The 89,595-nt window shown below is 73.4% G+C and carries 80 protein-coding genes and 1 tRNA gene; 59 read left to right on the top strand and 22 right to left on the bottom strand.

Annotation, left to right across the window (positions count from 1 at the left end):
* From AB0N76_RS15655 to AB0N76_RS15645, 3 genes are all read left to right on the top strand, one after another.
* Positions 1–732 (top strand): acyl-CoA dehydrogenase family protein (locus tag AB0N76_RS15655; protein ID WP_363557275.1); only part of this gene is annotated, 732 nt, incomplete at its 5' end.
* Positions 733–822: 90 nt separating this feature from the next.
* Entirely contained in the window at positions 823–1,578 is a 756-nt protein-coding gene (locus AB0N76_RS15650; protein WP_363557273.1) for a TetR family transcriptional regulator, read from the top strand.
* A 166-nt stretch (positions 1,579–1,744) separates the two neighbouring features.
* Positions 1,745–3,205: a chloride channel protein gene (locus AB0N76_RS15645; RefSeq protein WP_363557271.1), complete on the top strand. Its 1,461-nt coding sequence runs from the start codon at positions 1,745–1,747 to the stop codon at positions 3,203–3,205.
* A 3-nt stretch (positions 3,206–3,208) separates the two neighbouring features.
* Here AB0N76_RS15645 and AB0N76_RS15640 read toward each other — a convergent pair whose 3' ends face one another.
* From AB0N76_RS15640 to AB0N76_RS15630, 3 genes are all read right to left on the bottom strand, one after another.
* Positions 3,209–3,805, bottom strand: a complete 597-nt coding sequence (locus AB0N76_RS15640) for a MarR family transcriptional regulator (protein ID WP_363557269.1) — start codon at positions 3,803–3,805, stop codon at positions 3,209–3,211.
* 95 nt (positions 3,806–3,900) lie between these two features.
* Positions 3,901–4,260 carry a zinc ribbon domain-containing protein YjdM gene (locus tag AB0N76_RS15635; RefSeq protein ID WP_363557267.1) on the bottom strand — a complete coding sequence of 120 codons (360 nt, stop codon included), beginning with the start codon at positions 4,258–4,260 and terminating at the stop codon, positions 3,901–3,903.
* 81 nt (positions 4,261–4,341) lie between these two features.
* Positions 4,342–4,429 (bottom strand) — tRNA-Leu (locus AB0N76_RS15630).
* A 256-nt stretch (positions 4,430–4,685) separates the two neighbouring features.
* On the opposite strand from AB0N76_RS15630, the gene AB0N76_RS15625 reads away from it, so the two are divergent.
* The 3 genes from AB0N76_RS15625 (at position 4,686) to AB0N76_RS15615 (ending at position 7,607) form a co-directional block, all read left to right on the top strand.
* On the top strand, positions 4,686–6,029 hold the full coding sequence (locus AB0N76_RS15625) for a M20/M25/M40 family metallo-hydrolase (protein WP_363557265.1): 1,344 nt from the start codon (positions 4,686–4,688) through the stop codon (positions 6,027–6,029).
* A gap of 209 nt (positions 6,030–6,238) precedes the next feature.
* Positions 6,239–6,484 (top strand): chaplin, encoded by a 246-nt coding sequence (locus AB0N76_RS15620; RefSeq protein ID WP_363557263.1) that lies wholly within the window; start codon positions 6,239–6,241, stop codon positions 6,482–6,484.
* 244 nt (positions 6,485–6,728) lie between these two features.
* Positions 6,729–7,607: a chaplin family protein gene (locus AB0N76_RS15615; protein ID WP_363557261.1), complete on the top strand. Its 879-nt coding sequence runs from the start codon at positions 6,729–6,731 to the stop codon at positions 7,605–7,607.
* 175 nt (positions 7,608–7,782) lie between these two features.
* On the opposite strand, the gene AB0N76_RS15610 is transcribed toward AB0N76_RS15615, so the two are convergent.
* The gene (locus AB0N76_RS15610) at positions 7,783–7,992 is read right to left on the bottom strand and encodes a DUF5703 family protein (protein ID WP_327675972.1); all 210 of its coding nucleotides are present in this window, start codon (positions 7,990–7,992) and stop codon (positions 7,783–7,785) included.
* Positions 7,993–8,355: 363 nt separating this feature from the next.
* Here AB0N76_RS15610 and AB0N76_RS15605 point away from each other — a divergent pair, with 363 nt between their 5' ends.
* Positions 8,356–8,964, top strand: coding sequence for a hypothetical protein (locus AB0N76_RS15605; RefSeq protein WP_363557259.1), 609 nt, complete (start codon positions 8,356–8,358; stop codon positions 8,962–8,964).
* Between the two features lie 307 nt (positions 8,965–9,271).
* On the opposite strand, the gene AB0N76_RS15600 is transcribed toward AB0N76_RS15605, so the two are convergent.
* Positions 9,272–11,590 carry an ATP-binding domain-containing protein gene (locus AB0N76_RS15600; RefSeq protein ID WP_363557257.1) on the bottom strand — a complete coding sequence of 773 codons (2,319 nt, stop codon included), beginning with the start codon at positions 11,588–11,590 and terminating at the stop codon, positions 9,272–9,274.
* Positions 11,591–11,764: 174 nt separating this feature from the next.
* Positions 11,765–12,745 carry an aldo/keto reductase gene (locus AB0N76_RS15595; RefSeq protein ID WP_363557255.1) on the bottom strand — a complete coding sequence of 327 codons (981 nt, stop codon included), beginning with the start codon at positions 12,743–12,745 and terminating at the stop codon, positions 11,765–11,767.
* A 274-nt stretch (positions 12,746–13,019) separates the two neighbouring features.
* On the opposite strand from AB0N76_RS15595, the gene AB0N76_RS15590 reads away from it, so the two are divergent.
* The gene (locus AB0N76_RS15590; protein WP_363557253.1) at positions 13,020–14,078 is read left to right on the top strand and encodes an LLM class F420-dependent oxidoreductase; all 1,059 of its coding nucleotides are present in this window, start codon (positions 13,020–13,022) and stop codon (positions 14,076–14,078) included.
* A 92-nt stretch (positions 14,079–14,170) separates the two neighbouring features.
* Here the strand turns inward: AB0N76_RS15590 and AB0N76_RS15585 are convergent, their stop codons facing one another.
* On the bottom strand, positions 14,171–15,163 hold the full coding sequence (locus AB0N76_RS15585; RefSeq protein ID WP_363557251.1) for a magnesium and cobalt transport protein CorA: 993 nt from the start codon (positions 15,161–15,163) through the stop codon (positions 14,171–14,173).
* 225 nt (positions 15,164–15,388) lie between these two features.
* Here AB0N76_RS15585 and AB0N76_RS15580 point away from each other — a divergent pair, with 225 nt between their 5' ends.
* The 6 genes from AB0N76_RS15580 (at position 15,389) to mshC (ending at position 21,274) form a co-directional block, all read left to right on the top strand.
* Positions 15,389–16,144, top strand: coding sequence for a histidine phosphatase family protein (locus tag AB0N76_RS15580; protein WP_363557249.1), 756 nt, complete (start codon positions 15,389–15,391; stop codon positions 16,142–16,144).
* A 198-nt stretch (positions 16,145–16,342) separates the two neighbouring features.
* Positions 16,343–16,912, top strand: coding sequence for a DUF3090 domain-containing protein (locus tag AB0N76_RS15575; RefSeq protein ID WP_363557247.1), 570 nt, complete (start codon positions 16,343–16,345; stop codon positions 16,910–16,912).
* 107 nt (positions 16,913–17,019) lie between these two features.
* Entirely contained in the window at positions 17,020–17,814 is a 795-nt protein-coding gene (locus AB0N76_RS15570) for an SCO1664 family protein (protein WP_363557279.1), read from the top strand.
* A 71-nt stretch (positions 17,815–17,885) separates the two neighbouring features.
* Positions 17,886–18,803, top strand: coding sequence for an AraC family transcriptional regulator (locus AB0N76_RS15565; protein WP_363557245.1), 918 nt, complete (start codon positions 17,886–17,888; stop codon positions 18,801–18,803).
* Positions 18,804–18,955: 152 nt separating this feature from the next.
* Positions 18,956–19,828, top strand: a complete 873-nt coding sequence (locus AB0N76_RS15560) for a carbohydrate-binding protein (protein WP_363557243.1) — start codon at positions 18,956–18,958, stop codon at positions 19,826–19,828.
* 216 nt (positions 19,829–20,044) lie between these two features.
* Entirely contained in the window at positions 20,045–21,274 is a 1,230-nt protein-coding gene (gene mshC / locus AB0N76_RS15555; protein WP_363557241.1) for a cysteine--1-D-myo-inosityl 2-amino-2-deoxy-alpha-D-glucopyranoside ligase, read from the top strand.
* A gap of 78 nt (positions 21,275–21,352) precedes the next feature.
* Here the strand turns inward: mshC and AB0N76_RS15550 are convergent, their stop codons facing one another.
* Positions 21,353–22,312 carry a PAC2 family protein gene (locus AB0N76_RS15550; RefSeq protein WP_363557239.1) on the bottom strand — a complete coding sequence of 320 codons (960 nt, stop codon included), beginning with the start codon at positions 22,310–22,312 and terminating at the stop codon, positions 21,353–21,355.
* A 408-nt stretch (positions 22,313–22,720) separates the two neighbouring features.
* Here AB0N76_RS15550 and AB0N76_RS15545 point away from each other — a divergent pair, with 408 nt between their 5' ends.
* The gene (locus AB0N76_RS15545) at positions 22,721–23,239 is read left to right on the top strand and encodes an SRPBCC family protein (protein WP_363557237.1); all 519 of its coding nucleotides are present in this window, start codon (positions 22,721–22,723) and stop codon (positions 23,237–23,239) included.
* 8 nt (positions 23,240–23,247) lie between these two features.
* On the opposite strand, the gene AB0N76_RS15540 is transcribed toward AB0N76_RS15545, so the two are convergent.
* Positions 23,248–24,336 (bottom strand): hypothetical protein, encoded by a 1,089-nt coding sequence (locus tag AB0N76_RS15540; RefSeq protein WP_363557235.1) that lies wholly within the window; start codon positions 24,334–24,336, stop codon positions 23,248–23,250.
* 144 nt (positions 24,337–24,480) lie between these two features.
* On the opposite strand from AB0N76_RS15540, the gene metH reads away from it, so the two are divergent.
* The 3 genes from metH (at position 24,481) to AB0N76_RS15525 (ending at position 30,827) form a co-directional block, all read left to right on the top strand.
* Positions 24,481–27,990: a methionine synthase gene (metH, locus tag AB0N76_RS15535; RefSeq protein ID WP_363557233.1), complete on the top strand. Its 3,510-nt coding sequence runs from the start codon at positions 24,481–24,483 to the stop codon at positions 27,988–27,990.
* 140 nt (positions 27,991–28,130) lie between these two features.
* Complete coding sequence (locus tag AB0N76_RS15530) at positions 28,131–28,835, top strand: HAD family phosphatase (RefSeq protein ID WP_363557231.1); 705 nt, start codon at positions 28,131–28,133, stop codon at positions 28,833–28,835.
* A 390-nt stretch (positions 28,836–29,225) separates the two neighbouring features.
* A complete protein-coding gene (locus AB0N76_RS15525; protein WP_363557229.1) occupies positions 29,226–30,827 on the top strand; it encodes an ABC transporter substrate-binding protein in 1,602 nt (533 codons plus the stop codon).
* A 70-nt stretch (positions 30,828–30,897) separates the two neighbouring features.
* On the opposite strand, the gene AB0N76_RS15520 is transcribed toward AB0N76_RS15525, so the two are convergent.
* Both AB0N76_RS15520 and AB0N76_RS15515 read right to left on the bottom strand, forming a co-directional pair.
* Positions 30,898–31,569 (bottom strand): response regulator transcription factor, encoded by a 672-nt coding sequence (locus AB0N76_RS15520; protein WP_030299918.1) that lies wholly within the window; start codon positions 31,567–31,569, stop codon positions 30,898–30,900.
* Positions 31,570–32,478 carry a RecB family exonuclease gene (locus AB0N76_RS15515; RefSeq protein WP_363557227.1) on the bottom strand — a complete coding sequence of 303 codons (909 nt, stop codon included), beginning with the start codon at positions 32,476–32,478 and terminating at the stop codon, positions 31,570–31,572. It lies immediately after the preceding gene.
* A gap of 180 nt (positions 32,479–32,658) precedes the next feature.
* Here AB0N76_RS15515 and AB0N76_RS15510 point away from each other — a divergent pair, with 180 nt between their 5' ends.
* The 3 genes from AB0N76_RS15510 (at position 32,659) to AB0N76_RS15500 (ending at position 35,614) form a co-directional block, all read left to right on the top strand.
* On the top strand, positions 32,659–33,879 hold the full coding sequence (locus AB0N76_RS15510; protein WP_363557225.1) for a site-2 protease family protein: 1,221 nt from the start codon (positions 32,659–32,661) through the stop codon (positions 33,877–33,879).
* Positions 33,880–33,925: 46 nt separating this feature from the next.
* Entirely contained in the window at positions 33,926–34,879 is a 954-nt protein-coding gene (locus tag AB0N76_RS15505) for a tRNA (adenine-N1)-methyltransferase (protein WP_363557223.1), read from the top strand.
* A gap of 129 nt (positions 34,880–35,008) precedes the next feature.
* On the top strand, positions 35,009–35,614 hold the full coding sequence (locus AB0N76_RS15500; protein WP_363557221.1) for a hypothetical protein: 606 nt from the start codon (positions 35,009–35,011) through the stop codon (positions 35,612–35,614).
* Between the two features lie 7 nt (positions 35,615–35,621).
* On the opposite strand, the gene AB0N76_RS15495 is transcribed toward AB0N76_RS15500, so the two are convergent.
* Complete coding sequence (locus AB0N76_RS15495) at positions 35,622–35,921, bottom strand: ferredoxin (RefSeq protein ID WP_363557219.1); 300 nt, start codon at positions 35,919–35,921, stop codon at positions 35,622–35,624.
* 283 nt (positions 35,922–36,204) lie between these two features.
* Between AB0N76_RS15495 and arc the strand changes: the two genes are divergently transcribed.
* From arc to AB0N76_RS15380, 23 genes are all read left to right on the top strand, one after another.
* Positions 36,205–37,971, top strand: coding sequence for a proteasome ATPase (gene arc / locus AB0N76_RS15490; RefSeq protein ID WP_363557217.1), 1,767 nt, complete (start codon positions 36,205–36,207; stop codon positions 37,969–37,971).
* A 216-nt stretch (positions 37,972–38,187) separates the two neighbouring features.
* On the top strand, positions 38,188–39,699 hold the full coding sequence (dop, locus tag AB0N76_RS15485) for a depupylase/deamidase Dop (protein WP_363557215.1): 1,512 nt from the start codon (positions 38,188–38,190) through the stop codon (positions 39,697–39,699).
* 174 nt (positions 39,700–39,873) lie between these two features.
* Positions 39,874–40,092, top strand: a complete 219-nt coding sequence (locus AB0N76_RS15480; RefSeq protein WP_363557213.1) for a ubiquitin-like protein Pup — start codon at positions 39,874–39,876, stop codon at positions 40,090–40,092.
* A gap of 184 nt (positions 40,093–40,276) precedes the next feature.
* Positions 40,277–41,116: a proteasome subunit beta gene (gene prcB / locus AB0N76_RS15475; RefSeq protein WP_363557211.1), complete on the top strand. Its 840-nt coding sequence runs from the start codon at positions 40,277–40,279 to the stop codon at positions 41,114–41,116.
* Positions 41,117–41,148: 32 nt separating this feature from the next.
* Positions 41,149–41,916 carry a proteasome subunit alpha gene (prcA, locus tag AB0N76_RS15470; protein ID WP_363557209.1) on the top strand — a complete coding sequence of 256 codons (768 nt, stop codon included), beginning with the start codon at positions 41,149–41,151 and terminating at the stop codon, positions 41,914–41,916.
* Positions 41,917–42,038: 122 nt separating this feature from the next.
* Positions 42,039–43,400 (top strand): Pup--protein ligase, encoded by a 1,362-nt coding sequence (pafA, locus tag AB0N76_RS15465; RefSeq protein WP_363557207.1) that lies wholly within the window; start codon positions 42,039–42,041, stop codon positions 43,398–43,400.
* Positions 43,401–43,538: 138 nt separating this feature from the next.
* Entirely contained in the window at positions 43,539–44,531 is a 993-nt protein-coding gene (locus AB0N76_RS15460; RefSeq protein ID WP_363557205.1) for an FKBP-type peptidyl-prolyl cis-trans isomerase, read from the top strand.
* A 244-nt stretch (positions 44,532–44,775) separates the two neighbouring features.
* Positions 44,776–46,089: an FKBP-type peptidyl-prolyl cis-trans isomerase gene (locus tag AB0N76_RS15455; protein ID WP_363557203.1), complete on the top strand. Its 1,314-nt coding sequence runs from the start codon at positions 44,776–44,778 to the stop codon at positions 46,087–46,089.
* A gap of 115 nt (positions 46,090–46,204) precedes the next feature.
* Entirely contained in the window at positions 46,205–46,570 is a 366-nt protein-coding gene (locus tag AB0N76_RS15450) for an FKBP-type peptidyl-prolyl cis-trans isomerase (protein WP_363557201.1), read from the top strand.
* A 190-nt stretch (positions 46,571–46,760) separates the two neighbouring features.
* A complete protein-coding gene (locus AB0N76_RS15445) occupies positions 46,761–47,741 on the top strand; it encodes a WYL domain-containing protein (RefSeq protein WP_363557199.1) in 981 nt (326 codons plus the stop codon).
* Positions 47,738–48,694, top strand: a complete 957-nt coding sequence (locus tag AB0N76_RS15440; protein WP_363557197.1) for a WYL domain-containing protein — start codon at positions 47,738–47,740, stop codon at positions 48,692–48,694. Before AB0N76_RS15445 ends, AB0N76_RS15440 begins: the two co-directional genes overlap by 4 nt.
* 27 nt (positions 48,695–48,721) lie before the next feature.
* On the top strand, positions 48,722–48,928 hold the full coding sequence (locus tag AB0N76_RS15435) for a hypothetical protein (protein ID WP_363557195.1): 207 nt from the start codon (positions 48,722–48,724) through the stop codon (positions 48,926–48,928).
* Positions 48,929–49,078: 150 nt separating this feature from the next.
* Positions 49,079–49,258, top strand: a complete 180-nt coding sequence (locus AB0N76_RS15430) for a hypothetical protein (RefSeq protein WP_363557193.1) — start codon at positions 49,079–49,081, stop codon at positions 49,256–49,258.
* A 263-nt stretch (positions 49,259–49,521) separates the two neighbouring features.
* Positions 49,522–49,830 (top strand): Sec-independent protein translocase subunit TatA, encoded by a 309-nt coding sequence (gene tatA, locus AB0N76_RS15425; protein WP_363557191.1) that lies wholly within the window; start codon positions 49,522–49,524, stop codon positions 49,828–49,830.
* A 79-nt stretch (positions 49,831–49,909) separates the two neighbouring features.
* On the top strand, positions 49,910–50,851 hold the full coding sequence (gene tatC / locus AB0N76_RS15420; RefSeq protein ID WP_363557189.1) for a twin-arginine translocase subunit TatC: 942 nt from the start codon (positions 49,910–49,912) through the stop codon (positions 50,849–50,851).
* Between the two features lie 130 nt (positions 50,852–50,981).
* Positions 50,982–52,151 carry an FAD-binding oxidoreductase gene (locus tag AB0N76_RS15415; RefSeq protein WP_363557187.1) on the top strand — a complete coding sequence of 390 codons (1,170 nt, stop codon included), beginning with the start codon at positions 50,982–50,984 and terminating at the stop codon, positions 52,149–52,151.
* 90 nt (positions 52,152–52,241) lie between these two features.
* Positions 52,242–52,571, top strand: a complete 330-nt coding sequence (locus tag AB0N76_RS15410) for a (2Fe-2S)-binding protein (protein WP_363557185.1) — start codon at positions 52,242–52,244, stop codon at positions 52,569–52,571.
* On the top strand, positions 52,552–54,027 hold the full coding sequence (locus AB0N76_RS15405) for an NAD(P)/FAD-dependent oxidoreductase (RefSeq protein ID WP_363557183.1): 1,476 nt from the start codon (positions 52,552–52,554) through the stop codon (positions 54,025–54,027). Before AB0N76_RS15410 ends, AB0N76_RS15405 begins: the two co-directional genes overlap by 20 nt.
* An 84-nt stretch (positions 54,028–54,111) precedes the next feature.
* On the top strand, positions 54,112–55,020 hold the full coding sequence (locus tag AB0N76_RS15400; RefSeq protein ID WP_363557181.1) for a dihydrodipicolinate synthase family protein: 909 nt from the start codon (positions 54,112–54,114) through the stop codon (positions 55,018–55,020).
* Between the two features lie 97 nt (positions 55,021–55,117).
* Positions 55,118–56,122 (top strand): proline racemase family protein, encoded by a 1,005-nt coding sequence (locus AB0N76_RS15395; RefSeq protein WP_363557179.1) that lies wholly within the window; start codon positions 55,118–55,120, stop codon positions 56,120–56,122.
* A 78-nt stretch (positions 56,123–56,200) separates the two neighbouring features.
* The gene (locus AB0N76_RS15390; protein ID WP_363557177.1) at positions 56,201–57,565 is read left to right on the top strand and encodes an aldehyde dehydrogenase family protein; all 1,365 of its coding nucleotides are present in this window, start codon (positions 56,201–56,203) and stop codon (positions 57,563–57,565) included.
* Positions 57,565–58,647 (top strand): proline racemase family protein, encoded by a 1,083-nt coding sequence (locus AB0N76_RS15385; protein WP_363557175.1) that lies wholly within the window; start codon positions 57,565–57,567, stop codon positions 58,645–58,647. The genes AB0N76_RS15390 and AB0N76_RS15385 overlap by 1 nt, the downstream gene beginning before the upstream one ends.
* A 71-nt stretch (positions 58,648–58,718) precedes the next feature.
* A complete protein-coding gene (locus AB0N76_RS15380) occupies positions 58,719–59,675 on the top strand; it encodes an ornithine cyclodeaminase family protein (RefSeq protein ID WP_363557173.1) in 957 nt (318 codons plus the stop codon).
* A 283-nt stretch (positions 59,676–59,958) separates the two neighbouring features.
* On the opposite strand, the gene AB0N76_RS15375 is transcribed toward AB0N76_RS15380, so the two are convergent.
* A complete protein-coding gene (locus tag AB0N76_RS15375; protein ID WP_363557171.1) occupies positions 59,959–60,555 on the bottom strand; it encodes a TetR/AcrR family transcriptional regulator in 597 nt (198 codons plus the stop codon).
* Between the two features lie 107 nt (positions 60,556–60,662).
* Here AB0N76_RS15375 and AB0N76_RS15370 point away from each other — a divergent pair, with 107 nt between their 5' ends.
* The 3 genes from AB0N76_RS15370 (at position 60,663) to AB0N76_RS15360 (ending at position 63,076) form a co-directional block, all read left to right on the top strand.
* Entirely contained in the window at positions 60,663–61,541 is an 879-nt protein-coding gene (locus tag AB0N76_RS15370) for an NAD(P)-binding domain-containing protein (RefSeq protein ID WP_363557169.1), read from the top strand.
* A 175-nt stretch (positions 61,542–61,716) separates the two neighbouring features.
* Positions 61,717–62,436 carry a GntR family transcriptional regulator gene (locus AB0N76_RS15365; protein ID WP_363557167.1) on the top strand — a complete coding sequence of 240 codons (720 nt, stop codon included), beginning with the start codon at positions 61,717–61,719 and terminating at the stop codon, positions 62,434–62,436.
* 91 nt (positions 62,437–62,527) lie between these two features.
* On the top strand, positions 62,528–63,076 hold the full coding sequence (locus AB0N76_RS15360) for a Uma2 family endonuclease (protein WP_363557165.1): 549 nt from the start codon (positions 62,528–62,530) through the stop codon (positions 63,074–63,076).
* Here AB0N76_RS15360 and AB0N76_RS15355 read toward each other — a convergent pair.
* Both AB0N76_RS15355 and AB0N76_RS15350 read right to left on the bottom strand, forming a co-directional pair.
* Complete coding sequence (locus AB0N76_RS15355) at positions 63,066–63,749, bottom strand: ABC transporter ATP-binding protein (protein WP_363557163.1); 684 nt, start codon at positions 63,747–63,749, stop codon at positions 63,066–63,068. The genes AB0N76_RS15360 and AB0N76_RS15355 overlap by 11 nt on opposite strands.
* Positions 63,746–64,822 (bottom strand): ABC transporter permease, encoded by a 1,077-nt coding sequence (locus tag AB0N76_RS15350; RefSeq protein ID WP_363557161.1) that lies wholly within the window; start codon positions 64,820–64,822, stop codon positions 63,746–63,748. The genes AB0N76_RS15355 and AB0N76_RS15350 overlap by 4 nt, the downstream gene beginning before the upstream one ends.
* A gap of 162 nt (positions 64,823–64,984) precedes the next feature.
* Here AB0N76_RS15350 and AB0N76_RS15345 point away from each other — a divergent pair, with 162 nt between their 5' ends.
* The 3 genes from AB0N76_RS15345 (at position 64,985) to AB0N76_RS15335 (ending at position 67,953) form a co-directional block, all read left to right on the top strand.
* Positions 64,985–66,199, top strand: coding sequence for a sensor histidine kinase (locus AB0N76_RS15345; RefSeq protein WP_363557159.1), 1,215 nt, complete (start codon positions 64,985–64,987; stop codon positions 66,197–66,199).
* A complete protein-coding gene (locus AB0N76_RS15340; protein WP_363557157.1) occupies positions 66,196–66,846 on the top strand; it encodes a response regulator transcription factor in 651 nt (216 codons plus the stop codon). The genes AB0N76_RS15345 and AB0N76_RS15340 overlap by 4 nt, the downstream gene beginning before the upstream one ends.
* 69 nt (positions 66,847–66,915) lie before the next feature.
* Entirely contained in the window at positions 66,916–67,953 is a 1,038-nt protein-coding gene (locus AB0N76_RS15335) for a nitronate monooxygenase (protein ID WP_363557155.1), read from the top strand.
* 33 nt (positions 67,954–67,986) lie between these two features.
* On the opposite strand, the gene AB0N76_RS15330 is transcribed toward AB0N76_RS15335, so the two are convergent.
* Positions 67,987–69,462, bottom strand: coding sequence for an aminopeptidase P family protein (locus tag AB0N76_RS15330; RefSeq protein WP_363557153.1), 1,476 nt, complete (start codon positions 69,460–69,462; stop codon positions 67,987–67,989).
* 229 nt (positions 69,463–69,691) lie between these two features.
* Here AB0N76_RS15330 and AB0N76_RS15325 point away from each other — a divergent pair, with 229 nt between their 5' ends.
* Genes AB0N76_RS15325 through AB0N76_RS15305 form a run of 5 tightly spaced genes read left to right on the top strand, consistent with a single transcriptional unit; the run spans position 69,692 to position 75,378 of the window.
* Entirely contained in the window at positions 69,692–71,446 is a 1,755-nt protein-coding gene (locus AB0N76_RS15325; RefSeq protein WP_363557151.1) for an ABC transporter substrate-binding protein, read from the top strand.
* 14 nt (positions 71,447–71,460) lie between these two features.
* Entirely contained in the window at positions 71,461–72,420 is a 960-nt protein-coding gene (locus AB0N76_RS15320; protein WP_363557149.1) for an ABC transporter permease, read from the top strand.
* A complete protein-coding gene (locus AB0N76_RS15315) occupies positions 72,417–73,403 on the top strand; it encodes an ABC transporter permease (protein WP_363557147.1) in 987 nt (328 codons plus the stop codon). Before AB0N76_RS15320 ends, AB0N76_RS15315 begins: the two co-directional genes overlap by 4 nt.
* The gene (locus AB0N76_RS15310) at positions 73,403–74,404 is read left to right on the top strand and encodes an ABC transporter ATP-binding protein (RefSeq protein ID WP_363557145.1); all 1,002 of its coding nucleotides are present in this window, start codon (positions 73,403–73,405) and stop codon (positions 74,402–74,404) included. Before AB0N76_RS15315 ends, AB0N76_RS15310 begins: the two co-directional genes overlap by 1 nt.
* Entirely contained in the window at positions 74,401–75,378 is a 978-nt protein-coding gene (locus AB0N76_RS15305; RefSeq protein WP_363557143.1) for an oligopeptide/dipeptide ABC transporter ATP-binding protein, read from the top strand. The genes AB0N76_RS15310 and AB0N76_RS15305 overlap by 4 nt, the downstream gene beginning before the upstream one ends.
* Before the next feature lie 344 nt (positions 75,379–75,722).
* Here the strand turns inward: AB0N76_RS15305 and soxR are convergent, their stop codons facing one another.
* Positions 75,723–76,253, bottom strand: a complete 531-nt coding sequence (gene soxR, locus AB0N76_RS15300; RefSeq protein ID WP_363557141.1) for a redox-sensitive transcriptional activator SoxR — start codon at positions 76,251–76,253, stop codon at positions 75,723–75,725.
* Between the two features lie 52 nt (positions 76,254–76,305).
* On the opposite strand from soxR, the gene AB0N76_RS15295 reads away from it, so the two are divergent.
* A complete protein-coding gene (locus tag AB0N76_RS15295) occupies positions 76,306–77,772 on the top strand; it encodes an MFS transporter (RefSeq protein WP_363557139.1) in 1,467 nt (488 codons plus the stop codon).
* 133 nt (positions 77,773–77,905) lie between these two features.
* Here AB0N76_RS15295 and AB0N76_RS15290 read toward each other — a convergent pair whose 3' ends face one another.
* Both AB0N76_RS15290 and AB0N76_RS15285 read right to left on the bottom strand, forming a co-directional pair.
* Positions 77,906–80,281, bottom strand: coding sequence for an immune inhibitor A domain-containing protein (locus AB0N76_RS15290; protein WP_363557137.1), 2,376 nt, complete (start codon positions 80,279–80,281; stop codon positions 77,906–77,908).
* Between the two features lie 179 nt (positions 80,282–80,460).
* Positions 80,461–82,551 (bottom strand): prolyl oligopeptidase family serine peptidase, encoded by a 2,091-nt coding sequence (locus AB0N76_RS15285; RefSeq protein WP_363557135.1) that lies wholly within the window; start codon positions 82,549–82,551, stop codon positions 80,461–80,463.
* Between the two features lie 111 nt (positions 82,552–82,662).
* Here AB0N76_RS15285 and AB0N76_RS15280 point away from each other — a divergent pair, with 111 nt between their 5' ends.
* Positions 82,663–83,832, top strand: coding sequence for an aminotransferase class V-fold PLP-dependent enzyme (locus tag AB0N76_RS15280; RefSeq protein ID WP_363557133.1), 1,170 nt, complete (start codon positions 82,663–82,665; stop codon positions 83,830–83,832).
* A 73-nt stretch (positions 83,833–83,905) separates the two neighbouring features.
* On the opposite strand, the gene AB0N76_RS15275 is transcribed toward AB0N76_RS15280, so the two are convergent.
* Together AB0N76_RS15275 and AB0N76_RS15270 are read right to left on the bottom strand one after the other, a co-directional pair.
* The gene (locus AB0N76_RS15275) at positions 83,906–84,265 is read right to left on the bottom strand and encodes a metalloregulator ArsR/SmtB family transcription factor (protein WP_363557131.1); all 360 of its coding nucleotides are present in this window, start codon (positions 84,263–84,265) and stop codon (positions 83,906–83,908) included.
* 47 nt (positions 84,266–84,312) lie between these two features.
* Positions 84,313–84,687, bottom strand: a complete 375-nt coding sequence (locus AB0N76_RS15270) for a hypothetical protein (protein WP_363557129.1) — start codon at positions 84,685–84,687, stop codon at positions 84,313–84,315.
* A gap of 282 nt (positions 84,688–84,969) precedes the next feature.
* On the opposite strand from AB0N76_RS15270, the gene AB0N76_RS15265 reads away from it, so the two are divergent.
* Together AB0N76_RS15265 and AB0N76_RS15260 are read left to right on the top strand one after the other, a co-directional pair.
* Positions 84,970–87,825, top strand: a complete 2,856-nt coding sequence (locus AB0N76_RS15265) for a DEAD/DEAH box helicase (RefSeq protein WP_363557277.1) — start codon at positions 84,970–84,972, stop codon at positions 87,823–87,825.
* Positions 87,826–88,131: 306 nt separating this feature from the next.
* On the top strand, positions 88,132–88,491 hold the full coding sequence (locus tag AB0N76_RS15260) for a hypothetical protein (protein WP_363557127.1): 360 nt from the start codon (positions 88,132–88,134) through the stop codon (positions 88,489–88,491).
* Between the two features lie 118 nt (positions 88,492–88,609).
* On the opposite strand, the gene zapE is transcribed toward AB0N76_RS15260, so the two are convergent.
* Positions 88,610–89,595, bottom strand: a 986-nt coding sequence (gene zapE / locus AB0N76_RS15255; protein ID WP_363557125.1) for a cell division protein ZapE, incomplete at its 5' end; no start/stop codon positions are given.

The following is an 89,595-nucleotide window of genomic DNA, read 5'->3' as shown; positions in this document are numbered from 1 at the left end:
ATGAAGACCCGGGCGGTGCGGGACGGGGACTTCTGGGTGCTGAACGGTGTGAAGCGCTGGATCACCAACGCGGGCGTCTCGGAGTTCTACACCGTGATGGCGGTGACCGATCCGGAGCTGCGGTCGAAGGGCATCTCGGCGTTCGTCGTCGAGAAGGGCGACGAGGGCGTCTCCTTCGGCGCGCCGGAGAAGAAGCTGGGCATCAAGGGGTCGCCGACGCGTGAGGTGTACTTCGACAACGTGCGGATCCCGGCGGACCGGATGATCGGTGCGGAGGGGACGGGTTTCGCGACGGCGATGAAGACCCTGGACCACACCCGGGTGACGATCGCGGCGCAGGCGCTGGGGATCGCGCAGGGGGCGTTGGACTACGCGAAGGGGTATGTGCGTGAGCGCAAGCAGTTCGGGAAGCCGATCGGTGATTTCCAGGGTGTGCAGTTCATGCTGGCGGACATGGCGATGAAGCTGGAGGCGGCGCGTCAGCTGACGTACGCGGCGGCGGCGAAGTCGCAGCGGGTGGACGGGGATCTGACGTTCTTCGGTGCGGCGGCGAAGTGTTTCGCGTCGGACGCGGCGATGGAGATCACCACGGACGCGGTGCAGTTGCTGGGCGGGTACGGGTACACCCGGGACTACCCGTTGGAGCGGATGATGCGGGACGCGAAGATCACGCAGATCTACGAGGGCACCAACCAGATCCAGCGCATCGTCATGGCCCGCAACCTGCCGTAACCCGTACGCGCCGTCCCCTCGGACGAGCCCCGGACCGACGCCGCCTGCGGCGCCGGTCCGGGCGTTCGAGGCCGATGCTATGTTCCGGCAATGAGCGAGAAGGAAGAGCAGGACCAGCCCATGAACGACGGGCCGCCGAAGCCCGCGATGCGCGAGGCGCTGGTCGCCGCCGCCTTCGAGCTCTTCCTGGAACGCGGATTCGAACAGACCACGATCGACGACATCGTCTCGCTCGCCGGCGTCGGCCGGCGCTCCTTCTTCCGCTACTTCCCGGCCAAGGAGGACGTGGTCTTCCCCGACCACGAGCGCAGCCTCGCCGAGATGACGGAGTTCCTGGAGTCCGGCACCGGCGAGGAGGACCCGGTCCGGCACGCCTGCGGCGCCGCCCGCCTCGTCCTGCGGATGTACGCCGAGCAGCCGTCCTTCTCCGTGCAGCGCTACCGGCTCACCCGCAAGGTGCCCGGCCTGCGCGCGTACGAGCTCTCCGTCGTCTGGCGGTACGAGCACACCCTCGCGCACTACCTGCGCGGACGCTTCGCCGACCGCCCGGACGGGCCGCTGCGGGCCGACGTGATCGCCGCCGCGGTCGTCTCCGCGCACAACCACGCGCTGCGCACCTGGCTGCGCTCGGGCGGGGAGAGCGACTGGGTGGCCGAGGTGGACCGGGCGATGGAGTTCGTCACCGGCACCTGGAGCGACCGGACCGACGGCGGGTCGGCCGACCGGGAGTCGGCGGACGCGGACGACGTCGTGGTGCTGGTCGCCAGCCGGCGGGCGCCGCTCTGGAAGATGGTGCAGGGCATCGAGAGCGCCCTGGGGGAGTCCCGGTCGGTCCGGCAGGACTGAGCGGCCCCCGCCCACCCGTCCGGCCCAGCGCCCGACGCGGCGACACCGGGCCTCCCGCCACCGTCCGCCGCCGTCCGCCGTGCGGGGCTCCCGGGCGCGGGCGAGACTCGGTCGCAGGACGCGGCCGGGGGCGGACCGGCCCGGGGACACGCGACGGAGGCGGACGATGCCCCAGCCGAGCGCCGGCCCTCCCCGAGGACCGGCATCCGACGGACCCGCTCAACCCGCTCAACCCGATGGACCCGCCACCCCGCCCCCCGCCCTGCCCGCGCTCCTGCGCAGCAAGGGCTACCTCGGCCTCCTGCTGGTCTCGGCCTTGGTCGGCGTCCCGGTCTCGCTGGCCGCGTTCTGGTTCGTCGGCCTGGAGCACGAGCTCCAGCACTGGGTCTGGGAGAGCCTGCCGGACGCCCTCGGCCACGACCGCGCGCCCTGGTGGTGGGCGCTGCCCGCGCTGCTGCTCGCCGGACTGCTGCTGGCGCCGATCGTCACCCGGTTGCCCGGTCACGGCGGCCACGTCCCGGTGGACGGGCTCGGCGGGCCGCCGACCCCACCGAAGGCGGTGCCCGGCGTCGTCCTGGCCGCCCTCGCCTGCCTGCCGCTCGGCGCGGTGCTCGGCCCGGAGGCGCCGCTGATGGCGATGGGCGGCGGACTGGCGCTGCTCGCCCTCCGCCCGGCCCAGCGCGCGGCCCGGCCACAGCTGGTCCCGGTGCTCGGCGCGGCCGGTTCGACGGCGGCGATCTCCACCATCTTCGGCAGCCCGCTGGTCGCCGCCGTGATGATGATCGAGGCGGCCGGGCTCGGGGGCCCGCAACTGCTGCTGCTGATCCTGCCCTGCCTGCTGGCGAGCGGCGTCGGCGCGCTGGTGTTCACCGGCTTCGGCCACTGGACCGGCCTGTCGATCGGCGCACTGTCGCTGCCCTCGGTGCCGCCCAGCGGGATCCCCGACCCGGGCGACTTCCTCTGGGGCGTACCGATCGCGGCCGCCGTCACCGTGGTCTGCGTGGCCGGCCAACTCCTCGGCCGCCGGGTCAAGGCCTTCACCACCGGAGACCCGGCCACCCCGGACCCGGCCCCCGACGACCCGACGGCGCCCGCCCACCCGGCGCCGCCCGCCCGCCCGGCGCCGACCGCCCGGCAGACTGCGGTCCGCACCGTCCTCTGCGCCGTCGCGGTCGGCGTCTGCATCACCGCCTACGCGCTGCTCACCGACCGCTCACCGGAGGAGGCCGCGCTCTCCGGCCAGGCCACCCTGGGCGCGCTGGCCGCGAACCCGGCCGGCTGGTCGGTGGGGGCGCTGCTGGCGCTGACCCTCTGCAAGACGGCCGCCTGGGGCATCGCCCTGGGCAGCCTGCGTGGCGGCCCGATCTTCCCGGCGATCCTGGTCGGCGCCACCATCGGGGTGGCCTGCGGCCCGTTGCCCGGCCTCGGCACCGCACCGGGCCTGGCGGTCGGCCTGGCCGCCTCGGGCGCGGCGGTCACCCGCCTGCCGGTGACCAGCACAGTCCTGGCGGCGGCCCTGCTCGGCCCGCAGGCACCGAACGCCCTCCCGCTGCTGCTGGTCGCCGCCGTGACGGCCTTCGTCACCGGCGAACTCCTCCGCGCCCGCACCCCCCGCCGCCCCGCCTGACCGCTACTCCGCTCCCTCCCCTTCCCCGGCCCGCCCCGCCGCCAGGTACGCCTCGACCCGCCGCTGGTTCTCCACCAGCCGCAGGCACAGGTGCCGCAGCTCGGCCAGCTCGACGGCCGAGAACCCCTGGAAGACCGCCGCCATCGCCCGCTCGGTCGGGACCCGGAAGGAGTCCAGCCAGGCCAGCCCGTCCGGGGTGGCGGTGACCAGCACGGCCCGCCGGTCCCGCGGATCGGCGCCGCGCCGGGCCAGCCCCTCCCGCTCCAGGGTGTCGACCAGCCCGGTCACGTTCCGCGAGCTGACCCCGCCCGCCCGTGCCAGCTCGCCGACCGTCAGCCCGCCCTCGGCCGCCCCGAGCCGCACCAGCACGTCCAACGCGCCCGCACTCAGCCCGCGCCCCTCCGAACCGTGCGCGCGCAACCGCTCCACCGCGTGGAACGCCGACCGCGCCGCGGCGGCGGCCTCCAGCGCCAGGGTGTCCCCCTCCCGCGTGAACGCGGTCATGGCGGCCCGGACCCGCGGGTCGTACAGCCGCCCTCCCGCGTCCCGCTCCAACGGACCGCCGTCCGGCTCTCCAGATTTATGTACGTCCTTCATCATGAAGTGATTCTCTATCCGCTTCCGGCCATCCGTCAACGGTCCGGAACGCGAAGAGGCGGTGCAGTCCCCGACTGCACCGCCTCACGCAACCCCGATCAGGCCTTCTTCACCACGCTCGACTTCAGCTGCATGGCGCCGAAGCCCTCGATCCGGCAGTCGATGTCGTGTCCGTCGACCCCGTCGACGAGGCGGATGTTCCGCACCTTGGTGCCCGCCTTGATCCCCGAGGCGCTGCCCTTCACCTTGAGCGCCTTGACCACCGTCACGGTGTCCCCGTCGGCCAGCACGTTCCCGACCGAGTCGCGCACCACCCGCTCGCCCCCGGCCCCGCCGTCCCCGGCCCCCGCCTCGCCCGCCACCCACTCGTGACCGCACTCCGGGCAGACCATCAGCCCGTTCATCTCATACGTGTACTCGCTCGAACACTGCGGACAGGGGGGAAGGTTCTCGTTCATTCCCCCAGGCTATCGAGCCCCCGAACGCACACGAAAAAGCGGACCGTGGCCTTTCGGCCGCGATCCGCGATTCGTTCCTGCTGGTGTCCGAGGGGGGACTTGAACCCCCACGCCCGATAAAGGGCACTAGCACCTCAAGCTAGCGCGTCTGCCATTCCGCCACCCGGACTAGGTGTGTTGTCTTTGCGGCTTCCTTCTGTTCGTCGGCCGCGCTGACAGATGTAACTGTAGCAGTGATCTGCGGTGGGTCCCAAAACGGCTCCGGATGGGGGAGTGGGGGTTGCGGGGGTGTGTCGTCGTGTTTCGTGGGGGTGGATCCGGGTCGGGGGCTGGGAGAGGATGGGTGGACGTGCTCGTGCGACCCGGGTGCAGGTCCCGGGATGGCGCGCTGGGGTGCCGGTGCGGGCCAGAGACGAGGAGTGACCGTGAGCGAGCGGAGCGAGTCGGCGGGGCGGGCGGCGGCGCCGAAGGTGACGGCGGAGTCCGAGGTCGCCGAGATCTGCCGCGATCTGATCCGGATCGACACCAGCAACTACGGCGACGGTTCCGGCCCGGGGGAGCGGAAGGCCGCCGAGTACGTGGCCGAGCAGCTGGCCGAGTTCGGCCTCGAACCGCAGATCTTCGAGTCGGCCAAGGGCCGGGCGTCCACGGTGGTCCGGATCGAGGGCGAGGACCGGTCGCGTCCGGGCCTGCTGATCCACGGGCACACCGACGTGGTGCCGGCCAACGCCGCGGACTGGACGCACCACCCCTTCTCCGGGGAGATCGCGGACGGCTGCGTGTGGGGGCGCGGCGCGGTCGACATGAAGGACATGGACGCGATGACCCTGGCGGTCGTCCGGGACCGGCTGCGGACCGGGCGCAAGCCCCCGCGCGACCTGGTGCTCGCCTTCCTCGCCGACGAGGAGGCGGGCGGCACCTACGGCGCCCGGTACCTGGTGGACAAGCACCCGGGGCTGTTCGAGGGCGTGACCGAGGCGATCGGCGAGGTCGGCGGCTTCTCCTTCACGGTCAACGACAAGACCAGGCTCTACCTGGTGGAGACGGCCGAGAAGGGCATGCACTGGATGCGGCTCACGGTCGAGGGCCGGGCCGGGCACGGGTCGATGGAGAACGACGACAACGCCATCACCGAGCTGTGCGAGGCGGTGGCCCGACTGGGGCGCCACCAGTTCCCGCTGCGGATCACCAAGACCGTGCGGGCCTTCCTGGACGAGCTGTCGGACGCGCTCGGCGTCGAGCTCGACCCGGAGAACATGGACGAGACGCTCCGGGTGCTCGGCGGCATCGCCAAGATGATCGGCACCACGCTGCGCAACACCGCGCAGCCGACCATGCTCGGCGCCGGCTACAAGGTGAACGTGATCCCCGGGCAGGCCACCGCGCACGTGGACGGGCGCTTCCTGCCCGGCTACGAGGAGGAGTTCCTGGCCGAGCTGGACAGCGTGCTGGGCCCGCGGGTGAAGCGGGAGAGCCTGCACTCGGACAAGGCGATCGAGACCGGCTTCGACGGCGCCCTGGTCGAGGCGATGCAGACCGCGCTGCGGGCCGAGGACCCGATCGCCCGCGCCGTCCCGTACTGCCTCTCGGGCGGGACGGACGCCAAGTCGTTCCAGGACCTCGGGATCCGCTGCTTCGGGTTCGCCCCGCTGCAGCTGCCGCCGGAGCTGGACTTCGCCGGGATGTTCCACGGCGTCGACGAGCGGGTGCCGGTGGACGGGCTGAAGTTCGGCGTGCGCGTGCTGGACCGGTTCATCGACGCCTGCTGACCTGCGGGGACGTCGAGCGGCGGCCCGTTCCCGGGGGTTCCGGGGGCGGGCCGCCGTCGTTCGCGCATGCCGGGACGACAGATCGATTACCCGTTCGTCGTATCACCGTTGCGGGTGAATGGGACGTCTGTTCCGTACCCCGTTTGCCGCAACGGTCGTTCCTTCCTGTGACGGCCCGGAGCCGATTTCCGGGTGTTCATACAGGAGGAATGATGAAGGTCAAGAAGATCGCCGCCGTGACCGCCGCCGCCGGTGGCCTGGTGCTCGCCGTCTCCGGTGTCGCGTCCGCTCACGGCGGGGCCGGCGCCGAGGGTGTCGCGGCCGGTTCCCCGGGCGTGGTGTCCGGCAACCAGATCCAGATCCCGGTGCACATCCCGGTCAACGTGTGCGGCAACACCATCAGCGTGATCGGCGTGCTGAACCCGGCGTTCGGCAACCACTGCGCCAACGTCTGAGCCCGTTTCGGTCGTTGAGCCGGGCCCCCGGGCGGCGTACGCGCCGTGCCGGGGGCGCTTGTTTACCGGCACCCGCCCTGCGGTTGTCCCATGACATCCCTCGAAAGAGTGAATGAGGGCCGCATGGGTCAACCTCCTTGGGGGTTTCTTCGTTCTCTCCCATGCAGCCGAGGACCTCTCCGCTTATTCGGAAATTCCGACTTTCGGTTGGTCATCACGTCGTCTCGAAATGTCAGGGGAAAATATGAGGACTGCAGCCAAGAAGGGGCTCCTCACGGCCGTGGCCACCGGCAGTGTGCTGGCCTCGACCGCCGGCTACGCCTACGCGGGCTCCGGGGCGGAGGGCGTCGCGGCGGGTTCGCCGGGCGTGGCCTCCGGCAACTCGGTGCAGGTGCCGGTCGAGGTACCGATCAACGCCTGCGGCAACACGGTCGACGTGATCGGCGCGTTGAATCCGGCGTACGGCAACAACTGCGCCAACGCCTCCGGGCATTCGGCCGGCGGGCACGCGGGCTCCGCCGCCTCGGGTGCCCACGCGTCGGGGACGGCCGCCAACTCACCCGGCGTGGCCGCCGGCAACAGCGTCCAGGCCCCGGTGCACATTCCGGTCAACGCCTGCGGCAACTCCGTCGACGTGGTCGGCGCGGCCAACCCCGCGTTCGGCAACGACTGCGCCAACGTGGCGGCACCGGCGCACACCCCGCCCGCCACGCCGGACGACGACTGCCCGGACGACCACGGCCCGCACAACCCGCCGCCGCCCGCCACCGCGCACCCGTCCACGCCGCCCACGGGCTCCACCCAGAGCCCGAGCAGCGGGCAGACCACCCCGGGCGGCCCGCGCACCGGCAGCCCGACCGCCGTCCCGCCCGGCAGTTCCGCCAACGGCGCGTCCGCCACCCCGGGCACCGCCTCGCCGGCGGGCCAGGCGAGCCCGAGCGGCCAGGCCCGCCCGGCCTCCGCGCGGACCGGCACCCCGTCCGCCGCGCCGGCGGCCGCCGCCGGCGACCAGCTGGCCTCGACCGGCGCCGGTGGCACCGAGCTGCTCGGCGCGGCCGGTCTCGCGCTGCTGATCGGCGGCGGGGTGCTCTACCGCCGAGCCCGCGCGGGCGCCGCCCGCTGAGCCGACGCCGCACCGGCTGAGCGCGTCCGCCTGGCGTAGGCAACCGCTCAGCCGCCGCGCCCCGGCCACAAAGCCGCGTGCCCGCGACCGCCGTCCGGACGGCGGTCGCGGGCACGCGTGTGAAGCAGAAGCAGGGGAGCGAAGAAGAGGTCGTCCGGCCGGCGGGCGGCCGCCGTCACCAGCTCCGTACCTGCCGGATGATCCGCCGGCGCAGCAGCACCGTCCGGCTGCCGTCCGGGAACAGGCTGAGCCTGTCGAGTTCCCAGTGCCCGTACTCGGCGTGGTCGGTGAGCAGTTGGCGTGCCGCGTTGCGGGACGTCCCGCGCGGCATGCGCAGTGACTGGTACTCGTACTCCGGCTGCCGGACCGGCTTCGGTGGGGTCAAAACGCTCCTCCTGTGGGACGCCTGCGGGCAAGCCTACGGCCTGCCTCCGACAACTGGCCCGGGTATTTTCGGCCGCCCGGGCCGGGACTCCACTGACAGTGCATCAGCTCTGTTGCTCCAGGGGACGACATACCCCGAACGCGCCCCGCGAAGCGACACCCGGACGGGTCCCGCCGCCGGTCGCCGCCGGTCCGCGGTGGTTCGCAGATGGTCCGAAGGCGGTCCGCGGACGGTCCGGGTCCGGCCGATCGGGGTGGACAGAACCACGCGGACCGGACATCGGGGGGGAAGTTGCGGTGAAATCGCGGGTGTAGGTGACAACCGCTGTGCGTACCGGCACCGAGGGGAGATAGCGTCTGCACCATGTCTGATGCCGCGCAGCCCACCATTGCCGAGGTACGCGCCGCCGCCGAGGCGGTCAAGGCCGCCATCGACCGTCATCTGGAAGCGGTGTCGAGCCCCAGCGCAGCGGACGATTCCGCTGTGTCCACCGCCTACGAGCAGCTGGCGACGGCGGCCATCGCGTACGACCAACTCCTGTACGAGGTCTACGACGAGGTCACCCCCTTCGAGGTCCCCGGTGACGAGGGTCCGGGCGGGTACCACGGTCCCGAACAGCCCGAGGCGATCAGCGTGCTGATCCGCCGTGACTACCACGTCGTCGACCCGAAGCGGCTGCGCGCCCAGGCCGAGCGGCTGGACGACTCGCTCACCCCCGGTGGCGGCTCGGACAGTGGTGGGGTGAACGCCGCGATCGGCGTGCTGTTCGGCGAGTTCGAGCCGGATGAGATCGCCGCCCGCAGCGAGGAGTTCGGGCTGGAGGAGGCCGACTCCACGCTCTGGGTGGCGGCCGCCGAGCCGACCGAGCCGGGGGAGTGGCTGCCCGAGCCGTTCGAGCACGCGGATCCGCAGCTGCTGATCTGCCGCTTCGACGTGAGCGAGGTCTACGACGACGAGGACCTCGACGACTGAGGCTGACGACTGACGACTGAGCACGCTGCGCCGGGGCGGCGCCGGGGGAGTCCTCCCGGCGCCGCCCCGGCGTCCGTCGTTCTGCGCGCGGCGGCGGCGGCGGGCGTGGAGCCGGCGCGGGAACGTTTCGGCGAGCGCATGATTTCGGACGTTCCTCCCACCAGGGGGACGGGGATCGGTCTCCGCCCTCGGCCGGACCGGTGAGATGAGTCCCACGTTTGCGCTCCGGCAGGCCTCGGAACCGGCCGCGAACGACGGGAGGGCCCCCTCGGCGGCGAGGGGGCCCTCCCGGGCGGGAAGCGGGCGGTCAGTAGGACTCGGCGGCGTTCTCGGCGAGGATCGCGCGCAGGCGGGTGGTGCGGGGCGCGGCCGGGCGCTCGGCGACGGCCTGGGGGAGGGCCGGACCGGCGGCGTGGACCACCGAGAGGTGGCGCTCGCCGCGGCCGAACGCGGTGTACACCCACTGCCGGGTGAGCGCCGCGGCGGCGTCCTCCGGCAGGACGACCACGGCGCCCGGCCAGCGGCGGCCGACGGCCTGGTGGACGGTCAGCGCCCAGCCGTGCCGCAGCCGGCCGGCCTCCGCGGGCGGGACGGTGCGGCGGGTGCCGTCCGGGTACTCCAGGTGGAGGCCGCTGGCGTCGCCGTCGACCACCCGGGCGAGCCGGGTGTGACCGGGCGCGGGCGAGTCGGCGACCCGGTCGCCCGGGTCGAAGCCGGCGAACCGGCCCGGGCCCGGGTTCAGCCGGGCCTTGGCGGCGGCGTTCAGTGCGCGGGTGCCGGCCCCGCCGCCGTGACCGGGGGTCAGCAGCACGACCTGCTCGGCCGGGATGCCGAGCGCGCGCGGGATGGAGTCGGTGAGCAGCTGGATGGCCCGGTGGACGGCCTCGCCGGCGTCCTTGGCGGTCAGGATGACCACCTCCTTGTCGGGCGCCTCGACCGGCTGGAGCTCGCCGATGCCGACGCCGGAGACCAGCTCGCCGATCGGGCCGAAGTCCGGGGTGCGGGAGGCGACGGCCGGGCAGGCCTTGGCGGCGAGCAGGTCGGCGAAGAACCGGCCGGGGCCGGCCGACCAGAGCTGGCCCGGGTCGCCGCTCAGCACCAGGCGGGTGCCGTCGGCCAGTGACTCCAGCAGGGTGGCGGCCAGTTCGACGTCCAGCAGCGGGGCGTCCAGAACGATCAGCACGTCGAGCGCGAGGGTGCCGTCGGCGGCCCGGCCGGGACCGGCGGCACCGGCGAGCAGCTCGGCCAGGGCCACGACCGGGACCGGGGCGGCGGCCTCGGCGAGCGGGGCGAGCGCGGCGAAGGAGTCCCGGCCCTGCTGGGTCCAGGTGGCGGCCCAGGCGCGCAGCCCGAGGCCGGTGGCGGCGGCCAGCAGAGCGGCCGGTTCGGCGCGGGCGGCCTCACCGCCGGTGTGCACGACGAGCGGGCTCCCGGCGGCGGCCCGGATCAGCGCGGTGGCGGAGGAGGACGGGGCCGCGACGGCGGCGGCCTCCCAGGCGGCCGGGCCCGGGTCGACGGGGGCGGCGCCGGTGGCCTCCTCGGCGGCGGTCTCCTCGTCGGAGGCGGCCTCCGCGGGCTCCTCCTCGGCAGCGTCCCCGGCGGAAGCGTCCTCCTCGGCAGCCTCCTCCTCGGCAGCGTCCTCGTCCGGGTCCTCGCCGGGTACGAAGGTGGACAGCAGTCGGACCAGTCCGTCGGCCAGGCTCTCCTCGGCCAGCGCCAGGCGCTCCAGCGCGAGCAGGGTCCGGGTCGGCGGTTCGTCCTCCTCGTCGCCGCCCGCCGCGTGCGCCTCGGCGCCCGTGAGCTCCTCCTGGAACGGCATCGCCCGGCCGTCGAGCACGGCGGCCTGGACGGCGGCGGCGGAGTCCGGCACCCCGAGCCGGTCGAGCCCGGCGGTCACCTCGCCGATCTCCAGGGCGGAGTGGCCGCGCAGGGCCGCCTGCTCCAGCAGCCAGCCGACCAGCGCCTGGGCGCGGCGCTGGTCGCCGGGGCCGGCGGCGGGGCCGAGCAGGCCGCGGGCGAAGCCGTCCGCGTGCTCGGGTCGGACGCCGGGCAGGGTGAGCACGGCCCACGGGTCCTCGCGCAGCTGCTCGGCCGCGCCGTCGCCGAACACGGACACCGCGGGGCCCGCCAGGTCGGCGGGGGCGCCACCGGCGGTGAGCACCTCGGCGGTGGCCTTGAGGGCGAGGGCGCGCTGCTCGTCGGTCGCGGGCCGCTCGACCGGCGCGGCCGCCGCGACCGGCGCCACCCCGCCGTCCGCCGCCTCGACGGCCGCCGACGCGACGTCACCCGCCGGGCGGGCACCCCCCTCGGCGGATCGGCCGACCGACCGGACCCGCTCCGCCAGCGCCGCGACGGCGGCCGCCTTGTCGGCCTCCTCGGCCTTGCGGGCCGAGTCGGTGGCGTCGGCATCGGCGGACTCGGACGCGTCAGCCGACACAGCAGCGTCGGCCGAGTCGGCCAGGTCACCCGAGCCACCCGGCTCGGCCAGGCCACCCGAGTCACCCGGCTCGGCCAGGTCACCCGAGCCACCCGGCCCGCCCGGCTCCGCCTGGCCGGGCAGCGCCGCGCCGACACCGTCGGGGGTCGTCGAGGTCTCCTCCGGAGCGCCGTTCTCCGCGTCAGTCATCGTCCGCTCCACAAAAGCTCAACTCCACTGCTGGGCGCCGGCCGCCCCGTGGTGCGGGCGGTCGGCAGGGTCGGGCCGGTCCGGGCCGCGCGGGGGCGGCCGGGCCGGCGGTCGGTCGGGTTCGGGCAGGCACGGCTCACGGGGGCGGGCGGGCCGCCCCGGCCGGTCAGGCCGTCACAGCTCGCTCCACCCCTGGTCGGGGTAGCGGTGGACCGGCGCCGAGATGTCGTCGAGCGCACCGCGGATCTCCTCCGGAAGCGTAAGCGCCTCCACCGACAGCGCCGACTGCAGCTGGCCGACCGTCCGCGCCCCGACCAGCGCGCTCGCCACGCCCGGCCGGTCCCGGACCCAGGCGAGCGCGACCGCCAGCGGGCTGCTGGCCAGTCCGTCGGCGGCGGTGGCCACGGCGTCCACGATCCGTCGCGCGCGCTCCCCGAGGTAGGGCTGGACGAACCCGGACAGGTACGGCGAGGCGCCGCGCGAGTCCTGCGGGACGCCGTGCCGGTACTTGCCGGTGAGGACGCCGCGGCCGAGCGGCGAGGAGGCGAGCAGGCCGACGCCGGCGTCCCGCGCGGCGGGCAGCGCCTCCCGTTCGATGCCGCGCTGGAGCAGCGAGTACTCCAGCTGCGCCCCGGCCAGCGGCACCCGGCCGTGGTGGGCGTTCTGCCAGGTGGCGGCCTTGGCGAGCTGCCAGCCGCTGTAGTCGCAGACCCCGACGTAGCGGGCGCGGCCGGAGGAGACCGCGATGTCCAGGGCGGTGAGCGTCTCCTCGACCGGGGTGGCCGGGTCGAAGGCGTGCACCTGCCAGAGGTCGACGTAGTCGGTGCCGAGCCGGCGCAGCGAGGCGTCCAGGGCGGTGAGCAGGTGGCCGCGCGAGCCGTCGAAGCGGCGGCCGGAGGCGGGGGCGCTGCCGGCCTTGGTGGCGATGACCAGGTCGGAGCGGGGGACGAGGCTGTCGGTGAGCCGGGAGAGCAGGTACTCGGCGTCGCCGTCGGCGTAGACGTCGGCGGTGTCGACCAGGTTGCCGCCGGCGTCGACGAACTCCTTGAGCTGCTCGGCGGCCTCCTGCTCGTCGGTGTCGCGGCCCCAGGTCATGGTGCCGAGACCGAGCCGGGAGACCTGCAGCCCGGTGCGGCCGAGGTGACGCTTTTCCATCGGACGAGCCCTCTCACCGGCCGGAGCGGCCGAATGTGCGGTGACGGCGGACGAAGCTGGACGGGGGCAAACGCGCAGGTGGGGCGCGGCACCCCCACGTCGGCTGAGCGTAGCGGCCGGTGCCCGGGCAGGGGTGCCGACCCGCAGGACGAGGACCGCCCCCCGCGCGGGGGCGGATGCCGTCCGGAATGTGACCCGGGCCACCACTACTGACCAGTAGCATTGCGACCCACCCTCGCGGGACACCGGAACACCCGACTGGAAGGCAGTGCCCATGCGACTCGGCATCAACCTCGGCTACTGGGGACTCGGCATGGACGCCGACAACATCGCCGTCGCGCAGGAGGCCGACCGGCTCGGCTACTCGGTCTGCTGGGCCGCCGAGGCGTACGGCTCGGACGCCGCCACCGTGCTCTCCTACGTCGCCGCCAAGACCGAGCGGATCGACGTCGGCTCGGCCATCTTCCAGATCCCGGCCCGCACCCCGGCGATGACCGCGATGACCGCGGCCACCCTGGACACCCTCTCCGGCGGCCGGTTCCGGCTCGGCCTGGGCGTCTCCGGCCCGCAGGTCTCCGAGGGCTGGTACGGCGTGAAGTTCGACAAGCCGCTGGCCCGCACCCGCGAGTACGTGGAGATCATCCGCAAGGCGATGTCCCGCGAGCGGCTGGTCCACGACGGTGAGCACTGGACGCTGCCGCTGCCCGGCGGTCCCGGCAAGCCGATCAAGCTCACCGTGCACCCGGTGCGCGAGCACATCCCGCTGTACATCGCCGCGATCGGCCCGAAGAACCTGGAGCAGACCGGCGAGATCGCCGACGGCTGGCTGGGCATCTTCTTCTCCCCCGAGCACGCGGCGCTCTCGCTCGACCCGCTGAAGGCCGGCCGGGCCAAGGCCGGGGCCGAGGCGGGCCGCGAGTTCGACGGCTTCGACCTCTGCCCGACCGTCGCCATCGCGGTCGGCGAGGACATCAAGGCGGGCGTCGACTCCCAGCGCGGCTACACCGCGCTCTACATCGGCGGCATGGGCAGCAAGGAGAAGAACTTCTACAACCAGCTCGCCCGCCGGATGGGCTACGAGCGGGAGGCCGACGAGATCCAGGAGCGCTACCTGGCCAAGGACTACGCCGCCGCGGCCGCCGCCGTCCCGCACGACCTCATCGACGCCACCTCGCTGATCGGCGACACCGCCCGGATCGCCGACCGGATGCAGGCGTACGCGGACGCGGGCGTCACCACCCTCACCCTGGCCCCGGCCGGCTTCACGCTCGACGAGCGGCTCCAGGCGCTGCGCACCGGCGTCGAGGCGCTGGAGCTCGCCGGGCTGGCCTGACGCCCCGGACGAAGGCCCGGGCGGGCGGGAGGTCCGCCCGGGCCGGCGCTCGCGGGCGCCGGTGCGCCTCGACGCCGGTGCGCGGCGGCCCGTCAGAGCCAGTCGTGCCGCTTGAACACCCGGTGCAGCAGCACGCAGACCACCACCATCACCGCGACCGCCGCCGGGTAGCCCCAGGGCTGGCGCAGTTCGGGCATGTCGTCGAAGTTCATGCCGTAGACACCGGCGATCATCGTCGGCACCGCGGCCAGCGCCGCCCAGGCCGAGATCTTCCGCATGTCGTTGTTCTGCTGGACGCTGACCTGCGCCAGGTTGGCCGCCAGGATGTCGGAGAGCAGCCGGTCCATGCCCTCCACCTGGTCGTTGGTCCGGGCCAGGTGGTCGGCGACGTCCCGCAGGTAGGGCAGTGCCTCCGCACGGACGAACGGGACGCCGCCGCGCTCCAGCCGCAGCATCGGGTCGACCAGCGGGCCGGTGGCGCGGCGGACGGTCACCAGCTGGCGCTTGTAGCCGTAGATCCGGCTCGCGATGTCGCGGCCCACCCGGCCGGGGGCGAACACGTCGGCCTCCAGCTCGTCGAGGTCCGCCTGGAGCCCGACGGCCACGTCCACGTACCCGTCCACCACCATGTCGCAGACCGAGTGCAGGACGGCACTCGGGCCGTACCTGAGCACCTCGGGCCGGCGCTCCAGCTCGGAGCGCAGCTCGCCGAGCGGGCTGTCGGCGCCGTGCCGGACGGTCATCACGAAGTCCTCGCCGACGAAGAGCATCACCTCGCCGCTGGTCACGGCGTGGCCGCCGGGGTGGTAGCCGAGCGTCTTGAGCGCGACGAACAGCGAGCCCTGGTACGCCTCCACCTTGGGGCGCTGGTGGGCGCTGACGGCGTCCTCGACGGCCAGCGGGTGCAGGCCGAACTCGGCGCTGACCTGGTCGAGTTCCTCGGCCGTGGGCTCGAACAGGCCTATCCAGACGAAGCCGCCCCGGCCCGCCTTCCGCGCGGCGGCGAGGCTGCCGGCGGGATCCGCGGGCGTCGCGACCGGGCGGCCGTCGCGGTAGATGGCGCAATGGACGATCATGCGGGACATTCTGACCCCTGCCGGGCACCCGCAACATCCACCGCGACGGCGGTTCGCACCGCGACGGTTCCGGCCGCGCCGTCGACCCGGACCCCGCTCCGCAACCCGACCTGCACCCCGCTCCGCAACCCGCTCCGCACCCCGATCCGCATCCCGATCCGGGACCCGAACGGGACCGCGACCAAGATCCCCGACCGGGCCCGCCCCGGCGCGGGAGGCCGTAGGGTAGGCCCCATGCCCACCCTGCTGCTCGTCCGCCACGGCCGCTCCACCGCGAACACCGCCGGGATCCTGGCCGGTTGGACGCCCGGAGTGGACCTCGACGACACCGGGCGCGCGCAGGCCGCCGCGCTCGCCGACCGGCTCGCCGGGATCCCGCTGGTCCAGGCGGTCAGCAGCCCGCTGGAGCGCTGCCGGCAGACCCTGGCGCCGCTGCTGGCCGCCCGGCCCGGCCTGGCCGGCCCCGAGCGGGGCGGTTCGGCGGCGGGCGAGCCCGCGCTGGACGAGCGGCTCGGCGAGTGCCACTACGGCGACTGGACCGGCCGGCCGCTGGCCGAGCTGGCGAAGGAGCCGCTCTGGCGCACCGTCCAGGACCACGCGGCGGCGGCCGCCTTCCCCGGCGGCGAGTCGCTGCGCGAGCTGAGCCACCGCACGGTCACCGCGGTCCGCGAGTGGAACGAGAAGGTCGCCGCCGAGCACGGCGAGGACGCGGTCTGGGTCGCCTGCTCGCACGGCGACGTGATCAAGGCGGTGGTGGCCGACGCGCTCGGCCTGCACCTGGACCACTTCCAGCGGATCAACGTCGACCCCTGCTCGGTCACCGCGATCCGCTACACGGCGCGCCGGCCGTTCGTGCTGAGGATGGGCGACACCGGCGACCTCGCCTCGCTCGCCCCGAAGCCAGCCGGTCCCCACGGCCCCGCCGGTCCCCATGGCGGTCGGGACGGGGACGGCGACGCGGTGGTCGGCGGTTCCACCGGCACGGCCTGAGCCGGCAGCCTGAGCCGCCGGCTTGACCCGCCGGTCCGAGCCGCCGGTCCGAGCCGCCCCCGGGGCTCGGCTCTCCGGCCCGGCCCGGGAGGTCGTAGGGTGACCAAGGGGCCCCGCGCCCCGGCCGGACCCCGGAACCACCCAGCCCCCCACAGCCCGAACGACACCTACGACGATCGATCGATCCGGAGCGAGAGCGTGCCCCGTCAGGTCTTCTTCTACGACCAGCCCGAACGGTTCGTGGCCGGTACCGTCGGCCAGCCCGGCGCCCGGGCGTTCTACCTGCAGGCCAGCGCCCGGGGGCGGATCACCAGCGTGCTGCTGGAGAAGACCCAGGTCGCCGCGCTCGCCGAGCGGATCGAGGAGGTCCTCGACGAGGCGCTGCGCCGCAGCGCCGGGTCGGCGTCGATCCCGGCCGCCGCCCCGCAGGACCTGCTGGACACCGCGCCGCTGGACCTGCCGCTGGAACAGGAGTTCCGGGTCGGCACGATGGCGCTCGCCTGGGACAGCGTGGACAGCTGCCTGGTGGTCGAGGCGCAGGCGCTGGTCGAGGAGGAAGAGGGCGAGGAGGAGGGCGCCGCCGTCTTCGAGGACGACGAGAACGGCCCGGACATGCTGCGCGTGCGGCTCTCCGGCGCGATGGCCCGGGTGTTCGCCAAGCGGGCGCTGGACCTGGTCGCGGCCGGCCGCAAGCCCTGCCCGTTCTGCAACCTCCCGCTCGATCCGGAGGGCCACCTGTGCCCGCGCGCGAACGGGTACCGGCGCTGAACACCGGAGCCGCGCGCCCGGCGGACCCGGAAGACCGGGCGGACGCCGCGGACCCGGGGGAGCCGCCGCGCGCCGACCCGGCCGCGGCCGCCGCGCTCGCCGCCGACGTGCCCGCCGCCCTGCGCCTGCTGCGCGAGGGCGCGCTCACCGTCCACGGCCGGCTCACCGACGCCTCCAACGCCGCCCTCTACTGCACCGTCACCCCGGCGGCCCCCGGCGCCCCGAGCGCCCAGGCCGTCTACAAGCCGGTGGCCGGCGAGCGCCCGCTCTGGGACTTCCCGGACGGCACCCTGGCCGGCCGCGAGGTCGCCGCGTACGAGCTGTCCGCCGCCACCGGCTGGGACCTGATCCCGCCCACCGTGCTGCGCGACGGCCCGCACGGGCCGGGCATGGTCCAGCTCTGGGTGGAGCCGGACCCGGACGCCGCCCCGCTGCTCGCGCTCCAGGACCCGCGCGGCCCCGAGGACGGCTGGCTGCCGATCGTCCGGGCCGAGGTCGGCGACGGGCGCACCGCGCTGCTGGTCCACCCCGACGACGTCCGGCTGCGCCGGCTCGCGGTGCTGGACGCCGTCCTCAACAACGCCGACCGCAAGGGCGGCCACCTGATCCCGGCCGCCGACGGCCGGGTCTACGGCATCGACCACGGCGTCACCTTCAACACCGAGGGCAAGCTGCGCACCCTGCTCTGGGGCTGGGCCGGGCAGCCGCTGCCGGCCGAGGCGACGGCGGTGCTGACCGGGCTGGCCGGGCAGCTGGACGGCGCGCTGGGGGAGCGGCTGGCGCCGCACCTGACCGCGGCCGAACTGGACGCCACCCGGGCCCGGGTGGCCGCCCTGCTCGCCACCGGGACGCACCCGCTGCCCACCGAGGAGTGGCCGTCCATCCCCTGGCCGCCGATCTGACGGTCGCCCGCCCGCCGCAGCCGCGGCCAGTGGTCTGGACCGGTGCCCGGCACCGGCCGCACACTGCGACGATGGACGAGCGATGGACCACCCCCCACCTGGACCTGCCGTTGCACCGCCTCCAGGTCCCGCTGCCCCATCTGCTTCCCTTCGCGATCGGCAGCTTCGACACCATCGGCCCGCTCTCCCGCGCGGGCTTCCCCCACCGGCACTCCTTCTTCGAGATCGTCTACGTCACCGGCGGCCGCGGCTCCCACGTCCAGGACCTGGTGCAGCGCCCGCTGGAGCCCCCGCAGTTGTGCGTGATCGCGCCCGGCCAGGTGCACTACTGGGTGGACGCGGACGACCTCACCGGCCAGGTCGTCCTGTTCAACGAGGACTTCCTGCTGGCCCACCCGCAGGACCTCGCCGCGCTGCGCGCCCTCGCCACCCGCCCGCCGGTCGGGCTGGGCGAGCAGGCCGGGCCGATCGGCGCCCTGCTGGCGGACATGGAGGCCGAGTTCCAGGCCCGCCCGGTCGGCTACCAGGGCGTGCTGCGGGCCAGCCTGCACATCCTGGTGGTCCGCGCGCAGCGGGCAGGTTCCCCCGGCGGCCCGGGGGCGGCGCCCGGCCGCGGCGGCGACCTGGCCGCCGCGTTCACCCGGCTGATCGCCACCCCGGGCGGGGTGCAGCGCTCGGTCGCCTCCTGCGCGCACGAGCTGGGCGTCTCCCCGGGGCACTTGCAGGCCCTGGTCAAGCAGGCGACCGGCCGTACGCCGGGCCGGCTGATCCGCCAGCAGCAGACCCTGGAGGCGAAACGGCTGCTGGCCTGCACCGAGTTGACGGTCCGCCAGGTCTCGCGGGAGGCGGGCTTCGGCGATCCGGCGTACTTCTGCCGGTTCTTCCGCCGGGAGACCGGGATGACGCCGGGGGAGTTCCGGGCCGGGGTCGGAGGAAATCACCACGATCCCCGGATCACGTCCATCGCGGCGGCTCCGGACGGCCCGTAGTTTGACTGCTGGCCACCGGTGACCGCCCGGCGCGAGCGGGCGGCCACCGGCCCGGTCCTTGTCATGCCCCCACCATGGCAAGGGCCGGCCGCCCCCCACTTCCGGTACCACGCCACTTCCGGTACCACGCCCCCACACGAAGGAGTCGGCGCATGAGCGCGTCCGAAGAGCCCGTCAACGGGACGGACGGTCCGATCGACCGCCGGATCAGCCGCAAGACCGTCCTCCGGGCCGCCGCCGTGCTCGGCACCGCACCGCTGCTGGTCGGCGGCGGCGTCGCGCTGGCCCGCGACCGGGTCGGCACCGGCGAGATGCCCGAGTTCACCCCGGCCTGCCACGACGGGGACGCCCCGACCATCGAGCAGACCGAGGGCCCCTACTTCAAGCCCAACTCCCCGCTGCGCACCTCGCTGATCACCGACAGCACCCCGGGCACCCGGCTCACCGTCAGCGGCTACGTCTTCGGCCGCGCCTGCCTGCCCATCGCCAACGTCCTGCTGGACTTCTGGCAGGCCGACGTGAACGGCGCCTACGACAACACCGGCTTCTCCTTCCGCGGCCACCAGTTCACCAACGCCCAGGGCGCGTTCAGCCTCACCACGATCGTGCCCGGCCTCTACCCGGGCCGCACCCGGCACATCCACGTCAAGCTCCAGGCGCCCGGCCGGCCGGTGCTCACCACCCAGCTCTACTTCCCGAACGAGCCCCGCAACAGCACCGACACCATCTACGACGCCCGGCTGCTGATGAACGTCCGCCAGGTCGGCTCGGCCAAGGAGGGGACGTACGACTTCGTCCTCAACGTGCCGCAGACCCCGACCCCGACGTCCACCCCCACCAGCCCGACCCCGACGCCCACCACGACCCAGACCACCCCGCCGGGCGGCACCTGGACCCCGGGCACCTTCTACAACGCGGGCGACCGCGTCACCTACGGCGGCGCCTCCTACCAGTGCCTCCAGGGGCACACCGCCATCCCCGGGTGGGAGCCGCCGAACGTGCCGGCCCTCTGGCGGCGGTTGTAGCGGCTCCGGCTGCCTCCTCGGAGGGTCGCGGGCGCCCGGTCGGCGGCAGGGCCGACCGGGCGGTCCGCCCCGGCCTGCGCGTGGGAGGGACGCGCAGGCCGGTCAAGCGCCGGTCATTATCAGTCCGGAACCGCTCAGGCAACGAAAGCAAGTGAATCCAGTCGATCTTGCCGACTGGTTAGGCTTTCAAATGTTCGCACGGTTAAAGTCATTCCCATGCATGCCTGGCCCGCCTCCGAGGTTCCCGCCCTGCCTGGTCAGGGGCTCCCCCTTCGAATCCACGACACCGCGACGGGAGGCATCCGGGAGGTCGTGCCGCAGGACGGCACCGCCCGGATCTACGTCTGCGGCATCACCCCCTACGACGCGACCCACATGGGGCACGCCGCCACCTACAACGCGTTCGACCTGGTGCAGCGCGTCTGGCGGGACGCCGGCCACGACGTCCTGTACGTGCAGAACGTCACCGACGTCGACGACCCGCTGCTGCAGCGCGCCGTCGAGACCGGCCAGGACTGGGTCGCCCTCGCCGAGCGCGAGACCGCGCTCTTCCGCGAGGACATGACCGCCCTGCGGCTGATCCCGCCGGCCCACTACATCGGCGCCGTCGAGTCGATCCCGTGGATCGTCCCGCTGGTCCAGAGGCTGCTGGCGAGCGGGGCCGCCTACGAGCTGGACGGCGACATCTACTTCTCCGTCGAGGCCGACCCGCACTTCGGCGAGGTCTCCGGCCTCAGCCGCGAGGCCATGCACCCGGTCTTCGCCGAGCGCGGCGGCGACCCGGACCGCCCGGGCAAGCGCCACCCGCTGGACGCGCTGCTCTGGCTGGCCGCCCGGCCCGGCGAGCCCGCCTGGGACACCGAGCTCGGCCACGGCCGCCCCGGCTGGCACATCGAGTGCGTCGCCATCGCCCTCCAGTACCTCGGGATGTCCTTCGACATCCAGGGCGGCGGCAGCGACCTCTCCTTCCCGCACCACGAGATGGGCGCCGCGCACGCCCAGGTCGCCACCGACACCCACCCGTACGCCAAGGCGTACGTGCACGCCGGCATGGTCGGCCTGGACGGGCACAAGATGTCCAAGTCCCGCGGCAACCTGGTCTTCGTCTCGGCGCTGCGCCGCGAGGGCGTCGACCCGGCCGCGATCCGGCTCGCCCTGCTCTCGCACCACTACCGCGAGGACTGGGAGTGGACCAAGGCCACCCTGGACGAGGCCGTCGAGCGGCTCGCCCGCTGGCGCGCCGCCGTCTCCCGTCCGGACGGCCCGGCCGCCGAGCAGGTCCTCGCCGAGGTGCGCGCGGCGCTCGCCGACGACCTGGACGCGCCCGCCGCGCTGGCCGCGGTGGACCGCTGGGCCGCCGCGCAGCAGGCCGAGGGTGGCACCGACATCGGCGCGCCCGGCCTGGTCACCCGCACCGTGGACGCGCTGCTCGGCGTCGCGCTGTAGTGACGCGGTAGCGGACGCACGAACGCGGAAGGGGCGTCAGGACCACGGTCCTGACGCCCCTTCCTTCGGCTTTCCGCCTCAGTCCTCCTCGGCGCCGTCCTGGCCGCCCTCCCGGGCGCCCGGTCCGGGCGTCTCCGGCTCGCTCGGGCGCTCCGCGGTGGCGTGCCCGGCGACCGGCTTCTCACCGGTCGGCCCGACGTTCTCCCGGCGCCGCAGGTACCGCTCGAACTCGCGGGCGATCGCGTCGCCGGAGGCCTCCGGCAGGTCGGCGGTGTCCTGCGCCTCCTCCAGCTGCTGGACGTACTCGGCCACCTCGCTGTCCTCGGCCGCCAGCTGGTCCACGCCCAGCTGCCAGGCCCGGGCGTCCTCGCCGAGGTCGCCCGGCGGGATGCGCAGGTCCAGCAGGTCCTCCAGCTTGTTGATCAGCGCCAGCGTGGCCTTCGGGTTCGGCGGCTGCGCGACGTAGTGCGGCACCGCCGCCCACAGCGTCACGGCCGGCACCCCGGCGTGCGTGCACGCCTCCTGCAGCACCCCGACGATCCCGGTCGGGCCCTCGTACCGGCTCTCCTCCAGGTCCAGCCGACGGGCCAGCTCCGGGTCCGAGGTGACGCCGCTGACCGGCACCGGGCGGCTGTGCGGGGTGTCGCCGAGCAGCGCGCCCAGGATCACCACCAGCTCGACGCCCAGCTCGTGCGCGAAGGCGAGCAGCTCGTTGCAGAACGAGCGCCAGCGCATGCTGGGCTCGATGCCGCGGACCAGCACGACGTCCCGGGTCTTCGGCTCGGTGACCCGGATCACGGAGAGCCGGGTGGTCGGCCAGGTGATCCGGCGCACACCGCCGTCCAGCCAGACCGTGGGCCGGTTGACCTGGAAGTCGTAGTACTCCTCCGCGTCGAGGGCGGCGAACACCTTGCCGCCCCAGGTCTCGTCCAGATGGGCCAGAGCCGCCGATGCGGCGTCGCCCGCGTCGTTCCACCCCTCGAAAGCGCAGACCATCACCGGGTCGATCAACTCGGGAACATCTTCCAGCTCGATCACCCAGCGTCTCCCTCCGGTCGGCCGCCGCCGCCCCACCCGGCCGGCCGGATGCCGACGGTCGAACCTCTCGTCACCCATGGAACGCCTCGCTCCATGGTCCCTACCTGCCCAGCCTACGGGCTTTGAAGCCCCGTTCCGCCGGGCCACCGGGCCACCGGGACAGTCTGGGCGACCCGCCGCCCCGGATCCACCGGTTATCCCCCCTCCCACCCGCCACCCCCTCCCACCTCCGGCTCCGCCCACGCCCACGCCCGGGCTCGGCCCGGGCGTGGGCGCGGTGTGGGTGGTCGGGCGGGGGCGGCCGTGCCGCGCCTGCGATGGGCCGGGAGCCGGGGGGTGAGGAGGGGCGGGTGGGGGTGGGGTGGGGGGATGATGGGGGCGGGGGCCGGGTGCAGAGGAGCCGGCGGGATGAACGGTTGGGTGTGGGTGGGCGTCGGGGCCGTGGTGGGCGTCGGGGCCGGAGTGGCGGTGGCGGCGCTGGCCGCGGGACGGCGGCTGCCGGTGGAGCACGTCAGCGAGGGCGGGCTGGAGCTGGCCCAGCCGCCGGGCGCGGTCTGGGAGGTGCTGACCGACGTCGACCTGTTCCCGGCCTGGCGCCCGGAGCTCTCGCACGTCGAGCGGCTGCCCGCGAACGCCGTCGGCGGCGTGCGCTGGCGCGAGTACGACCGGCACGGCCACACCACCTACGAGGTGGTGGAGAGCGAGGCCCCGCACCGCCTGGTGACCGGCATCGCCGACCCGGACCTCCCCTACGGCGGCACCTGGACGTACGTGCTGACCCCGGCCGGCGGCGGCTGCACGCTGACCGTCACCGAGCGCGGCGAGGTGTACCCGCCGTTCTACCGGGCCGTCTCGCACTACGTGACGGGGGAGGGCGCCACCATCCACAAGTACCTGGGCGCGCTCGCCCACCGGATGGCGGCCTAGCTAGCTGGTTACCGCACCCAGTCGCGCCGGTAGTCGGCCCAGTTCTGCTCGGTGGCGGCGAAGTCCACGTACAGGCCGACGCCGAAGTTGCGGCGCTGGAGGTCGTACCGGCCGAGGCCGAGCCGGATGCCCCGGATCCCGGCGGTGACCGTCTCCGCGTCGCCCCAGTGGCCCCACTTGTCCTCCCAGTAGAACGGCAGGCCCATCAGCAGGTCGACGTCCTCCGGGGTGGCCTCCAGGGCGAGTTCGGTCTGGTAGGCGTTGTAGCCGCCGTAGAACGCCTCGGTCGGCATGCTGGAGTCGTAGACCATCATCGCGATCTGGTCGACCCGGCGGGCGGTCTCGGCGAAGTACGCCTGGTCCCACCACTTGCCGTGGTCGGTGAGCGCGATGCCGAGGTTGTGCTGGTACGGCAGCGGGTCGATCTGCGGGGCGGCGACCGAGAGCGTGGTGCCGCGCCCGGCGGTGACCGGGCGGACCTGGTCGAGCAGCGCGAGCCAGCCCGCGGAGCCGGGCCGGATCGGCTCCATGTCGAAGTGCACCCCGTCGAAGCCCAGGTCGAGGACCTGGCGGGCGGAGGCGGTGACCCGGTCGCGGGTGGCGGCGTCCTCCAGGTCGAGGGCGTCCTTCTCCGGCTTGACCTCGTCGCCGAGCCAGCTCTGCACCCGGATCCCGGGCAGCGCCCGGTGGGCGGCCTCGGTGAACCAGCGGGCGCGCGGGTGGACGGCGGGCGGCAGCGAGCCGTCGTGCTCCAGCGGGCCGGTGTGCACGTACAGGTCGCGGACGCCGGTGCCGGCGAGCCGCTGCGCCAGTGCGGCGAGGTCGGCGTCACCCTTCCGGCCGTCCACCCAGGCGTGGCCGAGCCAGACCGCGTCGCGGCCGCGGGTGCGGGCCTCGGGGGAGGGGTCGCCGACGTACTGGAGGCGCAGCGCGAGCGCCGCGGAGCCGAGCGGGACGACCAGGACGGTGAGCGCCGTCAGCGCCACGGCCAGCGCCCTGCGCCACCGCGACCAGCCGCGCCAGCGCGCCCGCAGCGCCCGGGCCAGGGCCGCCGGAGCGGCTCCCGACCGTCGTGCGAGTGTCCGGAATCCGCCCATGCGATCGCTCCCCCGTCTTGGCCGAACGCTCAGGATACGAAATGCGTCACCCCGGGACGCCGGGGTCCGGATACCCTGGCCACGTGCGCCCCCGATCAAGCGGGGTCGCAAAGCCGACAGCCGTCGCACCCAGGGAGAAGCCCCATGGCCACTGCAGCCAACCCGTCCGTCACCCAGCAGAGCCGCGCGAACGCGCTGCGTGAGGCATTGGCCACCCGGGTGGTGGTGGCCGACGGGGCGATGGGCACGATGCTCCAGGCGCAGGACCCGACGCTGGAGGACTTCCAGAACCTGGAGGGCTGCAACGAGGTCCTCAACGTGACCCGGCCCGACATCGTCCGCTCCGTCCACGACGCGTACTTCGCGGTGGGCGTGGACTGCGTGGAGACCAACACCTTCGGCGCCAACTTCTCGGCGCTCGGCGAGTACGACATCCCCGAGCGGATCGTCGAGCTCTCCGAGGCCGGCGCCCGGCTGGCCCGCGAGGCCGCCGACACGCACGCCGCCGCCGACGGCCGGACCCGCTGGGTGCTCGGCTCGATCGGCCCCGGCACCAAGCTGCCGACCCTGGGTCACGCCCCGTACGAGGTGCTGCGGGACGGCTTCCGGCAGAACGCGGCCGGTCTGATCGCCGGTGGCGCGGACGCCCTGCTGGTGGAGACCAGCCAGGACCTGCTGCAGACCAAGGCCGCCATCCTGGGCTCGAAGCAGGCGCTCGCCGAGGCGGGCCTGGACCTGCCGGTGCTGGTGCAGGTGACGGTGGAGACCACCGGCACCATGCTGCTGGGCTCGGAGATCGGCGCCGCGCTGACCGCGCTGGAGCCGCTGGGCGTCGACTACATCGGCCTGAACTGCGCGACCGGCCCGGCCGAGATGAGCGAGCACCTGCGCTACCTGGCCAAGAACGCGCGGATCGGCCTGTCCTGCATGCCGAACGCCGGTCTGCCGGTCCTCGGCAAGGACGGCGCGCACTACCCGCTGAGCCCGGCCGAGCTGGCCGACGCGCACGACGTCTTCACCCGCGAGTACGGGCTGTCGCTGGTCGGCGGCTGCTGCGGGACGACGCCCGAGCACCTGCGCCAGGTGGTGGAGCGGGTGCAGGGCCGCCCGGTGGTCGGCCGCGACCCGCGCCCGGAGCCCTCGGCGGCCTCGCTGTACCAGGCGGTGCCGTTCCGTCAGGACACCTCGTACCTGGCGATCGGCGAGCGCACCAACGCCAACGGCTCGAAGAAGTTCCGCGAGTCGATGCTGGCCGGCGACTGGCAGGCCTGCGTGGAGATCGCCCGCGACCAGATCCGGGACGGCTCGCACATGCTGGACCTGTGCGTGGACTACGTCGGCCGGGACGGCGTGGCCGACATGAAGGAGATCGCCGGCCGGCTGGCGACCGCCTCCACGCTGCCGATCGTGCTGGACTCCACCGAGCCGGAGGTGCTGCGGGCCGGTCTGGAGGCGCTGGGCGGCCGCGCGGTGCTGAACTCGGTCAACTACGAGGACGGCGACGCCCCGGACTCCCGGTTCGGCCGGATCGCCGCGCTGGCCCGCGAGCACGGCGCCGGTCTGATCGCGCTGACCATCGACGAGGAGGGCCAGGCCCGCACCGCCGAGACCAAGGTCGCGATCGCCGAGCGGCTGATCGCGCAGCTCACCACCGACTACGGCATCGACGAGGGCTCGATCCTGGTCGACTGCCTGGCCTTCACCCTGGGCACCGGCCAGGAGGAGTCCCGCCGGGACGGCATCGAGACGATCGAGGCGATCCGCGAGCTGAAGCGCCGCCACCCGGCGGTGCAGACCACGCTGGGCCTGTCGAACATCTCCTTCGGCCTCAGCCCGGCCGCCCGCATGGTGATCAACTCGGTCTTCCTGCACGAGTGCGTGGAGGCCGGCCTGGACTCGGCGATCGTGCACGCCTCGAAGATCCTGCCGATCGCCCGGATCCCCGAGGAGCAGCGCGAGGTCGCGCTCGACCTGGTCTACGACCGCCGCCGGGACGGCTATGACCCGCTGCAGAAGCTGCTCCAGCTGTTCGAGGGCGTCTCCTCGGCCTCGGTGAAGGCGTCCAAGGCGGAGGAGCTGGCCGCGCTCCCGCTGGAGGAGCGGCTGCAGCGCCGGATCATCGACGGCGAGCGCAACGGCCTGGAGGCCGACCTGGACGAGGCGCTGACGGAGCGCCCGGCGCTGGACATCGTCAACAGCACGCTGCTGGCCGGCATGAAGGTGGTCGGCGAGCTGTTCGGCTCCGGCCAGATGCAGCTGCCGTTCGTGCTCCAGTCCGCCGAGGTGATGAAGACCGCGGTGGCCCACCTGGAGCCGCACATGGAGAAGTCCGACGACGAGGGCAAGGGCACCATCGTGCTGGCCACCGTCAAGGGCGACGTCCACGACATCGGCAAGAACCTGGTCGACATCATCCTGTCCAACAACGGCTACACCGTGGTCAACCTGGGCATCAAGCAGCCGGTCTCGGCGATCCTGGACGCCGCGCAGGAGCACCGGGCGGACGTCATCGGGATGTCCGGCCTGCTGGTCAAGTCCACGGTGATCATGAAGGAGAACCTGGAGGAGCTGAACCAGCGCAAGCTGGCGGCCGACTACCCGGTGATCCTCGGCGGCGCCGCGCTGACCCGCGCCTACGTCGAGCAGGACCTGCACGAGATCTACGAGGGCGAGGTCCGCTACGCCCGGGACGCCTTCGAGGGCCTGCGGCTGATGGACGCGCTGATCGCGGTCAAGCGCGGCGTGCCCGGCGCCGCCCTGCCGGAGCTCAAGCAGCGCCGGCACGCCCGGGTGGAGGTGGAGGAGGTCGAGGAGGTCAACCTCGGCCAGATCCGCTCCGACGTGGCGGTGGACAACCGGGTGCCCGAGCCGCCGTTCTGGGGCGACCGGATCGTCAAGGGCGTGCCGTTCGCCGACTACGCCTCCTGGCTGGACGAGGACGCGCTGTTCAAGGGCCAGTGGGGTCTGAAGGCGGCGCGCAGCGGCGAGGGCCCGTCCTACGAGGAGCTGGTGGAGACCGAGGGCCGGCCGCGGCTGCGGATGTGGCTGGACCGGCTGCAGACCGAGGGCTGGCTGGAGGCGGCCGTGGTCTACGGCTTCTACCCGGCCAACTCCAAGGGCGACGACCTGATCGTCTTCCACGAGGACGGCACCGAGCGGACCCGGTTCACCTTCCCGCGCCAGCGCCGCGGCCGCCGGCTCTGCCTGGCCGACTTCTTCCGCCCGGAGGAGTCCGGGGTGCGGGACGTGCTCGGCCTCCAGGTGGTCACCATGGGCAACCGGATCTCCGAGGCGGCCAACGAGCTGTTCGCCAACAACTCCTACCGCGACTACCTGGAGCTGCACGGCCTGTCGGTGCAGCTGGCCGAGGCGCTGGCCGAGTTCTGGCACGCCCGGGTCCGGTTCGAGCTGGGCTTCGGCGACGAGGACCCGCAGGACGTCAAGGACATGTTCGCGCTCAAGTACCGCGGCGCCCGGTTCTCGCTCGGCTACGGGGCCTGCCCGGAGCTGGAGGACCGCGCCAAGATCGCCGAGCTGCTGAAGCCGGAGCGGATCGGCGTGGTGCTCTCCGAGGAGTTCCAGCTGCACCCGGAGCAGTCCACCGACGCGATCGTGATCCACCACCCGGAGGCGAAGTACTTCAACGCCCGGTAACTCACGGGTCGCGCAGCGTTCGCCCTTTCCGGGCGGGTGGGGCGTATCCTTGATGATCCTGAACGGGCCGGTCCGCTCAAAAGCGGGCCGGCCTGTGCCATCCCCGGGGCCGATCCGGGCACGGACGGAAGGATCCCGCCATGACCACCATCTCCACCGCCACCCGGACCCTCGGCAGCGGCGAGGACAAGGGCCTGCAGGCGGTGCTGCTGGACATGGACGGGACGCTGGTCGACACCGAGGACTTCTGGTGGCAGGCCGAGGCCACGCTGTTCGCCGAGCTCGGCTACGAGCTGACCGCGGAGGACCGCGCCCAGGTGGTCGGCGGCCCGATGAGCCGGGTGATCGACCACCTGCTCGCCAGCACCGGCGTGGACCTGTCGCCGGCCGACCTGACCGTGCTGATCAACCAGCGCTTCGTCGACCTGCTGGGCGGCGGGGTGCCGCTGATGCCGGGCGCCGAGCGGCTGCTCAACACGCTCGCCGCGCACGGCGTCCCGGCCGCGCTGGTGTCCGCCTCGCACCGGCACATCATCGACATCGTGCTGCGCTCGCTGGGCGCCGAGCACTTCGCCTTCTCGGTGGCCGGGGACGAGGTGCCGCGCACCAAGCCGCACCCGGACCCGTACCTGGAGGCGGCCCGCCGGCTGGGCGCCGACCCGGCCCGCTGCGTGGTGGTGGAGGACGCGCCGACCGGGGTGCGGGCGGCCGAGGCGGCCGGCTGCCCGGTGATCGCGGTGCCCTCGGTGGCGCCGATCGAGCCGGCGCCGGGCCGGCTGGTGCTGGACTCGCTGGAGCGGGTCGACCTGGAGCTGCTGCGCTCGCTGGTGGCCTCGCGGGTGTGAGCCCTGCGGGGGCGGTCCCGCAGGGTGGGCCCGCGGGGGTGGGCCTGCGAGGGTGGGCCTGCGAGGGTGGGCCGAAGCATCCAGTCAGTGTGATTGTCGTCTCATTGCGGACCGGCAGTACCGACCGGTAAGCGGACGGAACCGGCCTCTCCCGGCGAGTGCCCGGGGAGAAAACGGGCATTGCCAGACAACTCGTCGGACGCCCCTGTCCGGCGTCGTCCCCCCGTGTCCCAACTGTCACCTGTGCGGGTATCGGGGGGCGTTGTTCGATATGGCACGCTACTCCAGTTCGTTGCACCCCGTTCCACCCCGAGCCCAGGCACCGCCGCTGACGGGCATCCCCGTCGTGCCCGCGGTCACAGCCGGACCGCACCCAGAAGGACGCGACCCGTGAAGACTTCAGCAGAACGACTGGCCGCGCTCGGCTGCGCCGGACTGGTGGCCGTTTCGGTGGCCGGCTGCGGCTCGGTGACCGACGCCGTCAAGGGGGACGGCGACAAGGCGATCACCATGGGCACCACCGCGGTGACCAACACCCTGGACCCGGCCGGGGCCTACGACGCCGGCTCCTGGCTGCTGCTGCGCAACACCTTCCAGTCGCTGCTCAGCTACCCCGCCGCCTCCAGCGCCCCCTCCCCGGACGCCGCCCAGTCCTGCGAGTTCGCGGCCGGCGACGTCACCGCGTACCACTGCACGCTGAAGTCCGGCCTGAAGTTCTCCAACGGGCACGCGCTGACCGCCTCCGACGTGGTGTTCTCGATCCAGCGCAGCCTGAAGATCAACGACCCGAACGGCCCGGCCGGCCTGCTGTCGTCGATCAAGGCGGTCGAGGCGAAGGGCGACACCGAGGTGTACTTCCGCCTCTCCCAGCCCGACGCCGTCCTCCCGGCGAAGCTGGCCGGCCCGGCCGGCGCCATCGTCGACGAGGAGGTCTTCCCGGCCGACAAGCTGCTCGGCAACGACAAGCTGGTCGGCTCCGGCCCGTACAAGATGGACTCGGTCGAGGCGGGCGCCAAGGGCGGCCCGGCCAAGGTCGTGCTGTCGCCCAACGACAAGTACACCGGCGACGCCAAGCTGCGGAACAAGAAGTTCACCCTGCGGTACTTCGACAAGTCGACCGACCTCAAGTCCGCGCTGGACAGCGGCGAGGTCGACCTCGCCGACAACAGCCTGGAGCCGAACACCGCCGCCCAGATCCTCTCCGACCAGCAGGGCGGCAAGACCGACCTGCGGGTGGTCGAGGGCGACAGCAACGACACCCGCTACCTGGTGTTCAACACCAAGGACGCGACGCTCGGCAACGTCGCCGTGCGGCAGGCCGCCGCCCAGCTGATCGACCGCAAGTCGCTGGCCCGCGACGTCTTCGCGCGCACCGTCCAGCCGCTGTACTCGATGGTCCCGGCCGGCGTCAGCGGCCACAACACCGCCTACTTCGACCGCTACGGCGACCAGGACACCGCCAAGGCCAAGGCGATCCTGACCGCCGCCAAGGTGGCCACCCCGGTCAAGCTCAGCCTCACCTGGTCCCGCTCGCGGGCCGAGGGCGCCGAGTCCGAGACCCTGAAGAAGCAGCTGGAGGCCGGCGGCCTGTTCCAGGTGACGGTCCAGCAGGAGCCCGACTGGGACGCCTTCAAGAAGGGCTGGAACGAGGGCAAGTACCAGATGTACACGATCGGCTGGTTCGCGGACTACCCGGACCCGGACAACTACGTCGCGCCGCTGATCGTCGAGGGCGGTTCCTACCACCACGGCTGGGACGACGCGCGGATCAGCCAGAAGCTGGTCCCGGACACCCTCAAGCAGGCCGACCGGGCCGCCGCGACCACCACCTACGGCCAGATCCAGAGCATCGTCGCGGAGAACGCGCCGCTGGTCCCGCTGTTCCAGAACAAGTCGTTCTACGCCTCCCGCTCCAACATCACCGGCGTCGAGTCGACCGTCGACACCACCGGCTTCTTCCGCTTCTGGGAGATCGGCCGGGTCGGCAAGTAGCGCGTACGACGGTGGCCCGTCCGTTCCCCCGGTGGGGGGCGGACGGGCCACCGTCGTATCCGCGGGCGGACTACAGCGCGCCGGGGCGCACCAGCCCGCTCTCGTACGCGTACACCGCCGCCTGCACCCGGTCGCGCAGCTGCAGCTTGGTCAGCACGTGGCCGACGTGGGTCTTCACCGTCGTCTCGGAGACGAACAGCTCGGCCGCGATCTCCGCGTTCGACAGCCCGCGCGCCACCAGCTTCAGCACCTCCAGCTCCCGCTCGGTCAGCGCGTTCAGCGCCTGCGGCGGCGCCTCCTCGCCCGAGGGCAGCTTGGTGGCGTACATGTCCAGCAGCCGCCGGGTGATCGACGGGGCCAGCATCGCCGCGCCGTCCGCCACCACCCGGATCGCCTGCACCAGCTCCTCGGCCGGCACGTCCTTCAGCAGGAAGCCGCTGGCGCCCGCGCGCAGCGCCTCCACCACGTACTCGTCCAGGTCGAAGGTGGTCAGCACCAGCACCTTGGCCGGGCCGTCCCGGCCCGGGCCGGCGATCCGGCGGGTCGCCTCGACCCCGTCCATCCGCGGCATCCGGATGTCCATCAGCACCACGTCGGGCTGCAGCGCCCGGACCTGGTCCAGCGCCTGCTGGCCGTCGCCGGCCTCACCGACCACCACCAGGTCGGACTCGGCCTCCAGGATCATCCGGAAACCGGTGCGCAGCAGCGGCTGGTCGTCGACCAGCAGCACTCGGATCGTCACCTAGGACTCCTTGCTCATCGGATCCCCCGTGGGATCGCCCTCGTCTGACCTTCGCGCCAGCGGCAGCGGGTACGGCGGGGGAGTGCCGCCGAACTCCGGGCAGCTGGCCTGGTGGTCGCACCAGTCGCAGAGCCGGTTGCGGGTCGCCGGGAAGTCGCCGGTCGCCACCGCGTGGCCGATCCGCTCCCACAGCGCCAGCAGCTTGCGCTCCACCGCCAGCAGGTCCGCCTCGTCCGGGTCGTAGGAGACCACGTCCCCGCCGCCGCCCAGGTAGACCAGCTGCAGCCGCTTGGGGATGACGCCCTTCCAGCGCCAGACCACCAGCGCGTAGAACTTCATCTGGAACATCGCCTTGCCCTCGAAGTCCCGCGAGGGCGCCCGGCCGGTCTTGTAGTCCACCAGCCGGACCTCACCGGTCGGCGCGACGTCCACCCGGTCGATGTACCCCCGCAGCAGCAGGCCGGACTCCAGCGCCGTCTCCACGTAGAGCTCCCGCTCCACCGGGTGCAGCCGGGTCGGGTCCTCCAGCCGGAACCACTGGCCGACCAGCTTTTCCGCGTCCGCCAGCCAGCGGGTCAGCGCCGCGCCGTCCGGGTCCTCCGGGAACAGCCCGGCCAGCTCCGGGCGCTCGCCCAGCAGCCGCTCCCACTGCGGGCGCAGCAGGCCCAGCGCCCGCTCCGGCGTGCGGTCCGCCGCCGGGCTGTCGAACAGCCGCTCCAGCACCGCGTGCACCAGCGTGCCCCGGGTCGCCGCCGGGCTCGGCGGCTCCGGCAGCCGGTCGATCACCCGCAGCCGGTACAACAGCGGGCAGGTGAGGAAGTCACCCGCGCGCGACGGGGACAGCCCGGTCGGGGCCGCCGGCGGACGCGCCGGGGCCGCGGCGGGGCTGCTGGTCTCGGTCTGCTGCATACCCCGACCCTATTGCCCCCGGCTGTCATCCCGCTGCCACGGTGCTGCCAGAAGCCGCCGCCGATGGGTATGAAGGCAGGGGGAAGGCCAGGGGCGCGCGCCGCCCGGCCGCCCCGATCACGTAGCGTGGGCGCACCGGCGCGCGGCGCGCGACGGGGGAGACGGACGGAAGGGAACCCGGTGAGCGACAGCAGGGGGCAGCAGACCTCCGACCAGCCACCGCACGGCGGCGGCACCCGGCCAGGGCCCCCGCCGCCCGAGGACCCGGAGCCCCGCGGCGGGATCCTGATGGGCCGCCCCTTCGGCGTGCCGATCTACGTCACCCCGTCCTGGTTCGTCATCGCCGCGCTGATCACCTGGGTGTTCGGCGGCCAGCTCGACCGGGTGCTGCCGGAGCTCGGCGGCCTGCGCTACCTGGTCGCGTTCTCCTTCGCGGTGGCCTTCTACGGCTCGGTGCTGATCCACGAACTCGCCCACACCCTGGTCGCGCTCCGCTACAAGCTCGGCGTGCGCCGGATCCAGCTCCAGTTCTTCGGCGGCGTCTCGGAGATCGAGAAGGAGGCCGAGCGGCCCTGGCGGGAGTTCTGGCTGGCCTTCGTCGGCCCGCTGCTCTCGCTGGTCCTCGGCGGGGTCTTCTACCTCGCGCTGCAGGCCGTCGAGCTGTCCACGGTGCCGGGCGTGCTGCTCACCGGCCTGATGGTGTCCAACCTGGTGGTCGCCGCCTTCAACCTGCTGCCGGGGCTGCCGCTGGACGGCGGCCGGATGCTGCGCGCCGTGGTCTGGGCGGTCACCGGCAAGCCGATGGCCGGCACCGTCGCCGCCGCCTGGGCCGGGCGGGTGCTCGCCATCGCCGTGCTGATCGGCCTGCCGCTGGTCAGCTCGGCCCGCGAGCTCGACCGCAGCCGCACCGACACCCTGGTCGACGCCGTCCTCGCCGCGGTGCTCGCCGCGATCATCTGGAACGGCGCCTCCGGCGCGCTGCGCAACGCCAGGCTCAAGGAGGTGCTGCCCGGGCTGCGGCTGCGCGACCTCGCCCGGCGGGCCGTCGAGGTCACCGCGGACACCCCGCTCGGCGAGGCGATGCGGCGCGCCCGCGAGGCCCAGGCGGGCGCCGTGGTGGTGGTCGACGGGCGGGGCGAGCCGATCGCCATCGTCCGGGAGTCCGCCGTCCGCGCCGTCCCCGAGCACCGCCGCCCCTGGGTCGCCGTGGGCCCGCTCTCCCGCGACCTGGAACCCGGGCTGCGGCTCTCCGCCGACCTGGCCGGGGAGGACCTGCTGCGGGCCGTCCGGGCCACCCCGGCGGGCGAGTACCTGGTCGTCGAGGAGGACGGACGGATGTACGGGGTGGTCGCGCTCACCGACCTCGAACAGCGGCTGACCGCGGCCGTCACCCGCAAGTGATCACCCCGGTCGGGCGGGACCGTCCGCTTCCCTTAGGATTGTCCGCATGTCCGAACCGACCGGTGCCACCCGCCGACGCGGGCCCTTCCAGGTCGGGGACCAGGTCCAGCTGACCGACCCCAAGGGCCGCCACTACACGTTCACGCTCCAGGCCGGGAACCAGTTCCACACCCACAAGGGTGCGTTCCCCCACGACGAGCTGATCGGCGCCCCCGAGGGCACGGTCGTGCGCACCACGGGGAACGTCCCGTATCTCGCGCTGCGCCCCCTGCTCCCCGACTACGTCCTGTCCATGCCGCGCGGCGCGGCCGTGATCTACCCCAAGGACGCGGGGCAGATCCTGGCCATGGCCGACATCTTCGCCGGCGCCCGCGTGGTCGAGGCCGGCGTCGGCTCCGGCGCGCTCTCCACCTACCTGCTGCGCGCCGTCGGCGACACCGGCATGCTCGCCTCGTACGAGCGCCGCCAGGACTTCGCCGACATCGCCCGGAACAACGTCGAGCGCTACTTCGGCGGGCCGCACCCGGCGTGGAAGCTCACCGTCGGCGACCTCCAGGACAACCTGGTCGAGTCCGACGTCGACCGCGTCATCCTGGACATGCTCGCCCCCTGGGAGTGCCTGGACGTCGCCTCCAAGGCGCTCGTCCCCGGCGGCCTCATCTGCTGCTACGTGGCCACCACCACGCAGATGTCCAAGACCGTCGAGGCGCTGCGCGACCACGGCACCTTCACCGAGCCGCAGGCCTGGGAGACCATGGTCCGCACCTGGCACCTGGAGGGCCTGGCGGTCCGCCCGGACCACCGGATGATCGGCCACACCGGCTTCCTGCTCACCTCCCGCCGGCTCGCCGACGGCGTCGAGCCGCCGCTGCGCCGCCGCCGCCCGGCCAAGGGCGCCTACGGCGAGGACTACGACAACGGGACGCCCGAGCCGACCCTGCAGGAGCGCGCGGCCGCCCGGGCCGCCGCCCGCGCCGTCGAGCAGCCCGACCTCGGCTGAGACCCGGCTCCGCGCCGGCTGAACAACCCTCCGGAGGGGTGGTACGGATCGCCGTACCACCCCTCCGCTGTAAGGCCATCCGGGTGTGGGACGATGCTCGCTCACACAGACCACTGGAGGGGACGCCTGGTGGAGACCGCGGTCGGGACGACGGCTGGACAGCAGACCGCGGCGGGCCGCACCGGGCCCCGGCCCGGGCGCACCGCCCCCTGGCACTGGGCCGTCACGGCGGCCGGCTGCGCCGCCCTGGTGGCCGGCGCGCTCGCCGCGAACCCCGCCTCCGGCACCCCCGGGCCCGCCCGGCCCGGCCCCCGGGCGCTCCCGGCGGCCGTCGCCCCGGACCCGGCCGGGGCCGAACTCCCGCTCGACTGCGGGCCGTTCCCGGTGAAGATAGCGGTCAGCTTCGCCGCCGACCTCGGCGACGGCCGGCCCGGCACCGTGGCCGCCGCGCACTGCGCCGCCGAGAACGGCACCCCGCCGGACGCCGTCTTCCTGCTCGGCCCGGGCCCCGGCGGGCGGCCCACCGTGCTGGCCACCCTGCTCTCCGAGCGGGAGAACCTGACCGTCAGCCGGCTGGCGCTGCGCTCCGACGGCGCCGTCACCGGCCACGCCCAGGGCTACTCCGGCGAGGACGTGCCCCGGTTCAAGCCGGACATCTCGATCGACCTCACCTGGACGCGCAAGGGCGGCGGCTGGGACCGCTCCCAGACCGCCGCCCCGCTGACCCTCACCTGATGAGGGGTCAGTCCGCCTCGGGGCCGTAGACCTCGACCCGGTCGGCGACCCGGCGCACGTGGATGCAGTCGCCGGGGCAGTCCTTCACCGAGTCCACCACGTCCTGAAGCAGCGTCAGCGGCACCGGCACCGCCTCGCCGGGCTGCTGGCGCAGCTCGTCGTCCTCGCCCTTCACGTAGGCGAGTCCGTCGATGTCCAGTTCGAAGACCTCCGGCGCGTACTGCGCGCAGATGCCGTCGCCGGTGCACAGGTCCTGGTCGATCCAGACCTCCAGCGCCTCGGGCGCCGTCGTCTCGCTCACCGACATGCTTTTCCGCCGTTTCTGTCCCGGGACGCCCCGGCCTGGGGCATTCCCGCCATTCGTACAACGATCGGACCTCGGGCGTCGGTCGCGATCGGATATCGACTCGCTCGACGATACATCTGGTCGGCTTTGGCCCGTGCGCGGTGGGTATCCCCCTAGCAGAGGGGAAGCACGCGAGGGCGAAGATCGGACACGCCCGTTCCATCTTTCTTGATCTAGGGGTTTACGGACCCCTGGTCCCAGGTAGGGTCTGGAAGCGTCCAGCTCCCCGGAGGAGGTGAGGACCGTGGCTGCCCACGATGACGACTACAACCGCAGCACCGGCAGGCCCGCTCGTGGTTCCGACGAGGCCGCTCAGGTCTCGTACCTCGAGCAGGAAATCGCCGTGCTGCGCCGCAAGCTCGCCGACTCGCCGCGTAATTCGAGAATCCTCGAAGAGCGGATCGTCGAGCTCCAGACCAACCTGGCGGGCGTGTCCGCCCAGAACGAACGGCTCGCCTCCACCCTGCGTGAGGCCCGCGACCAGATCGTGGCCCTCAAGGAGGAAGTGGACCGGCTGGCACAGCCCCCGGCGGGATTCGGCACCTTCCTCAGCGCCAACGAGGACGGCACCGCCGACATCTTCACCGGCGGCCGCAAGCTCCGCGTGAACGTCAGCCCGACCGTCGAACTCGACGAGCTGCGGCGCGGCCAGGAAGTGATGCTCAACGAGGCCCTCAACATCGTGGACGCGATGGCCTTCGAGCGCATCGGCGACCTCGTCACCCTCAAGGAGGTCCTGGAGGACGGCGAGCGGGCCCTGGTCGTCGGCCACACCGACGAGGAGCGGGTGGTGCGCCTCGCCGAACCGCTGCGCGAGATCACCCTCCGGGCGGGGGACGCCCTGCTGCTGGAACCGCGTTCCGGCTACGTCTACGAGGTCGTGCCGAAGGCCGAGGTCGAGGAGCTGGTCCTCGAGGAGGTCCCGGACATCGACTACCGCCAGATCGGCGGTCTCGCCAACCAGATCGAGCTGATCCGCGACGCGGTCGAGCTGCCGTACCTGCACGCCGACCTCTTCAAGGAGTACGAGCTGCGCCCGCCCAAGGGCGTGCTGCTCTACGGCCCGCCCGGCTGCGGCAAGACGCTGATCGCCAAGGCGGTGGCGAACTCGCTGGCCAAGAAGGTCGCCGAGGTCACCGGCCGGCCCCAGGGGAAGAGCTACTTCCTCAACATCAAGGGCCCGGAGCTGCTCAACAAGTACGTCGGCGAGACCGAGCGGCAGATCCGCCTGGTCTTCCAGCGGGCCCGGGAGAAGGCGAGCGAGGGCACGCCCGTCATCGTCTTCTTCGACGAGATGGAGTCGCTCTTCCGCACCCGCGGTTCCGGCGTCAGCTCGGACGTGGAGAACACCATCGTCCCGCAGCTGCTCGCCGAGATCGACGGCGTGGAGGGCCTGGAGAACGTCATCGTCATCGGCGCCTCGAACCGCGAGGACATGATCGACCCGGCGATCCTGCGGCCCGGCCGGCTGGACGTCAAGATCAAGATCGAGCGCCCGGACGCCGAGGCCGCGAAGGACATCTTCTCCAAGTACCTCAAGGACTCGCTGCCGTTCCACCCGGACGACCTCAAGGAGCACGACGGCTCCGTCGAGACGACGGTGGCGGCGATGATCCAGTCGGTGGTGGAGCGGATGTACTCCGAGACCGAGGAGAACCGCTTCCTGGAGGTCACCTACGCCAACGGTGACAAGGAGGTCCTGTACTTCAAGGACTTCAACTCCGGCGCGATGATCCAGAACATCGTCGACCGGGCCAAGAAGATGGCCATCAAGGACTTCCTCGACCACGGCCAGCGGGGCCTGCGGGTGTCCCACCTGCTCAACGCCTGCGTGGACGAGTTCAAGGAGAACGAGGACCTGCCGAACACCACCAACCCGGACGACTGGGCCCGGATCTCCGGCAAGAAGGGCGAGCGGATCGTCTTCATCCGCACGCTGGTCACCGGGAAGCAGGGCGCCGAGTCCGGCCGCTCCATCGACACTGTCGCCAACACCGGGCAGTACCTGTAACCGATCCGGTCCGGGCCTCCCGGAACGCACGCACCCCGTCCGGCTGTGGCGCCTCGCGGCCCCGCAGCCGGACGGCGCGTCTCGGGGCCCGCCGATCGGTGCCGCGTTCTAGGCTCGACCCACCGTTCGCGGGCAGACGGCCGGCGTCGGTGTTGTTCAGCGGTACGTCAGCGTGTTCCGCCCGTCGGGGGCGGCACACCGGGCAAGGAGGGCCGCATGACCGTACGGCGCGTGATGGGCATCGAGACCGAGTACGGGATCTCCGTGCCCGGGCACCCCAACGCCAACGCCATGCTCACCTCGTCCCAGATCGTCAACGCGTACGCGGCGGCGATGCACCGGGCTCGGCGGGCCCGCTGGGACTTCGAGGAGGAGAATCCGCTGCGCGACGCCCGGGGCTTCGACCTCGCGCGCGACGTCGCCGACGCCAGCCAGCTGACCGACGAGGACATCGGCCTCGCCAACGTCATCCTCACCAACGGCGCGCGGTTCTACGTCGACCACGCCCACCCCGAGTACAGCTCGCCCGAGGTGACCAACCCGCGCGACGCGGTGCTCTGGGACAAGGCCGGCGAACGGATCATGGCGGCCGCCGCCCAGCGCGCGCTGGAGCTGCCGAACGGCCAGAACATCCACCTGTACAAGAACAACACCGACAACAAGGGCGCCTCCTACGGCACCCACGAGAACTACCTGATGAAGCGGGCGACGCCGTTCGCCGACATCGTCCGCCACCTCACCCCGTTCTTCGTCTCCCGCCAGGTGGTCACCGGCGCCGGCCGGGTCGGGATCGGCCAGGACGGCTCCGCCCACGGCTTCCAGATCAGCCAGCGCGCCGACTACTTCGAGGTCGAGGTCGGCCTGGAGACCACCCTCAAGCGGCCGATCATCAACACCCGCGACGAACCGCACGCCGACGCCGAGAAGTACCGCCGGCTGCACGTGATCATCGGGGACGCCAACCTCTCCGAGATCTCCACCTACCTCAAGCTCGGCACCACCTCGCTGGTCCTGGCGATGATCGAGGACGCCTTCATCACCTCGGACCTCGCCGTCGACCAGCCGGTGCGCACCCTGCACCGGATCTCCCACGACCCGACCCTGAAGCACCTGGTCACGCTGCGCAGCGGCCGCCGGCTGACCGCCGTCCAGCTCCAGCTGGAGTACTTCGAGCTGGCCCGCAAGTACGTCGAGGACCGCTTCGGCACCGACGCCGACGAGCAGACCGTCGACGTGCTGGCCCGCTGGGAGGACGTGCTGGGCCGGCTGGAGCGCGACCCGATGTCGCTCTCCCGGCAGCTGGACTGGATCGCCAAGCGGGAGATCCTGGAGGGCTACCGCAGCCGGGACGGCCTGGAGTGGAACGACTCCCGGCTCCAGCTGGTCGACCTCCAGTACAGCGACGTACGGCCCGACAAGGGCCTCTACAACCGCCTGGTGGCCCGCGGCCGGTTCGACCGGCTGGTGACCGAGGACGAGGTCCTGCGGGCCGTCTCCAAGCCGCCGGAGGACACCCGGGCGTACTTCCGCGGGCGCTGCCTGGAGCAGTACGCGGAGCACGTCGCGGCGGCGTCCTGGGACTCGGTGATCTTCGACCTGCCCGGGCGGGACTCGCTCCAGCGGGTACCCACCCTGGAGCCGCTGCGCGGCACCCGCAACCACGTCAAGGAACTGCTGGACCGCTGCCGCACGGCGGAGGACCTGCTCCGGGTGCTGTCCGGCGGGTAACTTTCCGATCACCACGGGTGAACGCCGGGCAAATGGGAATCATCCGGGGTGGCAGCGGGTGTTGGACAGGAAGCGCCACCGGCAAACCGGACGCGGGTTGTCGCAGCTTGTGTATAGGGTCGGTGCAGCAAGCAACGACCAAACCGTGCCAGATGATCGAGCGGGGTGAGGGAAATGGCGAGCAAGGACACCGGCGGCGGCCAGCAGCGGGCGAACCGCTCCTCCGAGGAGGTCGAGGAGCAGGCCGCGGAAACGCAGAATTCGGACGACCTCAAGGAACGCCAGGAAAAGCTGAGCGACGACGTCGACGCGGTTCTGGATGAAATCGACGAGGTCCTGGAGTCGAACGCCGAGGATTTCGTGCGGCAGTTCGTGCAAAAGGGCGGCCAGTAACCCCGGCCGGTCTCCGGAAGGGGCCCGTCGGGCATTCCGGGAATTCACGGTCGCGACCGATCACGGCGGACGGACGGCGGGAGCCGGCCGTCCGCCCGGTCCGCCGCTCCACCGTGCTGGACAGTGATCGTCCGGCCGGTAGGGTGCGGGCAGTACGCGCTTCAAGCTACCTGGAAGGAATCGTGTGGAAGCCAACACTCGTGGCACCGGGCGTCTACCGGCTGCCTTCCTCACCCCGGGGTCCTCGTCGTTCCTCGACTTCCTCTCCGCGTACCAGCCCGAGCTGATCCCGGGCCGGCGGGGGCTGCCCGAGGGCGTCATCGACGCCCCGCACGGGACGACGATCGTCTCCGCGGTCTTCGACGGCGGCGTGGTCATCGCCGGCGACCGCCGCGCCACCATGGGCAACGTGATCGCCCAGCGGGACATCGAGAAGGTCTTCCCGGCGGACGAGTACAGCGCGGTCGGCATCGCCGGCACCGCCGGCCTCGCGGTCGAGATGGTCCGGATGTTCCAGCTGGAGCTGGAGCACTACGAGAAGATCGAGGGCACCGTGCTCTCGTTCGAGGGCAAGGCCAACCGGCTCACCACCATGATCCGGGGCAACCTCGGGATGGCGATGCAGGGCCTCGCGGTCGTCCCGATGTTCGCCGGCTACGACCTCGACCTCGGCCGGGGCCGGATCTTCACCTACGACGTCACCGGCGGCCGCTCCGAGGAGCGCGGCTTCGCCGCCACCGGCTCCGGTTCGGTCTTCGCCCGCGGTTCGCTGAAGAAGCTCTACCGCGACGACCTGACCGCCCAGCAGGCCTCCACCCTGGTCGTCCAGGCGCTCTACGACGCGGCCGACGACGACTCCGCCACCGGCGGCCCGGACCTCGCCCGCAAGATCTTCCCGATCGTCTCGCTGATCACCGAGGACGGCTTCCGCCGCCTCACCGAGGCCGAGGTCGCGGACATCGCCGTCTCCATCACCGACCAGCGCCTGGCCCACCCCAACGGGCCGCAGGCCCCGCTGCTCTAGCCATCAACTGAGGAAGGAAGGGACGACCGCCGGTGTCCACACCGTTCTACGTCTCGCCCCAGCAGGCCATGGCGGACCGCGCGGAATACGCCCGCAAGGGCATCGCGCGCGGTCGCAGCGTGGTCGTGCTCATCTACGCCGACGGAATCGTCTTCGTCGCCGAGAACACCTCCCGGGCGCTGCACAAGGTGTCCGAGATCTACGACAAGATCGCCTTCGCGGCGGTCGGCCGGTACAACGAGTTCGAGAACCTGCGCATCGGCGGCGTCCGCTACGCCGACCTGCGCGGCTACACCTACGACCGGGCCGACGTGACCGCCCGGGGCCTGGCCAACGTCTACGCCCAGACGCTCGGCACCATCTTCTCCTCGGTCGGCGAGAAGCCGTACGAGGTCGAGCTGATCGTGGCCGAGGTCGGCCGCAGCACCGAGGACGACCAGATCTACCGGCTCACCCCGGACGGTTCGGTCGTCGACGAGAAGAACTACGTGGTGGTCGGCGGCAACGCCGACTCGATCGGCAACTACCTGGGCCAGCGCCACCGCGGCGGGCTCTCGCTCACCGAGGCGGTCAGGCTCGCCGTGGACTCGCTCGCCCGCGACCCCAACGGCGGCAGCCCGCGCACCCTCACCCCCGACCAGCTGGAGGTGGCGGTCCTCGACCGCCAGCGCTTCCAGCAGCGCAAGTTCAAGCGGATCCTGGGCGGCCAGCTCGCCCGGCTGCTCGACGGCGACTCGTCCGCGGAGACGGACGACGAGGAGAAGCCGGCGGCCACCCCGCCGGGCGACTCCGACCAGTAGTGCCCACGGGGTCCCCGCGGTGGCCGGCACCGGCCGCCACGGGGACCCCGGTGCCCCTGCGGCGGCCCGGACGGCGCCGCGGAGGCGGTTTCGGACAGCTCCCATCAGAGAATGGATGGCCCATGGACCGCCGAATTTTCGGGCTGGAGAACGAGTACGGAGTCACCTGCACGTTCCGCGGGCAGCGCAGGCTGTCCCCGGACGAGGTCGCCCGGTACCTCTTCCGCCGCGTAGTCTCCTGGGGCCGCAGCAGCAACGTGTTCCTGCGCAACGGTGCCCGCCTCTACCTCGACGTCGGCTCCCACCCCGAGTACGCCACCCCCGAGTGCGACGACGTCGTCGAGCTGGTGACGCACGACAAGGCGGGCGAGCGCATCCTCGAAGGCCTGCTGGTCGACGCGGAGCGGCGGCTGCACGAGGAGGGCATCGCCGGGGACGTCTACCTCTTCAAGAACAACACCGACTCGGCCGGCAACTCCTACGGCTGCCACGAGAACTACCTGGTGGCCCGGCACGGCGAGTTCTCCCGGCTGGCCGACGTGCTCATCCCGTTCCTGGTGACCCGCCAGCTGATCTGCGGCGCCGGCAAGGTGCTGCAGACCCCGCGCGGCGCCGTCTACTGCGTCAGCCAGCGGGCCGAGCACATCTGGGAGGGCGTCAGCTCGGCGACCACCCGGTCCCGGCCGATCATCAACACCCGGGACGAGCCGCACGCCGACGCCGAGCGCTACCGCCGGCTGCACGTCATCGTCGGCGACTCCAACATGTCCGAGACCACCACCCTGCTCAAGGTGGGCTCCACCGACCTGGTGCTGCGGCTGATCGAGGCCGGCGTGGTGATGCGCGACCTCACCCTGGAGAACCCGATCCGGGCGATCCGCGAGGTCAGCCACGACCTCACCGGGACCCACCAGGTCCGGCTCGCCAACGGCCGGGAGGCCAGCGCCCTGGACATCCAGGAGGAGTACTACACCAAGGCGCTGGAGTTCGCCGACCGCAAGGGCATCAACACCGGCACCATCGCGCGCGTCCTCGACCTGTGGGGCCGCACCCTGGAGGCGGTCAAGACCGAGCGGCTGGACGGGGTGGCCGACGAGATCGACTGGATCATGAAGTACAAGCTCATCGAGCGCTACCGCGAGAAGCACCAGATGAGCATGAGCAACCCCCGGGTCGCCCAGATCGACCTCGCCTACCACGACATCCACCGCAAGCGCGGGCTGTTCTACCTGCTCCAGGCCCGGAACCAGGCGCAGCGGGTGACCACCGACCTCAAGACCTTCGAGGCCAAGTCGATCCCGCCGCAGACCACCCGGGCCCGGCTGCGCGGCGACTTCATCCGCCGCGCGCAGGAGCAGCGCCGCGACTTCACCGTCGACTGGGTGCACCTGAAGCTGAACGACCAGGCGCAGCGGACGGTGCTCTGCAAGGACCCGTTCCGGTCGGTCGACGAGCGGGTGGAGAAGCTGATCGCGGGCATGTGACGGCCGGTCCGGTGTGATCTTCGCGGTGCCCGACCCCGGTGGTGTCTACCGGGGGCGGGCACCGTCGGGGAATACGCTGTCCGTCGAGTCCGGAGCCGGAGTCCGGAGAGCCGACTTTGACCGACAGTTAGGAACGCCGTGCGCCGCACCGCCGGGTTGCTTCTCACCCTGCCCCTGTTGCTGGCGGTGGCCTGCAGCAGCTCCACCAAGCCCGCCAGTCCGGCCACGCCGTCGGCCTCGCCCAGTGCCGCGCCCACCGTGCCGGCGCCGGTGAACGAGGCCTCGCCGATGCCGACCCTGTCCGGCGGCGGGTTCGGGAGCAAGGCCACCATCACCCTCCCCGAGGGCCAGCAGCCCAGCGGTCAGTTCGTGGTGAACACCGTCAGCGAGGGGGACCGGTCCACGGTCAACAAGGGCGACTGGGTGACGGTGAACTACACCGCGAAGGACTGGACCACCGGCAAGGACCTGCCCAGCTCCTACGACTCGGGCGGCAAGCCGCAGCTCTACCAGGCGGGCAGCGGGCAGCTGGTGCCGGCCTTCGACCAGAGCGTGATCGGCAAGAAGGTGGGCAGCCGGCTGCTGGTCGTCGCCCCGCCCGCCGCCGCCTTCGGCAGCCAGGGCAGCACCCAGCTCGGCGTCGCCGCCGGGGACACCGTGGTCTTCGTGCTGGACATCATGGAGAGCCTGCCGCCGGACGCCACGCTGTCCGGCACCATGACGGCGCCCCCGCCGGCCATGCCGCAGGTCAAGGACAACGGCAAGGCCGCGGTCACGATCACCGTGCCGGCCGGGCAGGCCCCGCCGACCGACCTCCAGCAGGCCCTGCTGATCAAGGGCGAGGGCAAGCAGGTCAAGGCCGGGCAGACGCTCGTCGTGCAGTACACCGGCGTGCTCTGGGCCAACGGCCAGCAGTTCGACTCCTCCTGGAGCCACGGCGGCGCGCAGGCGCTGCAGATCGGCACCGGCAGCGTCATCGAGGGCTGGGACAAGGGCCTGGTCGGGCAGACCGTGGGCAGCCGGGTCGAACTCGTGGTGCCGCCGGCCCTCGGCTACAAGGACCAGGCGCAGGGCGCCGTCCCGCCGAACTCGACGCTGGTGTTCGTGGTCGACATCCTGGAAGCCGTCTAGCACGGCGTGTAGGGGTGGGAGAGATCCTTCGTGCGGGCTGGTTCGAGCCCGGGAGGATTCCGTACGCTTGGGCGGGCGCTCGCACAGGGAAGCGCCCGCCCTCATCCTGACCTGTCATACTGCCCTCGCACTGTGGTAGGCGCCGCCGGCGTCCGGGGTCCGGGCGGGCAGTGCGACAGCACCCCGGCGCTCACCACGCCGGCCGTAGACCTCGAAGACCTCGTGGCGAGATGGATGGGGAGTCATGTCTGAGAAAGCGTCGAGCCCGGGCGGGTCCGGTAGCGCGAACGGGAACTCCGCCGGAGACCCGGCCGACTCGCGGCCCGGCGGTCCGCTTCCGGGCGACGGCGAGTCGATCGTCGTCCCGCCGGCGATCCTGAAGCAGCAGGCCGGCTGGGGCGGCTCGGACCAGGCCGCGCGCCCCGCGGGCGGGACCAAGACCGAGGACGCCCCGCAGATCTTCGCCTCGACGGTGCGCCGTGAGGACACCTCCGAGGCCGGGTACGACGAGAACCCGGGCAACGTGGGCAAGCTCGGTGTGATCCTCGGCACGGTGCTCGGCGTCCTGCTGATCGGCAGCGCCGTCACCCTGTACCTGGTGAACAAGGACGGCTCGTCCTCCGACACCGCGGCCCCCAAGCCGGACACCGCGAAGTCCGCGCCGGCCACGCCGACCGCCGAGCCGGTCCCGCCGATCAAGGACAGCGCCAAGGTGCTGCCGACGATCACCGGCGACTTCGGCAAGAAGGCCACCATCGAGGTGCCCGGCGACCAGCCGGACGGCAGCTTCGTGGTCAAGGTCCTCACCGAGGGCACCGGCCCCAAGGTCGAGAAGAACTCCTGGACCTCGGTGGACTACACCGGCAAGGACTGGAACACCGGCAAGGACATCCCCTCCTCGTACGACGAGAAGGGCAAGCCGCAGATCTTCCAGGCCGGCACCGACGCGCTGATCCCGGCGCTCGACCAGGCCGTCGTCGGCAAGAAGGCCGGCAGCCGGCTGCTCGTGGTCGCCCCGCCGGCCGCCGCCTTCGGCGCCCAGGGCAACCCGAACATGTCGATCGGGGCGAAGGACAACCTGATCTTCGTCATCGACATCCGCAACAGCAACGCCCCGGACGCCGTGGTCAGCGGCACCGTGACCCCGCCGCCCGCGGACTTCCCGCAGGTCAAGGACAACGGCAAGAAGCCCGCCGACATCACCCCGGTGGCCGGCGCGGCCGACCCGACCGAGCTCAAGAGCCACGTCCTGATCAAGGGCCAGGGCCGCAAGGTCGAGAAGGGCGAGAAGATCCTCGTCCAGTACACCGGCGCGCTGTTCAAGGACGGCAAGGTCTTCGACTCCTCGCTCAGCAAGGGCCAGGCGTTCTCCTTCCCGCTCGGCGGCGGCCAGGTCATCGCCGGCTGGGACCAGGGCCTGGAGGGCCAGACCATCGGCAGCCGGGTCGAGCTCGTGATCCCGGCTTCGCTCGGTTACAAGGACCAGGCGCAGGGCGAGATCCCGGCCAACTCCACGCTGGTCTTCGTCGTCGACATCCTGGACGCCGGTCAGGGCTGAGGTCCGGACCGATCCGCCTTCGGGTGACAATGGTGTGCGTATGACCTTCGGGCTCGGGCCGGGTGGCCCGGGCCCGCTTGGTCATGGATCGAACCAACCGTGAGAAGAGGCACTAGTGAGCAAGCCTGAGATCGACTTCCCGGTCGGCGACGCGCCGACCGAGCTGCAGATCCGCGACATCACCGTCGGCACCGGCGAGGAGGCCAAGCCGGGCCAGGTCGTCGAGGTCCACTACGTCGGTGTGACCTTCGCGTCCGGCGAGGAGTTCGACGCCAGCTGGAACCGCGGCTCGACCTTCAAGTTCCCGCTCGGTGGCGGCCGCGTCATCAAGGGCTGGGACCAGGGCGTCGTCGGCATGAAGGTCGGCGGCCGCCGCGAGCTGGTCATCCCGCCGCACCTGGGCTACGGCAACCAGTCGCCCACCCCGGCCATCCCGGCCGGCTCGACCCTGATCTTCGTGGTCGACCTGATCGCCGTCTGAGCAGGCGTTCCGATCGCCGCTTGACCAGGCGTTTCAGTAGGGCCGCACCCCGTCCGCGGGGTGCGGCCCCACGTCTTCGCGGACTCGGCTTTTGCACGGAGTACCGCGACCGGTACGGTCGGTCCCGCCGGGTCCAGGACGACCCGGCGGCGCACCCCGCGCAGCGCGCGGCACACCGGAAGGGTCAGCGATGGCGATCGCCAAGGCAGAGCGGCTGATGAATCTCGCCCTGTGCCTGATGAACACCAGACGTCCGCTCTCCAAGAAGGAGCTGCGGGAATCCATCGAGGCCTATCGCGAAGCCTGGCAGAACAGCAGCGAGGAAGCCTTCAACCGGATGTTCGAGCGGGACAAGGACGACCTGCGCGAACTCGGACTGGTCATCGACGTCGACGAGAGCGCCCTCGACGGCGAGCTCGGCTACCTCGCCCGCGCCGACCGCAACCGCCTGCCGGAGATCGCCCTCGACGCCGAGGAGGCCGCCGCGCTCACCCTCGCCGCCCGGGTCTGGCAGCAGGCCAAGATGTCCGGTGCCGCCAGCGGCGCCCTGCAGAAGCTGCGCGCGGCCGGCGTCCCGTTCACCGAGACCGAGGGCCGGCCCGCCCTGGAGCCGCGGATCCCGGCCCGCGAGGCCGCGTTCGAACCGCTGCTCACCGCCGCCCGCGACCGCCGCCCGGTCACCTTCGAGTACCGCAAGGCCGGCGCCGCCGCCGTCGAGCAGCGCAGCGTCGAGCCGTGGGCGCTGGAGTGCTGGCGCGGCCACTGGTACCTGGCCGGCTGGGACCGCGACCGGGCGGACGCCCGGGTCTTCCGGCTCAGCCGGATCACCGGCCGGGTCAAGGCCCGCAGCGGCGCCTTCCTGGGCACCGTGCCCGAGCACGTCGACGTCCGGGCCACCGTCGCCAAGTTCGCCGGTGAGGGCGCCACCGCCACCGCGGTGGTCCGGGTCCGCCGGGGCGCCGGCTTCCCGCTGCGCACCAAGGCGCTCGCCACCCGGCGGGCCGACGACGGCTGGGACGAGCTGGAGATCCCGTACGGGAACGGGCTCGGCGCCGACCTCGCGGAGTTCGGGCCGGACGTCCTGGTGGTGGGTCCGGAGGAGCTGCGGGCCGATGTGATCGACCGGCTGCGCGCGGTGGCCGGGACCGTGGTGGAGGGTGTGCGGGCATGAGTAACGCGATCGACCAGACCCGGCGGATGCTGTCGCTGGTCACCTATCTGCGCGAGCGCCCCGGCGCCGAGGTGGCCGAGGTGGCCCGCGCCTTCGGGATCAGCGAGCGCGAGCTGATCGGCGACCTCAACGTGCTGCCGATGTGCGGCACCAGCTTCCGCGGCGGCGACCTGCTCGACATCGACACCGACGGCGAGCGGATCTGGTGGCACAACGTCGACGACGTCGCCCAGCCGCTGCGGCTGGCCGCCGACGAGGCGACCGCCCTGCTGGTCGCCGCCCGCGCGGTGGCCGGGCTGCCCGGTCTGCGGGCCGGTGACCGGGAGGCGCTCACCCGCGCCGTCGCCAAGATCGAGAACGCGGCCGGGGAGAGCGCCGAGGGCAGCGCCCGGGTCGGCGTCACCTTCGAGGCCGAGAGCCACGTCTTCGCCGACATCGACCGGGCGCTCAGCGAGGGCCGCCGGCTCTGGCTGCGCTACTACTCGCACGGGCGCGGCGGCATGACCGAGCGCGAGGTCGACCCGATCCGGCTGCTCACCGAGGGGCACACCTACCTGGAGGCCTGGTGCCGGACCTCCGAGGACCACCGGATGTTCCGGCTCGACCGGGTCGCCGAGATCAGGGTCCTGGACGTCCCGGCCGATCCGCCCAAGCGCGAGCCGCGCGACCTCTCCGGCGGGCTGGTCAACCCGTCCGCCGACGACCCCGAGGTGGTCGTCGAGGTCTCCTCCGGCGGGCGCTGGGTCGCCGAGTACTACACCCACCACCGGGCCGAGGAGCTGCCGGACGGCGGGCTGCGGATCACCCTGCGCAGCGCCGACCCCTCGCAGCTGCGCCCGCTGGCGCTGCGGCTGGGCCGGGACGGGCGGATCGTCTCCCCGCCGGAGCTCGCCGGTCAGGCGCGCGCGGCGGCGCTGGAGGCGCTGGCCCTCTACGGGGAGGGGCGGGGCTGAGCCGTGGAGCCCGGTACCAGATTCAAGGTGTACTGCTCGGAGTGCCGGGAGAAGGTGGAGCTGCCCGCCGAGGACTTCCGGCTCACCTTCGGGCGGACCGCCGCGCAGGCGCACTACAGCTTCGGCTGCCCGCTCTGCGGGGCGGCGGTGCGCAAGCCGGCCGGGGAGAAGATCGTCGCGGCGCTGACCGGGGCCGGGGTGCGGACCATGCGGCTGGTGCCGGTCGAGGGGTGAGGGCCGGGGGTGCCCGCCCCGAGCCGAAGGGCCGCGCCGGTGCCGAAAGCGATGAGTGACAAGCGACGAAGGAGCGCCGGAGCGAAGAGTGTCGGCGCCGGGTCCGAGCGGCCCGGAGGCGAGCGGGCGAGTTACAGCTAGGCTGGGGCCATGTCCTGGATGCTCGTCGCCGCCGTCCTCCTCGCCACCGCCGGCCTGCTGGTGCTCGGCGTCCTCGCGGTCCGGCTCTGGCTGGACGTGCGGGCCCTGGCGAAGGGCGTGGACGCCGCCTCCCGGGCGCTGGCCGAGGCGGCCGGGGAGCTCGCGGGCGCGGTGCCGGGACGGTCCTGACCGTTCCTGACCGTCCCTGACCGCTCCCGACCGGCCCGGGCGCGGCGCGGAGCCGGCCCGGAGCCCGCCCGGACCGCGACAAAGGGGTGACGGGGGGCTGCTGCCCGGAGGTAGGGGCGCGTTACGCTCTCCAGATGGCCCCTGAGCGCGAACCGGGGGCTGCTGTCCTGTTCGGGCGGCCGTCGTCACGGCGTCACCCGCAGCGGTTACCATCCCCGCAGCGGGCGGTCCGACGATGCCGCCGAGACTGAAGGTGGTCGAGCATGCGGGTCTCGTTCACCGCGATCCTGGTGGTCGTGGTCATTGCCATTGCGCTCTTCGGCGCCAAGCGACTGCCCGAGCTGGCGCGTTCGCTCGGCCAGTCGATGCGGATCCTGAAGAGCGAGGCCAAGGCGATGCGCACGGACGGCGCCGCCGACGCCCCGGCCCCGCCCGCCCCGGCGGCGGCCGACGAGGCCGCGGCGAAGACCATCCAGTCCGCCCCGGGCGCCTCGGCGACCGCCCGTCCGGTGAGCGGGCAGCCCGCCGGCCAGGGCGGCGGCCAGTCCGCCGCGGACGGCCGGGCGCACTGAGCGCCCCGAGCGTGCGGCACACGCGACCACTGGAGGCCCGTCGACCGGCGGGCCTCGACGCACGAGTTGAGGACCGGGGTTGAGCAAGCTCACCAAGGCGTCGAAGGCGCCCAAGGATCCCGAGGGACGGATGGCCCTCGCCGACCACCTGAGGGAACTGCGGAACCGCGTGGTCAAGTCGGTCCTGGCGATCGTGGTGATCACGATCGTCGCGCTGATCTTCCACAAGCAGATCGAGACGCTGCTGCTCAAGCCGCTTCCGCAGTGCACCCCGGACAACATCGCGGCGACCAAGGGCAAGTGCGCGCAGGTCTCGACCATCGGTCTGACCGCGGGTTTCAACTGGATGCTCAAGGTCGCCCTGACGGTGGGTGTGGTCGTCACCGTCCCGATCTGGCTGTACCAGCTGTGGGCCTTCGTGGCGCCCGGCCTGCACAAGCACGAGCGCAAGTACACGGTCATCTTCATGGCCTGTGGCGCGCCGCTGTTCCTGGCCGGCGTGACGCTGGCGATCATGCTGCTGCCGCTGACCGTCGAGGTCCTGATCTCGTTCACCCCGAACGACACCACACCGATCCTGCCGCCCGCGGACTACTTCGACATCGCCACCCGGCTGGTGCTGGTCTTCGGTCTGGCCTTCGAGTTCCCGCTGCTGCTGGTGATGCTGAACATGGTCGGCATGGTCAGCGGCAAGCGGCTGCTGGGCTGGTGGCGCGGCATGGTGATGGGCATCACCGTGTTCGCCGCCTTCGCCACGCCGAGCGCCGACCCGCTCAGCATGCTGGCGCTGGCCGCCCCGATCTGGGGGCTGTACTTCGTCGCGGTCGGCGTCGCGATCCTGAACGACCGGCGCAGGGCCCGGCGCAACCCGGACCTGGCGCTGGACGACGAGGAGGCCTCGCAGGTCGACCTCGCGGTGGCGCCGGTGGCCGGGGCCGAGGCGATCGAGGCCTCCGCCGCGCCGACCGCCGCCCGCCAGGTGCCGGCCGCCCGCCACGAGCAGATGGACGACATCACCTGATGAACTGACGGGCCGACGCGTCCGAGGGCCCCGGCCTGCTGCATCGCAGCAGGCCGGGGCTTTGTTCTTGTTCCGTTCGCCGGGGCGCGGTGGTCTTGGCACTTTCGATGGCATGTGACATATTACTGGCGTGTCCCACTCCCAGAGACTCCCCGACGTCGTGGTGGTCGGTGCCGGTGTCGTCGGCGCCGCCTGCGCGTACTACGCCGCCCGGGCCGGCCTCGCCGTCGACGTCGTCGACCGCGGCCCGGTCGCCGGCGGCACCACCGGCGCCGGCGAGGGCAACCTGCTGGTCTCCGACAAGGAGCCCGGCCCCGAACTCGACCTCGCCCTGCACGCCACCCGGCTCTGGCAGGAGCTGGCCGCAGAGCTCGGCCCCGCCGTCGAGTACGAGCCCAAGGGCGGCCTGGTGGTCGCCGGCACCCCCGACCGGCAGGCCGCGCTGCGCGCCTTCGCGGCCGGGCAGGAGGCGGCCGGCGTGCGCTCCGAGGAGATCCCCGCCGAGCGCCTGAACGAGCTGGAGCCGCACCTCGCCCCCGGGCTGGCCGGCGGCTTCCTCTACCGCCAGGACGCCCAGGTCCAGCCCGCGCTGGCCGCCGCCCACCTGCTGCGCGCCGCCCGGAACGCCGGGGCCCGGCTGTACACCGGCGAGGCCGTCCGCGCCGTCCGGCTCGGGGCCGACGGCGCCGTGCGTGGCGTCGAGACCGAGCGGCGGCGGCTGGACGCGCCCGCGGTGGTCAACGCCGCCGGCACCTGGGGCGGCGAGCTGGCCGCGCTGGCCGGAGTCCGGCTGCCGGTGCTGCCGCGCCGCGGCTTCGTACTGGTGACCGAGCCGCTGCCGCGGATCGTCCGGCACAAGGTGTACGCCGCCGACTACGTCGCCGACGTGGCCAGCGGTTCGGCCGCGCTGCAGACCTCGGCCGTGGTCGAGGGCACCCCCGGCGGCCCGGTGCTGATCGGGGCCAGCCGCGAGCGGGTCGGCTTCGACCGGACGATCTCGGTCGAGGTGCTGCACCGGCTCGCTGCCCAGGCGGCGGGGCTCTTCCCGGTGCTGGCCGGGGTGGACGTGATGCGCGCCTACCGGGGGTTCCGGCCGTACCTGCCGGACCACCTGCCGGCGATCGGCGCCGACTCCCGGGTGCCCGGGCTCTACCACGCCTGCGGCCACGAGGGCGCGGGCATCGGGCTGGCCCCGAGCACCGGGCTGCTGATCGCCCAGCAGCTCACCGGCAAGGAGCCGGAGCTGGACCTCACGCCCTTCCGGGCCGACCGCTTCCCGGCCGAGGGCGACCCGGCGTGACGCCGCGGGAACACCCCTGACCGGTCCGGTCGGGATGACCGTCGGACCACCCCACGATCGGCTCATGAGCTGAACGGAGAAACCCCACCCATGCGCCGTCCCCGCACCCCCGTCACCCCCGCGGAGCTGGTCCGGGCCGAACCCGGACCCGCGCACACCATCGAGTTCGACGGCCGGCCCGTGCCCGCGCTGCCCGGGCAGACCATCGCCGCCGCCCTCTGGGCCGACGGCGTGCTCGCCTGGCGCACCACCCGGGTGGGCGGGAAGCCGCGCGGGGCGTTCTGCGGGATCGGCGCCTGCTTCGACTGCCTGGCCACCGTCGACGGGCGGCCCAACCAGCGCACCTGCCTGCTGCCGGCCGAGCCCGGTACCACCGTCACCACCCAGGAGGGCCACGGCCGTGCCGACCTCGAAGTCTGAGCCCCGGAGCGCCACGGGCGAGCCGTACGACCTCGCCGTGATCGGGGCCGGCCCGGCCGGACTGGCCGCCGCCGTCACCGCCGCCGACCTCGGCCTGCGCTGCGCGCTGGTGGACGCCGGCCGGAGCACCGGCGGCCAGTTCTACCGCCACCCCGCGCCCGGCCTCGGCGCCGCCCGGCCCGACCGGCTGCACCACGGCTGGTCCGTCTACACCGGCCTCGCCGAGCGGCTCGACGCCCACCGGGCGGCCGGCCGGGTCGAGCTGCTGAGCGGCCACCAGATCTGGGCGCTGGAGCGCGCCGGGGACCGCGACTGGCGGCTGCACGCCACCACCGGTCCGGCCGCGGCGGACCGGGCCACCGTCCGGGCCGCCGCCGTCCTGCTCGCCACCGGCGCCTACGAGCGGCAGCTGCCGTTCCCCGGCTGGACGCTGCCCGGGGTGGTCACCGCCGGCGGCGCGCAGGCCATGCTCAAGTCCGGCCTGGTGCTGCCCGGCCGGCGGATCGTGGTGGCCGGCAGCGGCCCGCTGCTGCTCGCGGCCGCCTCCTCCCTGGTCACCGCGGGCGCCGAGGTGCCCGCGGTGGTCGAGGCGACCGCGTACCTCGGGTACGCCCGGCGCCCCGGCGTGCTGGCCGCCGTCCCGGCCAAGCTGGTCGAGGGCGCCGGGCACGGCTCGGCACTGCTGCGCCACGGCGTCCGGCTGCGTCCGCGCAGCGCGGTGGTCGAGGCGCACGGCACCGACCGGGTCACCGCCGTCACGGTGGCCCGGCTGGACGCCGAGTGGCGGCCGGTGCCCGGCACCGAACGGCGGATCGAGTGCGACGCGCTCGCCGTCGGCCACGGCCTGATCCCGCAGATCGAACTCGCCACCGAGCTGGGCGCGGCCACCCGCACCACCCCCGACGGGACGGCCGCGCTCAAGGTCGACGCCCGGCTGCGGACCACCGTCCCCGGGCTGTGGGCGGCGGGCGAGACCTGCGGGGTCGGCGGCGCCGACCTGGCGATCGCCGAGGGCGAACTGGCCGCGCACGCGGTGGCCGGCCAATCGGTGCGCACCGTGCTGCTGCGCCGCCGGTCCCGGCTGCGGGCCTTCGCCGAGCTGATGGCCGCCGCGCACCGGCCCGGTCCGGGCTGGACCGGCTGGCTGCGGCCGGACACCGACGTCTGCCGCTGCGAGGAGGTCCCGGTGGACCGGATCCGCGAGGCGGTGGAGGAGCTGGGCGCGGGCGACGCGCGCACCGTCAAGCTGCTGACCAGGGCCGGGATGGGCTGGTGCCAGGGCCGGATGTGCGGTCCGGCGGTGGCCTGCCTCGCCGGTGCCGGTTCCGGTTCCGACGCCGGTTCCGATGCCGGTGCCGGCGGCGGCGAGGGCCGGCGGGAGGTGCGGGCGGACAGCCGTCCGTTCTCCTGCCCGGTACCGCTCGGGCAACTCGCGGCCGAGCGGCACCGGGACTGAAACCGGCCGAAACCGTACGGCGGGGACTCTTGTCTCCGCCGCGCGGACTCTAATAAAATGTCACACCTCACCAAGGAGTACGCTGTGTCCCTGACCTCGCACGACACCACCAAGCCCTGGCGCGGCATCATGGTCGCCACCACGCTGCCGCTGCGCCCGGACCTCTCCGTCGACTACGACGCCTACGCCGAGCACGTCCGCTGGCTGATCGAGTCGGGCTGCGACGGCGTCGTCCCCAACGGCTCGCTGGGCGAGTACCAGACCCTGACCGCCGAGGAGCGCGCCAAGGTCGTCGAGGTCGCCGTCGAGGCCGCCGGCGACGGCTCCCGGGTCATGCCCGGCGTCGCCGCCTACGGCAGCGCCGAGTCCCGCCGCTGGGCCGAGCAGGCCGCCGAGGCCGGCGCCGGCTCCGTCCTGCTGCTGCCGCCGAACGCCTACCGGGCCGACCACGAGGCCGTCCGCGGCCACTACGCCGAGGTCGCCAAGGCCGGCGTGCCGATCGTCGCCTACAACAACCCGATCGACACCAAGGTCGACCTCGTCCCGTCGCTGCTCGCCGAGCTGCACGCCGCGGGCTCGATCGTCGCGGTCAAGGAGTTCAGCGGCGACGTCCGCCGGGCCTACGAGATCGCCGAGCTGGCCCCGGGCCTGGACCTGCTGATCGGCGCCGACGACGTGCTGCTGGAGCTGGCCCTGGCCGGCGCGGTCGGCTGGATCGCCGGCTACCCGAACGCGCTGCCGGAGGCGAGCGTCGCGCTGTACAAGGCCGCCGTCGCGCAGGACCTCACCACCGCGCTGCCGCTGTACAAGGCGCTGCACTCGCTGCTGCGCTGGGACTCCAAGACCGAGTTCGTCCAGGCGATCAAGCTCTCCATGGACATCGCCGGCCGCCCCGGCGGTCCGACCCGCGCGCCGCGCCTGCCGCTCACCCCGGAGATCGAGGCGGCCGTCCGCGCGGCCACCGAGAAGGCGCTGGCCGAGGGCCTCGCCTGATCCGCACTCCGTAGTTCCGGTATCCGGGACGGCCGGCTGCGGGGGCAGCCGGCCTCCGGGTCACCACCCACCCTCCCACCCCACGGAGCGTCACCAGATGCGTAGCCGTCACGTCTTCCACGCCGTCGACTCGCACACCGAGGGCATGCCCACCCGGGTCATCACCGGCGGATTCGGCGTCATCCCCGGCGCCACCATGGCCGAGCGCCGCGTCCACTTCCAGCAGCACCTGGACGACTTCCGCACCCTGCTGATGTACGAGCCGCGCGGCCACGCCGCGATGAGCGGCGCCATCCTGCAGCCGCCGACCCGGCCCGACGCCGACTTCGGCGTGCTCTACATCGAGGTCTCCGGCCTGCTGCCGATGTGCGGGCACGGCACCATCGGGGTCGCCACCGTGCTGGTCGAGACCGGTATGGTGCCGGTCGTCGAGCCGGTCACCACGGTGCGGCTGGACACCCCGGCGGGCCTGGTGATCGCCGACGTCGCGGTCGAGAACGGCGCCGCCACCTCGGTCACCATCCGCAACGTGCCGTCCTACTCGGTGGCGCTGGACCGCAAGATCGAGGTGCCCGGCTACGGCACGGTGAGCTACGACCTCGCCTACGGCGGCAACTTCTACGCCATCCTGCCGCTCGCCGAGTTCGGGCTGCCGTTCGAGCGCGAGCGCAAGCAGGAGATCCTGGACGCCGGCCTGGCCCTGATGGACGCCATCAACTCCGGCCCGGACAAGCCGGTGCACCCGGAGAACCCGTCCATCCACAGCTGCCACCACGTCCAGCTGCTCGCCCCCGGCTCCACCGCCGAGCACTCCCGGCACGCGATGGCCATCCACCCCGGCTGGTTCGACCGCTCGCCCTGCGGCACCGGCACCTCGGCCCGGATGGCGCAGCTGCACGCGCGCGGCGAACTGGCGCTCGGCGACGACTTCCGCAACGACTCCTTCATCGGGACCACCTTCATCGGGCGCCTGGTCGAGGAGACCGAGGTGGCCGGCCGGCCGGCGGTCGTCCCCACCGTCACCGGGCGGGCCTGGGTCACCGGCACCGCCCAGTACTTCCTCGACCCCAGTGACCCGTTCCCGGCCGGCTTCCTGCTCTGAGACGCTGATCCGCGCCGAGCGGTCACGAAGTTCCGAAGCCTGGACACCCCCGTCGAATCCCCTGAAGGGCTGCCTGCAGTGACGATCCGTTCGTACAACCCCGCCGACCCCGCGGACCTCGTCGCCGAGGCGCCCGCCCCCGGGGCCGAAGCCGTCCAGACCGCCGTAGCCCGCGCCCGGGCCGCGCAGGCCGGCTGGCTCGCCGCCGGCGCCGCCGGTCGCTCGGCCGCGCTCACCAAGGTCGCCGAGAAGCTCGAGGCGAACGCCGAGGAGCTCGCCCAGCTGATGGTGCGCGAGGTCGGCAAGCCGATCGCCGAGGCGCGCGGCGAGGTCGCCCGCGCCGTCGCGATCTGGCGCTACAACGCCCAGGCGCCGTTCGCGGCGTCCGGCGCCGTGCACGAGACCGCGGTCGGCCCCGGCCTGCTGCTCACCCGCCGCCGCCCGTACGGCGTCGCCGGGCTGATCACCCCGTGGAACTTCCCGCTGGCGATCCCCAGCTGGAAGGCCGCGCCCGCGCTGGCCGTCGGCAACGCCGTGGTGCTCAAGCCCTCCTCGGAGGCGATCGGCCTGGCCGTGCGGCTGGGTGAGCTGGTCGCCGAGGCCGGGCTGCCCGCCGACGTCTTCACCGTGCTGCCGGGCGGCGGCGCCGAGGGCGGCACCCTGGTCGGCGCGGCCGACGTGGTCTCCTTCACCGGCTCCACCGGGGTCGGCCGGCAGGTCGTCCGGACCGCCACCGAGCGCGGTATCCCGGTCCAGGCCGAACTCGGCGGGCTGAACTCGGCGCTCGTCCTGCCGGACGCCGACTTCGAGCTGGCCGCCACCCACCTGGCGGCCGCCATCGCCGGGTACGCCGGGCAGAAGTGCACCGCCACCAGCCGGGTCATCGCGGTCGGCGCGGCGTACGAGCCGCTGCGCGCGGCGCTGGTCAAGGCGCTCGCCCAGGTCGACGACACGGCGTGCGGGCCGGTCATCAACGCGGCCAGCCGGGACGAGATCACCACCGCCGTCGCCTCCGCCCAGGAGGCCGGCGCCGAGGTGCTGACCGGCGGCGGCGTGCCGGACCGGGACGGCTGGTACCTCGACCCGACCCTGGTCACCGGCGTGCCGGTGGACCACCCGCTGCACCGCGAGGAGTTCTTCGGCCCGATCGCCGTGCTGCACGCGGCGGCCGACCTGGACGAGGCCATCGCGCTCGCCAACGACACCCCGTACACGCTGGCCGCCTCCGTGCACACCCGGAACCTGGACGCGGCGCTCGCCGCCGCCGACCGGCTGGACGCGGGCATGATCCGGGTCAACGCGCCCTCCAGCGGCGTCGACTACCACCTGCCGTTCGGCGGTGCGAAGGGCGCCAGCCACGGCGGCCGCGAGCAGGGCCAGGCGGCGCTGGACTTCTACACCCAGAGCCGCACCGTCACCCTGCTGCCCGGCGGGGGTGCCTGATGCCGGCCGAGGGCACCGACGGCACCGGCGGCACGGACGGCCGGGGCGACGTGCTGCAGGTCGACACGGTCGACTACCACACGGCCGGTGAGCCGTTCCGGATCGTGGTCGGCGGCGTGCCGGCCGTCCCCGGCGACAGCGTCGCCGAGCGGCGGGCCATCGCGATCGGCGCGGGCGGCACCGCCACCGCGCCCCGGCCGGGCCCGCTGGAGCACGTGCGGCGGCTGCTCAGCCGCGAGCCACGCGGCCACGCCGGGATGTACGGCGCGTTCCTGGTGCCGCCGGACGACGACGGGGCCGACCTCGGCGTGCTGTTCTGGCACAAGGACGGCTACTCGACCGCCTGCGGCCACGGCACCATCGCGCTCGGCGCCTGGGCGGTCGACGCCGGGGTGATCGCCGCGCCCGAGTACGGCGTCGCCCGGGTCCGGATCGACGTGCCGTCCGGCCGGGTCACCGCGCTGGTCCACCGGGCCGGCGGCCGCACCACCGGCGTGACCTTCCGCAACGTGCCCTCCTGGGTCAGCGAGCTGAAGCTCCCGGTCGAGACCTCGCGCGGCACCGTCGAGGTGGCCGTCGCGCACTCCGGGGCCTGCTACGTCTCGCTGCCGGCCGCCTCGGTCGGGCTCTCGGTGACCCTCGGGCAGCTGCCCGAGCTCACCGCGATCGGGCGGGAGATCCGGGCCGCGCTGGCCGACTCCCCGGCCGTCCGGCACCCGGTGGACCCGCGGCTGTCCGGCGTCTACGGCGTCGTCCTGTACGACGAACTGCCCGCCGAGGACGGCGGGGTGAACCAGCGGAACGTCACCGTCTTCGCCGACGGCCAGATCGACCGCTCGCCCTGCGGCTCCGGCACCTCGGCCCGGCTGGCGGTGCTGGCCGCCGAGGGGCGGCTCGCCCCCGGGCAGGAGCTGCGGCACGAGTCGATCGTCGGGACGGTCTTCGGCGGTCGCGTCCTGGCCGGCGGCGACCCGTGGGGCGACGGCGTGGTCACCGAGGTGACCGGGACCGCCCACCGCACCGGCGAGCACCGCTTCCTGCTCGACCCGCGGGACGAGCTCGGCACGGGGTTCCTGCTGTGACCGGGGCTCCTGCGGCGACCGCCGCTCCCGGCGCGGCCGGCGGGGTCCGGCCGGCTCCGGTACCGCCCGGCGTGGCGGCTGAGCCGCTCCAGTCCGCCGCGCCGGGCATCCAGGCCGACCCGGCCGCCGGTGTGCTGGCGGCCGGCGAGGTCGGGCTGACGCCCGCCGAGGCGGCCCGGGCCATCGAGCAGGTGCTGCGCGAGGGCCTGGACCCGGAGGCCGCACCGGCCCGTTCGGCGGTGCCGGTGCCGGCCGGGGAGCTGCTGATGATGCCGGCCGCCGGCGCCGGGTACGTCGGGGTGAAGATCGCCGGAGTGGCGCCCGCCAACCCGGCCGCCGGACTGCCCCGGATCACCGGCAGCTACCTGCTGCTCGACGGTCCGACCCTGCAGCCGGTCGCCCTGCTCGACGGCGCCGCGCTGACCGCGCTGCGCACGCCCGCCGTCACCGCCGTGGCGCTGGACCGGCTGGCCGTGCCGACGGCCGCGCACCTGGTGCTGTTCGGCTCGGGCCCGCAGGCGTACGGCCACCTGGACGCGCTGCTGGACATCCGTCCGCTGACCCGGGTGACCGTGGTCGCCCGCAGCGCGGGGCCGGCCGAGGCGCTCGTCCGGTACGCCCGGACGCGCGGCCCGGCCGCCGAGGTCGGCACCCCGGCCGACGTGGCCGGGGCCGACCTGGTGGTCTGCTGCACCACCGCGCGCACGCCGCTGTTCGACGGCGCGCTGGTGCCGGACCACGCGGCGGTCGCGGCGGTCGGCTCGCACGAGGTGGACGCGCGGGAGGTGGACGAGGTGCTGGTCGGCCGGTCCGCGCTGTACGTGGAGGCGCGCTCGGCCGCCCTGCGGGAGGCCGGTGACCTGCTGATGGCGGGCGTCACCGGGGCCGACCCGCTCTGGAACCTGGCCGAGCTGGTGCGTGGCGAGGCGCCGGTGCCGACCGACCGGCCGAGGTTCTTCAAGAGCGTCGGGATGGCCTGGCAGGACCTCGCGATCGCGGCCGAGGTGCACCGGCGCGAGCCGGTCTGAGCCCTCCGGTCGGTTTTCTCCGACCCCTTGTCGTCGGGCCTTGCTGTGGGGCCCGACGCCGGGTGCCGGCGCCACGGCGCGGCGTCGGCACCCGGCACTCCCTGGGGCCGGTCCGGCACGATCTGCCGGACCGGTCCCAAGTCCGTTTCCTCGGACGGGGGTTGGTCGTTGAAGTGAGCGACCGGAGCTGCGGTCGACGTGGTGGGATGGGATCCCCGGCCACGTCGGCCGCTTTGGCGTTTCCGGCCTCGCGTTTCCGGCCTCGCGTGTCCGGCCTCGCGCGTCAGGCGTCCTGGCGCGGCGGCCGGTAGGTGGCGATCAGCCGGGCCAGGTGGCGGCCGGTCAGGTGGAGCGGCTCCTCGCTGCGGGTGACCTGGGCCTGCAGCTCCGCGCCCTCCAGGGTGTTGATGACGGTGGCGGCCAGTTCGCGGGCGTCGGTCAGACCGATCCCGGAGCCGTGCAGCTTCTCCTCGACGATGGCCCGCCAGTTGGCGAACGCCTCGGCGACGGCCTCCTCGATCACCGGCGCCCGGCCGACCGTCTCCAGCGCGGTGGTGGTGATCGGGCAGCCGTCCTGCCAGTCGGACGCGCGCAGCGCCTCGGCGAGCAGCCGGGTGCAGGCGACGACCGCCTCGGCCGGCCCGTCCGCGCTGGCCAGCCCCTCGCGCAGCAGGTCGGCGAACTCCTGGTCACCGTGCCGGATCGCCGCGGCGGCCAGCTCCTGCTTGCCGCCCGGGAAGAAGTGGTAGACGGAGCCGAGGGTGGCCTCCGCCTCGCGGGAGATCTGCTTGATGCCGGTGCCCTCGTAGCCCTGGCGCTGGAGCAGCCGGGAGGTGGCCCGGACGATCCGCTCGCGGGTGCCGGTGGTGGTCGTCTTCACGGGGGGAGTCTAGCCGAGAAATGGATAGAGCGTTCGTTCCAGTGCTGTGCTAGCTTCTCCTCCTGGATAGAGCGTTCGTTCTAGACATTCTTCACGGAGGGGAACCCATGTCCGTCGAGCAGCCCAAGAAGTCCGTCACGCTGATCGGCCTCGGCCCGATGGGGCAGGCCATGGCCGGCGCCTACCTGGACGCCGGCTACCGGGTCACGCTGTGGAACCGCACCGCCGGCCGGGCGGACGACCTGGTCGCCCGCGGCGCCGTCCTCGCGCCGGACGCGGCCGCGGCGGTCGCCGCCAACGACCTGGTCGTGCTCAGCCTCACCGACTACGACGCGGTGTACGCGGTGCTCGACGCCGCCGGAGCCGAGCTGGCCGGCAAGGTCGTCGTCAACCTCAGCTCCGACACCCCCGACCGGGCCCGGGAGGCCGCCCGCCGGCTGGCCGGGCTCGGCGCCGTCCACCTGACCGGGGGCGTTCAGGTGCCGCCCTCGGGCATCGGCCGGCCGGAGTCGTCCACCTTCTACAGCGGGCCGGTCGAGGCGTTCCGGACCCACCGGGCCGCCCTGGAGGTGCTCACCGGCGCCGACTACCGGGGCGACGACCCGGGGCTCGCCCAGCTGTACTACCAGATCCAGATGGACCTCTTCTGGACCTCGATGGTCGGCTATCTGCACGCCACCGCCGTCGCCGAGGCCAACGGCATCCCGGCGGACGCGTTCCTGCCGTACGCCTCCTCGACCGCCGCCTCGATCCCCGGTTTCCTGGCCTTCTATGCGCCCCGGATCACCGCCGGGAACCACGCGGGCGACGTCGACCGGCTCACCATGGGCCTCGCCAGCGTCGAGCACGTGCTGCACACCGTGGAGGCCTCGGGGGTGGACGCCGGGGCGCTGCGGCAGCTGGCCGGCACCTTCCGGCGGGGCGTCGAGGCCGGGCACGGCGGGTCCAGCGTCAGCAGCCTGGTGAAGCTGTTCAAGGGGGAGTGATGGGGGAGTGACGTGAAAGCGGGCCGCCGGCCGTTGTCACCGGCCGGCGGCCCTGCCACCATGGGCTCCGGGAGCACGCTCCGGTCGCTGATGGATCATCCGAATCACGGAATGTTGCACACTCAACGTAACGTGACATTGTACGCTGGTGTTCTGCACTCACCGGAGGAACACCATGGCCGACCTCAAACCCCGCACCCTGATCTCCGTCCAGGAGCGGCTGCGCGACCAGGTCGCCCACGCCCTCCGGGCCGCCCTCATCTCCGGTGAACTGCGCCCCGGCGTCGTCTACTCCGCGCCCGCCCTCGCCGCCGACTTCGGCGTCTCCGCCACCCCCGTCCGCGAGGCCATGCTCGACCTCGCCCGCGAGGGCCTGGTCGAGGCCGTCCGCAACAAGGGCTTCCGGGTCACCGAGCTCACCGAGCGCGACCTCGACGACTTCACCGAGATCCGCGCCCTGATCGAGGTCCCGACCGTCGGCCGGGTCACCCGGGCCGGCGTCGCCGAGCAGCTGGAGGCGCTGCGCCCGCAGGCCGAGGCGATCGTCGCCGCCGCCCGCAAGCACGACCTGATCGGCTACCTCGAAGCGGACCGCCAGTTCCACCTCGACCTGCTCGGCCTGGCCGGCAACACCCGCCTGGTCGAGGTCGTCGGCGACCTGCGCAAGCGCTCCCGCCTCTACGGCCTCACCCGCCTCGACCAGCGCGGCGAGCTGGTCTCCTCGGCGGAGGAGCACCTGGAGCTGCTCGACCTGATGATCGCCGGCGACGCCCCCGCCGCCGAGGCCTGCATGTCCCGCCACCTCGGCCACGTCCGCTCCCTCTGGGCCGAGGGCCAGGCCGAGGCGGAGGCCGAAGAGGAAGCCCGCCCGGCCCTCCGCCTCCGCGCCCGGTAGCGGTCACCCGTTCGGGGGAAGTCGGTCGAAGAGCGTCCCGCGATGGGACCACCTGCGGCAGGGTGCGGGTATGGCCCCTTTGCCGCTTGAGATGGCCGATGTGCTCTTCGACCGCTTCCCCGGCCACCGGGTAGAGGTTCTCGGCGGGCTGGTCTCGGTCGAACCGCTACAGGACATGTGCCACGCCAGGATCCTGAGCGACGTGATGGCTGCCTTTTTTCGAGCGGGAATGCGGTGCGACGACCGGCCCCGGGCGATCCAGCGGCTGGCGATCTGGCTGCCTACCGGGCCCTTCGATTACGCCATTCCGGACCTGTCCGTCGTCGATCCGGAGATCGACGACCACATGATCGAGTTCAACTGCTACGACCCGGCGGTCTTCCGGCTGGTACTGGAGGTGACCTCGTCCGCCCTGGGGGACGAACTCACCAGGAAGCCCGCCGCCTACGCCTCCGGCGGTGTGCCCGTCTACGTCATCGTCGACCGGACCAATCAGCGGGTCATGGTGCTCACCGAACCTCAGGGCACCGAATACCGAGTGCGCGCAGTCCACCACCCGGGGGAGTCGTTCACGTTGCCGGAGTCGATCGGGGTGTCGGTGACGATCCCCGTGAATGATCTGGTGGTGATCAGGCCGTGACCGCCGGGACGGTGAGGTGGCCGTCGTGGACTTCGGCGATCTGGTCGACGGCGGTGAGGTGGGTGCGGTCGTGGGTGACCAGGATGGTGGCGGTGGCGCGCTGGTGGGTGAGGGTGGTCAGCAGGTCGAGGACGGCGGCGCCGCGTTCGTGGTCCAGGGCGCTGGTGGGCTCGTCGACGAGGAGCACGGTGGGGTCGTTCATCAGCGCGCGGGCGATGTTGACGCGCTGGCGCTGACCGCCGGACAGCTGGTGCGGGCGGCGGCCGGCCTGGTCGCGCAGGCCGACGGCGGCCAGCAGTTCCAGGGCGCGGGGCAGGGCGCCGCGCGGGGAGCGGCCGTCCAGGTGGGCCATCACCTGGAGCTGTTCCGCGGCGGTCAGCGACGGCAGCAGGTTGGCCTGCTGGAAGACGATGCCGATCCGGTGCCGGCGCAGTTCGGCCAGCTCGGCGCGGTTCAGGCCGGTGGTCTCCACGCCGTCCACCACCACCCGGCCCGAGTCCGGGGCGATCAGCGTCGCGGCCACCGCCAGCAGGCTGGACTTGCCGGAGCCGGACGGGCCGACCACCGCCGTGACCGTGCCCTTCGGGACGGTCAGCGAGACCTCGTCCAGGGCGGTGAGCCGGCCGTCGCCGTCCGGGTAGGTGAGGGTGATCCGGTCGAGGTGCAGGGTCATCGGGCGCTCCCCAGGGCGGTCAGCGGGTCGACGGAGGTGATCCGGCGGATGGACAGGGCCGCGCCGACCGCGCCCAGCGCGATCATCACCGCGGCCGGGAGGAGGACGGTCGGGGCGTCCAGGACGAACGGGACGGCCGAGCCGATGACCGCGCCGAGGCCGACCGCGATCGCCGTGCCGACGGCGGTGCCGAGCACCAGCAGCAGGACGGCCTGCCCGAGCGCGTCGCGCAGCAGGTAGCGGGTGGAGGCGCCGAGCGCCTTCAGCACGGCGATGTCGCCGCTGCGCTGGATCGTCCAGACGGTGAAGAACGCGCCGATCACCAGCGCCGAGATGGCGAACAGGAAGCCGCGCATCAGCTGCAGCGAGCCGTTCTCCGAGGTGTAGGAGCCGATCGCGGCGAGCGCATCCGTCCGGTCGCGGGTCTCGGTGCCGAGGCGGGCGTCGGCCGCGTCCAGGTCGGCTCCGGCGGTGGTGCTGAGCGCGACCACGGTGGCGTGGCCGGCGCCGCCCGGGGCGACCTGCTGCCAGTCCGTCAGGGTGGTCCAGACCACCGGGGTGTGGCTGTAGGAGGCGTCCCCGGCGACGGCGGTGACCCGCAGCGAGCGGCCCGCCAGGGTGAGCGCGTCACCCGGCCGCAGTCCGCCGAGGTCCTTCGCGGCGCTCTCCGACAGCACCGCCCCGCCCGGGGCGAGCGAGGCGCCCTGCGGGGCCAGCGTCGAACCGTCCGGCACGCCGAACACCGAGAGCGCGGCGGTGCGCGCCCCGGCGGTCGCCTTGGTGGTGGCGATGCCGAGCGGCTGCGCGGCGCTCACCCCGGGGGTCCGCTCCCAGCCCTGCCACTGCTCGGGGGTGACCTGGGAGTCGGTGAACGACAGCTTCTGGCCGTCGGCGGGCCGGCCGAAGGCCAGGTGGTCGGCGGGCAGGCCGCTGATCGCCGAGATGTTCTGCCGGCCCAGCCCGGCCGTCAGCCCCGACAACAGGCCGACCAGCACCGTGATCAGCACGATGACGGTCCCCATCAGGGCGAACCGCCCCTTGGCGAACCCCAGATCCCTCCAGGCGACGAACACCGCAAGCCCTTCCGCTCGATCCACTGCGACACTGACGACAGTGGTCGAAGAGGGGCCCGCCGGGCATCGCACCGGGGATTGGAACCTCGGCATCGCAGGGCGGAAGCGGAGTTCAACCTTTTGATTGATGCCGGTCCGCGGCACGGACCCTAGGCTGGACGGATGGCGACCGAACGATCCCGCACCACCCCCGTCGCCCGCGTCCTCCAGGTCTGCCTGCACCTGCTCGTGGCGGGCCTGCTCGCCCTCGCCGTGGTCCGGGCCCTGGCCGGCCGGGGCGGCGACCCGGCGGCCGTCACCGCCGCCGCCACCGCGATGGCCGCCGTCTACGCGGCCGGGCCGCTGATCGCCGCCGTCGGCCGCTCCCGGCGGGCCGCCGGGCTCTGGCTGGCACTGCTCGGCGTCACCTGGGTCGGGGTGCTGGTCGTCACCCAGGACGGCGTCTGGCTGGCCTTCCCGCTGTACTTCCTCGAACTGCACCTGCTCGGCCGGCGCGCCGGTTTGGTGGCGGTGGCGCTCACCGCGGGCGCCGCCATCGTCGCCTACTCCGCGCACCAGCACACCGTCAGCGTCGCCCCGGCGATCGGGCCGCTGCTCGGCGCCGCCGTCGCCACCGCCACCGTGCTCGGCTACCAGGCGCTCTACCGGGAGAGCGAGGAGCGCCGCCGGCTGATCGACGAACTCACCGCCGCCCGCGCCGACCTGGCCGCCGCCCACCACGCGGCCGGCGTCCTCGCCGAGCGCGAGCGCCTCGCCCGGGAGATCCACGACACCCTGGCGCAGAGCCTCTCCAGCATCCAGCTGCTGCTGCGGGCCGCCCAGCGCGCCCTGCCGGACCGCACCGAGGCCGCCGCCGAGTACGTCGAGCAGGCCCGGCAGGCGGCCCAGGACAACCTCGCCGAGGCCCGCCGCTTCGTCCGCGCGCTCACCCCGCCCGACCTGGAGAGCGACACCCTGCCGGTCGCGCTGGAACGGCTCTGCGCCACCACCACCGCGCGCAGCGGTCTGCCGGTGCGGCTGCACGTCTCCGGCGAGCGGGTCCGGCTGCCGGTGCCGCACGAGGTGGCGCTGCTGCGGATCGCCCAGTCGGCGCTCGGCAACACCGTCCGGCACGCCGGGGCGACCCGCGCCGAGGTGACGCTCAGCTTCATGGCGGGGGAGGTGGCGCTGGACGTGGTGGACGATGGGGCGGGGTTCGACCCGGCGGCCGCGGGCGCGCGCGGGGGGACGGACGAGGGGGACGGCGGGTTCGGGTTGCCGTCGATGCGGGCCCGGGCCCGGGCGCTCGGCGGCACCTTCGCGGTGGAGTCCGCCCCCGGCGAGGGGACGGCGCTCGCCGTGCTGCTGCCATTGCCCGACGACGAGGAGGCCTCGTGACCGACGGTGTGATCCGCCTGCTGCTCGCCGACGACCACCCGGTGGTCCGGGCCGGGCTGCGGGCCGTCCTGGAGTGCGAGCCGGACTTCGCGATCGTCGCGGAGGCCGCCACCGCCGAACGCGCCGTCGAGCTGGCCGCGGAGGTCCCGGTCGACGTGGTGCTGATGGACCTGCAGTTCGGGCCGGGCTCGGCGATGAACGGCGCGCAGGCCACCGCGGCGATCACCGCCCGCGGGGCGGGGGCGCCGCGGGTCCTGGTCGTCACCACCTACGACACCGACGCGGACACCCTGCCGGCCCTGGAGGCCGGTGCCACCGGGTACCTGCTGAAGGACGCGCCGCCGGAGGAGCTGGCCCGGGCGGTGCGCTCGGCGGCGGCCGGGCGGACGGCGCTGGCGCCCACGGTGGCGGACCGGCTGCTGGAGCGGATGCGCACGCCCGCGGCCGCGCTGAGCGTCCGGGAGACCGAGGTGCTGGGGCTGGTCGCGGACGGGCTCACCAACCAGCAGGTCAGCCAGCGGCTGCACCTGAGCCAGGCCACGGTGAAGTCCCATCTGGTGCACATCTACACCAAGTTGGGCGTGGAGTCGCGGACGGCGGCGGTGCGGGAGGCGCGGGCGCGGGGGCTGATCCGGCGCGGCGGCTGAGCCGGCGGGGGGCTTAGTAGGGTGGGCCCGCTCGAACCCGCGTCCGCCGTGTGAGTGGAGGATCCCCCGATGGCCGTCCGACTCGACGAACTCGCCGTGCCCGTGATCGCGGCGCCGATGGCCGGCGGGGCGTCCACCCCGGAGCTGGTCGCCGCCGTGAACGGGGCGGGCGGGCTGGGCTTCCTCGCCGCCGGGTACCGGAGCGCCGCCGCGACCGTCGAACAGGTCCGCCGCCTCCGGGAGCTGACCGACCGCCCGTTCGGCCTGAACCTCTTCGTGCCCGCCGCGCCCGGCGATCCGGCGGCCGTCGCCGCCTACCGGGAGCGGCTGCGGCCGGAGGCCGAACGGCACGGCGTCACCCTGCCCGAGGAGATCGCGCCGGACCGGGACGACTGGGACGCCAAGATCGCCGCCCTGCTCGCCGAGCCCGTCCCGGTGCCGGTGGTCTCCTACACCTTCGGCCTGCCGGCGGCGGCCGAGGCGCGGGCGCTGCGGGCGGCCGGGACCTTCCAGATCGGCACCGTGACCACGCCGGCGGAGGCGCGCCGGGCCGAGGCGGCCGGGATGGACGCGCTGTGCGTCCAGGGTCCGGAGGCCGGCGGGCACCGGGCCACCCACGGCGTGGCGGACCGCCCGGGGACCGTCCCGCTGCTCGACCTGCTGGCCGCCGTCCGGGCGGTGACCGGGCTGCCGCTGATCGCGGCCGGCGGGCTGGCGGACGGCCCGGGGATCGCGGCGGCGCTGCGGGCCGGGGCGGTGGCCGTCCAGCTGGGGACGGCGCTGCTGCGGGCGGACGAGTCCGGGGCGTCGGCGGCGCACCGGGCGGCGCTGACCGAGTTCGGGGGGACGACGGTGACCCGGGCGTTCACCGGCCGTCCGGCGCGCGGGCTGCGCAATGACTTCATCGACCGCTACGAGCCCTACGCCCCGCCGGCCTACCCGGAGGTGCACCACCTGACCCAGCCGCTGCGCGCGGCGGCGACCCGGCGCGGCGATACCGGGGCGATGCACCTGTGGGCGGGCACCGGGCACCGCTCGGTCCGCTCCGGTCCGGCCGCCGACCTGATCCGGTCCCTCTGGGCCGAGGCCCGCCCCGCCGTCTCCTGACCGGGGGCGGCGGGGCGGGGCGGCTCGGTCGGCTCAGCCGAGCAGCTCGGCCATCCAGGACTCGATGGCGGGGGCGGTGCGGGGGAGGGCGCCGGACATCAGGCGGGCGCCGTCGGAGGTGATGACGAGGTCGTCCTCGATGCGGATGCCGAGGCCGCGCAGTTCGAGCGGCAGGGTCTCGTCGTCGGGCTGGAGGTAGAGGCCGGGCTCGACGGTGAGGACGTGGCCCTCCTCCAGGACGCCGTCCAGGTAGGTCTCGGCGCGGGCCTTGGCGCAGTCGTGGACGTCGAGGCCGAGCATGTGGCCGGTGCCGCAGAGGGTGTAGCGGCGGTAGACGCCGCTGTCCTCGGCGAGCGCCTCCTCGGCGGAGACCCGCAGCACGCCCCAGTCGGCGAGGCCCTCGGCGATGACCCGGGCGGCGGCCTCGTGGAAGTCGCGGAAGCGGGCGCCGGGGCGCAGGGCGTCGATGCCGGCCTGCTGGGCGGCGAGCACCAGGTCGTAGGCCTGGCGCTGGACCGGGGTGAAGGTGCCGCTCAGCGGGAGGGTGCGGGTGATGTCGGCGGTGTAGAGGGTGTCGGTCTCCACACCGGCGTCGAACAGCAGCAGCGCGTTGGGGTCGAGCGCGCCGTCGTTGCGGATCCAGTGCAGGACGCAGGCGTGCGCGCCGGCGGCGGCGATGGTCTCGTAGCCGATGCCGTTGCCCTCGGCGCGGGCGCGCAGGTTGAAGACGCCCTCGATCCAGCGCTCGCCGCGGTGGTGGCGCAGGGCGGCGGGGAGGGCGCGGACGACGTCCTCGAAGCCGAGCACGGTGTGGTCGACCGAGAGCTGGAGCTGCTCGACCTCCCAGGCGTCCTTGACCAGCCGCAGCTCGGACAGGACGGCGGCCAGTTCGCCGTCGGCGAGGGCGAGTTCGGGGGAGCCGGGGCGGCCGGTGGCCGCGTCGACCTCGGCGTCGACGTCGGTGAGGACGCGGGTGGTGGGCTGCGGGCCGGTGAGCAGCTTCTCCAGCTCGTCGAGGTGCTCGACCCGGATGCCGGTGAGCTGCTCGGCCTCGGCGAGGTCGGGGCGGCGGCCGACCCAGAACTCGCCGTAGCGGCGGTCGCGGTAGAACTCGGCGCCGCGCACCGGGTCGCCGCCGCGCGGGGAGCGGGGGCGGAAGTAGAGGACCGGCTCGTGGCCGTCGGGGCCGGTCGGCTCCAGGACCAGGACGTGGCCGACCTGGTCGTCGCCGGTGCAGCCGGTGAGCCAGGCGTAGGCGCTGTGCGGCCGGAAGCGGTAGTCGACGTCGTTGCTGCGGACCTTGAGGCGGCCGGCCGGGACGATCAGGCGCTCGCCGGGGAAGGCGGCGGAGAGCCGGGCGTGGCGGCGGGGCAGCACGGCGTGGCCGGGGACCCGGGCGTCGGCGGGGAGCGGGGTGGGGGCCCAGGAGGTGCCCATGAACGCGTTGAGGGCGGGGGAGACGGGGAGGTCGTGGCTTCCGGTGTTGAGGCCGGTCTGACGGAGGGTCACCGGGGTACTCCTAAGCGGGGCTGCGCGGCAGGGGGACGGGGGGCGGCACGGACACAGCTCGGTAACGGGTGGTGTCACCTCTTGTGCAGTGCAATTTCACATTACTATGTTACGGGTCACACCGCGGAGCGGCTAGACCCCCTGAGGTCGCCCTCCCGGTGCCATCCCGGATCCACCCCCGGGGCGGACGACGGGCCTTAACGGCGGGCCCCCCACTGCGGAGTCAGATATGAACAGGCGTACCCAGACCGCCATCGCGGCGGCCATCGCGGCGGCACTCTCCCTCGGCCTCGGGGCCTGCGGCAACAAGGACAAGGACGACAACGGCGGCGGGACCAGCGCCGCCTCGACCAAGGGGCCGGGCGCCGACACCGGCGAGATCGTGGGCGGTTCGCCGGCCAAGGGCGGCACCCTCACGGTGCTGACCAACCAGGACTTCGCCCACCTCGACCCGGCCCGCAACTGGACCCTGCCGCAGATGGACTTCGGCACCCGGCTGATCTACCGCACCCTGACCACCTTCAAGGCCGCGCCCGGCGACGCGGGCAACGAGATCGTCCCCGACCTCGCCACCGACGTCGGCCGCCCCTCCGACGGTGGCAAGACCTGGACCTTCACCCTGCGCGACGGCCTCAAGTACGAGGACGGCAGCGCGATCAAGTCCTCCGACATCAAGTACAACGTCGAGCGCTCGTTCTCCCCCGACCTCACCGGCGGCCCCGACTACGCGGTCCAGTACCTGGCCGGCGGCGAGAACTACAAGGGCCCGCTGACCGGCGAGCACCTGGCGAGCATCGAGACGCCGGACGACAAGACCATCGTCTTCCGCCTCAAGCGCCCGGTCGCCGAGTTCTCCTACACCGCGACCCTGCCCACCTTCGCGCCGGTGCCGCCGGCCCAGGAGAAGGGCACCCAGTACGACATGCGGCCGTTCTCCTCCGGCCCGTACAAGATCGAGAGCTACGACCGCGGCAAGCAGCTGGTGCTGGTCCGCAACAGCAACTGGGACGCCGCCACCGACACCGTCCGCAAGGCCTATCCGGACAAGATCGTGGTGACCCAGGGCCTCAAGGGCGGCCAGGTCGACGACCGCATCATCGCCAGCGACGGCGCCGACGCCAACGCCATCGAGATGCCCTGGATGCGCCCCGAGTCGGTGTCCAAGGTGCTGCCCAAGCCCGACGTCAAGGCCCGCCTGGTGGCCGAGCGCACCGGCTGCACCGACAGCCTCTACCTGAACACCGCCAAGGCGCCGTTCGACGACCCGAAGGTCCGCGAGGCGATGATGTGGGCGGTCGACCGCGAGGCCCAGGTCACCGCGTTCGGCGGCCCCGCGATCGCCGACGTCGCCACCTCGTTCCTGCCGCCGTCGCTCACCGGCGGCGTCAAGGCCGACCCGCTGAAGATCCCGGCCGCCGGCGACCCGGCGAAGGCCAAGGAGCTGCTCAAGGCGGCCGGCAAGAGCGACCTCAAGGTCTCGCTCACCGTCTCGCTCGGCGACAAGACCCGCGGTGAGGCGATCCAGCAGTCGCTGGCCAAGGCCGGCGTCCAGGTCACCGTGAACACCGTCGACCCCTCGGCGTTCACCGACACCCTCGGCGACACCAAGAACGCGCCCGAGCTGACCATCAACGGCTGGTGCCCGGACTACCCGTCCGGCGCGACCTTCCTGCCCTTCCTCTTCGACGGTCGCACCATCAAGGAGAAGGGCAACCAGGGCAACTACAGCCAGTTCCGCGACCAGGCCACCATGGACGAGATGGACCGCATCGCGGGCCTGTCGGACGTCAAGGAGGCCAACGAGGCCTGGAAGAAGCTGGACGAGGAGCTGCTGAAGAAGGCCCCGGCCGTCCCGCTGATGTGGCAGCGCCGCGCGCTGCTGGTCGGCACCAACGTGGCCGGCGCGTTCGGCGCCCCGGGGTACGCCGGCATGATCGACATGGCCACGGTCGGCCTCAAGGACCCCGCCAAGAGCCAGGGCTGAGGGGCCGTCCGCGCATGAGTACCACCACTGAGCCCGCCGCCGCGCCCGTCGCGGCGGCGGGCCCCGCGAAGCCCTCCGGGCGCGGGCCCTGGCGGCTGGTCTGGGACCAGCTGTGGGCCAAGGGCTCGGCCCGGTTCGGGCTGATCATGGTCGCCGTCCTCGTCCTGCTGGCCGTGCTGGCCGGACCGCTGAGCGCGCTCGGCGGCTGGACCGCGGAGGAGTTCGACAAGCGCTCCATCGACGCCTACCTGGGCGGCATGCCCAGGGGCGACTTCGGCGGCATGGGCGCCCGGCACTGGTTCGGCGTCGAGCCGATCACCGGCCGCGACCTGTTCGCCCGGGTCCTGCACGGCGGCCAGGTCTCCCTGCTGATCGCGTTCATCGCCACCGCCGTCGTCGTGATCGCCGGCACCCTGGCCGGCATCGCCGCCGGCTACTTCGGCGGCCGCGTCGACAGCGTGCTGTCCCGGCTGATGGACCTCACGATGTCCTTCCCCTCGCTGATCTTCATGATCGCGATGATGTCGGTGGCCAAGGACGTCAACCGGATCCTGCTGATGACGATGGTGATCGGCCTGTTCGGCTGGCCCGGCATCGCCCGGGTGGTCCGCGGCCAGACCCTCTCGCTCAAGCACCGCGAGTACGTCGAGGCCGCCAAGGTGGGCGGGGCCCGCTCCTGGCGCATCCTCACCCGGGAGATCCTGCCCAACGTCTCCGGCCCGATCATCGCCTACACCACGCTGCTGATCCCCGGCATGATTGCCACCGAGGCCGCGCTCTCCTACCTCGGCGTGGGCGTCCGGCCGCCGACCCCCTCCTGGGGGCAGATGATCGCCGAGTCGATCGTCTTCTACGAGACCGACCCGACGTACTTCCTGATCCCGACGGTCTTCCTCTTCGTCGCCGTGCTCGCCTTCACCCTGCTCGGTGACGCGCTGCGCGACATCCTCGACCCGAAGGGAGGACGGGCGTGATCCTCTACCTCGGCCGCCGGCTGCTCGGCGTGGCCGGCATCCTGCTGGCCATCTGCGCCATCACCTTCACCATCTTCTACCTGCTGCCCAACGACCCGGCCGCGGCCGCCTGCGGCAAGACCTGCAGCCCCGAGCGGCTGGCTGAGGTCAAGGCCGCGATGGGCCTGGACGCGCCGGTCTGGGAACAGTTCGGCACCTACCTCACCGGCATCGTCGCGGGCCGCGACTACGGCAGCGGCCCGAGCGCCACCCACTGCGGCTTCCCCTGCCTCGGCTACTCCTACGAGTACTCGCTGCCGGTCTGGGACCTGCTGGTCGACCGCCTGCCGGTCTCCGTCTCGCTCGCCCTCGGCGCGGCCGTCCTGTGGCTGGTCCTCGGCCTCGGCGCCGGTATCCTCTCGGCGCTGCGCAAGGGCAGCGCGACCGACAAGACCCTGATGATCATCTCGGTCGGCACCGCCTCGCTGCCGGTCTACTTCACCTCGATCATGCTGATCTGGGGAGTCGTCCGGTCGGTCGGCCTGCTGCCCTACCCCGCGTACCACAAGTTGACCGAGAACCCGGTGGAGTGGGCGAGCAACCTGCTGCTGCCCTGGATCGCGCTGGCCCTGCTGTACGCGGCCATGTACGCCCGGCAGAGCCGCACCTCGATGATCGAGACGATGGCCGAGCCGTACATCCGCACCGCCCGCGCCAAGGGCCTGCCGGCCCGCACGGTCACCGTCAAGCACGGTCTGCGCTCCGGCATGACGCCGATCCTCACCATCTTCGGCATGGACCTCGGCGGCCTGCTGGCCGGTGCCGTCATCACCGAGTCGATCTTCGGACTGCCCGGTATCGGACGACTCTTCTACGACGGGCTGCTCCGCTCCGACCAGCCCGTCATCCTCGGCGTCACCCTGCTGGCGGCGTTCTTCATCGTGGTCGCGAACCTGCTGGTCGACCTGCTCTACGCGTACGTCGACCCGAGAGTGAGGTACTGATGGCTCCGTTGTTGGAGGTCGAGGACCTCAAGGTCTCCTTCGACACCCCGCGCGGCACCGTCCGGGCCGTCGACGGCATCACCTTCACCGTCGAGGCCGGGAAGACCCTCGGCCTGGTCGGCGAGTCCGGCAGTGGCAAGTCCGTCACCTCGCTCGCCGTCATGGGCCTGCACCGCGGGGCCGCCGTCACCGGCTCGATCCGGCTGAACGGCAAGGAGCTCAACGGGCTCGGCGAGAAGGAGCTCGGCGCCGTCCGGGGCCGGCGGATCGCGATGATCTTCCAGGACCCGCTGTCCAGCCTGCACCCCTTCTACCCGGTCGGGGAGCAGATCGCCGAGCACTACCGGGTGCACTTCAAGGCCTCCCGCAAGGCCGGCCGGCAGCGCGCGATCGAGATGCTCGCCGAGGTGGGCATCCCCGAACCGGCCCGCCGGGTCGACGAGTACCCGCACCAGTTCTCCGGCGGCATGCGCCAGCGCGTCATGATCGCGATGGGGCTGGCCTGCGAGCCCGACCTGCTGATCGCCGACGAGCCGACCACCGCGCTCGACGTCACCGTCCAGGCCCAGATCCTCGACCTGATCGCCCGGATCCAGCAGGAGCGCGGCCTCGGCGTCGTGATGATCACCCACGACCTCGGCGTGGTCGCCCGGGTCGCCCACGAAGTGCTCGTCATGTACGGCGGGCGAGCCGCCGAACAGGCCCCCGTGGAACGGCTGTTCGGCGCCCCCGCGCACCCGTACACGCGCGGCCTGCTCGACTCGCTGCCCCGCCTGGACGACACCGACGACGCCCCGCTGCGGGCCATCCCCGGCAGCCCGCCGTCGCTGATCGCCCCCGCCCCCGGCTGCTCCTTCGCCCCGCGCTGCGCCCGCACCGCCGCCGCCACCGCCGAAGAGCACGGCCGGTGCCTGTCCGAGCGGCCCGGGTTCGGGCTGCTCGCCCCCGGCCACCAGGCCGCCTGCCACCTGCCGCTGGTGCCGGAAGGAGCCCTCGGATGACCGAGCCCCTGTTGTCCGTACGGGACCTCGTCAAGACCTTCCCCGGTCGGCGCGGCCGGACCGGCCGCCCCGGCGCGCCGATCCGGGCGGTGGACGGGGTCAGCTTCGACGTCGGCGCCGGTGAGACGCTCGGCCTGGTCGGCGAGTCCGGCTGCGGCAAGTCGACCACCGGGCGCATGGTCGTCCGGCTGATCGACCCGACCTCCGGCTCCGTCGCCTTCGACGGCACCGAGATCGGCGGCCTGAGCCAGGCCCAGCTGCGCCCGCACCGCAAGCACCTGCAGATGGTGTTCCAGGACCCGTACTCCTCGCTCAACCCCCGGCAGACGGTGGCCCGGATCATCTCCGAGCCGCTGCTGATCCAGGGGTCGAGCGCGGCCGAGGCGCGCAAGCGGGCCGGCGAGCTGATGGAGCTGGTCGGGCTCATCCCCGAGCACCTCGACCGCTACCCGCACGAGTTCTCCGGCGGCCAGGCCCAGCGCATCGGCATCGCCCGGTCGCTGGCCACCTCGCCCCGGCTGGTGGTCGCCGACGAGCCGGTCTCCGCGCTGGACGTCTCCATCCAGGCCCAGGTGGTCAACCTGATGGAGCGGCTCCAGGACGAGCTGGGGCTGGCGTACATCTTCATCGCGCACGACCTCTCGGTGGTCAAGCGGGTCTGCGACCGGGTCGCGGTGATGTACCTCGGGCGGATCGTCGAGATCGGCGACAAACACCAGGTCTACGGCAACCCGGCGCACCCGTACACCAAGGCGCTGCTCTCCGCGGTGCCGCTGCCGGACCCGGCCGCCGAGCGCGAGCGGGAGCGGATCGTGCTGATCGGCGACCCGCCGAGCCCGGCGAACCCGCCGTCCGGGTGCAGCTTCCACCCGCGCTGCCCGAAGGCGCAGGAGGTGTGCCGCACCGAGCGGCCGCTGCTGCAGATCGTCGGCACCGGCGGGCGCGAGGCGGCCTGCCACTTCCCGGAGGGCTGAGGGCGCGCCCTCTGTGGGCCGTGGGTTCCGCGGCCGTGGGCGCTGCTGTCGGGCGCGCCCCCGGCCGCGGTCAGTACACCGCGGGCCCACCGCAGACCGCCGTACCGTCCGGCCACCCCCACGGCGGACGGTACGGCACCAACCGGTGCGAGGAGCGTGCTCCTCGTGCCACCGAGCCCCCGGTCGGGCGTGGCGGGGAACCTGATGAGGGCCACGCCCGGCCGGGTCCAACCCCGGCGGCCCCCTGCCGGGTGCGTCGGGCCCGTCGGGTCCGCCCGGGCTGTCGGGTCCCGGCGGGCCCGGACGGGACTCCATCGGACTGGTGGACTCCACCGTTCAGCCGCTCAGCCGGCGTCCTTCGGGGCGTCGGCTGCGGCGTTTCCGGCGTCGTCGTCGTACGGGCGGGCGGGCGGCAGCCGGCGCGGGCCGGGGCCGTCGGCGGCCAGCGCGTCCTGCGGGTTGAGCACCCGGCAGCGGCGCAGCGAGAGGCAGCCGCAGCCGATGCAGCCGGTGAGCTCCTCCTCCAGCCGCTCGATCTCGCGGCGCCGCGCGGCGAGCAGCGCGGCCCAGCGGCGGGAGATCCGCTCCCAGTCGCGCTTGTCCGGCATCCGGTCGGCGGGCAGCCCGGTGAACACCTCGGCCACCTCGGCCAGCGGGACGCCGAGCCGTTTGGCGACCAGGATCAGCGAGAGCCGGCGCAGTACGTGCCGGTGGTAGCGGCGCTGGTTGCCGGCCGTCCGCTCGGCGGCGATCAGGCCCTGTTCCTCGTAGAACCGCACCGCGGAGGCGGCCAGGCCGGTCCGGCGGGTGACCTCGCCGATGGTCAGCAGGTCGGCAGCCCGGCGCGGTACGGATCCCGTCACGTCGGTTCCCATCGCATCCGCGTCCTTGACCTCAAGTTCACTTGAACTACTAGCGTACCGAAGTGTGACCCACGACACGCCCGCGCAGACCGTCAGCAGCCCCGCCGACCAGGGACGTCACGCTCCGCAGCCGGCCTGCGCGGCGCCGCCGGAGCCGTCCGGCGGCTGGGGCGAACTGTTCACCCGGCAGTACGCCGCACAGGCCTCGATCCTCGCCGGCGGCGTCGCGCTGTACGCGATGAACCTCTACTTCACCGCCGCCCTGCTGCCCTCGATCGTCGCGGACATCGGCGGCGCGCGGTTCTACGCCTGGGTGGCCACCGGCTTCCTGACGGCGGCCGTGATCGCCGCGATGCTGGTCAGCCGGCTGCTCGCCCGGCTCGGGGCCGCGCGCGCCTACCTGGCCGGGTTCCTGGTGTTCGGCGCCGGGGCGGCGCTGACCGCGGCCAGCCCGTCGATGGCGACGCTGATCGTCGGGCGGGTCGTCCAGGGCCTCGGCGGCGGGCTGCTGGCGGGCCTGGGCTACGCGGTGATCCGGTCCGCGCTGCCGGAGCGGCTGTGGACCCGGGCGGCCGGTCTGGTGTCGGCGATGTGGGGCGTGGGCACCCTGGTCGGGCCGTCGCTCGGCGGGCTCTTCGCCGAACTGGGCCTGTGGCGCGGGGCCTACCTGGTGCTGCTCGGGGCGGCGCTGGTGCTGGCGGTATTGGCCCGGCGTTCGCTGCCCGGCCCGGTCGCCGGTGGCGCCGGGCTCGCGGAGCCGCTGCCGCTGCCCTCGCTGGTGCTGCTGACCCTGGCGGTGGCGGTGTTCAGCACCAGTTCGACGGTGCCGCGCGGCTGGCCGACGGCCCTGTGCCTCGGGGCGGGGCTGGCGCTGCTGGCGGGCTTCGTGCTGGTCGAGCGCGGCGGCCGGGCGACCGTCCTGCCGCGGCTGACCTACCGGCGCGGCAACCACCTCAAGTGGGTCTACCTGACCGTCGCGGTGTACTGCGCGGGCGTGATGACGGAGACCTTCATCCCGCTGTTCGGCCAGGAGCTGGGCGGGCTGAGCCCGTTGGCGGCCGGGTTCCTCGGGGCGACGGTGTCGGTGGGCTGGACGGCGGCGCAGCTGTTCAGCGTCAACGTGCGCTCGGTCCGGGCCCGGGAGCTGGCGGTCCGGATCGGTCCGGCGGTGCTGACGGCCGGCCTGCTGGCCTACGGGCTGCTGCAGACCGGGGCGGCCTCGGGCGGCCGGGTGCTGCTCTGGGCGGCGGTGCTGGTGGCCGGCGGGACGGGCATCGGCGTGGCCTTCCCGCACCTGAGCGTCGCGGCGATGCGCAGCACCGACGACGAGGCGGAGGGCGCCAAGGCGGCGGCGGGCCTCAACACCACCCAGCTGATCGCCTTCTCGCTGAGTTCGGCGCTGGCCGGGACGCTGGTGAGCGCGGGCGGGGAGGCGCGGCTGGACGCGGCCCGGTACCTGGTGTTCGGGCTGGGCTCGCTGACCGTGTTCGGGGTGGTCACCGCGGCGCTGAGCCTGCGGCGCGGGCGCTGAGCGCGGACGCACGGCGGCCCCGGTCCTCCCCCTTCGGAGGACCGGGGCCGCCGTCCTGTCCGTGGTACCTGTCTTCCACGGGAGGCCCGGTGCTCAGGACACCGGGGGTGTGCGGCGGGTCAGCTCAGTGCGTTCAGGACGCGGGGCCGACCCGGACGGTGGTGATCCGGCCGCCCTGGGACTCGCGGACGACCTCGATCTTGGTGTTGGTGTCCGGGACCTTGACCCCGAGGTTCGGGGTGGCCGGGTCGCTGTAGACGCCGGTGCGGTCGTTGAAGGCCGGGACGGCCGGCTCGGAGCCGATCCGGACCGGGACGCCCGCCTTGTGCAGGGTGAACCCGGTGGTCGGCTTGAGCGAGAAGGTCGCGTCGAAGGTCTGCGCCCGGCCGTTGACCAGGGTGCCGTCGGCGAACTTGATCGGCGTCGGGTGGGCGTCGATCGGCAGGATCAGGCCGCCGCCCGGGTGGTCCTTGGTGTTGTTGTCGCCGTAGCCGGTGTCCCAGAGCCAGACCAGCACGCCCTCCTGGTACGGGTAGTTGTCGACGATGTCCTTCTTGCCGTCGACGCCGGTGTACCCGAAGTTGTACGGGCCGGTCTTCAGGAAGGCGCCGTAGCCGGTGTAGCGGCGGTTCTCCACCAGGTAGGCGCGCGGGTGCTGCTTGACCGCGGTGCGGCCGGTGACGACGGTGAAGCCGGTGGCGGTCCAGCCGTTGGCACCGTTCTCGGCGCCGTCGGCGAACAGCTCGGTCCCGCCGGCGGTGATCTTCACGGCGTCGACCAGGACGCCCTTGCCGTGGGTGTTGCCGTCCGAGGTGACGTGGAAGCGCAGTCGGACGTTCCGGCCGGCGTAGCCGTCCAGCGGGATGTGCAGCTGCCGGTACGCGCCCGAAGTGCCGCTGAGGCCGGGGGTGTTGGCGCTGGTGGTGCCGAGCGGGGCGCCGTCGACGGTGCCGGGCAGGGCGGTCCAGCTCTTGCCGCCGTCGGTGGAGGCCTCGACGGTCAGGAAGTCGTAGTCCTGCTCGACGTCGTACCAGACCGCCGCGTCCAGGGCGGCCGGGCCGGTGGCGGTGCGCAGGTCGACGTCGCGGGCGAGCGCGTTGTCCAGGTTGTCGCCGGTGTCGCTCCACCAGTGCTTGCCGCCCTCGCGCGGGTCGGCGAGGTCGGTGCTGGTGGTGCCGTCCGGCAGGTGCACCAGGACGGCCTGGGCCTGGTCGGTGTTGTAGCCGCTGACGCCGAGCGCGTGGCTGGAGCGGGTGGCGGCCTGCGCCTCGTCGTAGTTGAGCCAGCCGAACTGCAGCTTGCTCCAGGCGTCGAGGTCGCCCGGGTACCCGCCGGTGGTGTTCCTGCCCTTGCCCAGGTACGAGCCGGAGGACATCAGCGACCAGAAGTTGACGCTGTTGTCGCCGCCGGTGGTGCTGTACAGGTCGGGCAGGCCGAGGTTGTGGCCGAACTCGTGGGAGAACAGGCCGACTCCGCTGTTCTCGCCCGCCTGGACGTAGTCGTAGACGTACAGGCCGGTGTCGCCGACCGGGGCGCCGCCGATCCGGTTGCCCGCCGGGCCGGTCTGGCCGGTGGCGTCGGGGAAGGTCCAGCTGCGGTGCGCCCACAGCGCGTCGGCGCCCTGGGAGCCGCCGCCCCAGGTCTCGTCGACGCCGGCGTGCACGACGACGACGTTGTCGAGGTAGCCGTCGGGCTGGTTGAACTCGCCGTCCTTGTCGTGGTCGTAGCGGTCGTAGACGTCGTACTGGGCCAGCTCGGCCTTGACGTCGGCGGCCGTCCGGCCCTTGGCGAGCTGGCCGTCGTACCAGGCCTTCACCGCGTCCCGGATGAACTCCTGCCCCTGCGTCCAGGCGCCGGAGCCCTGGGGGCCCTTGTTGGAGCCGTAGCGGGCCTCGTTGTAGGGCAGGGTGACCCAGTCGCTGACGGTGCCGTCCAGGTCGTACCGGCCGGAGGACTGGGTGCGGTAGTAGTTGCGCATCGAGACCGCGCCGGGCGTGTCGTCGAAGAACATCTTCTGGTAGTAGTCGCGGCTGAAGTCCTGGTTCCAGAGCGTGTGGTTGTCGCTCGAACCGGGCTTCGGGATGCTGTTGTGCAGCGGCCCGGGGGTGCCGCCGTAGCGGGGCTGGCCGTTGTACAGCGTGCTGTTGTCGACCTGGTCGCCGAACTGGGCGAGGATCACGAAGACCTTGTCCTTGCGCTGCTGCGCGAGCTGGACGTAGTCGTTGCCGATCCGCACCTTGGCGGGGGCGCGGCGGTCGGTGGTCTTGGCCACGGCGCCCTTGTTGACCTGCTCCAGCGCCTTGGCGCGCAGCGACTGGCGCTCGCGCTCCTGCGGGGCGAGCGGGCCGGGCGGGGCCTCGACGCCGCCGGTCTCGGCGCTGTCGCCGGTCTCGGCGGTGATGGTGAGGGCGGGGGTGGGGGGAGCGGCCTGGGCGGGGGAGCCGACGAGGGTGGCCGCTATCGCGCTCGTGGTGAGCACGGCCGCGAACGCCGCGGACAGTCTGCGCAACTGACCGGTCCTTTCCGGACGGTGGGTGGTCGGGTGAGCGCAGGTAATATTTCACATGTCATGGGTCACATGGAAGATGGTGGACAGGGCCTTCGCGGATAGGGCGGGCCCTTCGCGGGTAAAGGGACGGGCCGCCCGTCGGAGGACGGGCGGCCCGGAACCGGATCAGGGCTTCGCTGTCAGAGCTTCAACGCGTCCCGCAGGAAGGCGAGTTCGGCCAGCGCCAGCTGCTCGTTGACGCCGCCCGGGGTCATGTGGGTGATGCCGGGCGGGGCGATCAGGCTGTGCGGCCGGCCGGCCCGGGTGAGGGCCTGGGAGAGCAGCAGGGTGTGCGCGGGGTGCACGTTGTCGTCGGCCAGGCCGTGGAGCAGCAGCAGCGGACGGCTGAGCGACGGCGCGTCGTCCACCAGGCAGTCGGCCGCGTAGCCCTCCGGGTTCCGCTGCGGCAGGTCCAGGTAGCGCTCGGTGTACGCGGTGTCGTACAGCCGGAAGTCGGTGGGCGGGGCGCCCGCGCAGGCGGCGTGGAAGACGTCCGGGCGGCGCAGCACGGCCAGGGCCGCGAGGTAGCCGCCGTACGACCAGCCGCGCACGCCGACCCGTTCGAGGTCGAGGTCCGGGTGGTCGGCGGCGAGCGCCTGCAGCGCGGCGACCTGGTCGTCCAGCGCGACCTGGGAGAACCGGCGGAAGATGGTGCGGACGAAGGCGGGGGAGACGAACGGGGTGCCGCCGTTGTCGACGGTGACCACCGCGAAGCCCTGGTCGGCCCACCACTGCTTGAGCTGCCAGCGGCGCGGCTCGTTGGCCACCGCCTGGAAGCCCGGCCCGCCGTAGACGTCGAGCAGGACCGGCAGCTTCCGGCCGGGGACGTGGCCGGTCGGGTAGACCACGGCGCTGGGCAGTGCGCGCTGGGTCACCCGGGCCAGGATCGGCTCGACCCGGTAGGGCAGCGCGGCGGAGCGGTCCTCCAGGACGTGCTCGGTGCCGGCCGGGGTGAGCGCGCGGCGCAGGACGCCGTCCGGGCCGGCCGAGATCAGCAGCAGGGTCTCGCCGGCGGCCAGCGCGCTGTGCACGCCGGGGCCCTCGGAGAGCCGCTCGGGCGCGCCGCCGTCCGGGTCGACCAGGTGGACGTGCTGGTCGAACGGGTCGCCCTCGCCGGTCTCGCAGAGCAGCCGGCCGCGCAGCCGGCCGACCACGCGGCGGATCTGCAGGCCGGTGGTGTCCAGCGGCTTGCCGTCGAGGGCCAGGCCGCGGGCCTCGGGCGTGTCGTGGACGGTGAGCAGCCGGCCGTCGGCCAGCCGGGCGGGCGTGCCGGGCAGGTCGTCGACCCAGAACTCGTCGGTGGTGCGGGAGAGTTCGGTGGTGGCGCCGGTGGCCGGGTCGGCGCTCAGCAGCAGCACGTGCTGCTGGAGCCGGTCGGCGACGGTGAGCAGCAGCTCGTCGTCGTCGGCCCACTGGGCGGCGCACAGGTAGGGGAAGGTGTCGGCGTCCCACGCCAGCCGGGTGCGGGCGCCGTCCAGGCCGAGCACCCAGAGTTGGACGTCGGCGTTGGGGCCGCCGGCCTGCGGGTAGGCGAACTGCTCGGGCGCCTGCTCGGGGTGCGCCGGGTCGGCGAAGTACCGCGGCGGCAGGGCGGATTCGTCGACCCGGGTGGCGAGCACGGCGCCGCCGTCCGGGCGCCACCAGTGGCCGCGGGCGCGGCCCAGCTCCTCGGCGGCGGCGAACTCGGCGACGCCCCAGCGGGCGCCGTCGGCGGGGCTGAGCCGGTGCGGGGCGGCCGGTCCGACCGGGGCGGCGGTGACGTACAGCGCGTCGTCGGCGACGTACGCGGTCCGCTCGCCGGACGCGTCCGGGCGCGGGTCGAACGCGGGACCGGCGGTGGGGAGTTCGACGGTCGTGCCGGTGCCGGTGTCGGTGCGGAAGAGCCGCCCGTCCAGGGTGAAGACGGCGACGGCGAGGTCGGCGGTGGCGGCGTAGGTGCCGATGCCGGCGGCGGTGAGCCGGGTCCGCTCGCGCAGCCGGCGTTCGACGGCGGGCAGGTCGGCGGTGGCGCCGGTGCGGCCGGGGGCGAGGGCGGTGGGGTCGGCGAGCTCGCGCTCCTCGCCGGTGGTGAGGTCGAGGAGGTGGAGCCGGTCGAACTGGTCCTCGGGACCGCTGGAGCGGAGCAGCAGCAGACGGGTACCGTCCTGGTGGAGCGAGATCGCTCGCGGGGCACCGAAGGCGAAGCGGCCGGTCCGGGCGCTGAGGGAGAGGTAGGGGTCGGTGATGGTCACCGCCCGATGGTCGCCGCGGGACCGGCTCGTGGACCAGTAGGACGACATGTGAAATGTCACACATCACGTGATCCAGGTAACATGCCTGGGGCCGCCACAGGAGGAGACGCAGTGACCCAGACCCCGCGGGCCGTCGAAGCCCCCGAACCGCTGGCCGGGGCCGAGCGGCTGTTCTCGCTGGACCCGGCGGTGGTCCACCTCAACCACGGCTCCTTCGGCGCCGTGCCCGTCCCGGTCCGGCGGCTCCAGCGGCGGCTGTACGAGGAGCAGGAGGCCGACCCGGACGGCTTCTTCTTCGACCTGCCGGAGCGGGTCGCCGCCGCCCGGGCCCGGATCGCCGGCTTCCTGGGCACCGAGCCGGAGCTGCTCGCCCTGGTGCCCAACGTGACCGACGCGATCGCCGTCACCCTGGCCAACGTGCCGCTCGCCGCCGGGGACCGGATCCTGGTCACCGACCACGGCTACGGCACCATCACCGAGGCCGTCCGCCGGCGCGCCGAGGAGACCGGCGCCGAGCTGCACACCGTCGAGCTGCCGCTGGACCTCCCGGACGGGGACGCCGTCCGGGAGGCCGTGCTCGCCGCGGTCACCGACCGCACGGTGCTCGCCGTGCTGGACGGCATCAGCTCGCCGACCGCGCGCCGGATCGCCACCCCCGGCCTGCTCGCCGCCCTGCGCGAGCGCGGCGTGACCACCGTGGTGGACGCCGCGCACGAGCCCGGCATGCTGGCCGCGCCGGTCGCGCCGGAGGCCGACTTCTGGTTCGGCAACCTGCACAAGTGGGCCTTCGCCCCGCGCGCCACCGGCGTCCTGGTGGTCCGACCCGAGTGGACCGGCAAGATCCGCCCGCTGATCCTCTCCTGGGAGGACCACCGCGGCTACCCGGCCAACGTCGAGTGGCGCGGCACCCTCGACTACACGCCCTGGCTGGCCGCCCCGGCCGGCTTCGAGCTGCTGGACGAGCTCGGCGCGGACCGGGTCCGCGAGCACAACCGGCGGCTGGCCGGCTACGGGGCCGGGCTGGTCGCCGACCGCGTCGGCCTGGCCCCGCTGCCGGCCTCGGCCGGGCTGGCGATGCGCGCCCTGCGGCTGCCGGCCGGGGTCGCCGAGACGCTGCCGGAGGCCCAGGCGCTGATGGCCGCGATGTGGCGGCGGCACGCGGTGCGGACGGTGGCCCGGCCGTGGCCGGGCGGCGGGGTGCTGCGGGTCTGCGCGCAGCTGTACAACCGGGCGGAGGAGTACGAGGTGCTCGCGGCCGGGCTGGCCGAGCTGCTCGCCTGAACCGGCCCGCCGCTCGCGTGCGGCCGGGCGGCCCGCTCGGCCCGCTCGGCCCGCTCGGCCCGCTCGGGTCCGCTCAGCCCGGCCGGTCTTCCCGCTCCGCCCGGTCCGCGCCGGCGCGGAGCTCCGCGAGCAGTACGGACTGGTCCGAGATCAGCCCGGTGAGGATCCGGCGGGCCGTCCGCAGCAGCTCGGCGACGTCCCCGCCGGCCAGCGCGTACACCACCGTGGTGCCCTCCCGGGTGGCGGTGACGATGCCGGACCGGCGCAGCACCGCGAGCTGCTGCGAGAGGCTGGACGGTTCGACCTCCAGCTCCGCCAGCAGATCGCGGACCGGCGTCGGTCCGGCCTGCAGCAGCTCCAGCACCCGGATCCGGACGGGGTGGCCGAGCATCCGGAAGAACTCGGCCTTGGCCTGGTACAGCGCGACCGCCACAACGCTCCCTTCCGTGGCGTCGGTGTGGTTCGGTGTGGTGTCGTCGGTCAGACCTCCAGCTGGAGCTCGATCTGCTTGAGCTGGTGGCGGGCCATCGCGAGGTTGGCGCGGGTGCGGTCGAGCGCCAGGAAGAGGAACAGCCCGCGGGCGTTCTTCGTGGTCAGCGGCCGGACCAGGTGGTACTGGCTGGTCAGGCTGACCAGGATGTCCTCGATCTCGTTGTCGTGCAGGTTGAGCAGCTCCATCGCGCGCATCTTGGCCCGGACCACGTCGGTGTTCCCGGCGGCGGCGACGTTGAGGTCCAGCCCGCCGCCGTCGCCGAGGGTGCCGAGCGCCATGCCGCTGCCGTAGTCGACCAGGGCCACGCCGATCGCCCCGCCGATCGCCATCGCGTCCTTGAGCGAGGACTCCAGGTTCGCCATCGTCTGCTCCTCCCGCGGCCCGGTGGCTGTGACCGGGCCGTGTCATCGAATGTGCCGGTGGCACCGAATGTAGGGAGACGGGACGGCGTGTCACCACGGATGACCGTAGACGTTCGAAGCTGGTCGATGTCCGGCGACCTTCTGATCGTTTGAAGACATTTGCAACTATGGATGTGAAAGAGATCCGATCCACCGGCCGGGAAAAACGGTGCTATCGATGTCAGCCCTGCCGGGTAACCTCTCGCTGAGATGCGAGATCACACCAACGACCCCCGGACGGCGATGAACACCCCTGAGCCCGAGCCCTCCGACGACCGGGAGCTCAACCCCGCCGAGGCCTACGCGGCCTTCCGACAGCGGGCCAAGGAACAGGCCACCGCCCTGTACGGCTTCCAGCAGCTGTACGACTTCCCGCTCGACGACTTCCAGCTGGAGGCCTGCCGGGCCCTGGAGGCGGGCGAGGGCGTGCTGGTCGCGGCGCCCACCGGCTCCGGCAAGACCATCGTCGGCGAGTTCGCCGTCCACCTCGCCCTCCAGGGCGGGCGGAAGTGCTTCTACACCACCCCGATCAAGGCCCTCTCCAACCAGAAGTTCGGGGACCTCGTCAAGCGCTACGGCGCCGACAAGGTCGGCCTGCTCACCGGCGACAACTCGGTCAACGGCGACGCCCCGGTGGTGGTGATGACCACCGAGGTGCTCCGCAACATGCTCTACGCGGGCTCCAGCACCCTCGACGGCCTCGGCTACGTGGTCATGGACGAGGTGCACTACCTCGCCGACCGCTTCCGCGGCGCCGTCTGGGAGGAGGTCATCATCCACCTCCCCGAGTCGGTCACCCTGGTCTCCCTCTCCGCGACCGTCTCCAACGCGGAGGAGTTCGGCGACTGGCTGGACACCGTGCGCGGCGGCACCAAGGTCATCGTCTCCGAGACCCGGCCCGTCCCGCTCTGGCAGCACGTGATGGCCGGCAACCGGATGTACGACCTGTTCGCCAACCCGGACCGCGACGGCCGCCCCAAGGACGCCCCGCGCAACCCGGCCAAGGCCGTCAACCCGGAGCTCGTCCGGCTCGCCCGTGCCGAGCTCGACCGCAACCCGCGGGACAAGTTCGGCCGCGGCCGCGGCCGCTCCATGCCCAACGGCCGCCCCGGCCGGGTCTGGACCCCGGGCCGGGTCGACGTCATCGACCGGCTCGACGCCGAGGGCCTGCTGCCCGCGATCACCTTCATCTTCAGCCGGGCCGGCTGCGAGGCCGCCGTCCAGCAGTGCCTCTCCTCCGGCCTGCGGCTCAACAAGGAGGGCGACCGCGCCCGGGTCCGCGCCATCGTCGAGGAGCGCTGCGCCGACATCCCCGACGAGGACCTGCACGTCCTCGGCTACTTCGAGTGGCTGGACGGGCTGGAGCGCGGCATCGCCGCCCACCACGCCGGCATGCTGCCCCGGTTCAAGGAGGTGGTCGAGGAGCTCTTCGTGAAGGGGCTGGTCAAGGCCGTCTTCGCGACCGAGACCCTGGCGCTCGGCATCAACATGCCCGCCCGCTCGGTGGTCATGGAGAAGCTCGTCAAGTGGAACGGCGAGACCCACGCCGACATCACCCCCGGTGAGTACACCCAGCTCACCGGCCGGGCCGGGCGGCGCGGCATCGACGTCGAGGGCCACGCCGTCGTGCTGTGGCAGCGCGGGCTCGACCCGGAGGCGCTGGCCGGTCTCGCCGGCACCCGCACCTACCCGCTGAAGTCCTCGTTCCGGCCGTCCTACAACATGGCCGTCAACCTGGTCGCGCAGTTCGGCCGGCACCGCTCCCGGGAGCTGCTGGAGACCTCCTTCGCGCAGTTCCAGGCCGACCGCTCGGTGGTCGGCATCGCCCGCCAGGTCCAGCGCAACGAGGAGGGCCTGGAGGGCTACCGCGCCTCCATGACCTGCCACCTCGGCGACTTCGAGGAGTACATGGGGCTGCGCCGGCAGCTCAAGGACCGCGAGAACGACCTCGCCCGCGAGGGCAGCAGCCAGCGCCGGGCCGCCGCCGTCGAGTCCATCGAGCAGCTCAAGCCCGGCGACGTCATCCACGTGCCCACCGGCAAGTTCGCCGGCCTCGCCCTCGTCCTCGACCCCGGTCTGCCGCCGGTCAGCCGCTCGCCGCGCGGCGGCCCGCGCCACCCGGACTACCAGGACGGGCCGCGCCCGGTCGTGCTCACCGCCGAGCGGCAGGTCAAGCGCCTCGCGATGATCGACTTCCCGTACCCGGTCGCCGCCGTCGAACGGGTCCGGATCCCCAAGTCCTTCAACCCGCGCAGCCCGCAGTCCCGGCGCGACCTCGCCTCCGCGCTGCGCACCAAGGCCGGCCACCTGGAGCCCGAGCGGTTCCGGCGCGGCCGCGCGGCCGCCGCCGACGACCCGGAGATCACCCGGCTGCGCACCGCCCTGCGCCAGCACCCGTGCCACGGCTGCGACGAGCGCGAGGACCACGCCCGCTGGTCCGAGCGCTACCACCGGCTGCACCGTGACACCGAGCTGCTGGAACGCAAGATGCGCTCCCGCACCCACACCATCGCCCGCACCTTCGACCGGGTCTGCGCGCTGCTCGCCGACCTCGGCTACCTCAGCGGCGACACCGTCACCGCGGACGGCAAGCGGCTCGGCCGGCTCTACGGCGAGCTCGACCTGCTCGCCTCCGAGTGCATCCGCGAGGGCGTCTGGGACGGCCTCGCCGCCGCCGAGCTCGCCGCCTGCGCCTCGGCGCTGGTCTACGAGGCCCGGCAGTCCGACGACGCCACCGCCCCCCGGGTGCCGGAGGGCGCGTCCAAGGAGGCGCTCGGCCAGATGGTCCGGATCTGGGGCCACCTCGACGCCCTGGAGGAGCAGCACCGGATCAACACCGCGGAGGGCGTCGGCCAGCGCGAACCGGACCTGGGCTTCGCCTGGGCCGCCTACCGCTGGGCGCTCGGCCACTCCCTGGACCAGGTGCTGCGCGACGCCGACATGCCGGCCGGCGACTTCGTCCGCTGGACCAAGCAGCTGATCGACGTCCTCGGTCAGATCCAGGACGCCGCCGGCGAGAACGCCGAGCTCCGCAAGACCGCCCGCAAGGCGGTCGACGGCCTCCGCCGCGGCATCATCGCCTACTCCTCCGTCGGCTGACCCGACCCCCTCTCGATGCCCGGGCTCCCCACGGAGCCCGGGCATCCCGCTGTCCAGGGGTTCCCCCCACCCCAGTCGGTTTCCGGCGGAACCGGTCGTGGCGCGGGGGTGGAATCGACGATTGCCTGACAGGGCCTCGGGCCGAGGACTAGCCTTGACATGCTCAGAGCAGGAGAATGCCTCGAACTGGCACCGGACCTGCCCGGGAACCGGGGGTGGAGGGCGGGCCAGGGCGGCACGGCACGACTCGGACCACCGCGATCACCGGCAGGGGATCGGGGCCACCGCACGTCACAGGAGACGATCGTGACAATTCGCAGGAAACTCTCGGCCGCAGTCCTCGCCGGCGGCATCCTGGCCGGCGGCGTGGTGGTCGCCACGCCGGCCAGCGCCAACGACCAGGTCACGTGTCCCACCCAGAACAACAGCTTTCCCATGAGCCACGGCCTGGAAGTCTGGACCTCGCACGGCAACTACTGCTACGCGGGCACCCCCGGCTGGCATGCCGTCAACCAGCGTGACGTCTACCGGATCACGGCCGACTGGAACCACGGGCGCTTCGAGACCAGCTCCGGTCCTTTCGAGATCGGGCCGAGCAGCACCGGGGACTACCAGCGCAACCTCCCCTTCGTCACCGTGTACAGCGTGACGATCCTCAACGGCTAGAGCCGGCCCCGGTGACGACCTGAGGACGCTCCTGGCGCTGCCACGGGCAGCGCCAGGCAGCCCCGCGTCCGCACCGCCCGCCGCGCGGCTCGGTCGCCGCCGGAGTGGGAAGTCGGCCTCAGCCGGCGGCGAGGAGCCGCAGGCGGCTGAGGGTGCGGTCGATGTCCGGGGGCAGGCCGTCGCCGTGGAGGGCCTCGGTGAGGGGTGCCTCGGCGAGGAGATGGAGCCGGGCGTCGCGGTCGTGCAGGACGTCGACGAGGTTGGCGAAGCGCTGGGCGGCGTCGCGGTCGGCCGAGGAGAGTCGCGGGAGGCCGTCGAGGACCCAGGTGTCGTAGCGGTCGGCGAGGGTCAGGAAGTCGATGGTGGAGGTGCGTTCGGCGCACAGCTCGTGGAAGTCGAACCAGACCAGGCTGCCGCGCACGGCGCGCGCGGTGAGGGCGCGGCCGCCGACGTCGAGCTTCTGGTGCTCCTCCAGGGTGGGCGGTTCGAGGCCGGCGGCGCGGAGGCGCTCGGGGTTGGCGGGGGAAAGGTAGCGGCCGGTCCCGAAGCGTGACCGGGCGGCCCCGTCGGCGCGGTCGGTCCGGTCGGTCCGGTAGTCGCGGGGGCCGGCGACCTCGACGACGTCCAGCGAGGCTTCGAGCAGCTTGATGGTCGGCTCGAACATGTGGTGGTGGACGGGGTTCGGCAGCAGGCCGGCGGGCGGGTAGTTCGAGGTGGCCACCAGGGTGGTCCGCCGCTCGAACAGCGAGGTGAGGACCCGGCCCATCATCATGGCGTCGCCCGGATCGTGCACGTGGAACTCGTCGAAGAACAGCAGCTTGCAGTCGCCGAGCAGTTCCGCGACGGCCAGGTCGCAGGCGTTGCGCTCCCGGCGGTGGCGCGCGTAGACCGTGTGGAACTCCCGGAAGAACTCGTGGAAGTGCACACGGTGCTTGCGGGGGAGCGGGAGTGCCTCGTAGAACACGTCGGTCAGCCAGCTCTTGCCGCGCCCGACCGGCCCCCAGACGTAGAGCCCGCGCGGCGGCGGCCCGGCGAACAGCCGCCGCCGCCCGGCGAGTTCGACACCGAGCCGGGCAAGCCGCGCGGCGGCGGCGCGCTGCGCGT

Origin of the sequence: Kitasatospora sp. NPDC093806 (assembly GCF_040683335.1) — a bacterium.
GTDB lineage: Bacteria > Actinomycetota > Actinomycetes > Streptomycetales > Streptomycetaceae > Kitasatospora.
The sequence above is the reverse complement of the archived record's forward strand: the minus strand, read 5'-3'. Positions and strand labels throughout refer to the sequence as shown.

Coding starts and splice junctions, on each gene's coding strand:
- AB0N76_RS15650 (WP_363557273.1), top strand. CDS start 823: ATGAGCGAGAAGGAAGAGCAGGACCAGCCCATGAACGACGGGCCGCCG.
- AB0N76_RS15645 (WP_363557271.1), top strand. CDS start 1,745: ATGCCCCAGCCGAGCGCCGGCCCTCCCCGAGGACCGGCATCCGACGGA.
- AB0N76_RS15640 (WP_363557269.1), bottom strand. CDS start 3,805: ATGATGAAGGACGTACATAAATCTGGAGAGCCGGACGGCGGTCCGTTG.
- AB0N76_RS15635 (WP_363557267.1), bottom strand. CDS start 4,260: ATGAACGAGAACCTTCCCCCCTGTCCGCAGTGTTCGAGCGAGTACACG.
- AB0N76_RS15620 (WP_363557263.1), top strand. CDS start 6,239: ATGATGAAGGTCAAGAAGATCGCCGCCGTGACCGCCGCCGCCGGTGGC.
- AB0N76_RS15615 (WP_363557261.1), top strand. CDS start 6,729: ATGAGGACTGCAGCCAAGAAGGGGCTCCTCACGGCCGTGGCCACCGGC.
- AB0N76_RS15605 (WP_363557259.1), top strand. CDS start 8,356: ATGTCTGATGCCGCGCAGCCCACCATTGCCGAGGTACGCGCCGCCGCC.
- AB0N76_RS15600 (WP_363557257.1), bottom strand. CDS start 11,590: ATGACTGACGCGGAGAACGGCGCTCCGGAGGAGACCTCGACGACCCCC.
- AB0N76_RS15595 (WP_363557255.1), bottom strand. CDS start 12,745: ATGGAAAAGCGTCACCTCGGCCGCACCGGGCTGCAGGTCTCCCGGCTC.
- AB0N76_RS15590 (WP_363557253.1), top strand. CDS start 13,020: ATGCGACTCGGCATCAACCTCGGCTACTGGGGACTCGGCATGGACGCC.
- AB0N76_RS15585 (WP_363557251.1), bottom strand. CDS start 15,163: ATGTCCCGCATGATCGTCCATTGCGCCATCTACCGCGACGGCCGCCCG.
- AB0N76_RS15580 (WP_363557249.1), top strand. CDS start 15,389: ATGCCCACCCTGCTGCTCGTCCGCCACGGCCGCTCCACCGCGAACACC.
- AB0N76_RS15565 (WP_363557245.1), top strand. CDS start 17,886: ATGGACGAGCGATGGACCACCCCCCACCTGGACCTGCCGTTGCACCGC.
- AB0N76_RS15560 (WP_363557243.1), top strand. CDS start 18,956: ATGAGCGCGTCCGAAGAGCCCGTCAACGGGACGGACGGTCCGATCGAC.
- mshC (WP_363557241.1), top strand. CDS start 20,045: ATGCATGCCTGGCCCGCCTCCGAGGTTCCCGCCCTGCCTGGTCAGGGG.
- AB0N76_RS15545 (WP_363557237.1), top strand. CDS start 22,721: ATGAACGGTTGGGTGTGGGTGGGCGTCGGGGCCGTGGTGGGCGTCGGG.
- AB0N76_RS15540 (WP_363557235.1), bottom strand. CDS start 24,336: ATGGGCGGATTCCGGACACTCGCACGACGGTCGGGAGCCGCTCCGGCG.
- metH (WP_363557233.1), top strand. CDS start 24,481: ATGGCCACTGCAGCCAACCCGTCCGTCACCCAGCAGAGCCGCGCGAAC.
- AB0N76_RS15530 (WP_363557231.1), top strand. CDS start 28,131: ATGACCACCATCTCCACCGCCACCCGGACCCTCGGCAGCGGCGAGGAC.
- AB0N76_RS15515 (WP_363557227.1), bottom strand. CDS start 32,478: ATGCAGCAGACCGAGACCAGCAGCCCCGCCGCGGCCCCGGCGCGTCCG.
- AB0N76_RS15505 (WP_363557223.1), top strand. CDS start 33,926: ATGTCCGAACCGACCGGTGCCACCCGCCGACGCGGGCCCTTCCAGGTC.
- AB0N76_RS15495 (WP_363557219.1), bottom strand. CDS start 35,921: ATGTCGGTGAGCGAGACGACGGCGCCCGAGGCGCTGGAGGTCTGGATC.
- dop (WP_363557215.1), top strand. CDS start 38,188: ATGACCGTACGGCGCGTGATGGGCATCGAGACCGAGTACGGGATCTCC.
- AB0N76_RS15480 (WP_363557213.1), top strand. CDS start 39,874: ATGGCGAGCAAGGACACCGGCGGCGGCCAGCAGCGGGCGAACCGCTCC.
- pafA (WP_363557207.1), top strand. CDS start 42,039: ATGGACCGCCGAATTTTCGGGCTGGAGAACGAGTACGGAGTCACCTGC.
- AB0N76_RS15455 (WP_363557203.1), top strand. CDS start 44,776: ATGTCTGAGAAAGCGTCGAGCCCGGGCGGGTCCGGTAGCGCGAACGGG.
- AB0N76_RS15445 (WP_363557199.1), top strand. CDS start 46,761: ATGGCGATCGCCAAGGCAGAGCGGCTGATGAATCTCGCCCTGTGCCTG.
- AB0N76_RS15440 (WP_363557197.1), top strand. CDS start 47,738: ATGAGTAACGCGATCGACCAGACCCGGCGGATGCTGTCGCTGGTCACC.
- AB0N76_RS15430 (WP_363557193.1), top strand. CDS start 49,079: ATGTCCTGGATGCTCGTCGCCGCCGTCCTCCTCGCCACCGCCGGCCTG.
- tatA (WP_363557191.1), top strand. CDS start 49,522: ATGCGGGTCTCGTTCACCGCGATCCTGGTGGTCGTGGTCATTGCCATT.
- AB0N76_RS15410 (WP_363557185.1), top strand. CDS start 52,242: ATGCGCCGTCCCCGCACCCCCGTCACCCCCGCGGAGCTGGTCCGGGCC.
- AB0N76_RS15395 (WP_363557179.1), top strand. CDS start 55,118: ATGCGTAGCCGTCACGTCTTCCACGCCGTCGACTCGCACACCGAGGGC.
- AB0N76_RS15385 (WP_363557175.1), top strand. CDS start 57,565: ATGCCGGCCGAGGGCACCGACGGCACCGGCGGCACGGACGGCCGGGGC.
- AB0N76_RS15370 (WP_363557169.1), top strand. CDS start 60,663: ATGTCCGTCGAGCAGCCCAAGAAGTCCGTCACGCTGATCGGCCTCGGC.
- AB0N76_RS15365 (WP_363557167.1), top strand. CDS start 61,717: ATGGCCGACCTCAAACCCCGCACCCTGATCTCCGTCCAGGAGCGGCTG.
- AB0N76_RS15360 (WP_363557165.1), top strand. CDS start 62,528: ATGGCCGATGTGCTCTTCGACCGCTTCCCCGGCCACCGGGTAGAGGTT.
- AB0N76_RS15355 (WP_363557163.1), bottom strand. CDS start 63,749: ATGACCCTGCACCTCGACCGGATCACCCTCACCTACCCGGACGGCGAC.
- AB0N76_RS15345 (WP_363557159.1), top strand. CDS start 64,985: ATGGCGACCGAACGATCCCGCACCACCCCCGTCGCCCGCGTCCTCCAG.
- AB0N76_RS15335 (WP_363557155.1), top strand. CDS start 66,916: ATGGCCGTCCGACTCGACGAACTCGCCGTGCCCGTGATCGCGGCGCCG.
- AB0N76_RS15325 (WP_363557151.1), top strand. CDS start 69,692: ATGAACAGGCGTACCCAGACCGCCATCGCGGCGGCCATCGCGGCGGCA.
- AB0N76_RS15320 (WP_363557149.1), top strand. CDS start 71,461: ATGAGTACCACCACTGAGCCCGCCGCCGCGCCCGTCGCGGCGGCGGGC.
- AB0N76_RS15310 (WP_363557145.1), top strand. CDS start 73,403: ATGGCTCCGTTGTTGGAGGTCGAGGACCTCAAGGTCTCCTTCGACACC.
- AB0N76_RS15305 (WP_363557143.1), top strand. CDS start 74,401: ATGACCGAGCCCCTGTTGTCCGTACGGGACCTCGTCAAGACCTTCCCC.
- soxR (WP_363557141.1), bottom strand. CDS start 76,253: ATGGGAACCGACGTGACGGGATCCGTACCGCGCCGGGCTGCCGACCTG.
- AB0N76_RS15270 (WP_363557129.1), bottom strand. CDS start 84,687: ATGGCGAACCTGGAGTCCTCGCTCAAGGACGCGATGGCGATCGGCGGG.
- AB0N76_RS15265 (WP_363557277.1), top strand. CDS start 84,970: ATGAACACCCCTGAGCCCGAGCCCTCCGACGACCGGGAGCTCAACCCC.